This is a genomic window from Streptomyces odontomachicola, assembly GCF_039605595.1.
In the GTDB taxonomy this organism is placed as follows: Bacteria; Actinomycetota; Actinomycetes; order Streptomycetales; family Streptomycetaceae; genus Streptomyces.
On record NZ_JBCFOK010000005.1, the window covers coordinates 340049 to 454139 of the forward strand.

A 114091-nucleotide genomic window follows, 5' to 3' on the forward strand; every position below is an offset into this window, starting at 1 on the left:
TCTCTCCCGCCCCGGCGGCGTCTGACCAGCCCCGGGCTCAACCCCGCCCCACGTACGGCATGTTCGTCGCCATCACCGTGGTGAACTGGATGTTGGCCTCCAGGGGGAGTTCGGCCATGTGGAGGACCGTGCGGGCCGCGTCGTCCGCTCGCATCACCGGCTCGGACGCGACGCGGCCGTCGGGCTGGAGGATGCCGGTCTGCATGCGGCCGGTCATCTCCGTCGCCGCGTTGCCGATGTCGATCTGGCCGCAGGCGATGCCGTGTGCGCGGCCGTCCAGGGAGAGGGACTTGGTGAGGCCGGTCATGGCGTGCTTGGTCGCGGTGTAGGCGATGCTGTGCGGGCGCGGCGCGTGGGCCGAGACCGAGCCGTTGTTGATGATGCGGCCGCCCCGCGGATCCTGCTCCTTCATGAGCCGGTAGGCCGCCTGGGCGCACAGGAAGGCGCCGTGGAGGTTCACGTCGACGACCCCGCGCCAGTCCTCGTACGACAGCTCCTCCAGCGGCACCGCGGGGCCGAACGCGCCCGCGTTGTTGAAGAGGAGGTCTAGGCGGCCGTGCCGGTCCCGGATGGAGGAGAAGAGGGCTTCCACCGCCTCCGGGTCGGTCACATCCGTCGGCACCGGGTCCCCCGAGCCCGCCAGGCGCGCGGTCTCCTCCAGCGCGCCGGCGCGCCGGCCGGCGAGTACGACCGTCCACCCGGCGTCGGCCAGCGCCAGCGTCACGGCGCGCCCGATCCCCGAGCCCGCACCCGTCACCAGGGCGGTACGACCGCGTGTCCCCTCGTTCAACACAGTGCCGTCTTCTGTCGTCATGGCCGCAGCGTAGGCGATGCCTTCGTGCTGGCGGCCCGCCATGTGATGGTCACCGACCTGATGCGTACGTGCCAACGAGCCGACGCGCGCGGCCACTGCACTCGTGTGCATGACACAGCGACCCGACGCGGACGGCGAACTGCGCGAGGCGGCACGGAACTTGGGGCGGCGGCGATTTCTGACCGTCGCCGGAGCCGCCATGGCACTCGCCTTCGGCACGAACCTTCCCAATGCCGCCCAGGCTGTGCAAAAACTCAATCCTATGAGCATCGGTAAAGACCCGTTCAGACTGGGCGTCGCCTCAGGGGACCCGGAGCCCGACTCCGTCGTGCTGTGGACCCGCCTCGCGCCCGAACCGTACGAGCCCGACAGCGGGCTGCCGGCCGAAGCCGTCCCGGTCTCCTGGGAGGTGGCGAAGGACAAGGACTTCCAGCAGGTCGTCACGCACGGCGAGGAGACCGCGCATCCGGAGTGGCACCACTCCGTGCACGCCGTGCCGGACGGCCTGGAGCCGCAGACCACGTACTACTACCGCTTCAGGACCGGCGACTGGACCAGCCCGGTCGCGCGCACCCGCACCGCGCCCTCGGCCACGGCCGACCTGGCCAAGGCGCGCTTCGTGCTCTCCGCCTGCCAGGCGTACCACCAGGGCTACTACACCGCGTGGAAGCACGTGGCGGCCGAAGAGGACATCGACGCGGTGCTCTTCCTCGGCGACTACCTGTACGAGTACGCGGTGACCTCCGACGGGGGCGACCGCAACGACCCGGACCTCGACCTCCCGGCGCGCTTCAACAAGAAGACGATGACGCTGGAGGACTACCGGCTGCGCTACGGCCTCTTCCACCTGGACGAGGACCTCCAGGCGGCGCACCACGCGCACCCGTTCATCCTCACCTGGGACGACCACGAGATCGAGAACAACTACGCGGGGGACGTCGCGCAGGACGGCACCGACGGCGAGGAGTTCCTGCGCCGCAAGGCGGCCGCCTACCGCGCGTACTACGAGAACCTGCCGCTGCGCCCGCCGCAGCAGCCCAACGGCCCGCGCGCCACGCTCTACCGGCGCTTCCAGTGGGGCAGCCTGGCGCAGCTCGACGTGCTGGACGGCCGCCAGAACCGGGACGACCAGGTGCCCGGCGACGGCTGGCTGGTGCCGACCAAGGCGACGGCCGACCCCAAGCGCACGATGCTCGGCTTCGACCAGGAGCAGTGGTTCGCGGAGGGGCTGCAGCAGTCCACCGCGCTGTGGAACGTGGTGCCGCAGCAGACGATCCTGGCGCGGCGGCACATGCAGCTCAAGGCGCCGTTCAAGCTGTCCATGGACGCCTGGGACGGCTATCCGGCGGCCCGCGACCGCTTCATGAAGGCGGTGAAGGACGCGGGCGTCGCGAACCTGGTGGTGCTCACCGGGGACGTGCACGTCCAGTACGCGATCGACCTCAAGGAGGACTACGACGACCCGAAGTCGAAGACCACGGGCGTCGAGGTGGTCGTCACGTCGATCTCCAGCAACGGGAACGGCAAGCCGCACCCGGACGACTGGGAGGTCTTCATGAAGGCCAACCCGCATCTGAAGTTCTACAACGGTCAGCGCGGCTACATCGTGATGACCCTGGACCGGCAGCAGATGCGCGCCGACTACCGGACTGTGGCCAACGTCACCAGCCGCGGAGGCGGCGTGGAGACCACGGCCTCGTACGTCTCGAAGGCCGGTGACCCGGGCCTGAAACCCGCCTGAGCCAGCGGGAAGAGGCGGGAAGCGGGGAGACGGGGCGGCCGTACGGGGCAGTGGTTGCCCCGAGCAAACGGCTGGGCCGGGGGAACAAATCCTGGGAGAATGTCTGTGCCATTAACAATCTCCTGGAGAGGTGCATGACCGACCCCGGCCCAACCGTTCCGGCCGCCCCGTCCCCGAAGAAGTCCTCGGAGAGGCCCCCGGAGAATCCGCACTCCGACTCCACGGCCGACTCCGCCGCGAACCCCACCGCGAAGCCCCCGCTGACGAGCCGTCAGCGCGCGGGCCTCCTGCTGACCCTCATCCTGGGCAGCCTCACTGCGCTGCCCGCGCTGTCGATGGACATGTACCTCCCGGCACTGCCGGAGGTCAGCGCGCAGCTCCACATCCCCGCGGCCAGCGCCCAACTCACGCTCACCGCCTGCCTGCTGGGCCTCGCGGTCGGGCAGCTCGTGGTCGGCCCGATGAGCGACCAGTTCGGCCGCCGCAGGCCGCTGCTCATCGGCATGACCGGCTACTTCCTGGCCAGCGCCGTCTGCGCCTTCGCGCCCACCGTCGAGGCGCTGGTCGCCTGCCGCCTGGTGCAGGGGCTGTGCGGCGCCGCGGGCATCGTGATCGCCCGCGCCGTGGTGCGCGATCTGTACGACGGCATGGCGATGGCCCGCTTCTTCTCCACCCTGATGCTGATCTCAGGCGTGGCGCCCGTGCTCGCCCCGGTGCTCGGCGGCCAGGTGCTGCGCTTCACCGACTGGCGCGGCGTCTTCCTGATCCTCACCGGTGTCGGCGTGCTGCTGGTGCTGGTCGTGCTCCGGAAGCTCCCGGAGACGCTGGAGCCCGCGCGACGGCACAGGGGAGGAGTGCCGGACGCGCTGCGCACCATGCGGGGGCTGTTCGCCGACCGCGGGTTCACCGGCTATCTGATCGCCGGCGGCTTCGCCTTCGCGGCGCTGTTCGCGTACGTCTCGGCCTCGCCGTTCGTGATGCAGAAGATCTACGGCGCCTCGCCGCAGACCTTCAGCCTGCTCTTTATGGTCAACTCCATCGGCCTGGTGGCCGCGGGCCAGATCAACGGCAAGATCCTGGTCGGCAGGGTGCCGCTGGACCGGGTGCTGGGCTTCGGGCTCGGCCTGTCCGGGCTCGCGGCCGCCGCGCTGCTCGTGATGACCAGCGGGGTGTTCGGGCACGTCGGGCTCGCGCCCGTGGCGACCGCGCTCTGCGTGCTGATGACCGGCATGGGCTTCACCCTCCCCAACGCCAACTCGCAGGGCCTGATGCGCGCCTCGCACGCGGCGGGCTCGGCCTCCGCGCTGCTGGGCACCTCGCAGTTCCTGATCGGCGCCATCGCCTCGCCGCTGGTCGGCGTCGCGGGCGAGCACACCGCCGTCCCCATGGCGCTGGTGCAGCTCGGCGCGCTGCTCATCGCCGCGAGCGCCTTCGTGGGACTGTGCCGTCCGTGGCGTACACAGCGCACGCGCGGCTGAGGCCCGCGGGCTCACCCCGGCGCGCGGGGCTGCGCGCCGGGGAGCTCGCCGCGCTGGTCGAGGAGATCGACGCACTGCCCGGTCGGGGCTGGTGCGGCGGCGCCGTGGTGGTCGCCGGGCGCGGCCCGTACGTCGCCGTCGAGCACGCCGCGGGGTGGGCCCGGCGGTATGCCGCGTACGACGCCGAACTCCCGGAGCGCGAGCGGCTCCCGATGCGCACCGGCACCCGCTTCGACCTGGCCTCGCTGACCAAGCTGTGCACCGCGATCGCCGCCGTGCAGCAGGTCGAGCGCGGCGTGCTGGACCTGGAGCGGACCGCCGCCTCGTACGTGCCGGAGTTCGGCGACGCCGGGAAGTCGCGCATCACCGTGCGGCAGCTACTCACCCACACCTCGGGCCTGCGGCCCGAACTGCCCTTCTACGAGCGGCCCCTGGACCCGCTCTCGCTGCTGTGGGAGGAGAAGCCCGCCGCGCGCCGCGGCACCCACGTCTACTCCGACCTCAACATGATCGCGCTCCAGCAGGTACTGGAACGGGTCACAGGACGCGGCCTGGACACCCTCGTGCGCGAGGGCATCACCCGCCCGCTCGGCATGACCCGCACCTCGTACGGGCCCGTGCCGCCGGAGACCGCCGCCGCCACCGAGGACCAGCGGCTCCCGTGGGCGAAGGCGGACCGGGGCATGCTGCGCGGCGAGGTGCACGACGAGAACGCGGCCGCGCTCGGCGGAGTCGCGGGCCACGCCGGGCTGTTCGGCACCGCGCGGGACCTCGCGGTGCTGTGCCGCACGCTGCTCGCCGGCGGCGCCTACGGGCCCGCGCGCATCCTCACGGCCGCCTCCGTCGCGCGCCTGCTGGCCCCGCCGGGTCTCGGCTTCGCCGTCGACAAGCCGTGGTTCATGGGCGAGTTGGCCGGGCCGCTGGGCGGGGGCAGGGCGGCGGGGCACACCGGATTCACCGGTACGAGTCTGGTGCTGGACCCCGTGACGGACACCTTCCTGGTGCTGCTGGCCACCACCGTCCACCCCGTACGGCCCGAGCGCCCCGACAGCGGCCCCCGCGCGCGAGCGGCGACGCTGCTGGCACGGGCGGCGCGCTGAGGCGTTCTCAGCCCTCGCGGGTCCCGCCTTCCGGGGTCTCGTGCTCCGGCGGCGGCCACGCGTCGCCCCAGTCCGCGTCGCGCGCCGCCTTGTAGAGGGCCGTGCCGTGCCGCTTGGTCACCGTCCTGCGGCGCGGCGCGCCCTCCGCGTCGCACAGGTCCAGCAGGGCCTGCCCCTTGGGGAGCTGGGGCCTGCGGATGATGCGCGCGGGGGCCGGGGTGCCGGGCTCGCCGGGGCCTTCGGGGAGGTCCCGTACGGCGGCGACGTAGCTGTACTTCTCGTCCTCGTACGGCAGCGAGCCGCCCTTGATCCTGCGGTGCAGCGAGGAGCGGTTCACGCGCTCGGCGAAGTGGCACCAGTCCTCGCCCGGCACCAGCGGGCAGCGGCCGCTGTGCGGGCAGGGCGCCAGCACACGGAAGCCCTCCGCGACCAGCCGCTCGCGACCCTCGATGATCCGCGCATAGCCGTCGGGGGTGCCCGGCTCGATCAGCACGACGGCGCGCCCCGCGCGGGCCGCGGCGTCCACGACCGACGCGCGCTCGCCGCCGCCGAGTTCGCCGAGCACGTACGAGACCGTGACCAGGTCGGCCTCCGGCAGCTCCAGGCCCTCGGCCAGCCGCTCCTGCCGCCACTCGGCGCCGCGCAGGCTCTCCGAGCCCGCGCCGCCGGCGAGTTCGCGGCCCAGCGTGAGCGCGGGTCCCGCCCAGTCGAGGACCGTGGTGTGCCGCGGCTTCTCCCACGTACCGGCCGCCGCCCACACCGCCGCGCCCGTGCCGCCGCCCACGTCCACATGCCGCTCGGGCGACCAGCCGCCGGTGCGCTCGGCGAGCGCGTGCAGCGCGGCCGCGGCGGCGGCGAAGGTGGCGGGCATGCGGTACGCGGCGTAGGCGGCCACGTCCGCGCGGTCCCGCAGCACCGGGGTGTCCGTGTAGGTCCGGCCCCGGTAGTGCCCCATCAAACGCTCGACGGCGGCCGACGCCTCCTTGGCGCCAAGACCGTCCAGCAGCCCCGCGAGCGCGGCCCGCAACTCGTCCTCGATCACCGGGACATTTTACGGGCGCGCGCCCGGCCCCCGGGACGGCGGGAGACGGGTCGTCTCGTCTCCGGCGCTTGTTAGGTTGCCCCCATGGCCGCACCCCGCAGGACCCGCACACCGGACGCCGCCCGCCGCAGCGAGAGCTCACGGCGGGCCATCCTCGACGCGAGCATGGAGCTGGTCGGCGAGGTCGGCTACGCGAGACTCACCATCGAGGCCATCGCGGCGCGCGCCGGAGTCGGCAAGCAGACCATCTACCGCTGGTGGGACTCGAAGGGAGAGGTGCTGCTCGACGCCTTCCTCTCCGTACCCCAGGACGAGGAGTACGCGGAGGGCCTGCCCGACACCGGCGATGTGGCCGCCGACCTCAAGCACGTGCTGCGGGCCAGCGTGGACGAGTTCGCCGACGCGGCGTTCGAGGCGCCGTACCGCGCGCTGGCCGTGGCCGGGGCCTCCGACCCGGCGCTGGCCGAGCAGTTCACCGAGCGCCTGATGGAGCCGGGCCGGCGGATGTACCGGGAGCGGCTGGCGAAGGCGCAGGACGCCGGGCAGCTCGCGCGGGACACCGACCTGGACCTGGCCGTGGAGATGCTGCTCGGGCCCTTCCACCAGCGGTGGCTGGCACGCACGGCGCCGCTCACCCACGCCTTCGCGGACGCGCTGGTGGACCACGTGCTGCGCGGGATCGGGCCGAGGTGAGCCGAGACGTGGGCCGAGGTCCGCGTGCCGCTCGCGTGGTGACGGGTGCTCAACCGTGACGCGGGTTCAGCCGGGCTCAGCCGTGGCGCGGGCTCAGCGGGTCAGCCGTCCCGGCGCGTCGGTGATGATGCCGGTGACGCCGAGGCGCAGCATCCGGTCACGCGCCGCGCGCGTGTCCACCGTGTGCGACCACACGTGCGGGATGCCGGAGCGCACGGCCTTGCGCACATCCCTCGCCCGCGCCCGGTAGTCGACGCTCAGCATGTCCACGCGGCCCACCCAGCGCTCCGGGTGCGAGCGGCGGATTTTGGAGGGCCCGCGCCACACCGAGCTGAGCAGCCCCATCCGGTGCGCACGCGCGGCGACCCTGACCGACCGCGACTGCACGTAGACCGAGTCCGTGAGCCGGTGCCCGTGCAGCGCGGCCGACAGCCGGGGCAGCCCGCGCGGGTCCTTGATCTCCAGCACCATGGCGGTGCGCCCGCCGAACCGGCGCAGAATCTGGCCGAGCGTAGGCGGGTGCTCGGGCCGCCAGTGGCCCGGCAGCTTCCGGGACGGCGTGAGCAGCACCGTGCGCCACTGCTCGAGGGTGAGCCTGTCCACCGGGCCGTGCGCGTTCGTCGTGCGGTCCAGCGTCGGGTCGTGCATCACGACCAGCGTGCCGTCGCGGAGCACGCGCAGGTCGGCGTCGAGGAGCTGCGCGGTGCCGCGCCGGTACGCCGCGGTCCACCCGCTCATGCTGTTCTCCGGCACCTCCAGGGAGCCGCCGCGGTGCGCGGTGTAGGTGACGCGGCCGCGCGACGCGTAGGGGTACGCGGCCGAGGGGCTGGGCACGTGCTGCTGCGGTCCGGCCAGCAGCATGAGGCTGAGCATCAGCGGCATGGGCAGCGCGGCGGCGAGCGTACTGCGGTGGCCCGTGACCCGGAGTGCCCGGGTGAGCGCGATCGGCATGGGGTCAAGCTAGGGCGGAATGGGGCGACTTGCCCAGTAAGCGGGGCAGTTGCGCGGTGTCTCTCGGCCGTCTTTCGGTCAGGGGGTGTGCGATGTGCGCACCGCGCTCCCCGGGGAGCGGCGTACCCTCGTAAGCCACGGTTCACGGTGGTCGCGAGTGAGGCGGTTGATGGTACGCGAGAGCAGGTTCTCCCAGTGGATGCGCCGACGCCATCGGACCGGTGCGAGAGGCCGTCCACGGGGCAGCGCGGAGGAGACCGCGCGGGCCCGTGAGGGGCTCCTGCTCGACGCAGCGGCGGCGGGGTTCCCGCTCGCCCCCGCGGCGCACCCGTCCGGATTCGGCTGCTCGTGCGTGCGCATCGGCTGTCCCACCCCCGGCAGGCACCCCGTCTCCTTCGGCTGGCAGACCCAGGCCACGACGGAGCCCACCCAGATCCTGCGCTGGGCCCGCACCCAGCCGCAGGCCAACTTCATCACCGCCACGGGGCACAACCACGATGTTCTGGACGTCCCCCAGGAGGCCGGCGAGGCCGCGCTGGACAGGCTGGAGTCCGAGGGCGTGAAGCTGGGGCCCGTGGCGGTGACCGGGGACGGCCGGATGCTGTTCTTCACCGCGACCCGCGCGCCGGTGGAGGAGGACGAGTGGTGGCCCTGCGAGCTGGACTGCCACCCCGAGACGATGGACGAGCACCCCGGACTGCGCTGGCACTGCCGGGGGAGCTATGTGCTGGTCCCGCCCGCCCGGCTGACCGCGGACGGCGAGGACGACGGGGTGCGCTGGGTGCGGGCGCCGCAGCCGGCCGAGGGCGGTCAGCCCACGCCGGAGCTGCCCGAGCCGCTGTCGCTGCTGGAGGCGCTGACCGACGCCTGCGCCGAGCACGACTACGCGGGCGGCGAGGAGACCGCGCCCTGGCCGGTGCGCTGAGCGCCGGTGCGCTGAGCGGGCGCCGCGCGGGACGCCGTACGAGACGTCGTACGAGGTCGGGCGCGGCCCCTGCCGACGGGGTCTACTGGCCCTTCGCTCCCGTGATGCCGGAGAGCCTGTTGAGGAAGCGGATGTCGCCGCCGGACTGCTGCGAGGGCACGTTCACCGCCTGCTGGGCGACCTGGGTGTAGATCACCGACTGCTTGGGCTCGCCGCGCAGCATCGTGCGGACCAGCTTGTTCGACACCTGCGGGCTGTGGCCGCGCGCGGCCGTCTGCTTCTCGTAGTGGTGCGAGGCGAAGAAGACCAGCGCGCCGCCGTCCTCCGTGCGCAGCGCGAGCGGGGTGTACTCCGGCGGCTTCGCCGCCACGTCGGAGAAGTCGGCGCGCATCGCCTCGTGCGAGAAGCGGGCCTGCCGCTCCTCGCGGCCCTTGCGCAGCCCGCTGGTCTGCGGCCCCGGCGCGAAGTCGCCGCCGCCTTCCTGGAGGAAGCGGGTGTAGGTCTCGCTGATCTTGCCGGGCGGTACGGAGAGGCCGCCGGAGGTGCCGGCCGGCACGGCCTTCACGTACCCCTGCGCGTCCTTGGCGAACTCGGGGATGGCCGCGTTCCGCAGCACCGACAGGTAGGCCACCTTCCAGGGGGCGCCTGCCGCGTCGCGCTGGAACGCGAGGAACCAGCGGCCGCCCTGCGTCCTGTTGCTGCGCACGTCCGCGACGAAGAACTTCGGCCAGCCCGCCTGCTTCGGGATCAGGAAGCGCGGGTCGTCGAGCTCGAGCGGGCTGAAGTTCGGCGCGCCCTGCGGGCGCAGCTTCTTCTGCGCCCGCAGGCCCGCGTTGTCTATGGCGCCGTGCGCGCCGGTCTCGACGGTGGCGTTCAGCTCGGCGTCGTACGCCTCATTGGCCTTGTTGCTGGTGGCCGTGAACTTCTTCAGCGCCTTCGCCGCCTCGCCCTTCGAGGTCGCCGGCACCATCGCCGTCTCGCCGTGCACCGTCACGCAGCCCGACATGGCCGGCGTCAGCACCGCCGCTGCCGCCAGCGCCGTCAGCAGTCGTGTGCGCCGAGTCCGCCGCGCCCGTCGCGCCATGATCACCCTCCCCGCTGCCGTCGCGGCCTCGCACCTTACCGGGTGCGAAGAACACGGCCAGTGTCGGCAGCAGGTACAGCAGCCATACGACGACCTGCACCACGGTGGGGTCGGGCTGGAAGTTGACGGTGCCCTTCAGCAGCGTCCCGTACCAGCTGTCCGGCGGTACGGCCGCGCTGATGTCGAAGGCCTTGTTCTCCAGACCCGGCAGGAAGCGCGCCTCCTGGAGGTCGTGGAAGCCGTAGGCGAGCACGCCCGCGGCGACGACGATCAGCGCGCCGCCGGTCCAGGTGAAGAACCGCGCCAGGTTGATGCGCAGCGCCCCGCGGTAGAAGAGCCAGCCGAGCAGGACGGCGGTCAGCAGCCCGAGCACGGCGCCGACCAGCGGCCGCACGCCGTCGCCCGTGGCCTCGACCGCGGTCCAGATGAACAGCGCCGTCTCCAGGCCCTCGCGGCCCACCGCCAGGAACGCGGTGAGGACCAGCGCGCCGGTGCCGAGCGCGATCGCCTGGTCGAGCTTGCCGTGCAGCTCGGACTTGAGGTTGCGGGCCGTACGCCGCATCCAGAAGACCATCCAGGTCACCAGGCCCACCGCGACGATGGACAGCGAGCCGCCGAGCAGCTCCTGCGCCTCGAAGGTGAGTTGCTCGGAGCCGAAGTGCAGGAAGGCGCCGAAGGCGAGGCTCAGGCCGACGGCGGTGGCGACGCCCAGCCACACCGGGCGCAGCGCCGCGCGGCGCTCCGTCTTCACCAGGTAGGCGATGAGGATGCAGACGACGAGCGCCGCTTCGAGGCCCTCGCGGAGCCCGATCAGATAGTTGCCGAACACGGCGTCACTTCCCTTCCAGTCCGCGAAGCAGCCCGCGGCCCCACCAGTCGTCGCCGTCGCGCACCCCTCCGGGCACCGCGAACACGGCCGAACCGACGTGCTGGATGTACTCGTTGAGCGCGTCCTTCTCCGCGAGGGAGCGCTGGATGGGGATGAAGCCCTCCCGGATATCCCGCTGGTAGGCGAGGAAGAACAGCCCCGCGTCCAGCCGCCCGAGGCCGTCGGTCCCGTCGGTGAAGGAGTAGCCGCGCCGCAGGATGCGGGCGCCGCCGTGCGCGTCGGGGTGCGCCAGGCGCACATGCGCGTCGGGCTTCATGAGCTTGAGCTTGGGCTCGTCGCGCTCGCGCTTGGCGCCGACGGGGGCACCCTCGCCCTTGTCCCGGCCGAAGATGTCCTCCTGCTCCTTGAGCGAGGTGCGGTCCCAGGTCTCGATGTGCATGCGGATGCGCCGCGCCACCAGGTACGAGCCGCCCGCCATCCAGTCCGGGCCCTCGCCGCGGGGCACCCACACGTGCTTGCGCAGCGCTGCCTCGTCGGTGCCCGAGATGTTCCGGGTGCCGTCCTTGAAGCCCATCATGTTGCGCGGCGTCGCGGCATCGGGGCTGGTGGAGGAGGTCTTGCCGAAGCCCAGCTGGGACCAGCGGATCGCCACCACGCCCATGCCGATGCGCGCGAGGTTGCGGATCGCGTGCACCGCGACCTGCGGGTCGTCGGCGCACGCCTGCACGCACAGATCGCCGCCGCCGCGGTCCTTGTCGAGGTTGTCCCCGGCGAACTTCGGGAGATCCACGAGCGCTTCGGGCCGCCGCTCCTTGAGCTTCCCGAAGCCCTCGCGCCCGTCGAACAGCGAGGGCCCCACCCCGAAGGTCAGGGTGAGCCGCGCCGGATCGAGCCCCAGCGCCTCCCCGGTGTCGTCCGGCGGCGCCTCCGCGAGCCCGCCCACGGCGCCGTCGCCGACCGGCTTCCCCGCGGTCATCCGCTCGGCCGCGCGGGTCCACTCCTTCAGCACCGCGGCCAGCAGCGCCGGGTCCTTCGTGGTCACGTCGAACGCCGCGAAGTGCAGCCGGTCCTGCACGGCGCTGCCGATCCCGGCCTGGTGCGCGCCGTGGAAGGGCACGGGCCCCGGTGTGGCCGGGGCCTCCGCGCCGTCCTGCTGCACCGCGACCGCCGTGCCCCCGGCCGCCGCCGCGCCGAGCGCGAGGCCCGCGCCGCCCCAGCCGAGGAGGGAGCGGCGGGAGGGCGCGGCGCCCTTGGCGGTCGTGCCTGTCGTGTCTTCCGTGCTTCCGGTCGCGCTCCCGGCCGTGTTCTCAACCGTCATGGCGCGCCCCTCACTTCGCCGAGGCGGACTGCGTCTTCGCCACCGCGCCCGCGAGCTGGGACAGCGGCTCGGCCAGCGCGTTCACGCCGTCGGAGAGCTTCTTGCGCTCGCCCTTGCCGACGGTGTCGTACGAGACGAAGTCGGCCGGTCCCTCGCCGCCCCCCTCGCGGTGCTCGTCCAGCTGCGAGAAGAGCGCGTCGAACTCCGAGTCCAGCTTCTTCACCAGCAGCGGGTCGCTCTCCTTGGCGGCCGGGCGCAGCAGCTCGTAGCTCTTCTTGGCGCCCTCGACGTTGGCGTGGAAGTCGACCAGGTCGGTGTGGCTGTAGCGCTCCTCCTCGCCGGTGACCTTGCCGGTGGCGACCTCGTCCAGCAGCTCCTTGGCGCCGTTCGCCATGCTGGTCGGGGTGATCTCGGCGGTGCCGACCCGCTTCTTCCAGTCCTCCAGGTCCGTGACGAGCCGGCCGGCGAGGTCCTTCTCCTTGCCGCCGATCTTCTCGTCCTTCCAGAGCGCCTTCTCCAGGCGGTGCCAGCCGGTGAACTTCCCGCCCTTCTCCACGCCGTCGGCCCGCACGTCCACCTTCGGGTCGATGTCGCCGAAGGACTCGGCGACCGGCTCGGTGCGCTCCCAGCCGATCCGTGAGACCGCGTACTGCTTCTTGGCCTCGTCGGCGTCGCCCTTCTTGACCGCGTCGGCGAACTTCCGCGCGGCGGGCAGCGTCTCGTCGGCCTGCTTCTGCACGTAGGAGCGGTACGAGGCGACGGCCTTGGCCAGGCGCGGGTCCATCTCCTTCGCCGAGCCGCCCTCGCCGGTGGCCTTCACCTTCTGGCGGATGCCGTGGCCCTTCATGCCGGGCTTGCAGGCGATCTCGTACGAGCCGGCCTTCACCTCGGCCGTGACCGTGGTGCTCGTGCCGGGGCCGATGTTCTCCCGCTCGGTGACGATGCGGTCGCCGGGCGCGTAGACGTAGACCTCCGTGACCTTGGAGCCCTTGTTCTGGACGGCGAGCTTCACGTGTCCCGCGGGGAACTCCTTCTTGGACACGGAGCACGCGGAGTCGCTGGCGGTGACGCCCACGGCTCCGTTCTTCTCCGCCGCGCCGACGTCGGTCTTCTTGGCGCAGCCCGCCGCGGTCGCGGTGAGCGCCGCGGCGAGCGCGACGGCGGTGAGCGGACGGATGTTCTGCATTGCGGACTCCAGCGGGTGAGTCGAGCTGTCGTTGACGTTGGCGTGGGGGGCTTCCGTCTCGACCGGGCAGGCTGCGGACCCGCCCCGCCCGATTAGGCACACCTAAGTTAACTGAGGCTTGCCTGAACGCTTCCCCGTGAGTTCCTCGTCAACGGGTGACGCGCATCTCAATTCGGCGTCGGTCCCGCCCGTACATCACCACCAAGCGGGCGAAGCCTGACCAGCACCGCAGCAATGACTCAATCGCGGGTCAACTTCGCAATACGCTCGGCCCATTCCGGATAGCGGGTGCCCAGGCCGTGCTGCGCCCCGCACAGCTCGAAGCCCTCCCAGCCGAAGGGCGGCGCCATGGTCGTCCCGCACAGCGACCAGCCGCCCGCCGAGGAGGAGCCCTGCCACACACCGGGCGGCACCGGGATCTGCGGCCGCTGGCCCGCGGCGATGTCGGGGCCGAGCACCGGTTCCTCGGCGCGGCCGTCCGGGTGCAGGAGCAGCAGCCGCAGCGGCGCGCCCGCGTACCAGTGGTAGACCTCCGTCGAGGGCAGCCGGTGCAGCGCGGAGAACTCCGGCGCGAGCAGCATGAAGTAGATCGCGGAGGAGTGGCCGTCGAAGTGGGTGCGCCGGAACAGGCCGCCCTCCTCGGGCAGCGCTTCGAGGCCGAGCGTGCGGGCGAGTTCACGCCCCGTGGCGGGGTCCTGGCCTGCGGCGTGCGGATCGGGTGTATGCATGGAGATCCCCTAGCAGATACGGAGAGGCGATCGCCATGACGCAGGAGCTGGAGCCGCAGATCCCCGAACTGCCCTCGCTGGCGGGCCGGGTGGCCGTCGTCACCGGCGCGGGCGGCGTGGTCGGGCGCGGCATCGCGCGGCGGATGGCCGTGGCGGGCGCTGCCGTGGTGGTCCACTACCGCACCAGCGGTGAGGCCGCGCGCGAGGTCGTGGCGCAGATCCAGCGCGACGGAGGACAGGCCGTCGCCGTACGCGCCGACCTGCTGGAGCCCGAGGAGTGCGCGGCGCTGATGCGTACGGCCGTCGACGCGTACGGGCGGCTGGACACGCTGGTGAACAACGCCGGCGTCCAACCCGTGTCCGGCATGCGGGAGATGACCTCCGAGGAGTGGCGCACGGTCGTGGACACCAACGCCACCGGCACCTTCACCGCCACCCAGGCGGCGGCCGCCGTGATGCGCGAGCGCGGGGGCGGCTCGGTCACGCACATCGGCTCCATCGAGGGCTCCCAGACGCAGTACGCGCACTCCCACTACTGCTCGGCCAAGGCAGCCGTGCTGATGCACGCGCGCACCGCCGCGCTGGAGCTCGCGCCGGACGGCATCCGCGTCAACTCCGTTTCCCCCGGCCTGATCGGGCACCCGACCCTGGAGACCGACTGGCCGGAGGGTGTGGAGCGGTGGCGCGCCGCCGCGCCGCTCGGCCGCCTCGGCACCCCGGAGGACGTGGGCGACGCGTGCGTGTTCCTGGCCTCGCCGATGGCGTCCTGGATCACCGGGCAGGACCTGCGGGTGGACGGGGGCGTGTCGGTGCACCCGACGTGGTGAGCGCGCCGTGATGCCGCCGTGAGCCGCCGGTGGGCCTGACGGGTGCGCGGCGCGCGGCGCCGTTCGTGGTGGACACCGGGGCCCGCTCCGTACAGTCGCTGGTCACCGGTGTCGTGCGATCGAGGAGGAGTCGTTGAGTACCGAGGTGCTGCCGCTCACCAAGCTGCCCGTCCACGGGGTGCCCGCGCGCGCCCTCGCGGTGGGCGCCCCCGACCGCGCCGAGCGCGCCGCCGAACTGCTGGAGGAGGCCCGGCCGTTCGCCTCCAACCGCGAGTACGTGAGCTACGCGGGCCGCTACAAGGGCCAGGAGATCACCGTGATCTCGCACGGCGTCGGCTCGGCGGGCGCCGCGGTGTGCTTCGAGGAGCTGTGCCGCGCGGGCGCGCGGCGCATCGTGCGCGCCGGGACCGCCGGCGGCATGCAGGCGGAGATCGCCTCGGGGTCAGCGGTGATCGCCTCGGCGGCCGTACGGGACGAGGGGACCACCCCGCGCCTCGTACCGCTGGCCTATCCGGCGGTGTGCGACCCGGAGTTGGTGATCGCGCTGCGCCGCGCCCTCCCGGACGCGGCGAGCGGCGTGGTGCTGAGCTCCGACCTGTTCTACCCGTCCCGCGTGCTGGGCTCGGAGCTGGAGCTGTGGCAGCGCGCCGGGTGCGCTGCGGTCGAGATGGAGCTCTCGGCGCTGCTGGTGACGGCCGCGCAGCACGGGGCGCGGGCCGCCGGCGTGTTCGCCGTGGACGGCAACCCGCTCGCCGCGGGCGACGCGGAGATGGCCGACTACCGGCCCGACCGCGCGGAGGTGTCGGGCGCGGTGGACGCGGTGCTGCGGGGCGCGCTGGAGGCGCTGACCGCGGACGGCTGAATCCGCGACCCGCATGCGAACGGCCCCTCGGTGAGGGGCCGTCGGAGATCCCGGTCCTGCTCCGTCACTCGGCGGGCGGCAGCACGTCCACGGCCCAGGTGCGCAGCCGGTCCTCCATCGGACCCTGCGCGCTCAATATGCGGTTCACGTACGCGGCCCGCTCGTGGGCGATCACCTCGGCCTCCCACACGCACGGGGCGAGCCCCGAGGAGGCGGGGCGCAGCGCCTCCGGCTCGCCCGCGGGGCCCGAGAACACCGTGAGCCGCGCCATGTGGCCCTCGGTCCAGCTCTGCACCAGCACGTAGTCGCCGTCGGCGCCCGCGTGGACGATCACGAAGCCGAGGCCCGTGGAGCCCGCCGTGCGGTCCAGCAGGAGCTGGCGGGCCGCGAGCTGGAGCGCGGTCGCCTCCTCGCGCTCGCCGGTCTCCCGGCCCGGCACCTCGATCGCGTACGCCTTGACCCAGTGGTCGCCGGCCCGCCGCAGGCCCAGGAACCGGGTGTTCCTGGGCTGGTAGGCGTCCGCGAGGGCGAGCAGCGCCGCTTCGTCCCGCGCGTCCACGTCGATCGTCAAGGAGGCGTCCACCACGTGCTGTTCAGTCATGCGGATCATCATGCACGACACGGCACGGGTGTTCGGCCGCGTTCGGCCAAGCCGAGCGGAATGGCTGATTCCGTTTCTTCGGAGCCCGCTACGGGAGGGTCAGAATGTCCGCGCCCTTGTCCGTCACGACCAGCGTGTGCTCGAACTGCGCCGTCCGCCTGCGGTCCTTGGTGACGACGGTCCAGCCGTCCTCCCACATGTCCCACTCGTGCGTGCCGAGGGTCAGCATCGGCTCGATGGTGAAGGTCATGCCGGGCTTCATCACGGTGGTGGCCCGCGGGTCGTCGTAGTGCGGAATGATCAGGCCGGAGTGGAACGAGGTGTTGATGCCGTGGCCCGTGAAGTCCCGGACCACGCCGTAACCGAAGCGCTTGGCGTACGACTCGATGACGCGGCCGATGATGTTGATCTGGCGGCCGGGCCTGACGGCCTTGATGGCGCGGTTCAGCGACTCCTCGGTGCGCTCGACCAGGAGCCGGGACTCCTCGTCCACGTCGCCGCAGAGGAAGGTGCGGTTGGTGTCGCCGTGCACGCCGCCGATGTACGCGGTGACGTCGAGGTTCACGATGTCGCCGTCGTTCAGCACCGTGGAGTCGGGGATGCCGTGGCAGATGACCTCGTTGAGCGAGGTGCACAGCGACTTGGGGAACTTCCGGTAGCCCAGGGTGGAGGGGTAGGCGCCGTGGTCGCACATGTAGGCGTGCGCCACCTCGTCCAGCTTGTCCGTGGTCACGCCCGGGGCGATGTGCTGGGCGGCCTCCTCGATGGCGCGCGCGGCGATCGTGCCGGCGTGCCGCATCCGCTCGACGGTCTCCTCGTCCTGCACCTCCGGGCCGGTGTACGGCGCGGGGGCGTCCTTGCCCACGTACTCGGGGCGGGGGATGGAGGAGGGGACACTGCGCTTCGGGGAGATCGTTCCGGGCACGAGGACTGACTGGCCAGACATGCCAGCGAGTCTAACCGTGGTGCGCCGGTGCCCGGTGGGGGAGCATGGGGCCATGCCTCTCTTCAAGCGCAAGACGGCCGGGAAGCCCGGCGAGTGGTACTACTGCCTGCACCACGGCAGGGTCGAAGAGGGCCCCGACTGCCCCGCGAAGGACCGCTTCGGCCCCTACGCCTCCCGCGAGGAAGCGGCCCACGCCATGGAAACGGCCCGCGAACGCAACCTCGAATGGGAAAACGACCCACGCTGGCACGACAAGAACGCCAAGGGCGAGGAGGACGGGGCGGCGTGAGGGCCTGACGGCCCGCCTGCCGGTACCGGGCCCCGTTCCCTCCGTTCGGTGAACCCCGCACCGCAGAACCGGTCCTGCGGTGCGGGGTGCTGTGAGAGTTCCGGCAACGACGGGTCTGCCTGAACGAGAGGATCGGGGACGATGAAGATCACGCCTGAGCAGCGGGAGCGCATGAGCATCAACTCCATCGTCCGCGCGATGGAGGACGATCACCGCCTGACTGTCAGGAGGTGGTACGCGATGGCGGCCAACGAGCACGCCTCGGAGGGGGCCCGTCGCAAGATCCGCGAGTACATCGACGCTCTCGAAGCGCTCGAGCTCCCCAAGGGGGCCGACGAGGAGGGCTCGGCCGACGCCGCCTGAGCCCTCCCCGGGGCCTCAGTCCTGGAAGACCGCCGCTGGTGTGAGCCGGACGTGGAAGGTCGTTCCGTCGTCCGGCCATTCCATGTCCAGGGAGTCGGCGCCGGTGGACAGGATGCGGGCTCCCTTCGGGGCCGGGGGCTCCGTCGTCAGGGTCGCCAGGGTCGCGAAGAGGGGGCCCGCGGGAGCGGTGAGGGCGGGCACGGATGCCGTGGGGGTGTAGGCGGTGCCGGCGGGGGCCTCCTGCGGCTCGGGCTCGGGGGTCTGCCAGTTCAGGAGGGGGAAGAGGGCCGAGGTCAGGGGCTCGTCGGGGGCCGTGGCCCAGCCCGTCTCGCGGACCCGGGCTCCCTCGGGGGCGCCCAGGACGCGGTGCACCCGGAGCTCGTAGCGGCCCCGTACGAGGGTGAGGCTCTTCACGCGCAGCTCGGGCGGCACCTCCACGTGGGCCGGGAAGACGGGGGTGTGCCAGGAGGCCGCCCAGGCCCAGGAGCCGTCCCGCGCGGTGCCCGAGCCCAGCGGATGCGCGGCGCGGCGGACGCTGAACTCGCCCGGCGCCCAGGGCAGTTCGAGCGCGAAGTGGTTGTCGGCCACGGGGTCGGACGCGGTCGGCCCCGTACGGGTGGAGTAGGCGAGGCGGGAGTAGGTCGGGGCCTCCTCCTCCGCGCGTTCGGGGAAGGCGGGGAAGAGGAAGTTGCTGCCGTGGTTGTGCAGCCGTACGAGGCCGTCCTCGGCGGTGGTGTGGATCAGCAGTCCGGGACCGCGCAGCGCCACGGTGTGATCGGCGGTCTCGGCGGGCGCGGGCTCCTCGCGGGCCGTCCACAGCGGGTCGGACTCCGGGGTGAGGAGGCAGAGGAAGGCCTTGGACGCCCAGTAGGGGGAGCCGGGTCCTGAGTACACCTGGAGGCTGGAGGGGTGCGGCCCGTGCCAGCCGAGCGAGAGCAGTCCGTTCTCGCCGGCGGCTCCGCGGTCGAGGAAGTAGCGTGCCGCGCCGCTGATCAGGCGGCGCGAGGTGCCGGGGGAGAGCGGCGTGTGCCCGGTCAGCGCGCCGAGCCCCACCGCCGAGCCCGCCGCGAAGCGGTAGGTGAGGGAGCGGCCGAAGTGCACCGGCGCCCCGTTCCCGTCGAAGAGGAGGGAGAAGGACTCCAGGTGGGTGCGCAGGCGCGGGCCGTAGTGCCCCAACAGGTCCGCGTCGCCCGCGAGGTGCGCGTGCAGCATCGGGTAGAGGTGCAGGGCCCAGCCGTTGTAGTGGTCGAAGCCGCGGCCGTCGCCGTCCGCGTACCAGCCGTCCCCCCGGTACCAGCCGTCCAGCAGCGACAGCCCCCGCTCCATGGCGCGCGCCGTCTCCGCGTCGCCCCGGCCCACGGACTCCAGGAACGCGGCCACGGTGAAGGGGAACAGATACCAGTTGTTCGGCGCCGGGGAGTGCCGCATCGAGCCCCTCAGCCACGCCTCGGCGCGGTCCTGCACGCCCTCGTCCAGCCGGTCCCACAGCCAGGGCGCGGTCAGCCGCAGCCCGAGCGCGACCGAGGCCGACTCCACCATCGGCTGCCCCTGCACGAGGAAGTCCCCGATCAGCGGCCAGGACACGTCGTCCTCGCGGCCGGGGGCGCGGGTGCCGGCCGCCAGCCCCTCCGCGTACCGGTCCAGCCAGCCGTGCGGGTCCTCGCCGCCCGCGCCGGCGACCCGGAACGCCGCGGCCAGGAACGTGCGCGCGTACCCTTCCAGCCCGTCCGAGCGCTCCCCGGACATCGAGGCCCTGCCGGGGAAGTTCAGCAGCGCGCCCTCGGGGCCCGCCCAGCGCCAGGCCGCAGTCAGCAGCCCGTCGGCCGCGGCCTCCCAGTGCGCGCGCGTCCACCCGGTGTGCGGGCTCAGCTCATGGTCGAGGGGCGGGAGGTTCCAGGGGTTCGCGGGGGCTGTGTTCGCAGTGTGTGTGGGGGTGTCGCTCATGCCAGATACGCCAGCCTTTCCTCTCGTACGGGATGAAGGAAGCCCTCGCCGCGTGCCCAGGAGGCCACCTCGCTGACCGCGAGTTCGGCGAGACGTCGCAGCTCGTTGCCCTGGGAGCCGGCCACGTGCGGGGTGATCAGCACGTTCGGGCAGTCCCACAGCGGGTGGTCAGGGGGCAGCACCTCGGGCTCGGTCACATCGAGCACCGCGCGGATGCGGCCCGCGCACGCCGCCTCGGTCAGCGCGTCCTGGTCGAGGACCGCGCCGCGCGCGGTGTTGACGAGGGTCGCGTCGGGGCGCAGCGCGCCGAGGAGTTCGCGCCCCACCAGGCCGCGGGTGGCGGGCAGCAGCGGCGCGTGCACGCTCACCACGTCGGAGGCGGCGAACAGTTCGCGCAGCCCGACGGCGCGCGCGCCGAGCCCCGCCGCCTCCGCCTCGCCCACATACGGATCGTGCAGCAGCACCTCCAGGTCGAAGGGGCGCAGCAGGTCCATGACGCGGCGGCCGATGAGCGAGGCGCTCAGAATGCCCACGGTGCGACGGTAGTTGCCCACGGTGGGCGGCTCGCGCAGCGGGTCGGGGCGCTCCCGCGCCGCCGCGTAGTCGCGCGCCGACTCCAGCACCCGCTTGTTGGTGAGCAGGATCATCGCGAGCGTGTACTCGGCGACCGGCAGCGCGTTGGCCGCGGCCGCCGAGGACACCGCGATGCCCCGGCGCCAGCAGGCGGGCGTGATGTGGTGCCGCACCGTGCCCGCCGTGTGCGCGACGGCCCGCAGCAGAGGCGCCGCCTCCAGCGCGCGCTCGTCCAGCGGCGGGCAGTCCCAGCCGGTGACCAGCAGTTCGGTGGTGCTCAGCACCTTGCGGGCCTCGAGCGTGCCGAAGTCGTGCAGCACCGGCTCGCGTTGGAGGTCCGTGTGCTCCGCGAGCGCGTCCAGCATCCGGGGGCCGAGCAGCGCGTCGGCCGCCTCCCGACCCATGGCCAGCGCGGTGCGGGGGCGGTGCGGCATGGTCCTCCTGGCTGCGTACGGGCGGGCGGGGCGTACGGGGCGGGCTGGACAGACACGCTCTAACCGCCCACCCCGCGTGCTCACTTCACGCTGCCCGCCGTGAGCCCGGACCGCCAGTGGCGCTGGAGCAGCACGAACGCGGCGATCAGCGGCAGCACGGCGAGCAGCGACCCGGTGACGACCACCGGGTAGTAGTCGGGGGTGACGGTCGCGGCGCTGTTCCAGGTGTACAGACCCAGGCTCAGCGGATACAGGCGCTGGTCGGACAGCATCACCATCGGCAGGAAGAAGTTGTTCCAGATCGCGGTGAGTTGGAAGAGGAACACCGTCACGAAGCCGGGACCGAGCATCCGCAGCGCCACCCGCGCGTACGTGGTCAGCTCGCCCGCCCCGTCGATCCTGGCCGCCTCCAGCACCTCGTCGGGTACGTAGCCCCGGCTGAAGATCCGCCCGAGGTAGACACCGAAGGGGTTGAAGAGGACCGGCACGAACACCGCCCAGAAGGTGTTGACCAGCCCCGTTCCCGAGGCCATCAGATAGAGCGGCAGCGCCAGCACGGCGGGCGGCACCATCACTCCGGCCAGGACCAGCCCGAACAGCTTCTCCTTGTGCCGGAAGCGGTACTTGTCGAAGGCGTAGCCGCAGGCGACGCTCACCAGCGACCCGATCAGGGCGCCCACCACCGCGTACAGCAGGCTGTTGGCGTACCACTGCCCGTACACCCCGCCGTCCATGGCGAAGAGCCGGCGCAGGTTGTCCACCGGCGAGAAGCCGCCGGGCGAGAGCAGGTCGGAGGAGAACAGCGCGTCCCGGTCCTTGGCCGCGGCGAGCAGCAGCCAGGCCAGCGGCAGCAGCGTGTAGAGCGCGAAGAGGCCGACCACCGCGTTGACCGCGCCGCGGCCGAGGAGCGCCCCCGGGCCCGGGCGGCTTCCCCGTGTGGTCCGGTGCGCCGGTGCCGTACGTGCCGATGCGCTGCTCATCGCGCCCCGCCCTCCTGGTCCTCGCCGCGACTGCTCCAGCGGGCCACCCCGTACGAGAGGGCCACGGTGACGGCCAGCAGGACCACCGAAGCGGCCGCGGCGAGGCCGTAGTTGTTGCGGGTGAAGGCCGCGTCGTAGATGTACATGTTGGGCGTGAAGCGGGAGCCGACCACCGGCGTGGACTGGCTCAGCAGCATCGGCTCGGTGAAGAGCTGGAGCGCCCCGATCAGCGTGAACATCGTGACCATCACGACCGCGGCGCGCACCTGCGGCACCTTCACCCGCAGCGCGGTGCGCAGCGGTCCCGCGCCGTCCACCACCGCGGCCTCCAGGGTCTCCCTGGGTATGGCCCGGAGCGCGGCGTAGAAGATCACCATGGTGTAGCCGAGGTTGCTCCACACCGCGATGTTCACCAGCGCGGGCAGCACGGTGTGCACGCCGAGCAGGTCGATGCGCAGGTCGGCGCGGTGCAGCAGGTCGATCACCGGGCTGAGCCCCGGGGTGTAGAGGTACAGCCAGACCAGCGCGGCGATGATGCCGGGCACCGCGTGCGGCAGGAACAGGCCGAGCTGCGCGGTCCTGCGCAGCCGCGCGGCCCCCGAGTCCAGCAGCAGGGCCAGCGCGAGGGCGGCGATGACGAGCAGGGGGATGTAGAGGACGCAGTACAGGACGGTCACGCCGAGCCCCGAGAGGAACGTGGGGTCGGACAGCACGGCCTGATAGCTGCGCAGCCCGGCGAAGACGGTCCGCTCGGGCCCGAAGCCCAGGCCCGGCCGGTCGTCGGTGAAGAAGCTGAGCCACACGGCGGTGCCGACCGGCAGCAGGAAGACGGCCACGAGCAGCGCGAAGAAGGGCGCCATCAGGACGCCGCACGCGCCGAGTCGGCGACGGCGCGCGGTGCGGCGGGGCCCGGTCGCGGGCGCGGGTGCGCCGGGTGCCGGTGCGGTGGGAGTGCCCGTTGTACGGGTGCCGGTGGTGCCCGTTGTGGCGGTCACGGGATCACCTGCCGTGCCCGGTACGGGATTTCGGCGCGGCATCGGGCGGCCCCACCCTGACGCCGAGCCCCAGCGCCCTGAGGTCCGGCAGCGTGGAGCGCTGTGCCTCGCGCACGGCGCCGAGCAGCGTGCCGTCGCCGCCCGCCGCGCGGGCGAAGCCGTCCTGCATGACCTTGTGGGTGGCGGTCATGCGCGGGCCCCAGCGCCACCGCGCGGAGATCCGCTCGGCCTCCCTGCGGAAGAGGCCGTAGACGTCCTGGCCCCCGTAGTAGCTCTCGTCGAACGCCTTGCGGGCGACCGGTACGAGGGAGGGCACGGCCGGATACTGGCTGCTGACCCCGCTGGACAGCCGCGCGCGCAGCGCCTCGGGGCTGCTCACCTGCCACTCGATGAACTCCATCGCGGCGCGCGGATGCCTGCTGTCCCGGGTCACCGCGAAGGTGGAGCCGCCCTGCGTGCCGATGCTCGTGCGCCCGGGCCCCGAGCCCCAGCGCGGCAGCGGGGCCACCGCCCACTTGCCCTTCTGCCCCGGGTGCGCGGCGATCTGCGCGCCCGCCTCCCACGCGCCGGTGAGCCTGCCGAGCACCGTCCCGTTGCCGAGCTGCGCCATGCCCTGCTGGGTGTCGCCGGGGTTGCTGGTGATCAGGCCGCGGTCGAGCAACCGCTGCCAGTAGGCGGCCACTCGGCGGGTCGGGCGGTCGTCCATGGACACCCGCCACTTGCCGTCGGCGGCCCCGCCCTCGGTGCCGAACCACCGGGCGCCCGCCTGCCAGGAGAACCCCGCGAACAGCGGCGCACCGTCGGTCGGCAGGTTCACGATCCGCGCGCCGGGAACCTTCCGCCGCACCTCGGCCGCGGCCTTGGCGAACTGCCGCCACGTACGGGGCACGTCGATGCCGTGCCGCTCGAACACGTCCTTCCGGTACAGGTAGATCATCGGCTCCACGTCGAGCGGCACGGCGTACGCGCGGCCCGCGAAAGTGGTCAGCGCGAGGGACTGCGGCAGCAGCTTGCGGCGCAGGTCCTTGCTGATCAGCGGGGTGACGTCGCGCGCGACGCCGTCGATGGCGAAGCCCGGGACCTGCGGGTATTCGAGGGTGGCCACGTCCGGCGCGTTGCCCGCGCGGGCCGCGTTGCCGAGCTTCGCGTAGCCGCCCTGGAGACCGCTGGGCACCTGCTGGAAGTCGACGTGCACGCGGTCGTGCGTGCGGTTGAAGGCGTCCACGACCTCCTTGCTGCCGCGCAGCGCGGACCAGAAGGTGAGATGCACGGGGCCGTCGCCTGCACTGCGTACGGAGTCGGCGCCGCAGCCGGCGGTGGCGCCGGTCAGCGCCAACGCGGCGGCGAGCACGGCCAGTCGGGTACGGGGTCGGGTGCGGGTCGGCGGTCGGGTACGGAGTGCAGGACGTCGTCGGCGCACGGGTTGCCTCCCGAGGGGCCCGGTGTCGGCGGCGGTCCCGCCGTGGAATCACCGGAATCCTGAGCGCTTCCGTGCAGCCGGTCAATGGACCGTTCAGAACACGCGTGAAGCGGTCAAACGCTCATTCCGGAAGGGTGAGGGCGGCGGTGGAGCCGCGCACCTGGAGCTCCGGCAGCAGCTCGATCCTGCGCACGGCCCCGGGCCGGGCGCCCGCCGGATGCCGCAGCCTGCGCAGCAGCAACTCGGCCGCGGCGCGCCCGAGTTCGTCCTTCGGCGGGGCCACGGCGGTGAGCGGGGTGCTGCCGAGGGCCGCCACCACGTCGTCGTACGCCACGACCGAGCAGTCGCCCGGCACCCGCACCCCGCCGTCCTGGAGCCGCTGGACCAGCATCAGCGCGTCCACGTCGCCGTGCAGCACGGCGGCCGTCGCGCGGTGTTCGCGCAGCACGGCGGCCAGGTCGAGCGGGGTGCCCGACGCGTCGTGCGCGCGGTCGTGCGGCCCCGCGTCCGGCGAACTGAGCACCACCGCCCAGCCCTCGACCTCGGGGCGCTCCTCGGCCATCGCCGCGAAGGCCGCGCGTACGGTGCGGGCCGTCGGGCTGTCGTCCCGCGCGGCCAGCACGATCCTGCGGTGGCCCAGCGCGGTGAGGTGCCGTACGGCGAGGTGGGTGCCGTACCAGTGGTCCGAGCGCACCGAGTCCATCGCGTGCAGCGGACTGCCGGCGGCGGGACGCCGCTCCAGCAGCACAGCGGGTACGGGGAGCCCGGCGAGCCACTCCTCGTCGGCGCGCTCGTCCCGCGCGCTGCGCCACCGCGGCGCGACGAGCAGGCCCCGCGCGCCCTCGCGCAACGCCCGTTCCGCCATGGTGCGTTCGGCGTGCTCGGTGTGCGGGGCGATGTGCAGGGCGAGCCGCATGCCGGCGGCCTCCAGCACGGCGCGGGCCCCGTGCACGGCCTCGAAGAGGTACGAATGGTGCTCGGGGACGATGAGGCCGACGGCCTCGCCGCTCACGGTGCCCTCGTGCGGGGTCTCCGGTACGGGTTCGGCCGCGCGCACCACGCCGTAGCTGCGCCGCAGCCTGCCTGCCTGGGCGAGGTGCTCCACGTCCCGCCGCACGGTCACGGCGGAGACCTCCAGCTCCTCAGCCAACTCCGCGACCCGAGCCATCCCCCGACTCCGCACGGCCTCGACTATGCGCCCTCGCCGCCGCTCCACGGACTCCCGCATCGGGCCCCCTGCGTGTTCGATTGACCGTTAGCAGCGCACAGACTAGCTGTGGGCGATCGTTCCGCAGGGGCGGAACGGGCGGGCACAGCGGACCGCACCCCTCTAGCGGGAAGCGCCCCCACACCCAACGGGGCCCGGGGCGAAGCCCCGGTTCACCACCGCGTAGGCGGCGGCGACGTCAACTGCTCAGCCACCCGCGACAAGCGATCCCGAAAGCCGCGCCCCTTCCCGCGCGGCAGCGCGGAATTCTCCCCAGCAGCCGCACTCACCAGATGCTGCACGGCCTCCAGCCCGACCTCGGACGCCCGCGCACTCAAGGCTTCGTGCGCGACACCGTGCAACTCCCCGCCGTCCCCGGCCTGTTCGTCGTCCAGCGCCAGCACCGTCGCCCCCGCCCGCCGCGCGTCCTGCACCCGCTCCAGCAGCCCCTCGCCCGGCTGCTCGGCCGCGACCACCAGCAGCGTCTCCGCGCGCCCAGCCGCCTCGATGCGGCCCAGGTCCACGGAGAGGTGGGCCGGCGCCGAGTGCGGGACCCGGTGGCGTACCAGCGTCGGGGAGAGCTCGGGGAGGCCAGACCAGGCGGCCTCGTCGTCCAGGTGTGCCGCCAGGTGCCACGGCTCGTACGCCTCGGTGCCCACCAGCAGCAGCCCGCCGCCGCGCGGCACCACCGAGGAGCGCAGCGCCCCGGCGAACCTCCGGGTGGCCTGCACCCACTCGGTCCCCGCGAGCACTTCCCGCAGCAGTGCGACTCGTACCGCATCCATGGCCGGATTGTGACCCACGGGCCCTCCCGGACGCGGCGGTTCGCCCCCACAATCCCCGTAACGAAGGGATCGCGGCCGCCCGCAACGCGCCGTGCGGGATTTCTTGACGGTCCATGGGGGCGTGCTTACTGTCACCGCAGGACAAGGGACGTCCTACATCCGGGTATTGGGGGAGCCGCTCCATGCCGTACCAGACCTCCGTAGCGTTCCGTGCAGGTGATGAGGGGTACGCCAGCTTCCGCATTCCCGCATGCGTACGGGCGGCCGACCGCGCGCTGCTGGCCTTCGCCGAGGGCCGGGTGCGCTCCTCCTCCGACAGCGGCGATATCGACCTGGTGTGCAAGCGCTCCACGGACGGCGGACGCACCTGGGGCCCGTTACAGGTCGTGGACTCCAACGGCACCGGGACCTCGGGGAACCCCTCGCCCGTGGTGCGCGCCGACGGGCGCGTGCTGCTCGTCTTCGTGCGCACCGCCGCCTCGGCGACCGAGCAGCGCATCCGGCGCGGCCAGGTGTCGGCCGCCGACGGGCGCCGGGTGTGGGTGCGGCACAGCGACGACGCGGGGGAGAGCTGGTCGCCGCCGCGCGAGATCACCGCTTCGGTGAAGCGCCCCGAATGGCGCTGGTACGCGACCACCCCGGGCCACGCCATCGCGCTCACCCGTCCCCCGTACGCGGGCCGCCTCGTGGTGCCGGCCAACCACTCGATCCCCCCGGCGGGCGACGGCGACGGCACCGAGGGCAAGTACGACGGCGGGCACGACCTGCTGAGCGACGACGGGGGAGAGAGCTGGCGCACCGGCTACCTCGACGACGTACCTGACGGCCGGGTGAACGTCAACGAGAGCACCGCGGCCGAACTCCCCGACGGGCGGATCTACTTCAACACCCGCAACGACTCGCTCTCGCTCGCGCACCGCGCGCACGCCTGGTCCTCCGACGGGGGAGCGGCGCTGGACCGGCCCTTCGCCCCGGCCGCCGCGCTGACCGCGCCCGTCGTGCAGGGCAGCGTGCTCCAGCTGCGCGGCCCCGACCTGCTGCTGTTCTCCGCGCCGGCCGATCCGCAGGTGCGCAAGCGGATGACCGTGCGGGCCAGCGCGGACGGCGGGGCCAGATGGCGCACGGCGCACACCGTGGACGAGCGCCCGGCAGCGTACTCCGACCTCGTACGCGCCGATGAGACGGCGGTGGGACTGCTCTACGAGACCGGGGCCGAGGGCCCCTACGAAACCCTTGCGTTCCGGCGGATTCCGACGGAGGAGCTGTGATGAGCGGCAGATACGGGAGCGGCCCCGGCAGACGCGCCGTCCTCGGCGGGACCGCCGCCGCGGCCTCCGCGCTCGCGCTCGCGGGCTGCGGCGGCAGCACCGGGCAGAAGGTCAGGAAGGAAGGCCAGAAGATCAGCCTGACCTTCTGGTCCTGGGTGCCGATGATCGGCAACGCCGTGGACCTGTGGAACAAGCGCAACCCGGACGTGCAGGTCAACCTGGAGCTGCTGTCCGCGATCGACGGCATCCAGTACGCGAAGATGAACTCGGCGGTGAAGGCGAAGAACCCACCGGACCTCGCACAGATCGAGTTCCCGATCATCTCGGCCTTCGTGCTGGACGGCGCCCTGCTGGACCTGACGAAGATCGGCGACACCGAGGCGGCGCGGCGGAAGTTCACCGGCTGGCAGTGGAAGCAGTCGGTGTTCGGCAAGTCCGTCTTCGCGATCCCGCAGGCCAGCGGCCCGATGGGGATGTTCCTGCGGCAGGACCTCTTCGACAAGTGGGGCATCGAGGTGCCCGGCACCTGGGACGAGTACGAGCGCGCGGCCGAGCAGGTGCGCAAGAACGGCGCCTACATCGAGACCTTCGCCAGCCCCAACTCCCAGCGCTTCACCGGGTACGCGTGGCAGGCCGGCGCCAAGTGGTTCCGCGCCGAGGGCGACGAGTGGATCATCACCCTCGACGACGGGCCGACCCGCAAGGTCGCCGACTACTGGGAGAACCTGGTCCGCCGGAAACTGATCATGACCATCCCCGACCAGCGCAACGCCTGGTACAAGGACGTGCAGACCGGCTCCATCGTGGGCTGGCTCGCGGCCAGCTGGGGCGACGCGCTGCTGGTCGGCAACGGCGGCCCCACAGCGGGCAAGTGGCGCGCGCACCCGATGCCGCAGTGGGAGAAGGGCGCCGACGCGCAGGCCAACTGGGGCGGCTCGACCACCGCGGTGTTCAAGGGCTGCACCTATCCGCGCGACGCCATGGACTTCGCGGTGTGGCTCAACTCCGACCCGGACGCGGTGCAGGCGCTGATCAAGGGCGGCGCCGGATGGCCCGCCGCGAAGAAGGGCTGGAAACCCGAGGACACCGAGATGGGCCGCAAGTTCTTCGGCGGCCAGCACTACAGCCACGTCTTCGAGCACGCCGACAAGGGCGTGGACACGAGCTGGCAGTGGGGACCGCTGATGGACACGCTCAACCTCCGGCTCTGGGACGCCTTCAACGACGCGCTGGCCGAGGGCACACCCTTCCGCAAGGTGCTCAGGACCGTGCAGAAGGAGCACGTCGACGACCTGAGGACCAAGGGGCTGAAGGTGAGGGCCGGATGACGACCACAGCTCAGGGCCGCCAGGCGCCGGCGGCACCGGCGCCGAAGGGCGGGACCTCGCCGCACCGCAGAACCCGGCGCGCCGCGCTCTACTTCCTGCTCCCGTTCTGCGCGCTGTTCCTGCTCACCTTCATCGCGCCGGTGATCTACGCGATCTACACCAGCCTGTTCCGCGAGGAGCACACGGGGAGCTTCGGCCTGGGCGCGACGCACACCGTGTTCGCGGGCCTGGAGAACTACGGGCACGCCCTGGAGAACAGCCGGTTCATGGCCGGGTTCGCGCGGGTGCTGCTGTTCGCCGTGGTGCAGATCCCGGTGATGCTGACGCTGGCCACCGTGCTGGCGCTGCTCCTGGAGGCCGCTTCGGCCCGCTGGATCCCCTTCTTCCGTACGGCGTACTTCCTGCCGTACGGGGTGCCAGGCGTGATCGCCTCCATCCTGTGGGGCTTCCTGTACGTGCCGGGCATCAGCCCGTTCGTGGAGATGGCTCACTCGCTGGGCTGGAACGTGGACTTCCTCGGCCACGACGCGATCCTGTGGTCGATCGCCAACATCGTGGTCTGGCAGTTCACCGGCTACAACATGCTGGTCCTGGTGGCCCAACTGAAGTCGATCTCCGGGGATCTGTACGAGGCCGCGCGGATCGACGGCGCGAACGCCTGGCAGGTCGCGGTGCACATCAAGCTGCCGCTGATCCGCCCGGCGCTGGTGCTCACCGCGGTGTTCAGCATCATCGGGTGCATCCAGCTCTTCGCCGAGCCGATGGTGCTCAAGCCCTTCACCAGCTCGATCGACTCCGGGTTCACGCCCAACCTGCACGCCTACACCGAGGCGTTCAAGAGCAACAACCAGCACACGGCGGCCGCCGAGGCGGTCCTGCTGGCGCTGCTCGCCTGCGTACTCTCCTTCGGCTTCCTCAAGCTCGTCGGCGGGCAGGGCGCGGAACGCAAGCGGAAGCGAAGGGCGCCCGGCGCGTACAACGGCGGTTCAGGGGCGAGAGACGGGAAGCGCGCATGAGCATGCAGTCGACGGCCCGGCGCGTGCCGGTGCGCTGGCGGATCATCACCCTGACGGTGCTGACCATCGCCATGCTGTACTTCCTGCTGCCGGTGTACTGGCTGGTGGTGTCCGCGACCAAGAGCACCGAGGGCCTGTTCGGCTCCTTCGGGCTGTGGTTCCACGACCCGCAGCCGATCAAGCGGCTCGGCGACATGCTCGCCTTCAACGACCACATCTACCTGCGCTGGACCGCGAACAGCCTGCTGTACGCGGGAGTCGGCGCGCTGGCGGCGACCCTGTTCTCGGCGGCAGCCGGGTACGCGCTCGCCAAGTACTCCTTCCGCGGCCGCGAGACCATCTTCAACATCGTGCTCGCCGGCGTGCTGCTCCCGCAGACGGTGCTCGCGCTGCCGCTGTACCTGCTGTTCAGCCAGGCCGGCATGGCCAACACCTACTGGTCGGTGCTGCTCCCGAGCATGGTCAGCCCGTTCGGCGTCTACCTGTGCCGGATCTACGCGGCGGCCGCCGTCCCCGACGAGCTGCTGGAGGCGGCCCGCATCGACGGCTCGGGAGAGGTACGGATCTTCCGCACCCTCTCGCTGCGGATGATGACGCCCGCGCTGGTGACCGTGTTCCTCTTCCAGTTCGTGCACATCTGGAACAGCTTCTTCCTGCCCCTGGTCATGCTCGCCGACTCGAAGCTGTACCCGATCTCCGTGGGCCTCACGAGCTGGCAGGGCTTCGCCGACCGGCAGCCCGAGCTGTACCAGTACACGGTGGGCGGCGCCTTCGTCTCCGTGGTCCCGCTGATGGTGCTGATCGCCGCGCTCCAGAGGTACTGGCGCGCGGGGCTCACCGAGGGCAGCGTCAAGAACTGAGCGCCGGGACCGCGTACGGGATGCCGGCTCGCGTACGAGGGACGGTCCGCGTACGAGGGGCCGGTCCGCGTACGAGGGGCGTACGTATTCCCGGTCCGCGCACCGTGCGGGAGTGATCACCTTCACGGTGCGCGGACCGGGCGCCGTACCGGAGCGCGGTGGCAGGATCGCCGTATGACCTCTCCCACAGCCTCCTCCGGAAGCACCGGATCGACCGCGACCCCCCAGCCCAGGAAGGACCCCTGGGACCTGCCCGACGTCTCCGGGCTCACCGTCGGCGTGCTCGGCGGCACCGGCGACCAGGGCCGCGGCCTCGCGTACCGGCTGGCCCGCGTCGGCCAGAAGGTCATCATCGGCTCCCGCAAGGCCGACCGCGCCGAGCAGGGGGCGGCCGAACTGGGCCACGGCGTCGAGGGCCTGGAGAACGCCGAGTGCGCCCGGCGCTCCGACATCGTGATCGTGGCGGTGCCCTGGGACGGGCACGCGAAGACGCTGGAGTCGCTGCGCGAGGAGCTGTCAGGGAAGCTCGTCGTGGACTGCGTGAACCCGCTCGGCTTCGACAAGAAGGGCGCCTACGCGCTCAAGCCGGAGGAGGGCAGCGCAGCCGAGCAGGCCGCCGCCCTGCTGCCCGACTCGCGGGTCACCGCCGCCTTCCACCACCTCTCGGCCGTGCTGCTCTCCGACGCCGAGGTCGAGGAGATCGAGACCGATGTGATGGTGCTCGGCGAGGTGCGCGCCGACTGCGAGACCGTGCAGGCGCTGGCCCAGCGCATCCCGGGCATGCGCGGCGTGTTCGCCGGGCGGCTGCGCAACGCGCACCAGGTCGAGTCCCTGGTCGCCAACCTCATCTCGGTGAACCGCCGCTACAAGGCGCACGCCGGGGTGCGGCTCACCGACATCTGACCGGGGCCCCGGCCTTCCTCGTACGGGTGCGGGCGCGGGTGCGGGCGCGGTCCCGTACGCGCTGAAGATCGCCGCAGGGCATGGGGGACAATGGGCGGGTCGTCGATTTCTGCGGTCCGTCTGGAGAACACCCCCATGCCCGCCCTGACCCCCCGCTCGCCCCGCGGCTTCGCCGCGTACGCCGTCGTCGTCTGCCTGCTGGCGGTGGCGGCCGCCGTGGTCTCCTTCGCGAAGGGGAGCTGGCTCGGGATCGTCTGGGTGCTGCTGGCCGGGCTGACCTCCAACATGGCCTGGTACTACGTGAAGCGGGCCCGCGCGGCGCGCACCGCCGGGGCCGACGCCGACCAGGCTCAGGCCCAGCCCCGGGCCGCCGCGGAATAGTCCCCGGTCACGGGGGCGGCGTCATGGTGATCTGCGGCTCGCCCTGCCAGAAGCGGAAGTACTCCAGGCCGTAGTCCACGTCCGCGGGGGAGACCCCCAGCCAGCCCGTCACCGTGTCGATCATGCCCCAGAAGGCGTGGTTCACCGACGGGATCCACAGGCAGCCGAAGACGATCAGCAGCCCGAAGGGCGCGAAGGGCTCGGCCTGCCGCCGCAGCCCGTGGCTGAGCCAGGGCTCCAGCACCCCGTAGCCGTCCAGGCCCGGCACCGGTACGAAGTTCAGGATCGCGGCCGTGACCTGGAGCATCGCCAGGAACGCCAGCGCCGATCTGAACGCGTACGGCACATCACCCACCGCGCCCAGCCAGAACGGCGCGGTCAGCAGCACCGCGAAGAAGGCGTTGGTGAGCGGTCCCGCCGCCGAGATCAGGCTGTTCTTGAGCCTGCGGAAGCGGCCGCCGATCCTGCCGCGCTCGATGTAGACCGCGCCGCCCGGCAGCCCGATGCCGCCCATGATCACGAAGATCACCGGCAGCACGATGCTGAGCAGCGCGTGCGTGTACTTCAGCGGGTTGAGGGTCAGATAGCCCTTCGCGCCGACCGAGGTGTCGCCGCCGCGCAGGGCCGTCGTCGCGTGCGCGAACTCGTGCAGACAGAGCGAGACGATCCAGCCGGACACCACGAACAGGAACACCGCGATCCCGGTGACCCCGGTCCAGCCGGACCACACCGCCCATCCGGAGATCCCCATGACCGCCAGCAGCGCGAGAAAGACCGGGCTGATGCGGTGGTGTTCGGGATGGGTGGAGGTGCTGGTCATGGAAGGGGACCGTACCGGGCGGCGGTGCGGGGTCGCGAGTTACCCCGCGTATGTGCGGCGCGGGTGCGGCGGAGGGCGGGCCCGTGTGCGGCGGTGCGCTGCGCGGGTGCGCGCGTGGGCCGGTGCGGGGGCGCCTGGCATGCTGAAACGGTGCGTCTTCGATACCGCGTTCTGGGGCCCGTCGCGGCATGGCGCCCGGACGGCACCCCGGTGCCGACGGGCGGTCCGCGGCTGCGCGCGCTGCTGACCGCGCTGGCCATGGCGGGCGGGCGCGCCGTGAGCACGGGGTCGCTGGCCGCGCGGGTGTGGCCGGGCGAGGAGTCGGCGCCCGACGACGAACTCGCCGCGCTCCAGGCCCTGGTGGGCCGGCTGCGCCGGGCGCTGGGCCGAGATGCGGTGGCCTCCGGCGCGGGCGGATACCGGCTCGTCGTCGAGCGCGACGACATCGACCTGTTCCGCTTCGAACGCCTCGCGGGCGAGGGCAGCGGGCTGCTGGCAGGAGGCGAACCGGCGAAGGCCGCCGACCTGCTGGACGAGGCGCTGGCGCTGTGGCACGGGCCCGTCTTCGCCGACCTGCCGGACGGGGGCGGTGCGGCGGGGGTACGGGCGCGTGAGCGGTGGCTCTCGGCGCGCCGCACCCGGCTGGCCGCCGAACTGGAGCTGGGGCGCGCCGAGCAGGCGCTGCCGGCGGTGCGGGAGCTGGCGGCCGAGCACCCCTTGGACGAGCGGGCCCAGCTCCTGCATGTGCGCGCGCTGCGGGATGCGGGCCGCCCCGCGGAGGCTCTGGAGGCGTACGAGTCCGTACGCCGCGACCTGGCCGCCCGCCTGGGCACGGACCCGGGCCCTGAACTGCGCGCCCTGCACGCGGAGTTGCTGCGTGGTGGGGGTGACGGCGCCCCTTCCGCCGCCCTGCGCTGTGGGCAGTCTGCGCCAGGGGCGCAGGGTGGGCACAGCGCAGGACCGCACCCGCGTAGGGACCGCACCCCGGCACCCGAATCCGGCGCCCCCGCGAGGGATCCGCTGCGCGGGACGGCTGCGCCTGCGGTGGGTGCGGGGAGGGGTGGCCTCGCGGGTGCGGTTCCGGGTGTGCCCACCCGTTCCGCCCCTGCGGAACGACTGCCCACACCTCCGGCGGGGGGCGGGGAGCGCAGGGAGGGCGGGGCGGACGCCCCGCCGCGGGGCAACGTGCGGGTGCCGCTGACCAGCTTCGTCGGGCGAGAAGAGGAACTGCGGGCCATCGCCGAGGAGTTGCCGCGCGCGCGGCTGCTCACGCTCACCGGCCCCGGCGGCGCAGGGAAGACCCGACTCTCGCTGGAGGCCGCGACCGCCGCCGCCCCCGACGCGTGGCCCGACGGCGTCTGGGTCGCCGAGCTCGCCCCCGTACGCACCGAGGCGGACACGGACGCGACATCCCGCGTAGCCGAAACCGTCCTCACCGCCCTCGGCGGCCGCGAAACCGTCGTACGCCCGGCCACCGCCGAGGTGCTGGCCGCCGACCCGCACGCGCACGACCCCCTCGCCCAGCTCGCCGAACGCTGCGCGCAGCGCCGCATGCTGCTCGTGCTCGACAACTGCGAGCACCTCATCGACGCGGCGGCGGCCCTCGCCGAGACCCTGCTCACCGCCTGCCCCGGCGTCACCGTGCTGGCCACCAGCAGGGAACCCCTCGGCGTGCCCGGCGAGACCGTGCGCCCCGTCGATCCCCTGCCCGCGCCGGTCTCCCTCCGGTTGCTCGCCGACCGGGGCGCCGCGGCCCGGCCCGGCTTCCGTACCGAGGACGACCCGGAGACCTGCGCGGAGATCTGCCGCAGGCTGGACGGCCTGCCGCTGGCCGTCGAGCTGGCGGCCGCCCGGCTGCGCGCGCTCACGCCGCGGCAGCTCGCGGACCGCCTGGACGACAGGTTCCGGGTGCTGACCAGCGGCGCCCGCACCGCGCTGCCCCGCCAGCAGACGCTGCGCGCGGTCGTCGACTGGTCATGGGACCTGCTGGAGGAACCCGAACGGGCCGTGCTGCGGCGGCTGTCGGTGTTCTCCGGCGGCTGCGCGCTGGAACAGGCCGAGGAGGTCTGCTCGGGAGAAGGCCCCGGCGAAGAGCCCGCTGACACCGCCGCGCTGCTCGCCTCCCTTGTCGACAAGTCGCTGGTCGTGGCCACGCCCGTGGACCCGTACGGCGACGGCGGCATGCGCTACCACCTGCTGGAGACCGTCGCCGAGTACGCGGCAGAGCGCCTCGCCGAGGAGGAGGGCGAGCGCGCGGCGGCCGAACGCCGCCACCTCACCGCGTACCGCGAACTCGCCCGCACCACCGACCCCCTGCTCCGCGGCCCTGACCAGGTGCGCGCCATGGCCCTGCTGGAGCGCGAGCACGACAACATCCGCACCGCCCTGCGCCGCGCCGTCGCCGCGCGCGACGAGCAGGAGGGGCTGGTGCTGGTGCACGCGATGGCCTGGTTCTGGCAGCTCCGCGACCACCGCGCGGACTCGCGCGGCTGGGCCGACGCCGTCGCCGCGCTCGGCCCCGACCCCTTCGCCGGGCCCGTCGCCGGACCGGTGCCGGCGGTGTACGAGCAGTGCACGGACAGCCCGCCGCCCCTCGGCGACGACGTACTGGCGGAGGCGCGGCGCGGGGTGGCCCTGATGCGGATCGCCGCGGCGCAGGACGCCATCGCCGCCGAGTCGCCGGAGAGCTCCGCGTGGGGTGACACGCTGCGCGTGGTGGCCGCCTCGTACGAGCCGGGCCAGCCGCAGGTCTGCCGCCTGCCGGGCGCCATGTGGATCTTCGCCTGGATGACGGCCGAGGGCTTCCCCGGGATGCGCCGGGTGCTGGACGCCTCCGTCGAGGGCTGCCGCGCGCACGGGTACGACTGGGACCTCGCCTTCACGCTCCAGATGCGCACCAAGATGACCCAGGAGCAGCCCGGCGCGATGGAGGCCGCGGGGCGCGACGCGGACGAGAGTCTGGAGATCTTCGCGCGGCTCGGGGACGGCTGGGGCGAGGCCGAGGCGCTGTCGGGGCAGGGCGAAGTGGCCATGCTGCGCGGCGAGTACGACCGCGCTGCCGCCGCCTTCGCGCGGGCCGTGGAACGCGCCGGGGGCATCGGCGCACACCAGCAGATGCCGATGCTGCGCTCCCGTCTGGGCAGCGCCCTCGCGGAGTCGGCCGATCCCCGTGAGGCTGCGCGCGGCGGTGAACTGCTGCGGGCCGCGGCCGAGGAGCTGGAGGACGCGCGGGGCGAGAGCCCGAACTTCTCCGCGATCCAGTACGCCGTGCACCTGGGGCGGCGCGGGGAGACGGACCGGGCACGGGAGTGGCTGGAGCCGCAGGAGGCGCACTTCCGCGACCGCGAGCCCGCGCTCTTCTGCGGCATCGTGCAGGGCGCCCTCGCCTGGCTGCACTGCCTCGACGGGTCGTACGCGGAGGCCCTGGCCACCTCGGGCGAGGCGCTGCGGCGGATGCACACGAAGCTCGGCGAGATGCTCGTGCCGAACCTGCTGCTCAGCCAGCTCCCGCTCGCCGCCTGGGCCTCGGCCGCGCTGGGCGGCGCCGAGGACGGCGCGGCGCTGCTGGGCGCGCACGACGCGCACAACGGGCGGCCCGAGGGCTACCGGCTCCAGCCCCATGAGCAGCAGGCCAGGGACGCGGCGGAGCGGGCCGTACGGGAGGCGCTGGGGGAGCGGGACTTCGCGCGCGCCTACGCGAAGGGCGGCGGCCTCTCCTTGGAGGAGGCCACCGCCCTCGTCCACCGCGCTGTCCGGGAGCGGGCGGCCGGCTGACCGGCCGCCCCGACGCGCTCCCGGCCGACGCGACTCTCAGCGCGGCGGGTCGGCGTGCCGGGTCCGGAACTCGGCGGCGCTCACGCCTTCTTGCGGAACTTGGCGATGGCGATGGGCGCCATCACCACGGTCAGGCCGACCGACCAGACCACGGTCCACATCACCGGGTCCGCCACATCGCCCTGCCCCGTCATCAGGGCGCGGGCCGCGTCGGCGAGCTGGGTCAGCGGGTTGACGTGGGTGAAGGACTCCAGCCAGCCCGGCATCGTGCTGACCGGCACGAACACCGAGGAGCCGAACTGGAGCGGCATCAGCACCAGGAAGGACACGCCCTGCACGGCCTGCGCGGTGCGCATGGTGAGGCCCAGGATCATGAAGATCCACAGCAGCGAGCCGCCGAACAGCGCGGTCAGGCCGACCGAGGCGAGCATCCCGAGCCAGTGCCCCTGGATGTCGAAGCCCACCAGGAAGCCCACGGTGAGCAGCACCGCGATGGCGACCAGCATGCGCGCTATCTCCACCACGACCTTGGCTATGAGCACCGAGGAGCGGGCTATGGGCATGGACCGGAAGCGGTCCATCACGCCCTTGCGGAAGTCCTCGTTGATGCCGGTGCCGACCGCCATGGCGATGTTCATGCACATCATGGCCATCATGCCGGGCACCAGATACTGCACGTACTTCTCGCGCCCGGCGCCGCCGCCCGCCCCGGCGCCGCCGATGGCGCCGCCGAAGACGTACACGAAGAGCAGGGTGAAGATGATGGGCATCAGCAGCGCGTCCATCATCGACTCCGGGTCCTGCTTGATCTGCAGGGCGTTCCGGCGCACCAGGGCGCCGATGTGCCGCAGATTGGCCCGCAGGCCGATCCGGCCCTCGTCCACGCCCGGCTTGGGCGGCGTGGGGGCCGGGGCGCCGGTGGCGGCCGACGCCTGGGGTGCGGTGGCGGTGGTCACGCCGCGACCTCCTCGGTCTCGTGGGCGGTGCTCTCGTCGTCCTGGTGGGTGGCCTTCTGGCCTGTGATGGCGAGGAACACCTCGTCCAGGCTGGGCAGATGGGTGGAGATGTCGGCGATGGCGAAGTCGCGGGCGCTCAACAGGCCGACCACGGCCGTCAGTTGCTCGTCGCTCACGATCGGCACGGACACCTCGCCCGCGCCCTCGTCCGCGGTGGCCCCGCCGACGCCGTCCAGGCCCGCGTGCGCGAGCTCCTCGGTCATCCGGCGCAGGTCGTCCGCGGCGGCCGGGCGTATCCGCAGGGTGCGGCCGCCGACCTTGGCCTTGAGCTCGTGCACCCGGCCCTCGGCGATGACCCGCCCGCGGTCCACCACGGTGAGCTCGCTGGCGAGCTGCTCGGCCTCCTCCATGTACTGCGTGGTGAGGAGGACGGTGTTGCCCTCCTGGACGATGTTGTGCACCTCGTCCCACACCTCGTTGCGGGTGCGGGGGTCGAGGCCGGTGGTGGGCTCGTCCAGATACAGCACGCGCGGCCGGCCGATCATGGAGGCGGCCAGGTCGAGGCGGCGGCGCATGCCGCCGCTGTACTTGCTGGCCGGGCGCTTGGCCGCCTCGGTCAGCGAGAAGCGCTCCAGCATCTCGTCGGCGCGCTTCCTGGCGTCCCTGCGGGAGAGGTCGAGCAGCCGCCCGATCATGTAGAGGTTCTCCCAGCCGGACAGCTTCTCGTCGACCGAGGCGTACTGCCCGGTCAGGCCTATGGTGCGGCGCAGCTCGCGGGGCTGGCGCACGACGTCGTACCCCGCGACGGTCGCGTGGCCCGCGTCCGGCACGAGCAGCGTGGAGAGCATCCGGACCAGGGTGGTCTTGCCCGCGCCGTTCGGCCCGAGCACGCCCATCACGGTGCCCTCGCGGACGTCGAGGTCGATGCCGTCGACGGCCTTGTTGTCCCCGAAGTGCTTGACCAGACCGCGTACTTCGACGGCGTTCGGCCCGCCGCGGCCCGGAGTGGTGGTCTTGTGTCGCGTCATGGAGACAAAGGTGCCACCCGCCACCGACAATCCACCGACAGGCGGCCGATACGGGTAGATCGGACGGTTGTCGGTGCCCGTCGGTCCTACGGCGAAGGGCCCGGGGACCGCTCGCGAAACGGTCCCCGGGCCCCTTGTGCGGGGGCGCGGCGTGTGGCACCCGGCCACTCGCACACCCGGTCACGGACCTAGCTGAAGCTGTGCTCCGCGTCAGGGAAGCTCCCCGAGACCACGTCGTCCGCGTACGCCTTCGCCGCCTCGCCCAGCACCTCGCGCAGCCGCGCGTACTGCTTCACGAAGCTCGGCACCCGCCCCGGCGGCATGCCCGCCATGTCGGTCCACACCAGGACCTGCGCGTCGCACCCGGCGCCCGCGCCGATGCCCACGGTCGGGATGTGCAGCGAGGCCGTGGCCTCGGCGGCGACCGCGGCGGGCACCGCCTCCAGCACCACGGCGAAGGCGCCCGCGTCCTGGACGGCCTTGGCGTCCCGCAGCAGTTGCTGCGCGGCCTCCTCGCCGCGGCCCTGCACCCGGTACCCCATCGCGTGCACGGACTGCGGTGTCAGGCCGATGTGCGCCATGACCGGGATGCCGGACTGCACGAGCAGCTCGATCTGGTGCGCCGAGCGCTCGCCGCCCTCCAGCTTCACGGCCCCGGCACCGGCCTCCTTGACCAGCCGGGTGGCGGAGCGCAGGGCCTGTACGGGCCCCTCCTGGTACGCGCCGAAGGGCAGGTCGGCGACCACCAGGGCGCGCTTGGTGCCGCGCACGACGGCCGCCGTGAGCAGCGCGATCTCGTCCATGGTCACGGGCACGGTCGACTCGTACCCCAGGTGGCAGTTGCCCATCGAGTCGCCGACCAGCAGGACCGGGATGCCGGACTCGTCGAAGACCGAGGCGGTCATCGCGTCGTAGGCGGTGAGCATGGGCCACTTCTCGTGGCGTTCCTTGGCGGCCGAGAGGTCGCGGACCGTGACACGCCGGTTCCGCGCCCCGCCGTAGAGGGTGGCGGGCTGTCGTTCCCCCGCGGGCTTCGCGCCCTGGGACTGTGCGCCCTGGGACTGTGTGTGAGCAGGCTGATTCTGCGCAGGCGTCATCGCGCTGGCTCCTCTTGTTTTCGTCGTCTTGAGGCGCCGTACGGCGTCCCCAGATACGTGTTCATGCTGGCATGGAGATGCGCGTTGTGTCACAGGGCAAGGGCGATCCGCCGTGGCCGGAACCTCACGGGGCGGTGCGTTCGTCCTGCACGGCGTACGGAGTCTTCGTACCGACGTCGTCATGGACGAGAGGGCCGCAGGGGGTGGCCTCCGGGGCATCCCGCAAGGGCCGTAAGAGAGGTTCTTACGCGGGCGGACTAGGAAGGCCCGTGGGCCCAAGACGGGCCGGGCGGCTGGTTTTTCAGTAAATGACCGGCATCGCCTATCGTTCACCAGACATCGCACAGGCAAGTGAGGATCAGCGGATGGCACGTGCGTACATGGCTGAGGCCGCGGAGACCGGCGACGGCGGCCGGCGTGGACCCGGCCGCGGCGGGGGCCGAGTGCGCAGCGCCTTCTCCCGCTGGGGAGGGCCCGGCATGTGGCGGCGCGGCTGGATCATCGCGGCCGTCGCGGTGCTGCTGGCGCTCGCCTTCCTGCTGCACGCCGACATCCCGAACTCGGTCGGCAACCTCGGCTCGCTCTGGGAGACCTTCCTGCCCTGGGGCGGCCTGCTCATCCCCGTGCTGCTGGTCGCCGGCCTGCTGCGCCGCTCGCCCCTCGCGCTGATCGCCACGGTGGTGCCCGCGCTGGTGTGGCTGAACCTCTTCGGCGGCCAGCTCACCGACAAGTCCGGCAGCGGCGGCGACCTCACCGTGGTCACCCACAACGTCAACGCGGGGAACCCGGACCCGGCCGGCACGGCCCGCAAGCTCGCCGCCACCGACGCCGACGTGATCTCCCTGGAGGAGGTCGCACAGGGTGAGGGCCCGGCGTACGAGAAGCAGCTCGCCAGCGAATACCCGTACCACAAGCTGGTCGGCACGGTCGGGCTCTGGAGCAAGTACCCGATGAGCGACACCCGCACCGTGGACATCAAGATGGGCTGGCCGCGCGCGATGCGCAGCACCCTGCACACCCCCAAGGGCGAGGTCGCGGTCTACGCGGCCCATCTGCCCTCGGTGCGCGTGCAGTTCCAGGCGGGCTTCACCGCGAACCAGCGGGACGACAGCGCCGACGCGCTGGGCAAGGCGATCTCGAACGACAGGACCGGCAAGGTCGTGCTGCTCGGCGACCTCAACGGGACCATGAACGACCGCGCGCTCGCGCCGGTCACCTCGCAGATGCGCTCCACGCAGGGCGCGGCGGGCAACGGCTTCGGGTTCAGCTGGCCCGCCTCGTTCCCGATGGCGCGCATCGACCAGATCATGGTGAAGAACCTGGAGCCGGTGTCCTCCTGGACCCTCCCGAAGACCGGCAGCGACCACCTTCCCGTGGCGGCGGCGGTCAACTTCTGACCGTTCCCGGCTGCCGGGCCGTCAGCCGGTGGTGCGCGCGGTTCCGGGTGTGCGCGCGGTGATGTAGCCCACTGGAAACACGGCGTTGGCCTCCGGGAACAATGGGGCTGGCAGACTTTGTTTGGAGAGAGAACTTACGGAGCCGGTTCAGCGCGGAACGCTCCGTTTCCTCCTTCGCACGTTCTGCCCTGACCACCCCTGCCTGGAAAGGTTCCCTGCGCTATGCCCATGGCCCTGCTCGCCCTGGCGATATCGGCCTTCGGGATCGGTACGACCGAGTTCGTGATGATGGGCCTCATGCCCAACGTCGCGGACGACCTGGGCACCTCCGTGCCCACGGCCGGGTACCTCGTCTCCGCGTACGCCATCGGCGTCGTGATCGGTGCGCCGCTGCTCACCGCGCTGGGCGCGCGCATCCCGCGGAAGCGGATGATGCTCGCGCTGATGGCGCTCTTCACGGTCGGCAATCTCGCCTCCGCGCTCGCTCCGGGCTTCGGCACGCTGCTCGCAGGACGGGTGCTGGCCGGCCTGCCGCACGGCGCCTTCTTCGGCGTCGGCGCGGTCGTCGCCGCCCGGCTCGTACGAGAGGACCGCCGGGCCCGTGCCGTCGCGGTCATGTTCATGGGCCTGACCGTGGCCAACATCGTCGGCGTACCCGCCGGCACCGCGATCGGCCAGCAGCTCGGCTGGCGCGCCACCTTCCTGATCGTCACCGCGATCGGGCTGCTCGCCATGGCCTCGCTCGCCGTGCTGATCCCCAGGCTCCCGAAGGAGGCGCACACCGGGGTCGGCCACGAGCTGCGCGCGCTGTGGAACGGGCAGGTCCTGCTGGGGCTGCTCACCGCGGTGTGCGGCTTCGGCGGCGTGTTCGCCGTCTACAGCTACCTGGCGTCGATGATGACCAAGGTCACCGGGCTGCCCGAGTCCGGCACGACCTGGGTGCTGGCGCTGTTCGGCGTCGGCATGACGCTGGGCGCGTTCGCCGCGGGCCCGCTCACCGACCGCGCGCTGCGGCCGACCATGTACGGGGCGCTGGCGGCGCTCGCCGTGTCGCTGGTGGTCTTCACCTACGCGGTGCACGTGACCTGGGCGGCGCTGATCATGGTCGTGATCCTCGGCGCGGTGGGCTTCGGCACCACCACGCCGATCCAGATGCTGGTGATGACCAAGGCGGAGAACGCGCCGACGCTGGCCTCGGCCTCCAACCACTCCGCGTTCAACCTGGCCAACGCGGGCGGCGCGTGGCTCGGCGGCGTCGTCGTCTCGGCCGGCTTCGGCTGGACCTCCCCGGCGGTGGCCGGCGCGGTCCTCGCCGTCCTGGGCCTGGCCATCGCCCTCCTCGCGGGCTACCTGGACCGCGGACGTACGGGCTCGATGTCCCGGGTGGTGGCGCGGGGCGAGTCCATGCCCCAGATGGCCGCTTCCGCAGCGGAGTAAGCACCACGCACAAGGGCCCCGCCGACAACCGTCGGCGGGGCCCTTGTGCGTGCCACAGGGGCGCGGTGCTCAGGCTCCCGTCTCCCGCCACCTGTTCGTGATCGGGAGGCGGCGGTCCTTGCCGAAGCCCTTGGCGGAGATCTTGGTGCCCGGCGGGTACTGGCGGCGCTTGTACTCCGCCGTGTCGGTCATCTTCAGCACCCGTGTGACCAGCTCGGCGTCGTACCCCGCTGCGATGATCTCGTCGCGGCCGCGGTCGCCGTCCACGTACAGCTTGAGGACCTTGTCCAGCACGTCGTAGTCCGGCAGCGAGTCGGTGTCCACCTGGCCGGGGCGCAGCTCGGCGCTCGGCGGCTTGGTGATCGAGTTCTCCGGGATGGGCGGGGTCTCGCCGCGCGCCTCGGCGGCGCGGTTGCGCCACTTCGCGATGCGGAACACGTTCGTCTTGTAGACGTCCTTGATCGGCCCGTACGCGCCGACCGAGTCCCCGTACAGGGTCGAATAGCCGCAGGCCAGCTCGGACTTGTTGCCCGGCGCGAGGACGATGTGGCCCTCCTGGTTGGAGATCGCCATCAGCGTGGTGCCGCGCAGCCTGGACTGCAGGTTCTCCTCGGCGACGCCGGTGAGGCCCAGCGACTCCATGTACGCGTCGAACATCGGCCCGATCGCGACCGTGCGGTAGTGCAGCCCGGTGCGCTCCGCCAGGTCCGCCGCGTCGTCCTTGGAGTGCTCCGAGGAATAGCGGGAGGGCATCGAGACCCCGTACACGTTCTCCGCGCCCAGCGCGTCGCAGGCGATCGCGGCGACCAGCGAGGAGTCGATGCCGCCCGAGAGCCCGATCAGCACGGAGCGGAAGCCGTTCTTCACGGCGTACGCGCGCAGCCCGACGACCAGCGCGCGGTAGATCTCCTCGTCGTTGTCCAGCTCGGGCGTCACCACGCCGCGGTGCTCGGGCTCGTACGCGGGCACCGGCTCGGCCGACAGGGTGCGGCGCTCGATGCGCAGCCCGTCGTCCACGGTCCCGGCCGGCGGCTCCTCGGCGGCGGCCGGCAGCTCCAGGTCGAGGACGACGCACTCCTCCTCGAACTGCGGCGCCCGCGCGAGCACTTCGCCGTTCCGGTCGCACACGATCGAGTCGCCGTCGAAGACGAGCTCGTCCTGCCCGCCGGTCATGGCGAGGTAGGCGGTCGTGCACCCGGCTTCCTGGGCCCTCTTCCGTACGAGGTCGAGGCGGATGTCGTCCTTGTTGCGCTCGTACGGGGAGGCGTTCACGGACAGCAGCAGCCCGGCCCCCGCGGAGCGCGCTGCGGGCACCCGGCCGCCGTCCTGCCACAGGTCCTCGCAGATGGCGAGCGCGACGTCCACGCCGTGCACGCGGATGACGGGGAGCGTCTCACCGGGCAGGAAATACCGGAACTCGTCGAAGACGCCGTAGTTCGGCAGGTGGTGCTTGGCGAAGGTCAGCGCGACCTCGCCGCGGTGCAGCACCGCCGCGGCGTTCTGCGGGGCGCCGGCGGGCTGCCCATACCGCGCCGGCGCGTCGTCCGCGCGGTCGAGATAGCCCACGACCACCGGGGCCTCGCCGAGCCCCTCGTCCGCGAGCCGCCGCGCGAGCGCGCGCAGCGCGGCCCTGCTGGCCTCCACGAAGGAGGACCGCAGCGCGAGGTCCTCGACCGGGTAGCCGGTCAGCATCATCTCCGGGAAGGCGACGAGATGCGCCCCCTGCCCGACGGAGTGCCGGGTCCAGCGGACGACGGACTCGGCGTTCCCGTCGAGGTCACCGACGGTGGAGTCGACCTGATTCAGAGCGAGACGTAGTTGAGGCACGGGTCCGAGTGTAATCGTCGCTCTGACGTTATGGCGGGGGAGGCCTTACGCCGTGGGGGCCGGGCCGGTTTCGGGGAGCCGGGGCCAGCGGAGCGGCTGCTCGGCGACCGCGCGCTTGTTGCCCGGCATGTCCCGCAGCGTGGAGTCCGGCGACAGGCCGGGCTTGTTCGTACAGCGCAGCGCGTCGCGCATCCGGGAGGCGGCGGAGAGCAGCACCTGGGCGCGGGCCCGGTCCTTCTCCTCGGCGTCCAGGCCGGTGACGGCGTGCCGGTGGAGGTGGGAGACCCCCTTCACCGTCCTCGTGCGGTGTCCCGGTGCACGGCACGCGAAATAGACGGCGCTCTCTCCGTCGGTCTCGATGGGGAAGCCGAGCTCGATGAACGAGGAGCCCGCCGCGTATTCGAGGGAGTATTTCTTCTGCCGCTCCGGCGCAGGGGTCCAGCCGAACTTCACGTTCACCGACTGGGCGTCCTCCCCGTTCGGCGGAACCGTGAAGCGACAGACGCTCGCCAGGGCGCCGGGCCGCGAGCCCGCCTTCATGGCCGCGGCGACCCTCTCCGGCTTCGCGCCTTCATGCCTGCTCGCCGGGCGGACCTCGGGGCTCGCCAGCAGCCCGCGGAGAGCGGTGCCGCCCTGCTCGCCGAAGAGCCCTCCGCACAGCGCGGTGGTCTCCGTCGGCTTCGGCTCGGGTGGTGGGTCCGACTTGAACGCGGAGCAGCCCGCCGTCATGGCCAGCGCGGCGATGGCTGCGGCACACCGTGTCCCGCGCGTTCTCAGTGACCCCGTCAAGCCTCGTTCTCCCAATGCGTTTGGTCTGTACGTGGGTTGAGCGTATTTCCCGCCCTCCCCGCGGTGTGCGGGGAGGGCGGGTGCCGGGTGTCCGCGCTCACGCCCGGCAGGCGGGGCCCGGCTCCCATGCGGTGGCGAGGGCGCGGCAGAGCTGCGCGTGCAGCAGCTCCGCCTGGGCCGGGGTGAGGGAGAGGTCGAGGTCGCAGTGGTGGGTGTCGTTCTGGAGCAGCCAGAGCGGGATGGTGATCCCGTCCGGGGAGCGGCGGACGGGCTTCGCCGGTACGTGGTGGATGCGCCAGGTGGGGTGTGCGGGCATGCTGACTCCCTGGGTGGTGGGGGTGCTGCGGTGAGCCGCGCTCGAGCGGTGGCCCGTCTCCCTGGGCGCGGCCCACCCCTTCCAGGGATGAGGGGGCAGGCTCGCGCGATGCGCTTCCAACTCGGTTGCGTGAGTGGTGCGTTACTCAACGTGGCACACTGTCGGAACGAGCGCCACTCCCTCAGTGGTAATTACCCCCTAGGAGTGCGCCCCCGCCTACGAAAGGCCGCCATGCCCTCCAGGCCCCCGACTCAGCGCCAGCGGCGCCTGGGCGCCGAGCTGCGCAGGCTGCGCACCGCCGCCGACGTGACGACGGAGTACGCGGCGGGCCTGCTGGGCATAGACCGCACCAAGATCTCCAACATGGAGTCCGGCGACCGGCGCATCACGCCGGAGCGCGTACGGACGCTGGTCGCCAACTACGCGTGCGCGGACGCGACGTACGTGGACGCGCTCGTGGCCATGGCGGGCGAACGCGGCGGCGGCTGGTGGGAGGAGTACCGGGGCTCCCTCCCGTCCGGCCTCCTCGACATCGCCGAACTCGAATGGCACGCACACCGGATCCGCACCGTTCAGACGGTGCACCTCCCAGGGCTGTTGCAGACGGAGGAGTATGCGCGTGCGGTGTTCAGCGCAGGGCTTCCGCCGATGACGCGTCTGGAGGTCGAATTGCGCGTGGCGCACCGGATGGGCCGGCGGAAGGTCTTCGACGGGGAGGCGCCTCCGGAGTGCGTGAGTTACATCCACGAGGCGGCGCTGCGCATGCAGTTCGGAGGACGCGAGGCCACGCGGGAACAGTTGGAGTACTTGTCCGAGTGGTCTGAGAGAGATGGTGTCGTGGTGCGGGTGATCCCTGTCGAGCGTGGCGCCTTTCCCGGTGCGGGGCACGCGTTGCTGTACGTCGACGGCCCCGTTCCGCAGTTGGACACCGTGCAGCTCGACTCCGCGCACGGGCCGGAGTTCATGAACGCTGACGCCCAGCTGGCCAAGTACCGGCAACACCTGGACTGGATGGAACGAGCGTCGCTTTCGACGGCAGAGTCACGCGACTTCATTCACGGCGTCGCACGTCAGCTTTGAGAGGGCAGCCATGGCAGACATCACCTGGGAAGACCCGTTCTGCGCGGAGGGCAACAACTGCTTCCGCCTCGGCACCGACGACGCGGGGCGCGCGTACATCGCCGTACGCGGCCAGGAAGACCACTTCGTCGCCGATTCCCGCGACGCGCTGCGGGCGTTGATAGCGGGTATCAAGGCGGGGGAGGCCGACCACCTGCTCTGACGCGTGGGCGACCTCACGGCGCCCAGGGCAGGCGTACTGCCTCCAAGTCCTCGTCCCGCAGCAAGCGTTCAATCAGCGGCTTGGGGCCCACGACCTTCGTGCCCCACAGGTCGTAGTCGGTGCACAGGACCCATGTGCGGTCCTCGGGCCAGAGGTTGGACGGGGAGAAGGCCGTCTCCTCCGCGTCGTAGAGGGCCCGCGCGCCGCCCAGCGTTCCCGCGCGCACGCAGCGTGTGTCGTACTCCGTCGCGTCGCCGGTCGCGGCGAACCGTGCCAACGGGTTGTAGTACGCGCGGCAGGGCGTGGCGGGGCCCTCCGGCGCGAAGGCCGTGAGGAGCGCGGTCAGGCGGTTCCACGTCTCGCGGTCGAGGCTGCCCTCGGTCGGTACCGCGATGCCGGCGGGCCAACTGCCGTCCGCCATACGCGCCGAGGGCAGGCAGTGCAGGCAGGGCAGCCGTCCCTCCGGCACCACCGGATCGCCGTGGCGGCGCGCGAGCTCCGCCCAGCGCAGGCGCCGCCAGCCGGGGCCCGGGTGCTCAGCGCGGCCGACGTCGCCGCCGGTGGTGACCATGCCCGGCGTCTCCTCGACGTTCGCGCCGCCGACGTACAGCGGCGCGACCTCGCCACGCGCCAGCCGTGCGCGATGCAGCGCGTCATGCGACACCGTGCCCGCCCCGCTCTCGTGCTCGTACATCGCGTTCAGCACCCACGCCGCATCGGGCCGTCCCGGCGCGAGGAAGCCCGTGAGGCCGTCGTCGCCGGTCAGATCGGCGAGCCAGTCGGCGTCCGAGGGAGGCGCGGCGGTCCAGCGGTGCGGGGTCGGCGGCATGTGGGAAGGGTGCCACGCGGGCCGGAGTCCCGAAGATGTGACCGGTCGCCGGGAACCTGACGCCCACCCGCCCCGTCCCACCCCCGCACGCACCCGTACACGCTTCAACAAGCTGATCAGCAGCGGGTGTTGGGGCGAAGCCCCCATGGCGGTGGCGCGGAATCCGTGCGGCGGATATGCCCGGACATCGCCGGGAATGGTGCGACCACTTCCCGGCCTGGCGCCCTTCGGTCATTGACGTGAACTCGCCACCGACCGGAGGATGCCGTCATGTTGGAGGCACTCGGGCTCGACCCCGTCCAGCAGCGGACCTACGAGGCGCTCGTGGACGGTGCCGTGACCGTGGCCGAGCTGCGTACCGCGCTCGGCGTCTCGAGCGCCAAGGTGCGCGAGGCGCTGTCCTCGCTGGAGCGGCTGAGCCTGGTCGGGCGGTACTCGGAGGAGCGGGGAGGGGGGAGGGCGGCCGAGGAGCGGTATCTGCCCGTCGCCCCCGAAGTCGCCTTCGAGTCGCTGCTGTTGGCCCGCGAGGAGGCCATCCACCGCACGCGAAGACACATACAGGTGCTGGCCTCCAGATTCCGCGCCAACGCCGCCTCCCGCGACCCCGTCGACCTCGTCGAGATCGTCACCGGCAGACCCGCCGTGATCCAGCAGGTCGACCAGCTCCAGCACAGCGCGCAGCACGAGGTACGGGGCATCGACAGACCCCCGTACGCGAACCAGGACCCGGACCGTCTCGACCCCAAGACCGGCATGATGCCCGTGCAGCAGCAGCGGCTCAGGCAGGGCATCGGCTACCGCGTCATCTACGACATCGACGGTCTGGACGCCTTCCACCGGCTCGACACCGACGTCGGAGCCGCGGCCGAACTCGGTGAGGACGCCCGGGTGATGGCCGACACCCCCACCAAGCTCATGATCGCCGACGACCGGCTCGCGCTGATCCCGCTGCGCGCCGCACCGCACGAGCTGGCCAGCAGCGTCGTCATCCACCCCTCGGGACTGCTCGACGCGCTGGGGGAGTTCTTCGAGGTGCTGTGGTCGCGCGCGATGCCCATCGGGCAGTACTTCGGCGACCGCGCGGGCGCCGGCGGCGGAGGCCCCACGCCCGAGGAGGCGCGCCTGATCGCGCTGCTCACCACCGGCATGACCGACCAGGTCATGGCCCGTCAGCTCGGTGTCAGCTACCGGACCTTCCAGCGCCGCCTCCACGCGCTGATGGAACGCCTGGGGGCCGGTACCCGCTTCCAGTTGGGGATGCAAGCCGCCGCGCTCGGCTGGCTTCCCGAGGGGTGTCCGAGCTGCGGAGAAGGGCAGAACATTACCCAAGTGTCCGGTTCGGGAAAGCTCTTGTCCTGACCGCGTCACTGTGTTGAGCTTCCGGCGCGCTGAAAGAGCACCACACCCCCACACAGCGCACACCCCCCACGACGAGGAGGAACCCTCGCAATGGCAGTGACGCGCAAGAAGGTCGCAGTCGGCGCCGCGGCGATGGTGGCAGCCGCCGCCATCGGATCGGGCCTCGCACTCCCCGCGAACGCGGCCCCCACCGAGGGCACGGTGGTCGGAGCGAACTCCGCGAAGGCCATCAAGGGCAGCTACATCGTCACCATGAAGAAGAACGCCGTGAACGTGAAGTCCTCGGCGGCGCAGGGCAAGAAGGTCGTCGCCAACTACGGCGGCCAGGTGAAGGACACCTACACCACCGCCCTGAACGGCTACTCGGCGAAGATGTCGGAGCAGGAGGCCAAGCAGCTCGCGGCCGACCCGCAGGTCGACCAGGTCTTCGCCAACCACCGCTACTCCATAGCCGGTGAGCAGGCAAACCCTCCTTCATGGGGTCTGGACAGGATCGACAGCAAGAAGCCGGACCTCGACAAGAAGTACAAGTACCCCGACAAGGCAGGGGAGGGCGTCAAGGTATACGTCATCGACACCGGAACTCGAGCGTCCCACAAGGACTTTGAGGACCGTGTCGAGAAGGGCTTCGACGCCGTGGACGGCGGCAACGCCGACGACGGCAACGGGCACGGCACGCACACCTCCAGCACCGTCGCCGGCAAGACGTACGGCGTCGCCAAGAAGGCGAAGATCGTGCCGGTGCGCGTCCTGGACGACAACGGCTCGGGCAGCACCGAGGGCGTCGTCAAGGGCATCGACTGGGTCGCCAAGAACGCCAAGGGCCCCTCGGCCGCGAACATGTCGCTCGGCGGTCCCGCCGACGAGGCCCTGGACAAGGCCGTGAAGGAGACCATCTCCAAGGGCGTGACCTTCGCGGTCGCCGCGGGCAACGAGAGCCAGGACGCGGGCAACTCCTCGCCCGCGCGGGTCCCCGAGGCCATCACCGTCGGCGCCACCGACAACAAGGACAACCAGGCCGAGTTCTCCAACTTCGGCAAGGCGCTGGACATCTACGCGCCGGGCGTCCAGATCACCGGCGCCTGGAACAGCGGCGACGACGCGAAGAAGACCATCGACGGCACCTCCATGGCCTCCCCGCACGTCGCGGGCGCCGCGGCGGTCTACCTCTCCGGGCACACCGACGCCAAGCCGGACGCGGTCAGCAAGGCGCTGGTCGAGGGCGGCGCGAAGGACGCGGTGCAGAGCCCGGGTCAGGGTTCGCCGAACGTGCTGCTGAACGTCGTCGAGTGACGACCGCCAGGTAACACCATCGGCTCCACCGGTGCGCGGGGCCCTCGCCCCGGCGGCTCCCGCCACACGGCGTACCCCGCGCACCACCGGCCGGCACACCTGAACCGGCCCGGGCCGGACCTGACCCGTCCGGCCCAGCTTCCCCGAACCGCGGCCGCGGACCGGTGCCCCACACACCGGTTCGCGGCCGCCGCTCGTCCAGGCACCTCCGCAGGGCTCGTACGGCGGCTGCGCACATGTGCGCCGAGAGTGCTGCCACCTGGCCGTACGCCGGTAATGTGGCGGTAACCGCGCACCGGGATACTGCGGTGCGGGGCAGGTGCTCCGAAAGGGGCATCGCAGGCCGTCTGACCAGCAAGGATTGGGTGACCATGGACAAGCAGCAGGAATTCGTGCTCCGCACACTGGAGGAGCGCGACATCCGGTTCGTGCGGCTCTGGTTCACCGATGTGCTCGGGTTCCTCAAGTCCGTCGCGGTCGCCCCGGCCGAGCTGGAGCAGGCCTTCGACGAGGGCATGGGCTTCGACGGGTCGGCGATCGAGGGCTTCGCCCGGGTCTACGAGTCCGACATGATCGCCAAGCCGGACCCCGGCACCTTCCAGATACTCCCGTGGCGCGCCGAGGCGCCGGGCACCGCGCGGATGTTCTGCGACATCCTGATGCCGGACGGCTCGCCCTCGTACGCGGACCCGCGGTACGTGCTCAAGCGCACCCTCGCCAAGACCTCCGACCTCGGCTTCACCTTCTACACCCACCCCGAGGTGGAGTTCTTCCTGCTCAAGGACCGGCCCGTGGACGGCTCCCGGCCGAAGCCCGCCGACTCCTCCGGCTACTTCGACCACACACCGCAGCACGTCGGCATGGACTTCCGCCGGCAGGCCATCACGATGCTCGAATCCATGGGCATCTCCGTGGAGTTCAGCCACCACGAGGGCGCGCCGGGCCAGCAGGAGATCGACCTGCGGTACGCCGACGCGCTGTCGACGGCCGACAACATCATGACCTTCCGGCTCGTGATGAAGCAGGTCGCGCTGGAGCAGGGCGTGCAGGCCACGTTCATGCCCAAGCCGTTCTCGGAGCACCCGGGCTCGGGCATGCACACCCACCTCTCCCTCTTCGAGGGCGACCGCAACGCGTTCTACGAGTCGGGCTCGGAGTACCAGCTCTCCAAGGTCGGCCGCTCCTTCATCGCCGGGCTGCTCCAGCACGCGGGCGAGATCTCCGCTGTCACCAACCAGTGGGTGAACTCCTACAAGCGCATCTGGGGCGGCGCCAACCGCACCGCGGGGGAGGGCGGCGAGTCCCCCTCGTACATCTGCTGGGGCCACAACAACCGCTCCGCCCTCATCCGGGTCCCGATGTACAAGCCCGGCAAGATGGGCTCCACCCGCATCGAGGTCCGCTCCCTGGACGCCGGCGCCAATCCGTACCTCGCCTACTCGGTCCTCCTGGCCGCCGGCCTCAAGGGAATCGAGGAGGGGTACGAGCTCCCGCCCGGCGCCGACGACGACGTGTGGGCCCTCTCCGACTCCGAGCGCCGCGCCATGGGCATCGAGCCCCTCCCGCAGAACCTCGGCGAGGCCATCACCCTCATGGAACGCAGCGAGCTGGTCGCGGAGACCCTGGGCGAGCACGTCTTCGACTTCTTCCTGCGCAACAAGAAGCAGGAGTGGGAGGAGTACCGCTCCGAGGTCACCCCGTTCGAGCTGCGCAAGTCGCTGCCGGTGCTGTAGTCGCAGGTCAGGGACCTGTCTCTGTGTGGTGAGGCTCGGTGTCAGCGGCCGTGAGCCGCTGGCACCGGGCCTCGCTCTGTCCCCTGCCCCGCCCTCCCCCTGTCCCCGTGCTCGTGTTCCGGGCGTTGTCAGTGCCGTCTGCTCCACTGGTGGGTGGACGCGGGGAGGCCCGCGAGTCTCGAGGGGGAGACGCATGGCCGAGGTCAGCGCACAGACGAAGAGGTACGGGAGCCGGCGGCGGGGCGGCGGACCGGTGAGCCGGCGGCGCAGGCGCACGAAGCAGCAGCGGCAGAACGAGCGGGTCGCCCTCGGTGTGGCCGCGGTAGCGGGCCTGGGGCTGGTCCTGGCGCTGGTGCAGTGGCTGCTGGCGCACTGGTGGGTGTTGCTCGTGCTGGCGGCCGCGGTCCTCGCGACCGGCGCCTTCGGATGGCGCCGGCATCGGGCACGGCGTCGGTGGGAGGAGGCACGCGTACGAGGGCTGCGCTATCAGCTCCCTCGCATAGACGGCCTGCACCATACGCAGTTCGAGCACGCGGTGCGGGACCTGTTGCACCGCGACGGATGCGCGGACGCGCAACGGGTGGGCGGCCGCGGCGACTTGGGCGCGGACGTGATCGCCACCGATCCGTGGGGGCGGCGCTGGGTCGTCCAGTGCAAGCACCGGCGAGACGGCTCCGCCGGGGCCCCGGTCGGCACGCCGGACCTCCAGCGGCTGAACGGCACCGCGCGTCCTGTCCACGGAGCGGAGGTGGTGGTGGCCGTCACGAACGGCCGTTTCACCCGCGACGCCCGCGAGTTCGGCAAGGACCAGCGCATCCACCTGGTGGGGCGGGACCTGCTGGGCCGCTGGGCAGACGGTTCATGGCCGATATGGGACCTGCTCCCACAACTCCCCGCCCCACGCCGCCCGACGGCGGCGCCCTGAGGCGGTGCGGTGCTGCGTGTGATCTTGAGTGACGACGCCGGATATGCGACAGGTGGATTCGATGGGGTTCTTCGACAAACTGACCGGCACGAAGCGGCCTGGCAGCGATGTTCCGGTACAGCGCGCGGAGGATCTGCGGGGCGCGCTGCTCGGTCTGAACGGCCCGGACGTCCCCTACGTCGTGCGTGACGGCGCGCCGGAAGGCGTCGATCTGGTCGCCGAGTGGCGGCTCATGGAGCCTGCCTGGCAGTCCTTCTTCGCCAGCACTCAGCTGAGCCGCCGGATCCGGATCCGGATGCGGTTCGTGCCGGGGGACCACGTGGTCCGCGCTCTCGACGAGCAGTGGAAGGTCGACTGGGTCGAGGGCGTCCCGGTGTCGAAGGAGTACGGGCGCGGGCCCGTGAACCAGAAGTCCGTGCAGTGGACGGTCGGCCGGGGCAAGGACGGCGGCCTCGAGGTGTCGGAGACGTTCCGCTTCGACAGCTCGGAGTTGAAGGATCCGCTGCGGGGCGCGGTGCTCAAGGCGGGATGGACCTGGCGCGGAGTGGTCGGCAGGCTCTGAGCCGCTGACGGAGAGCGCCGCGGGGGCGCCGCTCAGGCGCCGGTGGTGAGGCATCGAGGGGAGGCATCGGTGGTGAGGGCGGCGCTCGTGGGCAGCGCGCCGTCGAGAACGGTCGCAGGCCGCTGCTGCGCTGGTCAGAGAACGTATCGGCCGCTAGCGTAGGCGCTGAGGCAGGCGGCTACTGGCCGGTTACCGACCGGTGGCCGGAGCGGCGCCATATGGGCCGTCCGTGGGCCGTGCGAGGCTGCTCAGGGACGACCGACGGCTGTCACCGACGACCGCCAGGCAGGCCACAGAGGGGATCGCGGCACATGCTCCTGATGATCGGGACGGCGGATGAGTTCCCGCGCGGCACGATGCGGGAAAGGGAGGAGCGGCGCTCCGAGGTCACCCCGTTCGGGCCGCGCACGTCGCTTCCGGTGCTGTGAGCGGGCCGGAGTTCTCGCGGGAGCCCGAGGCCGCGCCCGTACAGGAGGCGCCTCCGGGCGGACGCCGGGGCAGCAGGTACGGGCGGTATCTGCGGCACGGCTTCACCGACCCCGCGGCGGCGCAGCGGCTCTTCGACGAGGCGGTGCTGGATCCCGTACGGGACGATCCCGCGCTGCTCGACGCGCTGGGCGGCACGGCCGACCCGGACGAGGCGCTGCTCGGGCTCGTGCGGCTGGCCGAGGCGGCCGAGGGCTCGGGGGAGCGGCAGACGCTGCTGGACACGCTGCGCACCAGCAAGCCGCTGCGGGACCGGCTGCTCGGGGTGCTCGGCGCCTCGGCGGCCTTCGGCGACCACCTGGCCAGGCACCCGGACGACTGGCATGCGCTGGTCACCTACGAGTACGTGGACCTGCACCCGGGGATCGAGGAGTTCGAGGCCGCCGTCGGTCCGGCCGGTGACCCGGACGAGCTGCGCAGGCTCTACCGGCGGGCGCTGATGACGGTCGCCGCGCGCGACGTGTGCGGCACCAGCGACCTGCCCGAGACGACCGCCGAGCTCGCGGCGCTGGCCACCGCCACGCTGCGCTCGGCCCTCGCGATCGCCGCCGCCGAGGCCCCGGAGGACGCGGCGGCCTGCCGGCTCGCGGTCGTCGGCATGGGCAAGTGCGGCGGCTGGGAGCTCAACTACGTCTCGGACGTGGACGTCATCTACGTGGCCGAGCCCGCGGAGGGCGTGGAGGAGTCCCCGGCACTCCAAGCGGCCACGCGGCTCGCCTCGCGGATGATGCGGATCTGCTCCGACGTCACGCCCGAGGGCACCATCTGGCCGGTCGACGCCAACCTCCGCCCCGAGGGCCGCAACGGACCCCTCGTGCGGACGCTGTCCTCGCACGTCGCGTACTACCAGCGCTGGGCCAAGACCTGGGAGTTCCAGGCCCTGTTGAAGGCCCGTCCTGTGGCCGGCGACCTGGCGCTGGGGCAGGAGTACGTGGAGGCCGTCGGGCCCATGGTGTGGCAGGCGGCCGAGCGCGAGAACTTCGTGCCGGACGTGCAGCAGATGCGCTCCCGCGTCGTCGCCGGGATCCCCGCGGCGCAGGTCGACCGCGAGCTCAAGCTCGGTCCCGGCGGGCTGCGCGATGTCGAATTCGCCGTGCAGCTCCTGCAGTTGGTGCACGGCAGGTCGGACGCGACGCTGCGCAGCCCCACCACGCTGGAGGCACTGGCCGAGCTCGCCGCCGGCGGCTATGTGGGGCGGGTCGACGCGGCCGAGCTGGACGCCTCGTACCGCTTCCTGCGGACCATGGAGCACCGCATCCAGCTCCACCAGCTCCGGCGCACCCATCTGATGCCGGAGTCGGAGGCCGACCAGCGGCGGCTCGCGCGCTCGCTGGGCTTCCGCAGCGAACCGGTCGCCGAGCTGCAGAAACAGTGGAAGCGGCACGCGGCGGCCGTGCGGCGACTGCACGAGAAGCTGTTCTACCGCCCGCTGCTGGACGCCGTCGCGCAGCTCGACATCGGCGAGGCGCGGTTGTCGCCGCGCGCGGCCCGGCAGCGCCTGGAGGCACTGGGGTACGCGGACCCGGCCGCAGCCCTGCGCCATCTGGAGGCGCTGGCCAGCGGCGTCAGCCGGAAGGCGGCGATCCAGCGGACGCTGCTGCCGGTGCTGCTCGGGTGGTTCGCGGATTCGGCCGACCCGGACGCCGGGCTGCTCAACTTCCGCAAGGTCTCGGACGCGCTGGGCAAGACGCCCTGGTATCTGCGGCTGCTGCGCGACGAGGGCGCCGCTGCCGAGAACCTCGCGCGCGTGCTCTCCGCCGGGCGCTTCGCCCCCGACCTGCTGCTGCGCGCGCCCGAGGCGGTGTCCCTGCTCGGCAGCGCGGACAGCCTCGTACCGCGCGAGCACGCCGCGCTCCACCAGGAGGTGCTGGCCGCCGTCGGCCGCGCGGACGGCGCCGAGCAGGCGGTGGCCGCGGCCCGGGGGGTGCGGCGCCGCGAGCTGTTCCGTACGGCGGCGGCGGACATCATCGGTGCGTACGGCACCGACGAGACCCCCGTCGCGGATGACCCGGCGCCCGCCGTGGACCGGGTCGGCAACGCGATCACCGGCATCAACGCCGCCACCCTCGCGGGCGCGCTGCGCGCGGCGGTGCGCGAGCAGTGGGGCGAGGAGCTGCCCTGCCTGTTCAGCATCATCGGCATGGGGCGCTTCGGCGGGCACGAGATGAGCTACGGCTCGGACGCGGACGTGCTGTTCGTGCACGAGCCGCGCGAGGGGGTGTCCGAACACGACGCGGGGAAGGCCGCGTTCGCCGTGGCCACCGAGATCCGCAGGCTGCTCCAGCTACCCAGCGCCGACCCGCCGCTGCTGATCGACGCGGACCTGCGCCCGGAGGGCAAGTCCGGCACCCTGGCGCGCTCGCTCACCTCGTACGCCGCCTACTACCGGCGCTGGTCGGTCGTCTGGGAGAGCCAGGCGCTGCTGCGCGCCGAGCCGCTGGCCGGCGACGCGGACCTGGGGCGCCGCTTCACCGAACTGATCGACCCGCTGCGCTATCCGGCCGAGGGCCTGAGCGAGGAGTCGGTACGCGAGATCCGGCGGCTCAAGGCGCGGATGGAGTCCGAGCGGCTGCCGCGCGGGGCCGACCCGACCACCCACACCAAGCTGGGCCGCGGCGGCCTCACCGACGTCGAGTGGACGATCCAGCTCCTCCAGATGCGGCACGGCGCGACCGAGCCCGGCCTGCGCACGACCCGCACCCGCACCGCGCTGGCCGCGGCGCGCGAGGCGGGGCTGCTGGATCCGGAGGACGCCGAGACCCTCGACGAGGCGTGGCTGCTGGCGACCCGCGTACGCAACGCGACCCTGCTGGTACGGGGCAGGGCCGGCGACACCTTCCCCTCCGAGCCCCGCGAACTGGCCGCCGTGGGCCGCTACCTGGGCTACGACCCGGGCCACGTGGGCGACATGGTCGAGGACTACCGCCGCACGACCCGCCGCTGCCGCGCGGTGATGGAACGCCTGTTTTACGAGGGCTGAGCGCGTGGTAGGTGGGCTGAGCGCCCCTGACCCGCCTGTGGTCCCGCCGGCCTGCGATGGCGAGTTCCCATTCGCCTCGCCGCAGCGACGGGGCTGCTCCCGCCGCCACGGCGGCGAAACCCCCGCCCCGCCTCGCCGGGGGCGGAGACCCCTTTTCCGCCGCGGCGGAAAGCGCGTCGAGCGGATCCGCCCGGCGGTGTCAGCGCAGCTCGCGCTTCGACCGCCGGCGGCTGCCGCTGGGCTGCTTGCCGCTGCGGCGGGAGAAGGGTTTCGCTGCGAGGCGGGTGAGGAGCCGCCGTGCGGCGGGCACGGGGTTCGCCGCAGTGGGGGCGGAGACCCCTTTTCCGCTGCTTGCCGTTGCGGCGGGAAGGGATTTTCGCGGGGCGGCGGAGCCACGCCATTGCCGCCCGGCACGTGACGAGGGGTCAGCCCGTCGCAGGTGTTGCCGGTGCAGGCACCAGCTTGGGGAGTCGGTAGGAGAAGCGGCCGTACCACGCGTAGGACATCAGGAAGCCGAAGGCGAGGCAGAGCAGGCCGCCCACCGCGTCCAGCCAGAAGTGGTTCGCCGTACAGACGATGACCACCAGCGTCGAGAGCGGATACAGCGCGCCGAGTACCTTCCCCCACAGCGGCCGCGCCAGCATCACTATCGTGACCCCGCACCACATCGACCAGCCGATGTGCATCGAGGGCATCGCGGCGTACTGGTTGGACATGTCGGCGAGGTTCCCCGAGGCCATCGAGCCCCAGGTGTCGTGCACCCGCACCGTGTCCACGAAGTCCCCGCCCGCCATCAGCCGCGGCGGCGCCAGCGGGTAGAGGTAGTAGCCGAGCAGGGCGACGCCGGTGGTGGCGAAGAGGACCAGCCGGGTCGCGGCGTACCGCCCCGGATGCCAGCGGTAGAGCCACACCAGGACGGCGATGGTCACGATGAAGTGCAGCGTCGCGTAGTAGTAGTTCATCGTGACGATGAGCCAGGTGACACCGTTCACCGCGTGGTTGACGGACTGTTCGACGGCGATCCCGAGCAGGTGCTCGGTGCGCCAGATCCAGTCGGCGTTCGCCAGCGCCTGCGCGCGCTGCTCGGGCACGGCGTTGCGGATCAGGGAGTACGTCCAGTAACTGACGCCGATCAGCAGGATCTCGAACCAGATCCGCGGCCGGCGCGGAGAGCGCACCCGCGCGATCAGCGAGTGGCGGGTATGCGCGGCCGCCGTCCCGGTGGCCGCCACCTCCCCTGGGTGTGCGGCGGCCGTACGGCTTTTGTCCCTGATGCTCGTCGGTGCCCCCATAGCGGACCAGTCTGCCAGAATCGGACCGATCGGCGATCATCCTCCGGTCGGGTATTTAGGCCGTTTCCGTCCTCCCTGTGACCGAGGGCTTAGCGGAGGTTTCGGGGATGTTCTCCGGGTGATCACTTAGGGGTGCTCCCGGTGTGCTCTGCGCGCCGCAGGAGGCGGTGGAGCCGCGCACCACCAGCTCCGGGAGGAACACGAACTCGCTGTGCGGCGCCGGGGTCCCGCCGATCTCCTCCAGCAGCGCCCGCACAGCGGCCTGGCCCATCGCGGTGACCGGCTGGCGGATGGTGGTGAGCGGCGGGTCGGTGAAGGCGATCAGCGGCGAGTCGTCGAAGCCGATGACGGAGACCTCCTCCGGCACGGAGAGCCCGCGCTGCCGCGCCGCGCGTATCGCGCCGAGCGCCATCATGTCGCTCGCGCACACCACCGCCGTGCACCCGCGGTCCAGCAGCGCGGAGGCCGCGGCCTGGCCTCCCTCCAGCGTGTAGAGGGAGTGCTGCACCAGGCCCTCGGCCTCGGGGGAGGCCACGCCGAGCTGCTCGTTCATGCTCCGCGCATAGCCCTCGATCTTCCGCTGGACCGGCACGAAGCGCTCGGGACCCAGTGCGAGCCCGATGCGCCGGTGGCCCAGCGACGCGAGGTGGGTGACCGCCAGACGCATGGCGGCCCGGTCGTCCGGCGAGACGAAGGGCGCCTGCACCTTGTCGGAGAAGCCGTTGATGAGGACGAAGGGGACGCCCTGGCCGCGGAGCTGCTCATAGCGGCGCATGTCCTGGGTGGTGTCGGCGTGCAGCCCGGAGACGAAGATGATCCCGGAGACCCCGCGCTCCACCAGCATCCCGGTCAGCTCGTCCTCGGTGGAGCCGCCGGGGGTCTGGGTGGCCAGCACCGGGGTGTAGCCCTGGCGGGTCAGGCCCTGCGCGATGACCTGCGCGAAGGCGGGGAATATCGGGTTCTCCAGCTCCGGGGTGATCAGTCCGACCAGGCCCGCGCTGTGCCGGCGCAGCCTGCCGGGGCGCTCGTACCCGAGGACGTCGAGGGCGGCGAGTACGGATTCGCGGGTGGCCGCCGAGACGCCCGGCTTGCCGTTCAGCACCCGGCTGACCGTCGCCTCGCTGACCCCCGCCTGCGCTGCGATGTCAGCTAGCCGTGCGGTCACGGCAAGGGACCTTACAGGGCCCGCCTCACACTGCCCACCATGTGCACGAATCGGCCGGGAGCAGCGCACGGGCGCCCTCGACGGAGGGCGCGGCGGAGGACAGCAGCAGCCGTCCCGGTACGGGGAACTCCGCTTCCGTGGCACGGGTGTTGAGCACGCAGACGAAGCCGGGACGGGACAGCGCGAGCACCCCTTCGGGAGCGTCCAGCCACTCCATGGGGCCGTCGCCGAGCCCCGGGAGCTCGCGGCGCAGGGCGAGCGCCGCGCGGTACAGCTCCAGAGTGGAATGCGGGTCGCCGGTCTGCGCCGCGACCGAGAGCCGCTTCCACTCCTCGGGCTGCGGCAGCCAGCTACCGCCGGGCCCGAAGCCGTACGGGGGCGCGTCGCCGTGCCAGGGGAGCGGCACCCGGCAGCCGTCCCTGAACCCCTCCTGGCCCTCGCCGCGGAAGAACGCGGGGTCCTGGCGCACCTCGTCGGGCAGCTCGGTCACCTCGGGAAGGCCCAGCTCCTCGCCCTGGTAGAGGTACATCGAGCCGGGCAGCGCGAGCAGCAGCAGCGCCGCGGCGCGCGCCCGCTCGGTGCTGCCGAGGCGGGTGGTGTGCCGCACCACGTCGTGGTTGGAGAGCACCCACGTGGTGGGGGCGCCGACCGAGGTGGTGGCCGCCATGGACTCCTCGATGACCGCGCGCATCTCGGCAGCGTCCCAAGGGCAGTGCAGGAACTGGAAGTTGAACGCCTGGTGCAGCTCGTCGGGGCGTACGTACAGGGCGAGGCGCTCGGAGTTCGGCGCCCAGGCCTCGGCGACGCCGATGCGCTCCTGTCCCGGCGTGCCGCTCCAGGAGTCGAGCAGCCGCCGCCAGGAGCGGTGGATCGCGTGCACCCCGTCCTGGTCGAAGAACGGCAGCTCCTGCGCGCCGATCAGCTTGGCCTGCTCCTTGCGGCCGATGTCCGGCAGCCCCGGCGCCTTGACCATGCCGTGCGCGACGTCGATGCGGAATCCGTCGACGCCCAGCTCCAGCCAGAACTGCAGTACGGAGGCGAACTCGGCGTGCACCTCCGGGTTCTCCCAGTTGAGGTCGGGCTGCTCGGGGGCGAAGAGGTGCAGGTACCAAGGCCCCGGGGTGCCGTCGGGCTCGGTGACACGGGTCCATGCGGGACCGCCGAAGACCGACTCCCAGTCGTTGGGCGGGAGTTCGCCGCCGGCGCCGCGGCCGGGGTGGAAGTGGTAGCGGGCCCGCGCCTCCGGGGCGCCCTCCAGGGCCTGCCGGAACCACGCGTGCTGGTCGGAGGTGTGGTTCGGCACGATGTCCACGATCACGCGCAGGCCCAGCCGGTGAGCCTCGCGCACCAGGTCGTCGGCGTCCTGGAGGTCGCCGAAGCGGGGGTCGACGGCGCGGTAGTCGGCGACGTCGTAGCCGCCGTCGGCCTGCGGCGAGGAGTAGAAGGGCGTGAGCCAGACCGCGTCCACGCCGAGCCCCGCCAGGTGCGGCAGCCGCTCGCGGATGCCGGGCAGGTCGCCCACGCCGTCGCCGTCGCTGTCGGCAAAGGAGCGCACGTACACCTGGTAGATCACCGCGTCGCGCCACCAGCCCCGCGCTGAGCGGGAGTCGGGGCCGTGCGCGGCGAGGGGGCGGATGGCGTGCTGGGGCATGGAGCATCCCTATCGGCTCGGGGCGGCAACGGGTCACCGGCGGTGGAAGCGCTGTCACGGGACTCAACGCGGAGTGGACACACAGGTCACCCGCGTCGGCGCCCGGCGGCCGAACGTAGCAGCGCCCGAATCGCGTTCGGAAGGTCTTGCTGCCAACTTGCAGAAAATTGCCGCAAGGTCTTTCGGCGGCCTTTCGGCGCTGTTACGTTCCTGCGCAACTCGGCGCCGTCCGGGCGCAGATGAGATCCGCTGCCGTGATCCGCGGCGGATCCGGAACGGATCTGGGAGGAACGACATGCGGCGTGGGAAAGCAGTCTCCGCGGCGGTCGCGGGGGCCGCGGCGCTCGCCCTGACGGCGACGGCCTGCGGCGGGGGCGCCGCTGACGGCGCGGGCAACAACAGCGGCGCGGGCAGCGAGATCAAGGGCACCGTGACCTACTGGGACACCTCGAACGACGCCGAGAAGGGCACGTACAAGAAGATCGCCGAGGACTTCGAGAAGAAGCACCCGAAGGTCGACGTGAAGTACGTGCACGTGAACTTCGGCGACGCCGCGCAGAAGTTCAAGAACGCCGCGGGCGGCAACTCCGGCGCCCCGGACGTGATGCGTACCGAGGTCGCCTGGGTCGCCGACTTCGCGCACCTGGGCTACCTGGCCCCGCTGGACGGCACCCCGGCGCTGGGCGACGACCAGGACGACTTCCTGCGCAACGCCGCGGGCAGCACGCGCTTCGAGGACAAGACGTACGCGGTCCCGCAGGTCACCGACACCCTCGGGCTCTTCTACAACAAGCGGCTGCTCAAGAAGGCGGGCGTCGGAGTGCCCGGGTCCTTCGCCGAGTTGAAGAAGTCGGCGAAGAAGATCAAGTCGAAGACCGGGGCCACCGGGCTGTACCTGCGCGGGGACGACCCGTACTGGTTCCTGCCCTACCTGTACGGCGAGGGCGGCGATCTGGTGGACGCCACCGCGAAGAAGGTGAAGGTCGACGACCCGGCCGGGGCCAAGGCGTTCGCGACCATGAAGGACCTGGTGGACTCCGGGGCCGCCATGACCGACAGCAGCGACGGGCAGGAGAACCAGCTCAAGGCCTTCCAGGACGGCAAGGCCGCGATGATCGTGGACGGCCCCTGGGACATCGCGGGCGCCCGCGAGGGCAAGGAGTTCAAGGACCCGGAGAACCTGGGCGTCGCTCCCGTACCGGCAGGCAGCAAGGCCCAGGGCTCCCCGCAGGGCGGCTGGAACCTGTCGGTCTACGCGGGAACCAAGAACATGCGCACGGCGCAGGAGTTCGCCAAGTACATGGGCTCGGCCGAGGTGCAGGAGCGCACCGCGAAGGAGCTGAGCCTGCTGCCGACCCGCAAGTCGGTGTACGCGAAGCCGTCCGTGCAGAAGAACGAGATGGTGAAGTTCTTCAAGCCCGCCGTCGACAAGGCGGTGCAGCGCCCCTGGATCGCCGAGGGCAACTCGCTCTTCGAGCCGATACGCACCCAGGTGGACGCCGTGCTGGCCGGGGGCAAGAAGCCGGAGGAGGCGGCGGCCACCACCGGTGACGAGTTCCGCAAGCTGCTCAAGGGCTACAAGTGAGCGCGGTGGACACGGCCACGAACGCACAGGCCGACGCACCGGCGCGGAGCCCCCGCAATGCCGCGCCGCGCACACCCGGCCGGCCACGGAAGCCCCGCCCCGGCCTCGTACGCCGGACATGCGGAAGGCACTGGTACGCCTGGGCCATGGTCGCCCCGGTCGTGCTGGTCATCGGGCTGATCGTCGGCTATCCGCTGCTGCGCGGCGTCTGGCTCTCGCTCACCGACGCCGACGAGGCGAACGTCGAGCGGACCATCGGGGTGAACCACCTGCCCGCGACGTACAAGTTCACCGGGCTCGACAACTACGCGGCGATCCTCGGCGACTCCGTCTTCTGGGAGCGGCTGGGGTGGACCGCTCTGTGGACGGTGGGGTGTGTGAGCACCACGTTCCTCACCGGGCTGTGCCTGGCGGTGATGCTCAACAGGCAGGTGCGGGGCCGGAGTTTCTACCGGATCGCGATGATCGTGCCCTGGGGCATCCCGGCCTTCGTCTCGGTCTTCGCCTGGAAGATGCTCTTCAACGAGAAGAACGGCATCCTCAACCAGGTGCTCGACGGCGGCGGAATCCCCGCCGTCCCCTGGCTCGGCGACCCCGTCTGGGCCAAGGCCGCGGTGATCGCGGTCAACGTCTGGCTGGGCGTCCCCTTCATGATCGTGGCGCTGCTCGGCGCCCTCCAGGGGATACCGGGCGAGCTGTACGAGGCCGCGTCGATGGACGGCGCGAGCCCCTGGCAGCGGTTCACCAACGTCACGCTGCCGGGCGTGCGTTCGGTGAGCAGCACGGTGGTGCTGCTGAGCACGATCTGGACGTTCAACATGTTCCCCGTCATCTACCTGCTCACCAAGGGCGGTCCCGAGGACTCCACGGAGATCCTGGTGACCTACGCCTTCCGGCTGTCCTTCGTGAACTCCCCGCGGGACTTCGGCACCTCGGCCGCCTGGGGCGTGCTGATCCTGCTGCTGCTCGCGCTGTTCACCGTCGTCTACCGCCGTGCGCTGCGCCGGCAGGGGGAGGTGTGGTGACCGTGGCCGCCACCCGTCGCCGTTCACCGCTGGACCGCTCGCCGCTGGCCTCGTTCGGGCTGCACGCGGGGCTGCTGGCCGCGACCGCCGTGGCCCTGTTCCCGCCGCTGTGGCTGCTGGTGACCTCGTTCAAGCCCAACAGCGAGGCGTTCTCCACGTCGCTGGTCAAGAGCTTCACGCTGGGCAACTACACGCACGTGGTGCGGGACACCTATTTCCTTACGTGGTTCGGCAATTCGCTCATCGTCGTGTTCGGCACCACCGTGATCGGCGTCTTCGTCGCGGCCACCACCGGCTACGCGCTCAGCAGGTTCCGCTTCCCCGGGATGCGGCCGCTGATGTGGGTGCTGCTGGTGACCCAGATGTTCCCGATGGCGGTGCTGATCGTGCCGCTCTACAACACGATGGCCACGCTGGGGCTGCTCAACCAGCCTGTGGGGCTGATCCTCACGTACCTCACGGTCGCGGTGCCGCTGTGCGCGTGGCTGATGAAGGGCTTCTTCGACACCATTCCGGTCGCGATCGACGAGTCGGGGAGGGTGGACGGGCTCAGCCCGTTCGGCACCTTCTGGCGCCTGGTGCTGCCGCTGGCCAAGCCGGGCCTCGCGGTCGCCGGCTTCTACACCTTCGTCACCGCCTGGGCCGAGGTCGCGTACGCCACCGCCTTCATGACGGGGGAGGAGAACCTCACGCTGGCCGGCGGCCTCCAGACCTTCGTCAACCGGTACGGCGCCGACTGGGGCTCCATGACCGCGGCCGCCGTGATCATCGCGGTGCCCGCCGCGCTGGTCTTCGGCTTCGCGCAGCGGCACCTCGTCGCGGGGCTCACGGCCGGGGCGACGAAATCGTGAGCGGGGCCGCAGGGAGAGCGGCGACCGAGGAGGTGGCGAGGGCACCCGTCTCCGCGCCCTCCACCGCGTCGGTCCCCACCGCCCGCCTCGCCGACATCGCCCTGCACGCCGAGGTCAGCGAGGCCACCGTCAGCCGGGTGCTCAACGGCCGGGCCGGGGTGGCCTCGGCGACCCGGCAGCGGGTGCTCGCCGCGCTCGACATGCTGGGGTACGAGCGCCCCGTACGGCTGCGGCAGCGCAGCGCCGGACTGGTCGGGCTGGTGATCCCTGAGCTGACCAATCCGATCTTCCCGGCGTTCGCGCAGATCATCGAGCAGGCGCTCTCGGGGTACGGCTACACCCCGGTGCTCGGCACCCAGATGCCCGGCGGCGCGACCGAGGACGAGCTCGTGGACCAGCTCGTGGAGCGCGGCGTGACCGGCATCGTGTTCCTCTCCGGGCTGCACGCCGACACCTCGGCCGACCCGGCGCGCTATGCGCGGCTCGCCTCGCGCGGTGTGCCGTTCGTGCTGATCAACGGCTACAACCCGGACATCGCCGCGCCCTCGGTCTCGCCCGACGACCGCGCGGCTGCCGCCATCGCCGTGCGCCACCTCGCCGAGCTGGGCCACCGGCGCATCGGCCTGGCCGTAGGCCCCGCGCGCTTCGTGCCCGCGCTGCGCAAGGCGGAGGGCTTCGCGGCGACGCTGGACGAGCTCAACGCGCTCCCCGCGCCCAACGGGCCCGGCGGGCAGGGGAGTTACCCGGTACGGGGCGCCGTGCGGCACACCCTGTTCACCGTCGAGGGCGGCGAGGCGGCGGCCGGCGCGCTGCTCGACGAGGGCTGCACGGGCCTGGTGTGCGGCAGCGACATGATGGCGCTCGGCGCGGTGCGGGCCGCGCGCCGCAGGGGGCTTGAGGTGCCCCGCGAGGTGTCGGTGGTCGGCTACGACGACTCGGCGCTCAACGCCTTCACCGACCCGCCGCTGACGACCGTGCGGCAGCCCGTACGGGCCATGGCGAACGCGGCCGTGCACGCGCTCCTGGAGGAGACGGGCCATGGCACGGAGGTTCGACAGGCCCCGGAGGTCGGCCAGTTGGCGCGCCCCGAGTTCGTCTTCCAGCCCGAACTGGTGGTGCGCGGCTCCACCGGCCCGGCCCCCGCGGGCTGAGGCACACCCACTCCGGTCCGGTCGACCGGGGGCCCTTCCCTGCGGCCCCACGCGCCCGGTCGGCCGGACCGGTCCGACTCCCCAGCGGGCACGCGATGTCGCTCCCGCCTCTCCCCGTACGGAGGCATCCATGACCCTCGCAGCGGTACGCCGCGCGCTCCGACCCCGACCCCGACGCCGTACGAGAGCGCCTGCCCTGACGGCCTGCGCGCTCGCGCTCGCGTTTCCGCTGCTCGGGCCCGCGCCCGGGTACGCGGGCGAGCGCGGCACATCCGGCGCGGGGGACACCGACCTCCGCAAGGCCCGTGTGCAGTGGATCGACCGTTCCACCGTCGCCTGGCCCAAGGGGCTCGGCGACCCGGGCGCCCCGCACCGCCTCGTACACGATCCGGAGGGCGGCCTCGCCGTCGAGGGCGGCCGGCTCACCGGGGGCGGCCGGGCGCTGGAGCTCACCCGCGTACCGGGCGGGCTCGACCCGGAACAGCGACGCGCGTGGCCGCACCTGGCGAAGGGCTATGACGCGTTCCGGGTGCAGGAACGCGACGCGCGGGTACTGCGGGAGGCGCTGCGCGGTCAGGTCGTCGCCACGGCGGGAACGGACGGCGGCGCCGCGGCGGGGGAGAGCGGCGGAGGGACGGAGGGAGGGGACCGCCTCTCCGCCGCCACGGGGGTGCAGCTTCCCGGCGTGCTCGACGACCTGTACGCGGCGAAGGCGTCCCGCGCCGCGCTGGGCCCCGCCTTCCACGGGGCGCGCCGCACCGGGCTCGCGGTGTGGGCCCCGACGGCGCGCGGGGTGCGCGCGCTGGTCGGCGGGCGCTCGGTGCCGATGCGCCGCGATCCGGAGTCCGGGGTGTGGCGGGCCGAGGGCGACTGGCGCGGTGCCGCCTACCGCTACCGCGTCACGGTGTGGTCCCCCGACGCGGGAAAGCTGGTCACCGATGACGTGACCGACCCCTACTCCACGGCGCTGACCGCGAATTCGCGGCGGAGCGTCGCGGCCGACCTGCGGGACCCGCGCCTCGCGCCGCCCGGCTGGGAGGGCCTGCGCAAGCCGCGGGCCACCCCGCTGCGGAACGCGCAGATCCAGGAGCTGCACGTACGGGACTTCTCGCGGGACGACGACACGGTGCCGGCCGAACACCGGGGAAAGTACGGGGCCTTCGCCGACCGCGCCTCCGACGGCATGCGGCACCTGCGCACGCTGGCCCGCGCGGGGACCTCGTACGTGCACCTGCTGCCGGCCTTCGACTTCGGCAGCGTGCCGGAGCGCGCGGGTGAGCGGAGCGGGCCGGGCTGTGACCTGCGGAAACTGCCGCCGGACTCCTCCCGCCAGCAGGAGTGCGTGCGCAAGGGGGCCGCGCGCGACGCCTTCAACTGGGGGTACGACCCGCAGCACTACACGGTCCCCGAGGGCTCGTACGCCTCGGATCCCCAAGGTCCCTCCCGTACACGGGAGTTCCGCGGCATGGTGCAGGGGCTCAACCGTTCCGGGCTGCGCGCCGTCATGGACGTGGTCTACAACCACACCGTGGCGAGCGGGCGTGACCCGCGCTCCGTGCTCGACCGCATCGTGCCGGGCTACTACCACCGGCTGAACGCCGACGGCGCGGTCGAGACCTCCACCTGCTGCTCCAACACCGCGCCCGAGCACGCCATGATGGGCAAGCTGGTCGTGGACTCGGTGGTCACCTGGGCCCGCGACTACAAGGTGGACGGCTTCCGCTTCGACCTGATGGGGCACCATCCGCGGGCCGACATCCTGGCCGTGCGGAAGGCGCTGGACGCGCTCACCCCGGCCCGGGACGGCGTGGACGGGAAGAAGATCATTCTGTACGGCGAGGGCTGGAACTTCGGCGAGGTCGCCGACGACAAGCGCTTCGTGCAGGCCACGCAGAGGAACATGGCGGGCACCGGCATCGCCACCTTCTCCGACCGCGCGCGGGACGCGATCCGCGGCGGCGCCCCCTTCGACGAGGACCCGCGCGTCCAGGGCTTCGCCTCGGGCCTCTCCACAGAACCCAACGCGTCGAAGGCGAACGGCACCCCCGCCGACCAGCGCAGACGGCTGCTGCACTACCAGGACCTGATCAAGCTCGCCCTGAGCGGCAACCTCGCGGGCTACCGCTTCACCGACGCGCGCGGCCGTTCCGTCACCGGCGCCGAGGTCGACTACAACGGCCAGCCGGCGGGGTACGCGAAGGCGCCGGGCGACGCTCTCGCGTATGCCGACGCGCACGACAACGAGACGCTGTACGACGCGCTCGCCTACAAGCTCCCGCCGGGCACCACGGCCGCCGAGCGCGCCCGCATGCAGGTGCTCGGCATGGCCACCGCCGCGCTCTCGCAGGGCCCGGCGCTCTCCCAGGCGGGCTCCGACCTGCTGCGCTCCAAGTCCCTCGACCGGAACTCGTACGACTCGGGCGACTGGTTCAACCCGCTGCACTGGGACTGCCGCCGCGGCAACGGCTTCGGGCGCGGGCTGCCTCCCGCACCCGACAACGAGCCGAAGTGGGGGTACGCGAAGCCGCTGCTCGCCGACCCGCGGCTCACGCCGGGCTGTTCGGAGATCACCGGTGCCTCGGCCGCGTACCGCGACCTGCTGCGCATCCGCACGACCGAACCGGCCTTCGGCCTGCGCACCGCCGCCGAGGTGCAGCGCGCGCTGTCCTTCCCGCTCTCCGGTACGGGGGAGACGCCCGGGGTGATCACCGCCAGGCTCGATGACCTGGTACTGGTCTTCAACGCGACGCCGCGCGGTCGGACGCAGCGGGTGCCGGGGCTCGCGGGAGAGTCGTACGCGCTGCATCCGGTGCAGGCCGCGGGCGCGGATCCGGTGGTGAAGCGGGCGCGGTACGAGAAGGGGAGCGGGACCTTCGAGGTGCCGGGGCGCAGTGTCGCGGTGTTCCAGCGGCGGGGCTGAGGACGGTGGTTGGGCCCCGGTCCCGGGTCTAGCCCTGGGCCCAGCCCGGGACCAGGGTCCACAGCCGCTCCAGCAGATCGCCGAACGGGCCGTCCTGGGGCTCCTGCGCGATGATCCGGCGCACCGTTTCGGCCGTCTCCTCGTCGTACGCGGCGGTGACGGCGGCCAGGGCCATGAAGTCGTGCACGAGCTGGAGTTCCAGGTCGCCGCGCGGGATGGCGCGGCCGTCCAGCCAGGTCAGGGCCGCGGTCTCGGCCAGGCCCACCCAGGAGCGCACCACCAGCGCGAGCTTGGGGCCCGGGTCGGTGATCGCGAGGTGGTTGAGGAACTGCTCGTAGGCGGAGTCCCGCACCTCGTCGATCATCGCGTTGGCGCGCGAGCCGACGGCCGGGCCGCCGCGCAGCAAGGCCGAGAAGCCGGGTCCGTGCTCCTCGACGAAGTCGAAGTAGCGGCCCATCACGCGCAGCAGGCGGGAGGCGAGCGGGCCGTCCTCGGGCTCCACGAAGCGGGCCGAGAGCTCGTCGGCCGCGCGGCGCACGGCGGCCTCGTACAGGCTGTGCTTGCCGGGGAAGTAGTGGTAGACGAGCGGGCGCGATATGCCTGCGGCGGAGGCGATGTCGTCGATGGACACGTCGTCGGGGGAGCGGTGGCTGAACAGCTCCAGCGCGACGGCGATGAGCTGCTGCCGACGCTCCTCGACTCCCATTCTGCGGCGCGTGCCTGTCGTCATATCCGCACCCTATCGGGGCTTTGGCCTGTGACCGCCGGCCGGTTGCGCTTGGGGTCGCCTCCCGCTGCGGCGGGATTCGGGTTGGGTGACCTCCCTCCCGACGAGCTGTGGGCAGCGGCTTCCGTACTGGGCCCGTGCGGGCTCGCTACTCCCTACTAGCTGTGGGCAATCGTTCCGCAGGGGCGGAACGGGTGGGCACAGCGGACGTAAGACCCCGCACCCGCGCCACCACGCACCTGGCCGGGTGCGGCCCGCGCCCCGGTTACGGCCACTTGCCGGGGTACGGGACCGTCACGGGCCGCTCGCCCGACGGGCCGTACGTCACCCTGACCTCGTACGGCTGCGGACCGCTCGCCCGCACACGCCACCGCGCAGTGAAGCTGCCGCCCGGCTCCACCCGTGGCGCGGAGACACCACGAGGCTCCGCCTCCAGCCCGGACAGGGCGAAGTCCACCCGCCCGGTGGCCCGGAAACCGTTCAAGTTGCGGAACTCCGCGCGGAGTTCGCCGTCCGCGGAGGACAACCGCACCCACCCCTGATACGCCGCCCGGGCAAGCACATCACGGACCCGCGAAGCCGCCCGGTACGGATCAACGACCGGCCGCAACGGATACTCCCCGCGCCCCCGCACCCACCGCTCCTCCTCCCCGTACCAGTCGAAGCCCCGCGGCGACCGCCCCTCCGCAAGCGCGTCCTCCAGCTCCTCCAAGTACCGCCGCCACTGCGGCAGATGGACCTCGCCGATCAGCCCGTGCCAGTCGCGATTGGCGTAGTTCGCCAACTTGCCGCCATCGGCAGCGGAACGACCCGCCCAGGTCGTGATCAGCGCCCGCGCACCGCGCTCCAGCCGCCCCCGCTCCTCGGCACCGGCGCCCGCCCGCCGCGCCGCCTCCAGCCACGGCCCGAGCAGGAACGCGCGGTGCCCGCCCGTCACCTCCTCGCCGAGCCGCATCAGCCGCAGCCACAGCCCGGCCAGCGCGCGGAAGGTCTCGCGGTCGCGGCGCCGGTACGCCGCCTGCAACTGCACTATCAGCGGCCAGGAACGGTCGGCCAGCGCCTGCCGCGCCGCGTCCGTCACGTCGTACCGGTACCCGTCCCCACGCCGCAGCGGCTCCCGCACCTCCAGCAGCCCGTCCAGCACCGCGTCGAACCCGGCCACGTCATAGGCCGGCTCCTTCGTCGCGTACTGCGTCCCCGCACGCGCCGAGAGATCGGGCCGCGCGGCGAAGACGGAATCGTGCGGCCGCCCGTCCGCGCTGGTGATCGCGTACGCGGTCGAGCACAGCGCACGCGTGGCGCGCCGCGCTCCCTCGTCCTCGCCCCCGTACCGCAGCCGCGCGTACCCGGCGAACCACGCCTCGCGGTCCACCGGATCATCCCGCCAGGCCAGTTCGGAGAAGAGCTCGAAGGCGGCCGGATCGCGGTGCGTGGCCTCCGGCATGTACGCCGTGCCGGCCAGCGCGCCGCCCTCCTTGTCCCGCCACCGCGCGAAGCGCTCGGCCCATACGTGGGTGCGCGCCCCGAGAGTCGTGCGCCCGCCGAAGTTGGGGATCGAGCCGAACGCGTACGGGACGCCGCCCCAGTCCTTGTCGCGGTCGGACACAGAGCCCGTGTCGGAGAGCCCGTCCACGATCAGCATCCGGTCCCTGTGCTGGATCCCTTTCAGCAGGTCGGGCCGTGGATTGCGCTGCCAGCCGAGGATCAGCCACAGCGCGCCGGGCAGCGCCTCCTGCAGCGCGGCCTCCACCCGCCGGGCCGCCTCGGGCACCGGCACGTCGCCCGCCTTGCCGCCCTCGTGCAGCAGGTCCATCTTCACCCGCCGTACGGGGCCGAAGAGCTCCGCCTGATGCCGGTAGTAGGACTTCGCCGCCCGCGCGAAGGCCGGGCAGCGCGGGTCCAGCCACGCGGGGCGCGGCAGCCCGTTCCAGTCGCCCTGCGGCACGGTGCGCGCCCCGGACACCCGCTCGGCGAAGGTGTCCGGCACGGTCCCGTACCACCCCGGCAGCACGGGCTCCATGCCCAGCTCCCGCAGCCGCCGCACGACGCGCTGCCCCAACGCGGTGCGCCGCTCCAGCAGTTGAGGGCTGACCGGTCCGCCGTACCCGGACATGTTCTGCATCAGCCACCAGGGCTGGTGCGTGGGCGCCGGGATCCAGGAGCGGATCTCCTCGTCCCCGTAGCCGAAGTCGCGCAGCAGCCGGTGGTATACGGCCTCGGCGCCGACCGTCACCAGCACCTCGTTGCAGCCGTGCAGCGCGAGCACGTCGATCAGCCGCTCCCAGTGCGCCCAGTCGGCGTACGGGGCGGTGTAGCCGTCGTGCGTGTCGTTGAGCGCGAAGCGGTGCGGCACGGTGGCCCGCCGCTCCATGCGCCGCGCGGGCGCGGGGAGGGTCCGCGGCAGGTGCTCGGTGTGGCTGCCCGCCCAGGAGATCTGCGCGGAGCAGGCGTACTTGAGATACCAGTGCAGGCCGGTCAGCAGCGTCGCGGGCGAGGTCCCGGCGAGCTCCACCCGTCCCGCCCGGCCGCCCACCTCGAACCGCTCGGGCCCCTCGTCGAGCAGCCGCAGCGCGAACTGCGCGCGGTGGTCGGGGAGTAGCCGCGCGATGGCCTCCCCGGCGGCGCGCAGGGGGTCGTCCTGCGGGGGCGCGGGGGCCCGGCCGTCCACCGCGTACGCGCGTGCGCCGCCGCCGCTCGCCGCCGTGGCCGCCGCCGCGCCCAGGACCCGCCGTCGGCTGGGACCTCCGCTGCGACCTCGGCCGGAATCTCCGGACCCCATCGGCTCACTCCTTGTCTCGGCTCACCCCTTGTCGAGGAAGGCGAGCACCGCCAGCACCCGCCGGTTGTCGTCGTCCGAGGGCGGCAGCCCCAGCTTCCCGAAGATGTTGGAGGTGTGCTTTCCCACCGCGCGCTCGGTGACGCACAACTGCGCCGCTATGGCCGTATTCGACCTCCCCTGCGCCACGAGTTCCATCACCTCGCGCTCCCGCGCGGTGAGCCGCGCCACCGGGCCCCGCTGCTCGCTGCGGGACAGCAACTGCTGGATGACCTGCGGATCCATCGCCGTGCCCCCGCCCGCGACCCGCCGGATCCCGTCGGTGAACTGCTCCGCGTCGAAGACCCTGTCCTTGAGCAGATAGCCCACACCGCCCCCGCCGTCCGCGAGCAGCTCGCGCGCGTAGAGCTGCTCCACATGCTGCGAGAGCACCAGCACCGGCAGCCCCGGACGCCTGCGCCGGGCCTCCAGCGCGCACTGCAGTCCCTCGTCGCTGTACGAAGGGGGCAGCCGCACGTCGACGACGGCCACATCGGGCTCCAGGCGCTCCAGCGCCCGACTGAGCTCGGGCCCGTTGTCCACCGCTGCGACGATCTCGAAATCGTGTGCCTCCAGCAGCCTGACCAGGCCGTCTCTGAGCAGGAACTGATCCTCGGCGATGACCACGCGCACGGCGACTCCCCGTTCCGACGTCCGAAGTCCCTTGACCGGACCGGCGCCGAATCTACCTCCGGCCGGCTCCCGTACCGGATTTACATTCGGTTCACAGAAGAGCAATGGCCGGGAAATCGCAGGTTGTGACGCTGCTGTGCCGGTGGGGCCAGGAAGAGCCGCGCCCCCGCACCGCCCCAGCCCCGCACCGTGAGGACGGCACCGTGACCTACAAGGCCGAGTACATATGGATCGACGGCACCCAGCCCGTCGCGAAGCTCCGCTCCAAGACCAAGATCATGAAGGACGGCGCGGAGCTGCCGGACTGGGGCTTCGACGGGTCCAGCACCAACCAGGCCGAGGGCCACGACTCCGACCGTGTCCTCAAGCCGGTCTTCTCCTGCCCCGACCCGATCCGCGGCGGCGACGACATCCTGGTGCTCTGTGAGGTCTACGAGACCGACGGCACCCCGCACTCCTCCAACATGCGCGCCAAGCTGCGCCCGCTGGCCGAGCGGTACGCGGACCAGGAGCCGATCTTCGGCATCGAGCAGGAGTACACCTTCTTCCAGGGCGACCGCCCGCTCGGCTTCCCCGAGGGCGGCTTCCCGGCCCCGCAGGGCGGCTACTACTGCGGCGTCGGCTCCGACGAGGTCTTCGGCCGCGAGATCGTCGAGAAGCACCTCGACCACTGCCTCGACGCAGGGCTCGGCCTCTCCGGCATCAACGCCGAGGTCATGCCCGGGCAGTGGGAGTTCCAGGTCGGTCCGCTCTCCCCGCTGGAGGTCTCGGACCACATGTGGATCGCTCGCTGGCTGCTGTTCCGCACCGCCGAGGACTACGGCGTCTCCGCGACCCTCGACGCCAAGCCCGCCAAGGGCGACTGGAACGGCGCGGGCGCGCACACCAACTTCTCCACCAAGGCCATGCGCGAGGGCTACGACCCGATCATCACGGCCTGCGAGTCGCTGGGCGCCGAGGGCAAGCCGCTGGAGCACGTCTCGCAGTACGGCACCGGCAGCGAGGAGCGCCTGACCGGTGCCCACGAGACCGCCCACTGGAGCGAGTACAGCTACGGCGTCTCCAACCGCGGCGCCTCGGTCCGCATCCCCTGGCAGGTCGAGGTCGACAAGAAGGGCTACATCGAGGACCGCCGCCCCAACGCCAACGTCGACCCGTACGTGGTCACCCGGCTCCTCGTCGACACCTGCTGCGCGGCCCTGGAGAAGGCCGCGCAGGTCTGAGCCCCAGGGCTCCGATGACCGCGGAGCGCCGGGACGTGCGGAGTCCCGACGCCCCGCAGGGTGGCGCCCGCCGGCCCCTTCCTCCGGGCCGGCGGGCGCCATGTTCTCGCGTGGGTGTACGGGGTGCTGTGCGCGTACGGGCGTGCCGCGCGTGTACGGGGTTGGCGCGTGACCCGCTAGAGCGCCGCCTCCGCCGCGGCCAGGATCTCCGTTACGCGCTGCCCGAAGCGCACGTCGCACGGGTGCGGGCGGCCGCCCCGCGCGCTCTCCGCCAGCGCGTCCACGGCCCGCGCGAACGCCGTCGCCGGATGCTCGTCCCGCTCGGGAAGCACCGCGACGCCCTCGGCGCCGCGCACCTCCGCGTGCACCCCGGTGGCCACCGGCGGAATCGAGTGGCTGACCGTCGCCGTGCTCGAAATCCCGCCCCTGTGCCGCAGGGTGAGGTGCACCGTGTCGCCCACGCCGCGCGCCGCGCGCACGCTCTCCGCGTGCCCTCCGGACTCCCCGGCCTCCGCTGACTCCCCGGACTCCGTCTCGCCGAGCACCGACAGCAGCACCGACAGTGCGTGCGGTCCGATGTCCCACAGCGCGCCGCGCTCCCGCCGCCAGGGCGAGGAGGCGTACGGGGAATCACCGCCGCCGAACACGGGGGACAGCCACTCGGCGCGGCCCAGCAACCAGCCCTCCACCGCGGCCTGTTCGTCGATCCACGCACCGGTCGCCCCGCTGAAGCGCAGCGTGAAGAAGACCACCGAGGCCACCCCGGCGCGCTCCACCGCCGCGGTCACCTGCCGCGCGCCCTCCACGGTGGTGGCCACCGGCTTGTCCAGCAGCAGATGGCAGCCCGCCTCGGCAGCCCGCACCGCGAGCGGCGCCTGCACATCGGGCGGCAGCGCCAGCGCCACCGCGTCGCAGTCGGCGAACAGCGCGTCGGCGTCCTCGTACGCGCGCGTGCCCAGCTCCCGCGCCAACTCCCCGGCGGCCTCCGGCCTGCGGCCCCACACGCCGACGAGCTCGACACCGTCGTGCGCCGCCAGCGCGGGGCCGTGCGTGCGCGCCGCCCAGGACCCCGTGCCGAGCAGCCCGAACCTCAGGCGCTCCACGCCGCTCCGCCCGAGGTGTCCTTGGCCCGCACATGGCTGGTGTAGCAGCCGCGCGCGAGGTCGCTGATGTCCACCGAGGTGTGCAGCGCGAAGCCGGGGGTGGGCTTGATGTGCGCGCGGGCCAGGTCCAGGACGCCGCGCGAGAGTTCGGCCTTCACCTCGGGGGTGCGGCCCTGCATCAGCGCGACCTGGATGTGCACCATGGCGATGTCCTCGGCGCCGTCGGCGATCACGCACTCGTCGAGCCGCCTGAACCGGGTCTTGCAGCCGGCGACGGTGCCCTCGATGGTGCGGGCGACCAGCGGATGGAGGGCGAGCCCGAAGCCACGGCGGTCGAAGGTGTCGGCGACGGCATCGGAGTAGTCGACGGTGATATGCGGCATGGGGGCAGCGTAAATGCTGTGACTGAGCGGTACGTACGGGTCCGCCGGCCCGGCGCGGTGCCGTGCGGACCCGTACGCGGCCTGTCCGACGGAGCGTCAGACCCGCGCCGGAGGCGTCCCGGAGCGGTCGTGTTCCGCGCCGCCTCCGCGCGCCTTCCGCCGCGCCCGCAGGCCCAGCAGCACGTCGACCGTGAGGAACGCCACGAGCCCGATCCCCAGCAGCGGCAGGAACCAGCCGACCGCGGCAGCCGCGGCGGCGAGCGGCAGCAGCGTGGTCAGCGGCACGTCACGCCAGGCGCCGCGCTCCGGCGGCACCCGCCTGCGCCACCACATGCGGTAGCCGAGCAGGATCAGCGCGATCAGCGCCGCGGCGAGCGCGGCCAGCGCGATCTGGTTGGCGAGCCCGAAGAGCAGGCCCATGTGCGCGTCGATGCCCCAGCGGGTCAACTTCGCGAGCAGCGGATGGTCCGCGAAGTCCACCCGGTCGGTGACCTCGCCGTTGACGGGCGAGACCGCGATCTGGTCGAGATGCGCCGGCCACTGCTTGTCGGTCTGCGCCACGGAGTACGCGCTGCCGGGACCGGACGGCGGAGTGATCTCCACGGGCCCGGTCAGCCCCTGCTGCCGCGCGACGGCCAGTACGCGGTCGGGGCCGATGTCGCGGGCGTGCTCTCCTGCGCCACTGTGATCGGCGCCGGAGCCCATGTGGCCGGTGTGTCCCTGGTGGCCTTCGTGGCCCTCGTGTCCTCCGGAGGCCGCGCCCCCGTGAGCCCCGTGCTGCTGCCCCGGCAGCTCCGTCGACACCGCGGGCGTCGCGCCGCGCAGGCTCGTGCGCAGGGCCTCGATGTGGGCGCCCGCGTACTTCGACCAGGACAGACCCGTCGCCGACAGCGCCACCAGACCGACGGCCGCCCAGACGCCGACCGTGCCGTGCAGGGCCAGCGTCCTGCGCCCGCCCTTCGCACCGCGCAGCCTGCGCTGCTTCCTCGTACGGCCGGCCCACAGCACGACGCCGCCCAGCGCCGTCACCCACAGCCAGCTCGCCGCGAACTCGCTGTAGAACCGGCCCGCTTCGCCCAGGTGCAGGTCCCGGTGCAGATGGTCGATCCACGTGCGCATCGGCAGCGCGCCGGAGTCGCCGTAACTCGGCAGCGCCCCCTTCACCCGCGCCCGGTACGGGTCGACGAACACCGCGAGCGACATCGAGTCACCGCGCACGCTCGGGTCCTCCAGCAGCACCCGGGTGGTCGCGCCGGGCTCCGACGCGGGCCGCACGGCGGTGAGTTCGCCGTGCGGGTGCGACTTCAGCGCCGCGTCCACCTGCTGGGAGAGGGGGACGGCTCCGGCGTTGCGGGGCGCGTCGACCGTGAGCTGGTCCGCGTACACGGCCTTCTCGATCTGGTACGAGGTCGCGTACAGCAGTCCCGTCGCGGCTGCGACCAGCAGGAAGGGCGCGACGAGCAGCCCGGCGTAGAAGTGCAGCCGCAGCACGGGGCGGCGCAGCGCCCGCCACCCGCGCGGCTTGTCGCCGCCGCCGTCGGGCGCGGGCGGCCGGGGTGGGTCGGGGGACGGGTGTTCCTGGACAGGGGTGTCCACGGACATGGGTGATCGCTCCTCCGGTACGGCGGCGAGACCGCCGTTCAAGGGGTGGTGGGAACACGCCCTCCGGCGGAGCCGGCCGTCCTCCTACGGGAGCGCCGGGTGCGCGAACGCCTGGTACACGTATGCCGCCGCCGGAACGGGCGTGGTGGTGTTCGGTGCCCACCCCCGTGGCGGCCCCCTGCGGACCACGGTGTGCTGGAGCAGTACGTCACCGGGGCGCGGGATCCCGCCCTCGTCCCGGTCGCGCCGCTGCCGTACGGAGACCGGACGCTCCTCCGTGCGGCACGGCCCGAGCGCGGTGCGCAGCGCCAGCGGCGGCACGGCGAGCGCGGCCAGCGCCCGCAGCAGCCCGAACAGCGCCTCCTCGCCCCGCCACAGCCACAGCGCGCACACCACGGCGGCCAGCACGTGCGCGGCGAGCATCGCGGGGGAGGCGTGCAGCATTTCGGAGAGGTGCGCGGTGAGTTGGGGGCCGCCGTGCTCCCCCATGGAGTGCGTCCCGTGCATCCCGCCCATGCCGTGCACGCCGCTCATGCCGTGCTGCATCCCGTGCGTGGTGGGCATGCCCTGCATCCCGCGCATGCTGTGCATGTCCCGCATGCCCGAGGCCCCGTGCACGCTGCCGAACAGCACGTGCAACGCGCCCTGCGCCACGAGCAGTCCGCCGCCGATGGCGAACGGGCCGCGCTGCCGCCGCCCGCCGCACCAGCCCAGCAGCGCCGTACCGGCGAGCGCGGGAAGCAGCGCCCACGCGGGCACCGCGCGCCCCGCGGCGAGCCCGTGCCCCGCGGCCGCCAACAGCACGCACACCGCCGCGAACAGGAACGCACGCACTGCGCGTATCGGCGTTCCCGGTGCACTGCTCATGGTCATCGCATCATGGCACGCGGCCCGAACGCGCTTCCTTAAGCCCGGCTTTGCGGGATCTCAGCCGCCCCTCAACGCCCCGGGCCCGGCCGCGGGGCCCGCCCCGCAGGGCGCCCGCAGGGTGGTGCCGACCACACCCCCCTCCCTCGCCCTGACCCCCGTGACCGCGCCGCCTCCGTACCGCACACTGATCAGGTGACCGGAGGGGGAGCCCGGTCGCCGGAGGGGGACGGGGCACATGACGAGCAGCAGCACACCGCGGCACACGACGGCTGACGCACTGCGGGAAGGGGCCCGCGCCGCGCTCCTCTCCGGCGCGCGCGGCCTCGCGCTCTGCTTCCTCTCCCTCGGCGCCTCCCTCGCCCTCCTCGTGCTGAACGTGGTCTCGCTCGCGCTGATCCCCGCGCTCCTCGGCCTGTTCACCACGCCGCCGGTGATCGCGCTGACCCGCGCGCACGCCAACGGCCGCCGCCTCCTCGCGCACGCCTGGGCCGGCCTCGCCGTCCCGCCTCCGTACCGCCCGCTGCCGCGCACCGGGCCCGGCCCCCTGCGCACACCCCGCCGCTGCCTCCGGCTCCTCGCCGACCCCGCCACCTGGCGCGACCTCCTCTGGCTCCCGGCCGACGCGGTCGCGGGCTTCGTCTGCGCACTCCTGCCACCCGCCCTGATCGTGTACGGGGCCGAGGGCTGGGTGATCCTCGCCGGAGTGTGGCGCGCGGTGCAGGGCGGCTATTGGTACGCCTTCATACCCGTCGAGGGCCCGCGCACCGCCGTCCTCTGCGCGGCCCTGGGCACCGCGCTGCTCGCCGCGGCCGTGCGACTGGGCCCGCTGTGCGTCCGCGCGCACTTCGGGATCGCGCGCGGGATGATCGCCCCGACCCGCGAGGCCCGCCTGGAGCAGCGTGTGGCCGAGCTGTACGAGACCCGGCACGAGGCGGTCGACTCCTCGGCGGCCCAACTCCGGCGCATAGAACGGGACCTGCACGACGGCGCCCAGGCTCGCCTCGTCTCCATGGGCATGAGCCTGGGCACCGTGGAGGCCCTCATCGAGCGGGACCCCGCCGAGGCCAAGCGCCTGCTCGCCGAGGCACGCCGCAATTCGGCCGAGGCCCTGACCGAGCTCCGCGACCTCGTACGCGGCATCCACCCGCCGGTCCTCGCCGAACGCGGCCTGGGCGACGCGGTCGAGGCCCTGGCCCTGCGCATGCCGATGCCGGTCGAGACCGACATCGACCTCCCGGGCCGCTTCCCCGAACCGGTCGAATCCGCCGCCTACTTCGCCATCAGCGAGGCCCTGACCAACGCGGCCAAACACTCAGGCGCCGACCGCGTATGGCTGGACATGCACTACGACCAGACACTCCGCATAGCGATAACAGACAACGGAAAAGGCGGCGCCGAGCCCCCAAAGGCTCTGCAACGCCGCCTATCCCCATTGGACGGAATCCTCGCCGTGACCAGCCCGAAGGGAGGCCCCACCATGCTCACCATGGAGATCCCCACCGAACCTGCCCCCACTTAGGTGTGGGCAATCGTTCCGCAGGGGCGGAACGGGTGGGCACACCGGAACCGCAGCCCCCCGCTCCACGCCCCCACTCACCCAACGGGGCACGGGGCGAAGCCCCGAAAAGAAGCTGCGGGGCGCAGAAGCCGCACCCCGCAGCGCAAAACGAGATCAACCGAGCGGGGCGACCTTGTCCCGATACCCCCGCACAGGCGCCGCATCCCGATAAGGCTCCAACCGCCGCTCGAACTCCCGCACATACTCCAGCGCCCGCACAGACCGCATCTCAGCCGCCGCATGCGCCGCCTCGGCCCCCAACGCGCAGGCCTGCTCCACCTCCCCGAGCCCCAGCCGCGCGGTCGCCAGCACCACCCGCGAGAACAGCCGGCTCCGCGCATGCCCGGTGGCCCGGAGCTGCAACGACCGCTCCGCGTGCAGCGCCGCCGCCCGGTACTGCTGGAGATCCCGGTGGCAGTGCCCGAACTCGTCAGCGAGCTGCGCCTCGTCGAAGGCCCGCGCCCACGGCGGCACCTCCTCGCCGGGCCGCGCCGACTCCAGCGCCCGCTCGGCCCGCGCCAACGAGGCGGTGCACGCCCGCACCTCGCCGAGCACGCCGTGCCCGCGCGCCTCCGCCGCGTGCAGCAGCGCCTGCACGGCGGGCGGCGCGGAGGTGCCCACGCCCTGCTGCGCGACCCGCGCGAGCTGCACGGCCTCCCGCCCGTGCGCCAGATAGACCGCCTGCCGGCTCATGGTCACCAGCACGAAGGCCCCGTACGCCCGGTCGCCCGCCGCCTGCGCCAGCCGCAGCGCCTGCACGAAATAGCGCTGTGCGAGGCCGTGCGCGGCGATGTCGTACGACGTCCAGCCGGCCAGCCGGGTCAGGTCGGAGGCGGCGCCGAAGAGCCGCCGCCCCACCTGCTCGGTGTACGTGCCGCGCAGCATCGGCTCGGTCTCGTGCTCCAGATACCGCACCAGCGCCTGGCGCGCGTGCCCGCCGCCGTACGCGTTGTCCAGCGCGCGGAACAGCTCGGCCACCGTGCGCAGCGCGCTCACGTCGCCCATCGACACGCGCTGCCCGGGCCCGCGCTCGACCTGCTCCAGCCACGAGGTGGTGGCGGCACCCGCGGCCGACGTGCCCGGCGCGCGGGCCGGCACCTGCGGCCCGTGCCGCAGCCCGTCAGGACGCGCACCCGGCGCCCGCACCCGCCCGCCGACCGGCACAGCGCCGCCGGCCGCGCCTCCGGCGGCGGCTGCGGCCCCTGAGCCGCGGGCCTGTGCGGGGACCCGGGCGCGCGGCGTGCCGGGAGCGCCGCCGCCCTCGGGCTCCACGCCGTGCGCCACCCGCTCGTCGGGGCGGCCGATCAGCCAGTCGCGGCTGGGCACCACGAGCCCGGCCGGGGTGAACGCGATCTTGCGCAGCTCGGCGTGGCTGCCCGAGTCCTTGCGCCACAGCCCGCTGACGATGTCCACCGCCTCGGCGGGCGTCGCGGCGAACTCCAGCCCCGCATACACCGGGGCGCAGGCGTCGAGCCCCAGGTCCTGCGCGGTCAGCCGCCGCCCCAGCCGCCGGGTGAAGACCTCGGCGATCAGCGCGGGTGTGGTGCCGCGCGGCTGCTGGCCGCGTAGCCAGCGTGTCACCGATGTCTTGTCGTAGCGGAGATCGAGACCGTGTTCCAGACCGAGCTGGTCCACGCGCCGGGCCAGTCCGGCGTTGGAGAATCCTGCCTCGGCGATCAGCGAGGCGAGCTGGCGGTTGGGGATGCGCTGCTGGGAGGACTGGGAGGAGGTTCCCCCAGGACGTTCCATCGTCATCAGCTTTACGGTCTCCTGCCCTACGGCTTGCGGCAGACGCCGGGGCGCCCTGCGGAACGGCGCGAATGTAGCGGCACACCGTGCTTCCCTCCGCCCCTTCCCTTCGTATTCATCCGTACGTGTGAGGAGGCGGCCGCCTGCCGTGCCGGAGCGCCCCGGCCGTACAGTGGCGTGCGGGCGCGATACCGGGGAACGTTCCGCCACAAGCGGGCACCCCCGGCACTGACTGAGGAGGAAGCTGCGATGGGCTCCGAGCTGAGCTTCGTTCACCTGGGCTTCGGCGAGAACGCCGTGGACTACCAGGAGGCGTGGCAGGAGCAGCGCCGGGTGCACGCGGCGCGGTTCGCGGACGAGACCGGGGACACCTGCCTGCTGCTGGAGCACCAGGCGGTCTACACCGCCGGGCGGCGTACGGAGGACGGTGAACGCCCGCTTGACGGCACCCCGGTCGTCGACGTGGACCGCGGCGGCAAGATCACCTGGCACGGTCCAGGACAGCTCGTCGCGTACCCGATCATCAAACTCCCCCGGCCCGTCGACGTCATCGAGTACGTGCGGCGGCTGGAGGAGGTCATGATCCGCATCTGCGCCGACTTCGGCCTGGAGACCACCAGGATCGAGGGCCGCAGCGGCGCCTGGGTGCTCGGCGAGGAGAAGAACCGCAAGGAGGAGCTCGGCGGCCTCTCCCTCGACTTCACGCCCGCGCCCGCAGGGCCCGAGCAGGACGAGGAGTTCGACCCGCGCCTGAGCGGTCCGGAGTACGCGCCGTCGAACGCCGGGCAGCGCGGCCAGGACCGCAAGATCGGGGCGATCGGCGTGCGCGTGGCCAAGGGCGTGACCATGCACGGATTCGCCCTGAACTGCGACCCAGACAACACCTCCTTCGACAAGATCATCCCGTGCGGCATCAGGGACGCGGGCACCGCGACCCTCTCCGAGGAGCTGGGCAGGAGCGTCCCGGTGACCGAGGTGCTGCCGGTGGCGGAGAAGCACCTGCGCGAGGTCTTCGAGAACTTCGAGCCCGCGCCCAGAGCCACCGGCGAGTGAGCGCGCGGCGGCCGCCGCGGTCCCGCCGCGGCCCCGTACGCCGTCCGTACGCCGCCCCCGCGCGGCCGATGATCGATAACGATCCCCAACGGGGGAGACCCCGAGACCCTTGGACGCACGGCGTAGGCTTGTCCGCGCCGAGGAATCGAAAGTACGTAGGGAGCCGGACGTGTCCGCTGTCGCACCCGACGGTCGAAAGATGCTCCGCTTGGAGGTCCGCAACAGCGAGACCCCCATCGAGCGCAAGCCGGAGTGGATCAAGACCCGGGCGAAAATGGGCCCCGAGTACAACGCCCTGCAGAACCTCGTGAAGAAGGAGGGGCTGCACACGGTCTGCCAGGAGGCGGGCTGCCCCAACATCTTCGAGTGCTGGGAGGACCGCGAGGCCACCTTCCTCATCGGCGGCGAACAGTGCACCCGGCGCTGCGACTTCTGCCAGATCGACACCGGCAAGCCCGAGCCGCTGGACACCGACGAGCCGCGCCGCGTCGCCGAGTCCGTCGAGACGATGGAGCTTCGCTACGCGACCATCACCGGCGTCGCGCGTGACGACCTGGACGACGGCGGCGCCTGGCTGTACGCCGAGACCGTCCGCCAGATCCACCAGCGCATGCCGGAGACCGGCGTCGAGCTGCTGATCCCGGACTTCAACGCCGACCCGGACCAGCTCGCCGAGGTCTTCTCCTCGCGCCCCGAGGTCCTCGCGCACAACGTGGAGACCGTCCCGCGGATCTTCAAGCGCATCCGCCCCGGCTTCCGTTACGAGCGCTCGCTCAAGGTCCTGACCGAGGCGCGCAACGACGGCCTGGTCACCAAGTCCAACCTGATCCTCGGCATGGGCGAGACCCGCGAGGAGGTCAGCGAGGCACTGCGCGACCTGCACGAGGCGGGCTGCGAGCTGATCACCATCACCCAGTACCTGCGGCCCACCCCGCGGCACCACCCCGTCGAGCGCTGGGTGAAGCCGCAGGAGTTCGTGGAGCTCCAGCAGGAGGCCGAGGAGATCGGGTACGCGGGCGTCATGTCGGGCCCGCTGGTCCGCTCCTCCTACCGCGCCGGCCGCCTCTACAAGCAGGCGATCGAGGCCCGCGACGCGAAGGCGGCCTGAGCGCACGCACGCCGGTGGGCCGTCGTACGGGAGGTGCCGGGGAGGCACCCGGTGCGGCGGCCCCACCGCCCCTCGCGGCGGCCCCCGCGCAAGGGCCACATGGGCCCCGCGTCAGTGCCGCGTCAGAGTGGCGCGAATACGGCGTGAGGTTTGCCGCACAGCCTTTCGAAGGCTTTGACCGCCCGGTCATCCCCTGGTAACACCTAAGCGCGACGCTGGACTCACGCGGAGTACGCGGGAGGGGGACCCCGGCTCTGCGGCACCCGCACCACCCCGTACCGCTCACGCCGTTCGCACTCACCTCATGGAGGGGGCTCCCGTGCAGACCACTCTGCGCGCGTTCGTCCAACTGGAACACATGCTGCTGCGCCGGGGTAACCGGACCGCGCGCCGGAATGCCTGGACCGCGGTGCTGGAGGACCGCCGGCGCGCACGCGCGCGCACCGAGGCCCAGCACGTACTGGAGGCCGCGACGACCCGGAGTTCCGCCGCAACGTAAACTTCCTGCCATGGCGAGGAAGGACAACGCAGAGAAAGCTGCGAACCCGGGGCGCTTCAAGCAGATCGCCCTGACGTACCAGATGACCCGGCGCGTGGACCGGAAGATCGGCTGGATTCTGGCCGGCGTGGGGCTTGTCACCTTCGGTGTCTTCCTCGCGATCGGCTTCCTGATCGGGTATCCGGTCTACCTGGGGATCCTCGGATTCCTCGTGGCCTTCGTCGCCGCGGCGTTCATCTTCGGACGCCGCGCCGAGAAGGCCGCGTTCGGGCAGATGGAGGGCCAGCCGGGCGCGGCGGGCGCGGTGCTCGACAACGTCGGCCGCGGCTGGACGGTCACCCAGGCCGTGGCGATCAACCGCAGCCAGGACGTCGTGCACCGTGCCGTCGGCAAGGCGGGCGTCGTCCTGGTCGGCGAGGGCAACCCGAACCGGGTCCGGCAGCTCCTGGGCTCCGAGAAGAAGCGGACATCGCGGGTCGTCGCCGAGGGCGTCCCGGTGTACGACTTCACCGTCGGCGACGACGAGGGCCAGGTGCCGCTCAAGAAGCTGCGCACCAAGCTGCTCAAGCTGCCGCGCACCCTCAGCGGGCCGCAGGTCACCGACACCAACGACCGGCTGCGCGCGCTGGGCGACCTGATGAGCAACATGCCGATCCCGAAGGGCCCGCTGCCCAAGGGCATGCGGATGCCGAAGGGGCAGGGTGGTGGCCAGGGAGGCGGCGGCGGACGCCGCTGAGACGTCTCCGTAAACGTATACGGCGCGGGTCCCGGAGCGTCCGGGCCCGCGCCGCCGTATGTGCGGGGCCGTGGCGTACGGGTCGTCGTGTACGGGATTTCGCGCGGGCCGTGTGCGTTGGGGCCGCGTCTTCGCCGGGCGGGTCGGCCCGTACCCGTACCGCCGTACTAGATCCGTACCTGCACCGCGCCCGCGAGGCGGTCGTGGAGGCCGCGGTTGTCGCGGTCGAAGACCAGGGCCGGGATGGCCAGGCCGAGCAGCACCGTGCGGACGGCGGCGCGCCAGAAGGCCAGCCGGCCCAGGCCGTTCACCGACACCACGCGCAGGCCCAGCAGCCGCTTGCCCGGCGTGCTGCCGACCGTGCCGACGGTCAGCAGGACCATCACCAGGAAGACGGCGAGAGCCCAGTTGTTCGCGGTGGACAGATTCCGACCGGAGAGCAGCCCGTACCCGATCAGTACGGCGATGGCCCAGTCGATGAAGAGCGCGCCGAAGCGGCGGCCCGTCGGCGCGATGGACCCGGGGCCCTCCTGGGGCAGCCCGAGGCGTTCACCGCGGTAACCGAAGTCGGCTCCCATGTCCTCGGCCGCCGAGCGCGGTCCCGAGAGCCACGATCCGATTGCTTCCCTGTTGTCCACACGGCCACGGTATCGCGCGGCTTGTACGAGGCGGCCCGGCGGGTGTGTGCTGAGTGCGGGGCACGGTCCGGTCGCATGGCCTGGTCGGCGTACCTACGGCGTACCCGAACCCCGCGGCGCCGGGTGAACGGTGCGGCCCCCGCCGGGCAATCCTCAGTAACATCGGCGAAACAGACGGGTCATTCCCGAGAAACCGCCCCTGCCTAGGGTCGGAAACCAGCGCGCCACCGCACTGGCCTGCGCCCTGCAGCCATTCCCGTCCCCTCGCGGCAGGCGGGACTAGGAGGAGTTGGATGTTCCAGAACGCCGACGAGGCCAAGAAGTTCATCGCGGACAACGACGTCAAATACATCGACGTCCGCTTCTGCGACCTGCCTGGTGTGATGCAGCACTTCGCAGTCCCGGCCGACACGTTCGACCCGTCCGAGAACCTCATGTTCGACGGCTCGTCGATCCGCGGCTTCCAGGCCATCCACGAGTCCGACATGGCGCTCGTCCCCGACCTCTCCACCGCCCGCGTGGACCCGTTCAGGGACGAGAAGCACCTCAACATCAACTTCTTCATCCACGACCCGATCACCGGCGAGCAGTACAGCCGCGACCCGCGGAACGTGGCGAAGAAGGCCGAGGCCTACCTCGCCTCCTCCGGCATCGCCGACACCGCGTTCTTCGGCCCCGAGGCCGAGTTCTACGTCTTCGACAGCGCGCGCTTCGAGACCACGGCGAACCGCTCGTTCTACGAGATCGACTCCGAGGCGGGCGCCTGGAACACCGGCGCCATCGAGGACGGCGGCAACCGCGGCTACAAGGTCCGCTACAAGGGCGGCTACTTCCCGGCCCCGCCCGTCGACCACTTCGCCGACCTGCGCGCCGAGATCTCCACCGAGCTGACCAGGGCCGGCCTCAAGGTCGAGCGCCAGCACCACGAGGTGGGCACCGCGGGCCAGGCGGAGATCAACTACAAGTTCAACACGCTGCTGGCCGCCGCCGACGACCTGATGCTCTTCAAGTACATCGTGAAGAACACCGCCTGGCGGAACGGCAAGACCGCGACCTTCATGCCGAAGCCGATCTTCGGCGACAACGGCTCGGGCATGCACGTGCACCAGTCGCTGTGGAACGAGGGCTCCCCGCTCTTCTACGACGAGCAGGGCTACGCGGGCCTGTCCGACACCGCCCGCTACTACATCGGCGGCATCCTCAAGCACGCGCCGTCGCTGCTGGCCTTCACCAACCCCTCGATCAACTCGTACCACCGCCTGGTGCCGGGCTTCGAGGCGCCGGTGAACCTGGTGTACTCGCAGCGCAACCGCTCCGCGGCCATGCGCATCCCGATCACCGGCTCCAACCCGAAGGCCAAGCGCGTCGAGTTCCGCGCGCCGGACCCGTCGTCCAACCCGTACCTGGCCTTCTCGGCGCTCCTGATGGCCGGCCTGGACGGCGTCCGCAACAAGATCGAGCCCGCCGAGCCGATCGACAAGGACCTCTACGAGCTGGCCCCCGAGGAGCACGCCGGCGTCCCCCAGGTCCCGACCTCCCTCCCGGCGGTCCTCGACGCCCTCGAGTCCGACAACGAGTACCTCCAGGCCGGCGGCGTCTTCACCTCCGACCTGATCGAGACGTGGATCGACTACAAGCGGACGAACGAGATCGCGCCTATGCAGCTGCGGCCGCATCCGCATGAGTTCGAGCTGTACTTCGACATCTAAAGGCGCCGCAGGCCAGCGGTTTCCCGCTCGCCTGGGCCGTCTGTGGGCCGTCGGCCGTGTTCTTCCGAAATGGGGAGACATGGCCGACGGCCTTTTGGCTTCCGTAACAGCTATACGCATTCCGCCTGTGATTGACGCGGTCGGCCGGTTGCTGCCGCGGTTCGGCCGGCGGCCGGCTCTGCCTCCGTTCCGAGTCCACGCCTGGCGTTTCGGCAATGGAATTGCGAATGGTGGCCCCGTTCCCCGCGAGGGACTGGGGAGCCACTCTCGTGCTGTGCGGCGTCGCGGAGCTTGGGCGTCTTCCGTCCAACGTCAACCTCAAGCGTTCGCCAGCCAACAGCTGTGTATCTTTCAGTCGCCGTTGGTCTCATACAGCCGCCAGGCCGGGTAGCGGAGTGCCGCACCCCCTTGCTCGCCGCTGTCCAGAAGCCGCGTTCGGTGCAGCATCAGTCGGAGATGGCGCGCCGGGTCGCTGTTCTCATCGGGACCCGGATCGAGCAGCACGGCGTTGTGCGTGTCGCTGTGGGTGTTCCGCACCAGTGCGTCGGATGCGTACCCGTTGACGCTCTCACCGAGGGCGACGGTCGCTCCCGACTGCTGGGAGAGCCTCTGGTAAAGGCGTTTGAGCAGCTCTTCTCCGGAGCCTTCGCGGGAATGCGCGGGGCCACTGTCGGTGGCGGCGTCGAGCAGCGCTGCGACAATGCCGCCCCGCTTTGCCCAGAGATTTCTGTCCCCCACCATGATGAGGTGGGCACGTGCCCGGGTGATGGCCACGTTCCAGAGGTTGAGTTGCCGATGGATCCAGCTGACCGCACCGGGGCTCATCCCCTCGCTCGCAACGAGGGAGAACACCATGATGTCGCGCTCGCCGCCCTGGAAAGTGTGCACGGTGCCAACGCGCAGGCGTTCCTGGTCGTATTGGCTCAACTGCTCGCGGAGAACGTTGGCTTGAGCCTTGAAGGGGGTGACGACGCCGATGGTGGCATCGGGCGGCAGTTGGCCCAGGAGGTAGCGCACGCTGTCGTCTACCTTGCGGATTTCCTCGCTGTTCACCCAGGAGCCGCCGTTTGAGGGCCGACTGGCTCGTCCCTCCACGTGGGACCAGATGAGCGCATTTCTCTCCAGGGACGGCCGGTCGCGGGTGTCGGTGAGAACGGTCAGCCCGCCGTCGTAGAAGAGATCGTTGGAGATCGTGGCGATATCAGGGTGGCAGCGGAAGTGTTCGTCGAGGAGGAGTGTTCCCCCGGCCGAGCGCTCGGCGGCATGGAATGCCGAGTGGCGCCGGTAGGCAAGACGGTGCTTCTCCAACCAGTCGGACCGCAGCCCGATGCGGCGCCGGACGAGGGCCTCGCGTTCCGGGCCGACCTTGGCGATGTGCGTGAGCTGCATGGCGTCGCCGATCACCAGAGCACGGCGGGCGCGGAAGAGCAGGGGCAGGACATGCGGGATGGAGCACTGGCTGGCTTCGTCGATGACGACGAGATCGAAGAGCGCGGGATCGCGAGGGAAGCGCCGGGCCGAGAGGCTGGTGACGGCCCACCCCGCGACTGCGGGAGCTTCCTTCTGACCGTGGGCCCGGCCCAGGACTTCTCGTAGCGCAGGCCAGTCGCTGCCGTCGCTGTCCCGCGCTCTGAGCAGGGCGAGGATGCGCTGACTCCCGGCGCGCGCATGTGTCCGGACCGCGCTGTCGAGGAGAGTGCGCGACGCGGTGCGGACGGCTTCCTCCGCTTCGTGGAGCGTTGTGGCGAGTCGAGTGTCGTCCACAGTGGCTACCTGCCCGTGCAGACGCCGCCACTCTGCTTCGGCTGCTGCGAATCCGGCGAACGCGAGGCAGCCGTCGACGAGGTCGCCCTCGTACGAAACGAGTCCAGCCTTACGGAGGAAGCGGCTGCGGAACCACGAGCCGAGTACCTTCCTGCCGGCTAGTCGGCTTGCCTTGTCCCCAAGACGGCCGAGCCGCGGTGACTCCCCGAGCACGGCCATGAGTTGGGCGGCGGAAAGTCCGAGCTGACCGGCATGCTCCTCCCGTGCTGCGCCGGCCCGCTGGAGTTCCACCTCCGCCGTAGCTGTTCCGGCGTACTCCTGACGTACGTGCGCCAGCTGGTCGGCAGCCACATCGACATCCATGGCCGCTGTGGTCACGTTGGAAGCGGCCTCTGGCGCGGTGCGCAGCGTGTGCAGGGCAGCGGCTTCGGTTTCCGCGTAGCTGGTGGACTTCGTACGAGCCGACGAGCCGGTGCGTACGACACTGCCGGGGACCAGCTCCTCGCAACGACGCCAGACCTCGTCCACAGCCTCGTTGTTGGTGGAAGCCACGAGGACTGTCTGCCTGTTGGCGACAGCGGTGGCGACGAGGTTGGCGACCAACTGGCTCTTGCCGGTGCCTGGCGGCCCGGTGGCGGCCGTGAGGCGGCGGGTCATGGCGGAGCGGAGGACCGCGGACTGGGCCTCATTGCACGGCAGGGGCGTGACAAGATGCGCGGGTACGGGGTCGGTCAGGTTGTGCGAGCGTGCGCGTTCGCCGGGATCGGGTGAAAGAGCAGCGAGCGCCGTGGCCGGAATCCGGTTCGTCCTCTCCGCGATGTCCGCGAAATCCTTGAGCAGTCGCTTTGTGAAAGCGGTTTCAGGGAGGGCCGTGAAGAGCACGGCGGTATTGCGAGCGCCATGGCCGGGCGAGTGAATGTCGATATGGTCGGTGAGCTGGTCAGGCCGGAGCTCTTGGACGCATGGCAGCTCGAACTCCTGCGTCAACAGGTTGCGCGCGTTGCCGGCCATGCGGTCGTGCTGTCCCCGGTGCCAGGTGGGCTGGTACACCTCCGCGAGGTGGGCGGCCTCCTCTTCTCCAAGCCAGTCCCTGGCCAGACGAGGGTGCGGCAATACCGGGCCGTAAGGCTTCAGCCGTACCTCGCCGTCCCCTTGGACGATCTCGACCCGACGGATCAGCAGTGGGGCGAACTTCGGGTGCCGCCAGGGGCGTCCGTTGCGTGGCCCCGTCACGACCACGGCGGGGTAACCCGCCCAGAGCTCGGCCTCCTGGGCCGCCCCGGACTCGACGAGGGAATCCGCCTCCGAGGGGAGCGCGACACATCCGTCCTCGTCCACGTCGCCCGACAGAAAATGCTCCGCACCGGACAGGCAGACGTACGACGCGTTCCGTTCGTCCACATCCATCAACGGCGTATCGGTGTCGTCGGACAGGACGCACTCGCGGTAGTACTCAAGGAGGTTGCCCCATGTCGGTTCTTTGCCCGGCGACTTAGGAGCACCGGAAGGGGCGGGATCCCCCGGTCGGGGCGCGGGCCGACCGCTCAGTGGAACCAGAGTGGGGGCGCTGCCCAGCGGGCAGTCGGCGAGGACGATGCGGTCGTCGACGCCATGAGCGGAATGCACTGGTACTTGGCGGCCGCCCTGGGCCCGCATGCGTCGGTTGACGTAGTCGAAGAGGTCGGAAACCGAGACCTCGCTGCTGCCGTCCTTGCCGACCTTCCCCGTCCGCAGGGCTTCGATCACTTCGGCCGTGAAAGCGGACGGCTTGATTTCGGTGCCCTCAGCCGCATCGGCGTAGGAGTCCTCACCGGCCCGTGAGGAAGACAGGACGTAGACGCCACGGCTGGTGAGCAGCGCTTCCTCGCCGGATTTCGCCCTCGGACCGGCTGCCCGCCGGTCCGAGGTACGCAGCCCCACGGCGAATCCGCCGCTGCGGCAGCAGTCGATCATCACGACCTTCTGCGGGGCCCAGCACTGCTCCAACCGCTCATTGACATAGCCGGCGCTCACGCCGGTCTCAGCGACCCTGTCGAAGTCGGTATCCCTGGCGACGAAATGGAACTCGCCACCATCTCTTGCCAGCCGTACGCCGTGCCCGGACACGTACACCAGGGCCAGCTCGTCGGGTTCGCGCTCTTCCAGGAACTCGCCTATGGCCTGGCGCATGTCATCAGCAGTCAGGTTGTTCTCCGTCTTGACGGAGACGAAGGCGCCGATGTTGCGGTGCTGCAGGACTTGGTGCAGACCCCAGACGTCGGCCCGGGTGGACGCCAGTGGTCCGAAACGGTCATCGTCGTAGTGCTCGTTGCCGATGAGCAGGGCACGGCGCTTGATGAGTCGGGTCACTCCCGGACATCCTCCGCCCTGGCACTCTCCGCGCTGCTCGCCTTGTCCATGAACTCGCGGACCATGCGTTCCTGCGCTGCATCGGGGCGGCCCGTGATCGTGACGGAGTGGCCTTCGTAGGTGACTTCGACCTGTCGATGACGTGCCTTGGCACACCACTCCTTGAGCAGTGTGATCACGACGTGCGAGACAGGGCGGGCTACGGCGGCGGCCGTCGCCGCCCAGAGCGCCACTTCTCCTGCACCCGCACCCTTGTGCCCAGGGTCAGTGGGCATCTGGTCCTCGGCGAATTCGACGGCCAGGCCGTCCACTTCGTGCAGAGTGTCGTGCAGGTCCCACGTGAGTCGCTCCTGCCGCAGCGCATCGCCGCCAGTCGGCACGATGATCCGCCAGCGGGGTCCCCCGTCCTGCATGTAATGCTCCTTGCTGTTGGCGTGCTGTCTCGCGTGCTTCGCGCCTCTTGACTTTGGCATGGGTATGCGTGCGGCGACAGATCGCAAAAGGCAGCAGCAGCGTCATCCGGCCAGGTGGCGATCGTCCGGGCTGTCGGGCGGGTTCGCTTCCGTAGGGAAGCCATGAGGCCGCCCCCAAGTGCTGCCATCGCAGCGCAACATGAGGGCGGGCTCTTCACGTCGTAGAAGGAGCGTGTTCCTCCGGCAGGATGCGCAGTGCCATGACGGTGCCGTCATCGGCGAAGGAGACGGGACCCCACCCGGGGGCCGTTGCTCCGGTCGGTAAAGCGCTGCGCAGCTCGTACGCTCGGTGCCGGTACGCTTCGACCTTCCCATCGACGAGAAGTTGATAGAGGTCCTCCACCATTCCGGAGAACGCCTCGACACGCTTCCTCTTCAGCCTGAACACCTGGTCGGTTCCGACATAGTGAGCCGTGCCGAAGTCGTGCTCTGCGTCCCGGATGCTGGATGAGCCTGCGAAGGTGCGCTGTTGATAGTGTTTGCGACCCTGATCATCGGTCAGGTACTGAGCGATCTCCGTGCCGGCGCCGGCGAATGCTAGTTGACTGGCGGCACCCGTGCGGGCGAGTACCTGACCGAACCAGGCGCGGTCTTTGCGGGGGATGAGAAAGCCGTCCTGGAAGGCTTCTCCGTCGGCGGCAGCGGGCACCCGGACGGCGTTGACGTACGGAGGGTTCCGTTTTGACGGCACGGAGTCCGCACTTCCGTGTCCGGAGACTGGTCGTGGAGGCAACAGGCCTTGACCCGGCGCCTGCAGGACGTTGACGGTGATGCCGTCTGCGGCCAGCAGCTCGGTGGACATCATGAGGCAGGGCGTGGTGTTCCACTCGGCGAGGTGGAAGTGTTCAGCACGTTCACCGGCCCTGGCCAGTTGCTTGAATGCCGAGCGGTCGGTCTTGCCGGTGCGCTTGGTCGCCTTCTGGTGATTTCCGTTGACGGTCACGACGAAGACGCGCGACGGCTCTCCGGGTTTCCATGCCTCGATGAGGAAATCAGGACGTGGCCGAGCCCCCAGGGAAGGCCGTGGGCCGGAGCGCGCGAAACCAGCCAGCAGTATCGCCTCGGCGTCCACAGTGGAGACCAAGTGGTCGGGGAAGCGGGCCCGAACCGTGCGCTCTGCGACTGCCAGGCCAAGCGCTCGTCCCAATTCCCGGGCCTGCATGCCCCTATAGGAGAGTTCCGGGCTTTGCCCCTCGTCGGTGAGGGTCAGGTAGCCGCGTGTACCGGCCGCCAAGGCCTGGCAGTACTTCAGAGCTTGCCAGTGTTCGGCCAGGCCTCTGCCGCGCCCGTGACGAGCCAGGGTTGCGGCCCGGGCGAAGGTACCGAGCAGTTCCCAGGGTGTGGCGGTGAGTTCCTCACGTTCGGTGGCCCGCAGCGGCCCTACCCCCGGCTTGCGGGGAGTCCGCGCCTCCTCGCCCCGCTCGCGTGCACGCTTCCGAGCGATCGCTGTGGCTGCCTTGTCCGTGTCTGTTGCCAGCGTGGCGGTCGAATTGACGTGTACCGGGATCCGTCGGCCTAGCTGAGCGAGGATGTCTTCCGCAGGTACTGACATGGTGCGTCACGGTATGGAGGAGAGGCCGGGCGCACGCAAGTGTGCATGGGGGCACCGAGGCTGTCGGTACAGCAGTCTCCAGCCGTTCCCGCCTGCGTCACTCCCCGCTGCCCTCCGCTGACAGCGGCGTCGCACACCCGCCGCTGCCCTGACCGGAAGGCACTACAGTGCTCTTGCGCTGTACGTCATCTCATGTCATGCAGTAAGTGGCTGGGATGGATATAGCCACGTATGCGCGAACTATGGGATTTGGGGGGTTTGTGTACGAGATGGTGAAGGGCTCGAACGTTGCCCTGTCGGCTCTGAGCGCGACGCTGGACTCGGTGATCGTCGGGCTGAGCTGGGTCAGCCCGACTGGTGAAGGTGATGCGGACGTGTCCGTCCTGTTACTGGGGGCGGGCGGCAAGGTGCGTGGAGACAGTGATTTCTACTTCTACAACAACCCGGTCGCCGAGGACGGGAGCGTGCAACTCCTCGGTAAGACACCGACGGAGAACGGTGACGAGGACCGCATTAGTTTTGACCTGACCGCTGTCTCGCCCGGCGTCGACCGGATCGTGGTGGCAGCGAGTCGTTACGGCGGAGCCGGTTTCGGAGAACTGGAAGACCTGAAGGTCACGTTGGCCGACGGGGCGGGGCAGAGCATCCTCAGATTCGCCATCGACGACCCCGCCCCGGTGAGTGCAATCATCTTCGGCGAACTGTATCGGCGTGCGGAGGAATGGAAGTTCCGTGCTGTCGGCCAGGGGTATGAGTCTGGCCTGGCTGGTTTGGCAACGGACTTCGGCGTCGATGTCGACGACGACGCAGGTACAGAGGAAGCGTCGGAGAATCCGGATGCCCTAGAAGAGGATAGTTCTACGGGTGCAGTTCCGGACGTCAGTGCGGATGCGCAAGCAGCCTCAAGCGCCGTTCCGGCGCCCCGTCCGCCCGGCGATGCGACCGTACAGAAGACGAGGCCGGCGCGACCTCGTACCGCGAAGAAGAAAGTCACCTTGCCCAAGGTGGCCAAGAAGTCTCTCGCGGAGAACGAGTCCTGGAGGCAGGCCAGGCTCGTTCCCGTCTCGGCGCTCAAGAGTGACCGGGACCGGGAGGTGCGCGCCACCTCGGTGCTGCTGTCCGTTATGGCACAGGTGCCGGAGTTCGGCAGGAGACTCACCGCGGGTTTCGGCGCCCCGGCGGGCCGCATGGAGACGTTCACGGAAGTCTCGTTGCCGAACGGAGAGGAACCTCGGCGGCCTGACGGTGTGATACGCGTGGAGCGGGCCGGAAAGCTGTGGACCGCGCTGGTCGAAACCAAGACCAACGGAAGCTCCCTCAAGTCCGACCAGGTGCAGGCGTACATGGACATTGCTGCACGCCGCGGTTACGAAGCTGTGATCACGTTGTCCAACGACGTCGCGTTGGAGGGGAGTCCGCTCGTCGACGTCAAGGTTGACGGACGGCGGAAGCACAAGGTCGCTCTCTGGCACCTGTCGTGGGCTGAAGTCGCTTATCAGGCACAGATGTTGATTCGGCACGAAGGTGTCGGAGACAAGGCGAACGCCTGGTTGCTCCAGGAACTTCTCCACTATCTGCAGCACGAGAACTCGGGCTGTCACGGATTCCAGAATATGGGTCCGGGGTGGGTGCCCGTACGCAACGGAATCAACGATGAAACGCTGTGCAAGGGAGATCCGCGCGCGCTGGATGTGGTGGAAAGCTGGGAACGACTCATCCGTCAGCTTTGCCTCAGTCTCGGAGGTGAACTCGGACAGAAGGTCCTTCCTGTCCAACGCGCCAAGCGTGGAGCCGACCCGGCGGTGCGCAGAAACCGTCTGGCCGACCAGCTCTGTCTCGACGGGAGGCTCCAAGCGGAGATTCGGATCGAGGGCGCGCCGGGGATTCTGGCGATCAACGCCGACCTGCGCACCGGCAAGCTCCGCACAGCCATCGAGATCCCGGCACCGGGAAAGGGCTACCCTCTGAGCTGGGCCAAGCGCCTCATCCGCCATCTCGCCGAGGCGCCCGCAGACCTCCATGTCGAGACCCTGACCGAGGGAGAAACGGGAGGCCCGAGGGGCACGCTGGAACGACTTCGTCCTGAACCTGCGGACATGCTCCCGAAAAACGCGGATACACGTATCACCGGCTTCCGCCTGTCCCTGCTCAAGGGCATGGGAAGCAGCCGCGGGAATGCTGAATCCGGCTTCATCCGCAGCGTCGACGAGGCCGTCCACCGCTTCTACACGACAGTGGTGGTCCCCCTTGACCGGCCGACACCTCAGCGAACTCCGTCGAAGGAACGCATCGACGCACGATGAGGGAACAGCGGCAGGGGGCGTGCTGAGCGAGGTGTTCGGGCGGGCTTTCTGATGGTCGACGAGGGTCGGCCAACGAACCTCACAAGCACGCGAATTGCTCCGCCAGCCTCCGCGCCGCCCCCTCCCCGAAGCACAGCTCCAAAGTCGCCGCCGACTCCCTCGCCGCCGCCTCGCTTCGGGGGAACAGGGGTGCCTCGTACGCGGCCAAGGCTGTCTCCACGTCCGACGGGTGGGCGGCCAGTGACTGGGCCAGTTCGGCGGCGTCCTGCAGGGCCAAGTTCGCGCCCTCTCCCGCGAAGGGGGACATCAAGTGGGCCGCGTCGCCCAACAGGGTCACGCCGGGGACTCGGGGCCAGTGGTGGTTGGTGGGGAGTACGTGGATGGGGCGGGGGGTCAGGGGGCCCTCGGAGTCGGTGAGGAGGGAGGTGAGGGCGGGGGACCAGTCGTTGAAGTGGGGGAGGAGGGCGTCGGCTTGAGGGGGCGGGAAGGCGTTCTCGGGGATGCGGAGGGCCGTGTAGACGTGAAGTGAGCCGTCGGATTCCCGGTGGGCCAGGAAGCCCTTGCCGTCGTCCAGCGCGAAGAGCATGCCGCCGCCGACGACCTCAGCGCCGCGCGGGTGCCGGGTGTCCGCGTCCGGCAGGTCGCCCTCGACGAAGGAGATCCCCGCGTACGCAGGGCGAGCCGAGGAGAGCAACGGGCGTACGACGGACCACGCGCCGTCCGCGCCGACCAGCAGGTCCGCGGTGAAGGAGGAACCGTCGGCGAGGGTCACGGCGTGGCGGCCGTCGGGGAGCGTGCGTACCGACTCCGCCTTCGCGCCCCAGCGGACCGTTCCGGCGGGCAGCGAGTCGAGGAGCAGGTCGCGCAGGTCGCCGCGGTCGATCTCGGGGCGGGTGCCGTCGCCCTCGTCGGCCTCCTCCCAGTGCACGGTGCCGTGCCGGTCGAGGATGCGCAGCGCCTCGCCGCCGGGGAGCACGCGGCGGCGGAACTCCTCGTACAGGCCCGCGGCGCGCAGAGCCGCCTGGCCCGACTCCTCGTGGATGTCGAGCATGCCGCCCTGGGCACGCGCGTCGCGGGACGCGTCGCGGTCGTACACGGCGGCCTCGATCCCGTTCACGTGCAGCACGCGGGCCAGCGTCAGGCCGCCGAGCCCGCCGCCGACCACGGCGATGGAGTGGTGGGTGGTCACGGTCGTCTCCTCAGCGGTCGGTACGGGGCTCAGCCGTCGGTACGGGGCGTGTGCAGCGCGCCGTTGATCAGCATGTGGAAGGCCCACCGCACGCGCTCCTGCGGCGTGCCGGAGAGCAGGTCGTCCCCGAGTGCGGCGATGCGCGGATACGAGGCGGCCGGGGCCTCCCGCAGCGCGGCGGCGACCCCCTCCGGCCCGGCCCCGTCCCCGCCCGCGTGCTCCGCCGCCGTCGCCGTGGCCACCTGGAGCAGGACGTCCACGCCCCAGGCCGCCCGCGCGTCCGGGACGCCGCCCTCGTGCAGCAGGGACAGCAGCGCCTCGACCAGGGCGAGGTAGTTGCGGCCCGCGGGCCGGGCGGTGAGTGCGGAGCGGGCCAGCTCGGGGTTCTCGAAGAGGACGCCGGTGTACGAGGTGAGGACCGCGACCAGGCGCTCGCGCCAGTCACCCTCATCGCCCGCCGGCCGCAGATCCACCCCGCCCAGCAGCTCCTCGAGGATCGCGGCGTGCAGCTCGGCGGTGTCGCGCACGTACACGTACAGCGAGGCCGGTCCGGTGTCGAGCTCCCCGGCGAGGCGGCGCATGGTCACCCGCCGGAGGCCCTCCTCGCGCATGAGCCGGACCGCGGCGTCCACGATCCCCTCGTAGGTGAGCGCGGGCTTGGCGGGACGTTCGCGGCGGCTGCGGGGTGGCATGCCGTCCACCGTAACGAACTTGTTCGGAACGAACAAGTTCGTAGCATTCGCCCCGCGTCGGCCCGCCTCCGAACCCGCCCCCGCCCCCGCTGTCCGCGACCCGCACGCACGGGATATCTTGATATCGAGACGATGTAGACCTGAAGCGGAGTACCGGTGACAGACTCGACGATCATCTACACGCAAACCGACGAGGCCCCGGCCCTGGCCACGTACTCGTTCCTGCCCGTCGTCACGGCGTACGCCGCGACGGCCGGGGTCGGTGTCGAGAGCCGTGACATCTCGCTGGCGGGGCGGATCCTCGCGCAGTTCCCGGAGTGGCTGGAGGAGGGGCAGCGCGTCGAGGACGCCCTCGGCAACCTGGGCGAGCTGGCCAAGACGCCCGAGGCCAACATCATCAAGCTGCCGAACATCTCTGCTTCGATCCCGCAGCTCAAGGCCGCCGTCGCGGAGCTCCAGGAGCACGGCTACGCGCTCCCGGACTACCCCGAGGACCCCAAGACCGACCAGGAGCGCGACATCCGCGCCCGGTACGACAAGGTCAAGGGCAGCGCGGTCAACCCCGTGCTGCGCGAGGGCAACTCGGACCGCCGCGCGCCCGCCTCGGTGAAGAACTACGCCAAGGCGAACCCGCACCGCATGGGCAAGTGGACCGCGGACTCCAAGACCAACGTCGCGCACATGGACGGCGACGACTTCCGCTCCACCGAGAAGTCCGCTGTGGTCGCCGAGGACGGTGCGCTGCGCATCGAGCTCGTACGCGACGACGGCAGCACCGAGGTGCTGCGCGAGTCGGTGCCGGTGCTCGCCGGTGAGGTCGTGGACGCCGCCGTGCTGCGCGTCGCGGCGCTGCGCGAGTTCCTGACCGCCCAGATCGCCGAGGCCAAGGCCCAGGGCGTGCTGTTCTCGGTGCACCTCAAGGCGACGATGATGAAGGTCTCCGACCCGATCATCTTCGGCCACGTGGTGCGCGCCTTCTTCCCGAAGACCTTCGCGAAGTACGGCGAGACCCTGGCCGCCGCCTGGCTGAGCCCGAACGACGGCCTGGCCGGCATCTACAAGGGCCTGGAGTCGCTGGACAACGGCGAGGAGATCAAGGCGTCCTTCGACGCGGAGCTCGCCGAGGGCCCCGACCTGGCCATGGTCGACTCGCACAAGGGCATCTCCAATCTGCACGTGCCGAGCGACGTGATCGTCGACGCCTCCATGCCGGCGATGATCCGCACCTCGGGCCACATGTGGAACAAGGACGACCAGGAGCAGGACACCCTGGCCGTCATCCCGGACTCCTCGTACGCCGGGATCTACCAGGTCGTCATCGACGACTGCCGGGCCAACGGCGCCTTCGACCCCTCGACCATGGGCTCGGTGCCCAACGTCGGCCTCATGGCGCAGAAGGCCGAGGAGTACGGCAGCCACGACAAGACCTTCGAGATCGCGGGCACCGGCACCGTGCGGGTGCTGGACGGCAACGGCAACGCCGTGCTGGAGCAGGCCGTCGGCGAGGGCGACATCTTCCGGATGTGCCAGACCAAGGACGTGCCGATCCGCGACTGGGTCAAGCTCGCCGTCACCCGCGCCCGCGCCACCGGCGACCCGGCCGTGTTCTGGCTGGACGAGGGCCGCGCGCACGACGCGAACCTGATCGCCAAGGTGAAGCAGTACCTCCAGGAGCACGACACCGAGGGCCTGCGCATCGAGATCAAGTCGCCGGTCGAGGCCATGAAGCTCTCGCTGGAGCGCATCCGCCGCGGCGAGAACACCATCTCGGTCACCGGCAACGTGCTGCGCGACTACCTGACCGACCTGTTCCCGATCCTGGAGCTGGGCACCAGCGCCAAGATGCTCTCGGTCGTCCCGCTGATCAACGGCGGCGGGCTCTTCGAGACCGGCGCGGGCGGCTCGGCGCCGAAGCACGTGCAGCAGCTCGTCAAGGAGAACTACCTGCGCTGGGACAGCCTGGGCGAGTTCCTCGCGCTGGCCGTCAGCTTCGAGCACCTGGCGCAGAAGGACGGCAACGCGCGCGCCCAGGTCCTCGCGGACACCCTGGACCGCGCCACCGGCACGTTCCTCAACGAGAACAAGTCGCCCAGCCGCAAGCTCGGCGGCCTCGACAACCGCGGCAGCCACTTCTACCTGGCCCTCTACTGGGCCCAGGAGCTGGCCAAGCAGACCGAGGACGCGCAGCTCGCCGAGGCGTTCGCGGGCCTGGCCCGCACCCTCACCGAGCAGGAGCAGACGATCGTCGACGAGCTGACCGGCGTGCAGGGCTCCCCGGCCGACATCGGCGGCTACTACCAGCCGGACGACGCCAAGGCCGGCGCCGTGATGCGCCCGTCGAAGACCCTCAACGAGGCGCTCTCCTCGCTGGCCTGAGAGTCATGAGCGGGGTTCCGGCCCCGTGAGAGAGGCCCCCGGTGCGGTTCGCCGCGCCGGGGGCCTTCGTCGTACGGGGATGCCTCAGGGTTTCCAGGTGTACGTGGCCAGCGCGCCGCCCGTGAGGCGCGCGGTGAAGGCACGGCCCCGCCACGAGACGCTGAACTCCCGTACCGCGTCGGAGGTGTTGGTGACCACCAGCGCCACGGTCCCGTCCGGGTTGCGGAACGCGGTGTTGTGCAGCGCTCCCGCGTTCTCGGTCCCGATGCGGACCGCGCCCGGTGCGACGAACCTGCTCATGTGGCCGAGGGTGTAGAACTCCGCGTTGCGGGTCACGCGGTCGCCGTCGACGGCCAGGACGCCGGTGCACACGCCCGCCGGGTCGTTGCCGCAGCCCCCGTTGACCGGGCCGCCCCCGGAGTCCAGCGCGAGGTTCCAATTGGCCACCGAGCGGGCCCAGTTGCGGGTGGCGCCGATCTGGAGGTGCTGGGCGTGCCGGCGCAGGGTGTTGGCGAAGTATTCCGCGTACGCCTCGCCCCTGCGGTGCCACCCCGAGCCCTCGGTGAACCAGATCCCCTTGCCGGGGAACGCCCTGTGCAGCGCCGACTGCCGTTCCGCGCTCCCGTGGTAGCCGTGGAACGCGGTGCCGTCGATCCACCGCGCCGCCGGGCCGCGCAGCGCGTCGAAGGGGTAGTCCGGCTCCGGATCCGCGCCGGCGCGCTCCGCGTCCCGGCGGTCGTCGGGGTGCAGCGACCAGTTGTGGTCGAAGGAGAGGATCCTGACGTGGCCGAGCCCGGCGCGCTCCAGCATCGGGCCGAGCTCGGCGATCACCCGGTTCTGGTCGGCGACGGGCATCGCGGTGCCGGGGTAGCCGTCGGGGGTGCGGTTCTGCGGCTCGTTCTGCACGGTCAGCGCGTGGACCGGGACGCCGGCGCGCGCGTAGGCCCGCACGAACTTCACCAGGTAGCGCGCGTACGAGGCGAAGTAGGCCGGATCGTCCTTGAGGGAGCCGCCCTCCAGGCTGCCGCCCTCCTTCATCCACGCGGGCGGGCTCCAGGGCGCCGCGATCACCTTGAGCCGCGGGTTGAGCTCGCGGGCGCGGCGCAGCAGCGGCAGGATGCGGGGCTCGTCGTGCGCGATGCCGAAGTGCCGCTGCGCCAGGTCGGTTTCGCCGGGCGGCAGGTCGTTGTACGTGTAGTGCGCGCCGTCCACGAACTCCGAGGAGCCGACCGGCTGCCGCAGCAGGCTCAGCCCGATCCCGCCCCGCTCGCCCGGGGCGAAGAGCGAGCGCATCACCTCGTCCCGCCGCGCCCCGGACATCCCGTACAGCACCGAGGCCGAGGAGTCGGTGAGCGAGGCGCCGAAGCCGTCCATGGTCTGGAACGTGCGGGAGGGGTCGACGTGGAGCGTCGGTGCAGGGGCCTTGTCGTCGCCGGTGGCGTGGAAGGGGAGCGGCCTTCCCGGCTCCAGCAGCCGGGAACGGTCGGGGGTGGTGATCCACGGCCGTGCGGCGCGCGGCTCGTCCCCGCCGCCCGGCGCCTCCGCCTGCCAGAGCAGCGCGGCGAGGGTGAGGGAGAGGGCGAGCATCACGAGGGCGAGTGCGGGGGTGAGCCGGTTATCGTGGGGCGCATGATGGCTGTCTTCTCCTGAGCCGCGGGTGCACCAGAGGTTCCTTTTGCATGCCCGCCAACAGGCTTGAGAAGAGAGCGACTTCATGCATCATCCCCTTCCCCGTACGGCCGGCGCCGCCGACGCCGCGCCCGCGCTGGCCCGGCGCATCGGGCTGCTCCGCGCCGCCGCCGCGGTCGAGCCCCGCATCGACGGCGTCCTGCTCTACGGTTCGTGGACGGTCGGAGAAGCCGACGCCTACTCCGACATCGAGGCGTACGTCTTCCTGCGCGACGACAGCTTCCCGGGCGGCGACGGCCTCCCGGGCGGCGACGGCGCGCGGGACTTCGACGGTACGGAGTTCCTGCGGCGGCTCGGTGAACTCCGGCTCGCCTACACCAATATGTTCGGCACCCTCGCGGTGGTCTTCGACGACCTGATGCGCGGGGAGTTCCACTTCGAGCCGGCGGGGCCCGGCATCGAGAAGGTGGCCTCCTGGGAGGGCATGGTCCATCTGCCCGACCCGGAGGCGGCGGTGCTCCTGGACCGCGGCGGGCGCCTGACCCCCGTCGCGCGGCGGCTCGCCGACCTCGGCCCGCCCGAGCCAGGCCCCACCGCGCGCCGCCTCACCGCCGAGCTCGCCAACTGGACGCTGATGCTCGCGCACGTCCTGGCCCGCGGCGAGACCGCGCGGGCCCACGCACTGCTGCACACCATGGTCGCCCCGCAGCAGCTCCGGCTCTGCCGCCTGCTGCGCGGGTCGACGGCGCACTGGCTCACCCCGAGCCGCGCGCTGGAGGGCGACCTGCCGGAGGCCGACGTGCGGCGGTACGCGGCGACCACGGCACCGGCCGAGCCCGCGGCCGTACGCGCAGCCGCCCGCGCGAGCTGGGCCTGGAGCAGGGAACTCGCGGCCGAGGCGGCGTCGCGCTGGGGCCTGGAGCTGCCGCGCGAACTGCACGAGGACATCGCGCAGTTGCTCTAGCGCTCCGCTCCGCCCCGGGGCTCAACGGCCGTGCCGTGCGCGCCAGTCGCGTACGGCACGGTCGACGTCGAAGGGCGTCAGGCGGTGCGGCGGCCCGGACGGCGGGGTGCGGATCGCCTCGCGGATCCTCTCGTTGATCTCCGTGAGGATGCGCCGGACCTCGTCCTCGGAGGCCGCCGCCTCGGCCGCCTCGCGCGCGTCCTGGGCCTCCTTGCGCAGGGCCAGGGAGGGCGGCAGGTACGAGACCTGCTCGCGTTCCATCTTGTCCCGCACCCACCACATCGCGTCGTACGGCTCGTTCAGCCCGCGCAGCGGCTTGCCCTTGCCCGGCAGGTCCTCGAAGGCGCCGCGCTCGGCGGCCTCGCGGATCTGCCGGTCGACCCAGGACTCGAAGTCGACGCCGGGCGGCTTGCGTTCGGTCATGAGCTGCTCCTTCAGGCGGTCAGGCGGTCAGGCGCCCGGACGCTCAGGCGCTCCTTCTGCGGCGGAGGAGGTAGGTGTCCATGATCCAGCCCTTGCGGGCCCTGGCCTCGGCCCTCGTGCGCTCGATCTCGGGCGCGACCTCCCGCACCGGGCCCGAGACCAGCAGCTCGTCCTCGGTGCCGAGATAGGCGCCCCAGTGGATGTGCCAGTCCTCCTCCGGATCGAGGCCGGTGAAGGTCTGGTGCGCGTCGAGCATCACCACCAGGTCGTCCACGTCCTCGGGCGCTCCCTCGGCGAGCCGCCGGCCCGTGGTGATCTGTACGGGGCGGCCGACCTGGTTCAGCGCGGTGCCGTGCCGCGCCGCGAGTGCCGAGACCGCGCTGATGCCGGGGATCACCTCGTGGGTGAACTCCACCGTGCCGCGCCGCCGCACCTCCTCCAGCGCCGCGAGGGTGGAGTCGTACAGCGAGGGGTCGCCCCACACCAGGAAGGCGCCGGTCTCGCCGTCGGCCAGCTCGTCGCGGAGCGCCCCCTCGTACAGCCCCGCACGGCGGCGGCGCCAGTCGTCCACCGCGCCCTCGTACGCGGACGGCGCGGCCTGCCTGTCCCGCTCCGGGTCGCGGACCTCCACGATCCGGTGCGGCTGCGGGGCGTGCCGCTCCAGCAGGAGCTGCCGCAGGTCGGTGAGGTCGCGCTTCTCCCTGCCCTTGTCGACGACGAGGAAGACGTCGGCACGGCCCAGGGCCTTCACGGCTTGCAGCGTCAGATAGTCGGGATCGCCCGCGCCGATCCCGATCACGAGGATGTGTCGCACACCCGCCAGTGTGCCCGGCCGGCGCGCGCGGCGCCGGTGGCGGGTCGGCGGTGCGGTGGCCCTGCCGGGTGCCGCGGAGGGGTCCCGCCGAGGTCCCCTCCGCGGCCCGTCAGGGGGCGGGCCGGCCGTCCTCCGCGCGGGCTCTTACGGCAGGAGGCTGCGCACCAGCCGGCAGGTCGTGCCGGACGGCGGGTGCACGCCGATGCGGTCGGCGGTCGCGCGGATGACGCGGTCGGGCGCCTGGCGCGGGGTGTAGACGCCGGTGTCGAGCAGAGCTATGGCGATCCGCATCGCCTTGAGCTGCCTGTTGTGCGTGATGTACCACTCGCGCGGGCGGCCGGCGGGCAGCTTCTTCTTCGGCAGGACGGGCAGGGTCGAGAAGTGGGTGAGCGGGGTCGTGGTCGTCGTCTTCGGCAGCGTGCTGAGTGCGGTCATCGGCGACCTCCAGAGTGCTCCGTGCCCGGCGGACCGTGCGTGGCCACCGCGCGGATTCTGGTACCCAGAATACCGCCGACCACTGACAAAACCCCTGCTGAAGACGGCAGTTGGGAAAACTGTTCGAATTGGGGGAGAGGGGGTGCGAGCGGCATCCCCCGCCCCTCTCAGGCCGCCACCGGCTCCGGCACTCCCGCCACAGGGAGCGGGAGGTGGAAGTCGCGGAGGACCTCGTGGGTCACCCGGCGCGCGGACACCAGCGCCCCCTGCGGCGAGCTCGTGTCGCGGTGCCCGCCGCACACGTACAGTCCCGACAGCACCCGCACCGGCCGGCGCAGGTCGTGCGGCGCGGGCATCGCGGGCACCGCGTACGGCGAGTGGTGCGCGGCGAGCAGGGTCCAGCGCTCGGCCGACGCGCCGTGCAGCGCGGCGAGCTGGGGCCGTGCGGCGCGGTCGAGCGCGGCGGGCGACTCGGACGCGGCGCGCCCCAGCACCACCGAGGTGACCAGCGAACGGCCGCCGGGCGCGCGGGCCGGATCGGCGGCCGAGGCATCCCAACTGTGCGAAACGGGTCCGCCGTTGTCCACGTCGATCAGGAGCGAGGGCGCGCCGTTCGCGCTGCCCGCCGCGCCCTCGCCGGGCTCGGCCGCGTGGTGCAGCACGGTCGCCGCGTGGAAGCCCGGCACCCGCAGGCCAGGCAGCAGCTCGGCCGCCTCCCGCGCGCCGGTCGCCACCACCGCCGACCTGCACCGGAACGTGCCGTGCTGCTCCGTGGTCACCGCGCTGGTCGCCACCGACACGACCCGCACCCCGGTGCGCACGGTGCCCTCGGGCAGCCCGGCGGCGAGCAGTTCGGGCAGCCGTCCCGCTCCGCCCTCGGGGACGCACAGCCCGCCGCGCGCGAAACAGCGCAGCGTGAGGTCGGCGACCCGGCTGGAGGTGGTCAGCTCGGGGTCGTACAGCAGCGCCGCGAGCAGCGGGCGCACCAGCGAGTCGACCGTGCGGGACGGCAGCCCGCGCGCCGACAGGGCCTGCGCCGCGGGGAGTTCGGTGCGCGAGAGCAGCCGGTCGGGCGGCAGCGTGGCGAAGCGCGCGAGCGCGTTCCGCAGCCGTACGAGGTCGAGCGCGCCGGTCACGGCGGCGGCCCGGCCGCGCGCGCTGCTGAGCGCCCGCGCGGTGCTGAGGGCGCCGCCGGAGAGCGGGCCGGCGCGCCGCCCGTGCCGCCGCTCGGGGCGCTCGGCGCGGTCGGGGCGTTCGGGGCGCTCAGCGGAACGTTCCGGCACGGGGGTTCCGCAGCCCGTGCCGTCGTTCGCGGCGCCGTAACTCCCGTCGTCGAACCAGCCGTTGGAGCGCCCCGGCGCGAGCCCCTCGCCGTGGCCGCCCGCGCCTGACCGGCCCTCTCTCGCCGCGTACCGCGGGATCCCGTACCGCTGCGCCGTACGCAGGGCGACCGCGCCGGCGGGGGAGCGGCGCAGCTCGCCGACGCGGTGGGTGCGGCCGTCGGCGCGCAGCAGCGCGCCGGGCGCGAGCGGCCGCAGCGGGAGGCCGGCCAGCGCGGGCAGCCGGCGCAGCTCCGGCCAGGCGGGGCACAGGAGTTGGGGCCCGCGGTCCAGCAGGAAGCCGTCCACGCGGTCGGTGACCATGCGCCCGCCGACACGGTCCGAGGCTTCCAGCACGGTCACCCGCAGTCCGGCGGCCGTCAGGTGGTGCGCGGCGGCGAGGCCCGCGAGGCCCGCGCCGACGATCACCACATCGGCGTCTTCGGTGCTCTCGTGCTGGGGTCCCGCGGTGCTGCCGGTGTGCTGGGTGTGCTGGGTGCGCACGGTGCCTCCCCGAGTTCGGCGCGCGGTGTGGACGGCCCCCGGCTGAGCCGGGGGGAGGTGCGAGCGGAGCGGAGTGGTGCGACGGGGCCATGGTGCGGCCGCCTGTTCGCATCTGTCGTCGTGATGCCCCAACGGACACGGGTAATACCCGGGTTGCGCACGACTGTGGGGACTCTATGCGGACCCCTCCGCTTCACCAGCCGCGCAGCGCGAGAGCACCGGTGCACGGGGGAGCGCACGATTCCGCTCGGCACCGCGCGACGGAGCACGACGGCGCTCCGCTGCACCGACGCGGCACACCGTTCCGGCACGTTCTGCACACGGACGCACACAGCGCGGCCCCGTGCGCGGAGGCCGGAGACCCGTACCGCGCCCTCAGCGCAGCGCGGCCCGCACCGCGTCGTCGATGCCGGGGAAGGCGAAGCCGAAACCGGACTCCAGGAGCTTCGACGGCAGCACGCGCTGGCTCCCCACCACGTCCTCGGCGAACTCGCCGAGCGCCAGGCGCAGTACGGCCGCCGGCACCGGGAACGGCGTCGGCCGGTGCAGCACCCGCCCCATCGCGGCGGTGACCTCGCGGTTGGTGACCGGCTCGGGGGCCGTGAGGTTGACCGGGCCCGACAGCGAGGGGGTGTCGAGGATGTGGCGGAGCGCCGCGATGTGGTCGTGCAGCGCGATGAAGCTCCAGAACTGCCGCCCGTCGCCGAGCCGTCCGCCCAGCCCCGCCTTGAAGATCGGGAACAGCCGCCCCCAGGCCCCGCCCTCGCGCGAGACGACCAGCCCGGTGCGCCCGTACGCGGTGCGGATGCCCGCCTCCTCGGCCGGGGCCGCTGCCGCCTCCCAGTCCACGACGAGATCGGCGAGGAAGCCGTCGCCTGGCGGCGCGCCCTCGTCCACCGCGCGGTCCCCGGTGTCGCCGTAGTAGCCCACGGCCGTGCCGACCAGCAGGGTGTGCGGCGGCTCGTCCAGCGAGGCGACGGCCTCGGCGATCGCGGCTGTGCCCAGCACCCGGCTCTCCCGCAGCTCCCGCTTGTAGGCCGCGGTCCAGCGTTTGTCGCCGACCCCGGCCCCGGCGAGGTGCACCACCGCCTCGCAGCCGATGAGCCCCGCGGCGTCCACGTACTGCCGCTTGGGGTCCCACTCGACCTCGTCCGGCGCGGCGGCCGCGCGCCGCACCAGCCGTACGATCTCGTGTCCGTCCGCGCGCAGCGAGGTGCTGAGCGCCGTGCCGATGAGCCCGCCTGCTCCGGTGATCGCGATCCGCATGGGCCCATCCTGCCGCGCGCGTACGGCGGACGGTACGGCCAGGGTGCGGCGCGTCCACCCGCCCCGCCGGGCAGTGCGGGACGGACCGGACGGCGCAGGCGCTCTGGACGTACGCGCGGGAACAGGGCACCGTGGCGCGCATGGGGTCAGAGACCGTCATACGGGTAGCGGAGGCGGAGGACGGCGGGGCGCTCGGCGATCTCGACCGCCGCGCCTGGTCGACGCTGCATTCCGTCCAGCCGCGGCCGCGCGCTCCGCACGGCCCCTTCTTCGACTCGGCGCACCGGCCCGAGGAGTTCCTCGTCGCGGAGATCGGCGAGGAGGGCATCGCCGGGTACATCCGCGTGGTCCCGCCGACCTGGCTGCCCGCGAACGCGCACGTCCGGCAGATCCAGGGCCTCGTCGTCCACGAGTGGGCGCGCGGCCGCGGAGTGGCCCGCGCCCTGCTGGACGCGGCCTGCGACCGGGCGCGGCGGGAGGGCGCCGTGCGCATCACGCTGCGGGTGCTGGGACACAACGAGCCCGCGCGGCGCGTGTACGCGGCGGCGGGCTTCGTGGTGGAGGGGGTGCTGCCGGGGGAGTTCGTGCTGGACGGCGCCTATGTGGACGACGTGCTGATGGGGCGTTGGCTCACCGGGAGCCGGGTTCCGCCTGCGCCTCCCGGGCCGTGGGAGCGCCCACACCCCTGAACCGCTCCCACAGGAGGGGCAGCCGCTCCGCGAGCGCCGACTCGTCCTCCAGGTCCAGCGGGACGCCGACCGGGTCCTCCGGGGGGTCGGGCAGCCCGAGCTCGGGCAGGTCGACGCCGGTGAGCTGCTCGTACGCCTCGTCGGCCGCGTAGCCCACGTCGTCGGCGTCGCCGTCCAGCTCGGGGTCGAACTCGGTGAGCAGGTGCGCGAGCGCGTCCGCGTCGTGCGCCGCGCCCTCGAAGACCTCGCGGCCCTGCGCGATGAGCCAGCAGCGGAACGCGTCGAAGGCGTCGTCGCTCACGCCGTCCAGCAGGATCCACGCCGCGGCCCACAGGTCCCACTGGAAGGCGCGGTTGAAGCGGGACTCGAAGTGCCGCGCGAAGTAGGTGACCGCGTCCGGGTCGAGCTGGGTCAGCCTGTCCACGAGCAGGTCGGCCTGTTCCTCGGGGTCGCCCTCGGCGCTCTCCCGGGTGGAATCGATCAGCTCCCAGAACTCCGCTTCTTCCATCACGCACACAGCATCGGCCCTGTGCGGGCGCGACGCACGCGGACCGCGGCATGCGTACGGAAATCCGCGCGCAATCCCGACACAGGCTGTCCGGTATCGGTGCGAGGCTCGGTCCCGTACGGCGACGAACCCGGAGAAAACGGGAGATGGCGCGGGGCTCGTCCCCCGGGAAGAGGAGCAATCATGGGCGGAGCGGCACCACTTGCGGGCGAGGCGGGCGGAGTGGGCGGAGCGCCCCTTGCGGGCAGGGTGGCACTCGTCGCGGGCGCCACCCGCGGCGCGGGCCGGGCGATGGCGGTCGAGCTGGGCAGGGCGGGCGCCACGGTGTATGTGACCGGCCGCACGACCCGCGACCGGGTCAGCGAGGTGGGCCGGGCAACGGAGACCATCGAGGGCACGGCCGAGCGGGTCACCGCGGCGGGCGGCACCGGTGTCGCGGTCCCCACCGACCACCTCGACCCCGAGCAGGTGCGGGCGCTGACCGAGCGCATCGACCGCGAGCAGGGGCGGCTGGACATCCTGGTCAACGACGTCTGGGGCGGCGACCACCTGGTCCAGTGGGACAAGAGGATGTGGGAGCACGACCTGGAAGCGGGGCTGCGCGTCCTCCGCCTCGGCGCCGAGTCGCACATCGTCACCAGCGCGTACGCGATCCCCCTGCTCATCAGGGAGCCGGGCGGACTGGTGGTGGAGGTCACCGACGGCACGGAGGAGTACAACCGGCGCTATCGCCGCCCCTTCTACTACGACCTCGCTAAGTCGGCGCCGCTGCGGATGGCGCGCGGACTGGCCGAGGAGCTCAAGGAGTTCGGGGCGACGGCCGTGTGCCTCACGCCGGGGTGGCTGCGCTCGGAGGCGATGCTCGACACGCACTTCAAGGTGACCGAGGAGCACTGGCGGGACGGCTGCGCGCAGAACCCGCACTTCGCGATCTCCGAGAGCCCCGTCTTCGTCGGGCGGGCGCTCGCGGCGCTCGCCACCGACCCCGAGGTCTCCCGCTTCAACGGGCAGTCGCTGTCCAGCGGGGGCCTGGCCAAGGAGTACGGATTCACCGACGCGGACGGCTCGGCGCCGGACGCGTGGCGCTACATCACCGAGGTCGAGCACGCGGGGAAGCCGGCGGACGTGACGGGTTACCGCTGAGGGGTGCCGGTGCCGGTGCCGGTGCCGGTGTCGCTGTCTGGGCCGGTGCCCGTGCTGCCGGTGCCTGTGTCGTAGAGCGCGGTCATGCGGGTGGCCGCCTCCCTGAGCCGGTCGCGGAGGGCGGCCGGCTCCAGCACCTCGCACTCGGGGCCGAGCGTGAGGAGCTGCGAGTACGCCACGTCCAGGGACTCCACGGGGAGGCGCACGGTGAGGCGGCCGTGCGCGTCCTCGCCCTCGCCGGCGCGCGCCTTCTCCAGCGCCTCCTCGGCAGCCGTACGGTCGGTGACGTGCCGCAGCCGGCGCGCTCCGGCCGCGGAGAGCCGCACCACGACCTCGTCCCGCAGGAGGGAGCGAGCGAAGGCGGCGGCGCGCTCCTCCCAGAAGTCCGCGAGGGCGAACTCCGGGTCCCGTACGAAGTGTTCGCCGGTCCGCGCGGTGCGGGTGACCCTGTCCACGCGGTAGACGCGCCATGAGCTGCCGGCCCCGGTGTGTACGCGCGCCGCGAGGTACCAGACGCCCGCCTTGAGGACGAGCCCGTACGGCTCCGCCTCCCGCTCCACCTCGTGGCCGCCGTCGTGGTCCTTCCTCCGGTAGGTGAGGGTGACGCGGCGGTCCTCCCACGCCGCCGAGGCCAGCTCGGGGAGCGTCTCCGGGCGCTCCGGCGGGGTCCACCAGCCCGGGGCGTCGAGGTGGAAGCGCTGCGCCGCGCTGTCCTCGGCGTCCCTGAGCTCCGGGGTGAGGGCGGCGGCCACCTTGAGGCGGGCGGCGGAGGCGGTGTCCTCCAGGCCCATGTCGCGCAGCGCGGCGGGGACGCCGGAGAGGAAGAGGGCCTCGGCCTCGCTGCGGCCGAGGCCGGTGAGCCTCGTGCGGTAGCCGCCCATGAGGCGGTAGCCGCCGGTCCTGCCGCGGTCCGCGTACACGGGTACGCCCGCCTCGTTGAGGGCGAGTACGTCGCGGGCGACGGTGCGCTCGGAGACCTCCAGCTCGGCGGCGAGCTCGGCGCCGGTCATCGCCTGCCGATTCTGCAGCAACAAAACGATCCGAATAAGCCGCCCAGCACGCATACAGCGATTCTCTCTTGTCGCCCCCACTCATGTGTGGGCGCTTCGCGCCGCGCCGCCTCCCCGCTCGGAGGTGTGGGCGGTCGTTCCGCAGGGGCGGAACGGGCGGGCACACCGGAACCGCCAGCCGCGAGGCCGTCCCCACCCCGCACCCGACGTACGCGCTCACCGCGGGCGTTCACGGGGCTGCGCCCCGGGCCCCTGTTGGCAACGTGGTTGCGGGGGGCCGGGGGGCTGCGGTCCGGTTGTGCCCACCCTCCCCCAAGCTCTCCGGCTTCGCTCCGAGCAGGGAGGTACCCCCCTCGCCCCAGCGGAACGAATGCCCACAACCTCGTGCGGGGAGTGGCGGGTGGGCAGAGCCCCGGGCTTGACCGCAGCCCGCAGCCTCGTGCGGGAGCGGTGGGCGGGGCTGAGCCCCGGGTCGGGCGCAGTTCGGGGGCGCATGGAAACGGCCGGGGCGTCCGCACACGGGACACCCCGGCCGTCAGCCGGTCAGCGTGAGGCTCAGGCCAGGCCGTACTTCTCTGCGGCCTTCTTCACCGTTTCCTGCTTCACCTCGCCCCGCCGCGCAAGCTGCGCCAGCGCCGCGACCACCACGGACTCGGCGTCGACGCCGAAGTGGCGCCGCGCCGCGTCCCGCGTGTCGGAGAGGCCGAAGCCGTCCGTGCCCAGCGACGTCCAGTCCTGCTCGACCCACTGCGAGATCTGGTCGGGAACCGCCCGCATCCAGTCGGAGACCGCCAGCACCGGACCCTGCGCACCCTCCAGCGCCCGCTGCACGTACGGCACACGCTCCTCGCCGCGCAGCGCCGCCGCGTCGCACTCCAGCGCGTCGCGCCGCAGCTCGCTCCAGGACGGGGCCGACCACACGTCGGCGGTCACGCCCCACTCCTCGCGCAGCATCTCCTGCGCCTGGAGGATCCAGTGGATCGCCGTACCGGAGGCGATGAGCTGGGTGTGCGGGGCGTCGGCGCCCGCGGACTCGCCCTGCTTGAAGCGGTACAGGCCCTTGACGATCTGCTCGTCGGTGACGCCCTCGGGAAGCGCGGGCTGCACCTTCGGCTCGTTGTAGACCGTCAGGTAGTAGAAGACGTCCTCGTTCTTCTCCGCGTCCGGCCCGTACATGCGGCGCAGGCCGTCCTTGACGATCGCGCCGACCTCGAAGGCGAAGGCCGGGTCGTAGATCAGCGCGGCCGGGTTGGTCGAGGCCAGCAGCGGCGAGTGGCCGTCCGCGTGCTGGAGCCCCTCACCGGTCATCGTCGTACGGCCCGCGGTCGCGCCCAGCACGAAGCCGCGGCCGAGCTGGTCGGCGAGCGCCCAGAACTGGTCGCCGGTCCGCTGGAAACCGAACATCGAGTAGAAGATGTAGAACGGGATCATCGGCTCGCCGTGCGTCGCGTACGACGTGGCCGCGGCCGTGAAGTCCGCCATCGAACCGGCCTCGGTGATCCCCTCGTTGAGGATCTGACCGTCCTTGGCCTCCTTGTAGTACAGGAGCTGGTCGCGGTCGACCGGGTCGTAGGTCTGGCCCAGCGGCGAGTAGATGCCGGCCGAGGGGAAGAGCGACTCCATGCCGAAGGTGCGCGCCTCGTCGGGGACGATCGGCACCCAGCGCTTGCCGGTCTCCTTCTCCCGCATCAGGTCCTTGACCAGCCGGACGAACGCCATCGTGGTGGCGATCTCCTGCGAGCCCGAACCCTTCTTCAGCGCCTCGAAGGGCTTGTCGGCCGGGGTCGGCAGGCCGACCGGGTGCACCTTGCGGGCGGGCGCCGGGCCGCCGAGCTCCGCGCGCCGCTCCTGGAGGTACTTGAACTCGGGGGAGTCCTTGCCCGGGTGCACGTACGGAACGAGGTCCTCGTCCAGCTTGCTGTCCGGGATCGGCAGCTCCAGCAGGTCCCGCATGGCGCGGAACTCCTTGCCCGTGAGCTTCTTCATCTGGTGGTTGGCGTTCCGCGACTCGAAGCCCGGACCCAGCGTCCAGCCCTTGACGGTCTGCGCGAGGATCACGGTCGGCGCGCCCTTGTGCTCGATCGCCGCCTTGTACGCCGCGTACACCTTGCGGGGCTCGTGGCCCGCGCGGGAGGTCTGGAAACACTCGGCGATCTTCGCGTCGCCGAGCACCTTCGCCATCTCGACCAGCGCCGGGTCGGCGCCGAAGAAGTGCTCGCGGATGTACGCGACGTCGCGGGTCGCGTAGGTCTGGAACTGCGCGTCCGGCACCTCGCGTATGCGGCGTACGAGGGCGCCGGTGGTGTCGAGCTGGAACAGCTCGTCCCAGGCCGTACCCCACAGGGATTTCACGACGTTCCAGCCCGCGGCGCGGAACTGGGACTCCAGCTCCTGCACGATCTTGAAGTTCGCGCGGACCGGGCCGTCCAGGCGCTGCAGGTTGCAGTTGATGACGAAGGTGAGGTTGTCGAGCTGCTCGCGCCCGGCGAGGGCGAGTGCGGCGGTCGACTCCGGCTCGTCCATCTCGCCGTCGCCCAGGAAGGCCCAGACGTGCGAGTTGGAGGTGTCCTTGACGCCGCGGTTGGTCAGGTAGCGGTTGAACCGCGCCTGGTAGATCGCGGAGAGCGGGCCCAGGCCCATGGAGACCGTGGGGAACTCCCACAGCCAGGGCAGGCGCCGCGGGTGCGGGTAGGAGGGCAGGCCCTTGCCGTTGGCCTCCTGGCGGAAGCGGTCGAGGTCGCCCTCGTCCAGCCGGCCGTCGAGGAAGGCGCGGGCGTAGATGCCGGGCGAGGCGTGGCCCTGGATGTAGAGCTGGTCGCCGCTGCCGTCACCCTCCTTGCCGCGGAAGAAGTGCTGGAAGCCCGTCTCGTACAGCCAGGCGGCCGAGGCGAAGGTCGCGATGTGGCCGCCGAGGCCCAGCTTCGAGCCGCGGGTGACCATCGCGGCCGCGTTCCAGCGGTTCCACGCGGTGATCCGGCTCTCCATCTCCTCGTCGCCGGGGAAGTCCGGCTCGGCGGAGGTGGGGATGGTGTTGACGTAGTCCGTCTCCAGGGGCTCCGGCACATCCAGCCCGCTGCCGCGCCCGTGCTCCAGCGTGCGGCGCATCAGGTACGAGGCGCGCTCGCGCCCCGCGTTCTCGGTGACGGCATCCAGGGACTCGCGCCACTCGGCGGTCTCCTGCGGGTCGCGGTCCGGGAGCTGGTCGAGCTCGCTGGGCTGCGGGTGTACGGCGTCGGGCATGGTGGCCACCTTCCGGACAGACGGACAAGGGGGTGGTTGGGGTCGGAATCCCTGTGGGGGCAGGACAGGGTGGGGGCCCCAGCGAAGCGACTGTACGCCTGCGATCGATGATCGATCAAAGCTCCGCGTGAAATTGGCATTCCGTGCCGCGAAAGTGGGCACGGCGTGCCCCGTCTGCGCCCGTTTCCTCCCGCTACGGGGTGGCCCCTGATTGCCCCCTTTTCCGGGGCTTCGCCCCGGGCCCCGTTGGGTGCGGGGCTGGGTGGGTGCGGCGGCTGCCGGTTCCGGTGTGCCCACCCGTTCCGCCCCTGCGGAACGATTGCCCACACCTCGTACGGGGGTGGGCGAGCGGCGAGAAGTGACTGTCCATACGTCACCCGGGGACGCCGCAGACCGGAGCGAGGCTCGACCGCAGGCGCGGAGCGTCGGAGGGCGGGCCGTGACTCAAAAGACGGGCGCAACCACACACCCACATCCCGCCGCAGCGGAAAGCAACCACTCACCCAAAGGGCCGGCGGTTACGACGCAAAGCACCGCACTGCGCGCCTACTCCGCGGAGCGGGGCGCGCACCCCAGCACGTGCCGCTTGACCAGCGGCCCAATGCCCGGGTCGCGGCGCAGGAACGCCTCCATGACCGCCTC

The 114091-nt window shown here is 72.1% G+C and carries 94 protein-coding genes and 1 pseudogene (1 of these 95 only partly in view); 43 read left to right on the forward strand and 52 right to left on the reverse strand.

Features of this window, described 5'->3' with window-relative positions; translation table 11 throughout:
- Positions 1-37: 37 nt before the first annotated feature.
- Entirely contained in the window at positions 38-814 is a 777-nt protein-coding gene (locus ABEE00_RS11600; RefSeq protein ID WP_345745264.1) for an SDR family oxidoreductase, read from the reverse strand.
- Positions 815-923: 109 nt separating this feature from the next.
- On the opposite strand from ABEE00_RS11600, the gene ABEE00_RS11605 reads away from it, so the two are divergent.
- The 3 genes from ABEE00_RS11605 to ABEE00_RS11615 all read left to right on the forward strand — a co-directional run bounded on the left by ABEE00_RS11605 (position 924) and on the right by ABEE00_RS11615 (position 5133).
- Positions 924-2555: an alkaline phosphatase D family protein gene (locus ABEE00_RS11605; RefSeq protein WP_345745265.1), complete on the forward strand. Its 1632-nt coding sequence runs from the start codon at positions 924-926 to the stop codon at positions 2553-2555.
- A gap of 134 nt (positions 2556-2689) precedes the next feature.
- Positions 2690-4033: a multidrug effflux MFS transporter gene (locus ABEE00_RS11610; protein WP_345745266.1), complete on the forward strand. Its 1344-nt coding sequence runs from the start codon at positions 2690-2692 to the stop codon at positions 4031-4033.
- The gene (locus ABEE00_RS11615; RefSeq protein ID WP_345745267.1) at positions 4006-5133 is read left to right on the forward strand and encodes a serine hydrolase domain-containing protein; all 1128 of its coding nucleotides are present in this window, start codon (positions 4006-4008) and stop codon (positions 5131-5133) included. The genes ABEE00_RS11610 and ABEE00_RS11615 overlap by 28 nt, the downstream gene beginning before the upstream one ends.
- 7 nt (positions 5134-5140) lie before the next feature.
- Here ABEE00_RS11615 and ABEE00_RS11620 read toward each other — a convergent pair whose 3' ends face one another.
- Positions 5141-6175, reverse strand: coding sequence for a small ribosomal subunit Rsm22 family protein (locus tag ABEE00_RS11620; RefSeq protein WP_345745268.1), 1035 nt, complete (start codon positions 6173-6175; stop codon positions 5141-5143).
- An 84-nt stretch (positions 6176-6259) separates the two neighbouring features.
- On the opposite strand from ABEE00_RS11620, the gene ABEE00_RS11625 reads away from it, so the two are divergent.
- Positions 6260-6868, forward strand: a complete 609-nt coding sequence (locus tag ABEE00_RS11625; protein WP_345745269.1) for a TetR/AcrR family transcriptional regulator — start codon at positions 6260-6262, stop codon at positions 6866-6868.
- 93 nt (positions 6869-6961) lie between these two features.
- Here the strand turns inward: ABEE00_RS11625 and ABEE00_RS11630 are convergent, their stop codons facing one another.
- Positions 6962-7819 (reverse strand): glycerophosphodiester phosphodiesterase, encoded by an 858-nt coding sequence (locus tag ABEE00_RS11630; RefSeq protein WP_345745270.1) that lies wholly within the window; start codon positions 7817-7819, stop codon positions 6962-6964.
- Positions 7820-7988: 169 nt separating this feature from the next.
- Between ABEE00_RS11630 and ABEE00_RS11635 the strand changes: the two genes are divergently transcribed.
- Positions 7989-8744, forward strand: a complete 756-nt coding sequence (locus tag ABEE00_RS11635) for a bifunctional DNA primase/polymerase (RefSeq protein ID WP_345745437.1) — start codon at positions 7989-7991, stop codon at positions 8742-8744.
- 82 nt (positions 8745-8826) lie between these two features.
- On the opposite strand, the gene ABEE00_RS11640 is transcribed toward ABEE00_RS11635, so the two are convergent.
- The 5 genes from ABEE00_RS11640 to ABEE00_RS11660 form a co-directional block, all read right to left on the reverse strand.
- Entirely contained in the window at positions 8827-9750 is a 924-nt protein-coding gene (locus ABEE00_RS11640) for an SCO2278 family lipoprotein (RefSeq protein WP_474775249.1), read from the reverse strand.
- Complete coding sequence (efeU, locus tag ABEE00_RS11645; protein WP_345745272.1) at positions 9638-10657, reverse strand: iron uptake transporter permease EfeU; 1020 nt, start codon at positions 10655-10657, stop codon at positions 9638-9640. Before efeU ends, ABEE00_RS11640 begins: the two co-directional genes overlap by 113 nt.
- A 4-nt stretch (positions 10658-10661) precedes the next feature.
- The gene (gene efeB / locus ABEE00_RS11650) at positions 10662-11975 is read right to left on the reverse strand and encodes an iron uptake transporter deferrochelatase/peroxidase subunit (protein ID WP_345745273.1); all 1314 of its coding nucleotides are present in this window, start codon (positions 11973-11975) and stop codon (positions 10662-10664) included.
- A 10-nt stretch (positions 11976-11985) separates the two neighbouring features.
- On the reverse strand, positions 11986-13161 hold the full coding sequence (efeO, locus tag ABEE00_RS11655) for an iron uptake system protein EfeO (RefSeq protein WP_345745274.1): 1176 nt from the start codon (positions 13159-13161) through the stop codon (positions 11986-11988).
- A 239-nt stretch (positions 13162-13400) separates the two neighbouring features.
- Positions 13401-13889 carry a cupin domain-containing protein gene (locus ABEE00_RS11660; RefSeq protein ID WP_345745275.1) on the reverse strand — a complete coding sequence of 163 codons (489 nt, stop codon included), beginning with the start codon at positions 13887-13889 and terminating at the stop codon, positions 13401-13403.
- Between the two features lie 35 nt (positions 13890-13924).
- On the opposite strand from ABEE00_RS11660, the gene ABEE00_RS11665 reads away from it, so the two are divergent.
- Positions 13925-14716, forward strand: a complete 792-nt coding sequence (locus ABEE00_RS11665; protein WP_345745276.1) for an SDR family NAD(P)-dependent oxidoreductase — start codon at positions 13925-13927, stop codon at positions 14714-14716.
- A 133-nt stretch (positions 14717-14849) separates the two neighbouring features.
- Positions 14850-15578 carry a nucleoside phosphorylase gene (locus ABEE00_RS11670; protein ID WP_345745277.1) on the forward strand — a complete coding sequence of 243 codons (729 nt, stop codon included), beginning with the start codon at positions 14850-14852 and terminating at the stop codon, positions 15576-15578.
- 64 nt (positions 15579-15642) lie between these two features.
- On the opposite strand, the gene ABEE00_RS11675 is transcribed toward ABEE00_RS11670, so the two are convergent.
- Positions 15643-16179 carry a hypothetical protein gene (locus ABEE00_RS11675; RefSeq protein WP_345745278.1) on the reverse strand — a complete coding sequence of 179 codons (537 nt, stop codon included), beginning with the start codon at positions 16177-16179 and terminating at the stop codon, positions 15643-15645.
- Between the two features lie 88 nt (positions 16180-16267).
- Entirely contained in the window at positions 16268-17125 is an 858-nt protein-coding gene (gene map, locus ABEE00_RS11680) for a type I methionyl aminopeptidase (RefSeq protein WP_345745279.1), read from the reverse strand.
- Positions 17126-17177: 52 nt separating this feature from the next.
- On the opposite strand from map, the gene ABEE00_RS11685 reads away from it, so the two are divergent.
- Together ABEE00_RS11685 and ABEE00_RS11690 are read left to right on the forward strand one after the other, a co-directional pair.
- Complete coding sequence (locus tag ABEE00_RS11685) at positions 17178-17414, forward strand: hypothetical protein (RefSeq protein ID WP_345745280.1); 237 nt, start codon at positions 17178-17180, stop codon at positions 17412-17414.
- Positions 17415-17555: 141 nt separating this feature from the next.
- On the forward strand, positions 17556-17777 hold the full coding sequence (locus tag ABEE00_RS11690) for a hypothetical protein (RefSeq protein WP_345745281.1): 222 nt from the start codon (positions 17556-17558) through the stop codon (positions 17775-17777).
- Between the two features lie 15 nt (positions 17778-17792).
- On the opposite strand, the gene ABEE00_RS11695 is transcribed toward ABEE00_RS11690, so the two are convergent.
- The 7 genes from ABEE00_RS11695 to ABEE00_RS11725 form a co-directional block, all read right to left on the reverse strand.
- Complete coding sequence (locus ABEE00_RS11695; RefSeq protein ID WP_345745282.1) at positions 17793-19721, reverse strand: DUF2264 domain-containing protein; 1929 nt, start codon at positions 19719-19721, stop codon at positions 17793-17795.
- Positions 19718-20728: a hydroxyacid dehydrogenase gene (locus tag ABEE00_RS11700; RefSeq protein ID WP_345745283.1), complete on the reverse strand. Its 1011-nt coding sequence runs from the start codon at positions 20726-20728 to the stop codon at positions 19718-19720. Before ABEE00_RS11700 ends, ABEE00_RS11695 begins: the two co-directional genes overlap by 4 nt.
- Positions 20729-20808: 80 nt before the next feature.
- The gene (locus tag ABEE00_RS11705) at positions 20809-21708 is read right to left on the reverse strand and encodes a carbohydrate ABC transporter permease (RefSeq protein WP_345745284.1); all 900 of its coding nucleotides are present in this window, start codon (positions 21706-21708) and stop codon (positions 20809-20811) included.
- Positions 21705-22703 carry a carbohydrate ABC transporter permease gene (locus tag ABEE00_RS11710; RefSeq protein WP_345745285.1) on the reverse strand — a complete coding sequence of 333 codons (999 nt, stop codon included), beginning with the start codon at positions 22701-22703 and terminating at the stop codon, positions 21705-21707. Before ABEE00_RS11710 ends, ABEE00_RS11705 begins: the two co-directional genes overlap by 4 nt.
- Positions 22704-22707: 4 nt before the next feature.
- A complete protein-coding gene (locus ABEE00_RS11715; protein WP_451918559.1) occupies positions 22708-24060 on the reverse strand; it encodes an ABC transporter substrate-binding protein in 1353 nt (450 codons plus the stop codon).
- A 184-nt stretch (positions 24061-24244) separates the two neighbouring features.
- Positions 24245-25351: a substrate-binding domain-containing protein gene (locus tag ABEE00_RS11720; protein WP_345745287.1), complete on the reverse strand. Its 1107-nt coding sequence runs from the start codon at positions 25349-25351 to the stop codon at positions 24245-24247.
- Between the two features lie 152 nt (positions 25352-25503).
- Positions 25504-26115, reverse strand: coding sequence for a hypothetical protein (locus ABEE00_RS11725; protein WP_345745288.1), 612 nt, complete (start codon positions 26113-26115; stop codon positions 25504-25506).
- Between the two features lie 182 nt (positions 26116-26297).
- On the opposite strand from ABEE00_RS11725, the gene ABEE00_RS11730 reads away from it, so the two are divergent.
- The 6 genes from ABEE00_RS11730 (at position 26298) to ABEE00_RS11755 (ending at position 31871) form a co-directional block, all read left to right on the forward strand.
- Entirely contained in the window at positions 26298-27383 is a 1086-nt protein-coding gene (locus tag ABEE00_RS11730; protein WP_345745289.1) for a sialidase family protein, read from the forward strand.
- Complete coding sequence (locus ABEE00_RS11735) at positions 27383-28711, forward strand: ABC transporter substrate-binding protein (protein WP_345745290.1); 1329 nt, start codon at positions 27383-27385, stop codon at positions 28709-28711. Before ABEE00_RS11730 ends, ABEE00_RS11735 begins: the two co-directional genes overlap by 1 nt.
- A complete protein-coding gene (locus tag ABEE00_RS11740) occupies positions 28708-29727 on the forward strand; it encodes a carbohydrate ABC transporter permease (RefSeq protein ID WP_345745291.1) in 1020 nt (339 codons plus the stop codon). The genes ABEE00_RS11735 and ABEE00_RS11740 overlap by 4 nt, the downstream gene beginning before the upstream one ends.
- Positions 29728-29729: 2 nt before the next feature.
- Positions 29730-30587, forward strand: coding sequence for a carbohydrate ABC transporter permease (locus ABEE00_RS11745; protein ID WP_451918560.1), 858 nt, complete (start codon positions 29730-29732; stop codon positions 30585-30587).
- Positions 30588-30761: 174 nt separating this feature from the next.
- Entirely contained in the window at positions 30762-31490 is a 729-nt protein-coding gene (gene npdG, locus ABEE00_RS11750; RefSeq protein WP_345745293.1) for an NADPH-dependent F420 reductase, read from the forward strand.
- Positions 31491-31625: 135 nt separating this feature from the next.
- The gene (locus tag ABEE00_RS11755; protein WP_345745294.1) at positions 31626-31871 is read left to right on the forward strand and encodes a hypothetical protein; all 246 of its coding nucleotides are present in this window, start codon (positions 31626-31628) and stop codon (positions 31869-31871) included.
- A 7-nt stretch (positions 31872-31878) separates the two neighbouring features.
- Here ABEE00_RS11755 and ABEE00_RS11760 read toward each other — a convergent pair whose 3' ends face one another.
- Positions 31879-32691 (reverse strand): site-2 protease family protein, encoded by an 813-nt coding sequence (locus ABEE00_RS11760; protein ID WP_345745295.1) that lies wholly within the window; start codon positions 32689-32691, stop codon positions 31879-31881.
- Positions 32692-32841: 150 nt separating this feature from the next.
- On the opposite strand from ABEE00_RS11760, the gene ABEE00_RS11765 reads away from it, so the two are divergent.
- The gene (locus ABEE00_RS11765; RefSeq protein WP_345745296.1) at positions 32842-36465 is read left to right on the forward strand and encodes an AfsR/SARP family transcriptional regulator; all 3624 of its coding nucleotides are present in this window, start codon (positions 32842-32844) and stop codon (positions 36463-36465) included.
- Positions 36466-36545: 80 nt separating this feature from the next.
- Here the strand turns inward: ABEE00_RS11765 and ABEE00_RS11770 are convergent, their stop codons facing one another.
- From ABEE00_RS11770 to panB, 3 genes are all read right to left on the reverse strand, one after another.
- Positions 36546-37421 carry an ABC transporter permease gene (locus ABEE00_RS11770; protein WP_451918551.1) on the reverse strand — a complete coding sequence of 292 codons (876 nt, stop codon included), beginning with the start codon at positions 37419-37421 and terminating at the stop codon, positions 36546-36548.
- On the reverse strand, positions 37418-38449 hold the full coding sequence (locus ABEE00_RS11775) for an ATP-binding cassette domain-containing protein (protein ID WP_345745297.1): 1032 nt from the start codon (positions 38447-38449) through the stop codon (positions 37418-37420). Before ABEE00_RS11775 ends, ABEE00_RS11770 begins: the two co-directional genes overlap by 4 nt.
- A gap of 188 nt (positions 38450-38637) precedes the next feature.
- Entirely contained in the window at positions 38638-39546 is a 909-nt protein-coding gene (gene panB / locus ABEE00_RS11780) for a 3-methyl-2-oxobutanoate hydroxymethyltransferase (RefSeq protein ID WP_345745298.1), read from the reverse strand.
- A 479-nt stretch (positions 39547-40025) separates the two neighbouring features.
- Between panB and ABEE00_RS11785 the strand changes: the two genes are divergently transcribed.
- The gene (locus ABEE00_RS11785; RefSeq protein ID WP_451918561.1) at positions 40026-40943 is read left to right on the forward strand and encodes an endonuclease/exonuclease/phosphatase family protein; all 918 of its coding nucleotides are present in this window, start codon (positions 40026-40028) and stop codon (positions 40941-40943) included.
- 222 nt (positions 40944-41165) lie between these two features.
- Positions 41166-42380, forward strand: a complete 1215-nt coding sequence (locus ABEE00_RS11790; protein WP_345745300.1) for an MFS transporter — start codon at positions 41166-41168, stop codon at positions 42378-42380.
- Positions 42381-42449: 69 nt separating this feature from the next.
- Here ABEE00_RS11790 and ABEE00_RS11795 read toward each other — a convergent pair whose 3' ends face one another.
- The 3 genes from ABEE00_RS11795 to ABEE00_RS11805 form a co-directional block, all read right to left on the reverse strand.
- Positions 42450-44207, reverse strand: a complete 1758-nt coding sequence (locus ABEE00_RS11795) for an NAD+ synthase (protein WP_345745301.1) — start codon at positions 44205-44207, stop codon at positions 42450-42452.
- 45 nt (positions 44208-44252) lie between these two features.
- Entirely contained in the window at positions 44253-44996 is a 744-nt protein-coding gene (locus tag ABEE00_RS11800) for a hypothetical protein (protein WP_345745302.1), read from the reverse strand.
- 97 nt (positions 44997-45093) lie between these two features.
- Positions 45094-45312, reverse strand: a complete 219-nt coding sequence (locus tag ABEE00_RS11805; RefSeq protein ID WP_345745303.1) for a hypothetical protein — start codon at positions 45310-45312, stop codon at positions 45094-45096.
- A gap of 231 nt (positions 45313-45543) precedes the next feature.
- On the opposite strand from ABEE00_RS11805, the gene ABEE00_RS11810 reads away from it, so the two are divergent.
- Both ABEE00_RS11810 and ABEE00_RS11815 read left to right on the forward strand, forming a co-directional pair.
- Entirely contained in the window at positions 45544-46392 is an 849-nt protein-coding gene (locus tag ABEE00_RS11810) for a helix-turn-helix domain-containing protein (RefSeq protein ID WP_345745304.1), read from the forward strand.
- Between the two features lie 10 nt (positions 46393-46402).
- A complete protein-coding gene (locus ABEE00_RS11815) occupies positions 46403-46594 on the forward strand; it encodes a hypothetical protein (protein WP_345745305.1) in 192 nt (63 codons plus the stop codon).
- 13 nt (positions 46595-46607) lie between these two features.
- On the opposite strand, the gene ABEE00_RS11820 is transcribed toward ABEE00_RS11815, so the two are convergent.
- Positions 46608-47423 (reverse strand): hypothetical protein, encoded by an 816-nt coding sequence (locus ABEE00_RS11820; RefSeq protein WP_345745306.1) that lies wholly within the window; start codon positions 47421-47423, stop codon positions 46608-46610.
- A gap of 270 nt (positions 47424-47693) precedes the next feature.
- Here ABEE00_RS11820 and ABEE00_RS11825 point away from each other — a divergent pair, with 270 nt between their 5' ends.
- The 6 genes from ABEE00_RS11825 to ABEE00_RS11850 all read left to right on the forward strand — a co-directional run bounded on the left by ABEE00_RS11825 (position 47694) and on the right by ABEE00_RS11850 (position 56761).
- Positions 47694-48782 carry a helix-turn-helix domain-containing protein gene (locus ABEE00_RS11825; RefSeq protein ID WP_345745307.1) on the forward strand — a complete coding sequence of 363 codons (1089 nt, stop codon included), beginning with the start codon at positions 47694-47696 and terminating at the stop codon, positions 48780-48782.
- A 90-nt stretch (positions 48783-48872) separates the two neighbouring features.
- Complete coding sequence (locus ABEE00_RS11830) at positions 48873-50075, forward strand: S8 family peptidase (protein ID WP_345745308.1); 1203 nt, start codon at positions 48873-48875, stop codon at positions 50073-50075.
- A 371-nt stretch (positions 50076-50446) separates the two neighbouring features.
- Positions 50447-51808, forward strand: a complete 1362-nt coding sequence (gene glnA, locus ABEE00_RS11835) for a type I glutamate--ammonia ligase (RefSeq protein ID WP_345745309.1) — start codon at positions 50447-50449, stop codon at positions 51806-51808.
- Between the two features lie 193 nt (positions 51809-52001).
- The gene (locus ABEE00_RS11840; RefSeq protein WP_345745310.1) at positions 52002-52733 is read left to right on the forward strand and encodes a restriction endonuclease; all 732 of its coding nucleotides are present in this window, start codon (positions 52002-52004) and stop codon (positions 52731-52733) included.
- 61 nt (positions 52734-52794) lie between these two features.
- Entirely contained in the window at positions 52795-53295 is a 501-nt protein-coding gene (locus ABEE00_RS11845) for a hypothetical protein (RefSeq protein ID WP_345745311.1), read from the forward strand.
- Positions 53296-53719: 424 nt separating this feature from the next.
- Entirely contained in the window at positions 53720-56761 is a 3042-nt protein-coding gene (locus tag ABEE00_RS11850; protein WP_345745312.1) for a bifunctional [glutamine synthetase] adenylyltransferase/[glutamine synthetase]-adenylyl-L-tyrosine phosphorylase, read from the forward strand.
- Between the two features lie 425 nt (positions 56762-57186).
- On the opposite strand, the gene ABEE00_RS11855 is transcribed toward ABEE00_RS11850, so the two are convergent.
- The 3 genes from ABEE00_RS11855 to ABEE00_RS11865 are packed head-to-tail and all read right to left on the reverse strand — an operon-like array spanning position 57187 to position 60869.
- Positions 57187-58053 carry a phosphatase PAP2 family protein gene (locus ABEE00_RS11855; protein ID WP_345745313.1) on the reverse strand — a complete coding sequence of 289 codons (867 nt, stop codon included), beginning with the start codon at positions 58051-58053 and terminating at the stop codon, positions 57187-57189.
- A 55-nt stretch (positions 58054-58108) separates the two neighbouring features.
- Positions 58109-59218 carry a LacI family DNA-binding transcriptional regulator gene (locus ABEE00_RS11860; protein WP_345745314.1) on the reverse strand — a complete coding sequence of 370 codons (1110 nt, stop codon included), beginning with the start codon at positions 59216-59218 and terminating at the stop codon, positions 58109-58111.
- Between the two features lie 25 nt (positions 59219-59243).
- The gene (locus ABEE00_RS11865) at positions 59244-60869 is read right to left on the reverse strand and encodes a glycoside hydrolase family 13 protein (protein WP_345745315.1); all 1626 of its coding nucleotides are present in this window, start codon (positions 60867-60869) and stop codon (positions 59244-59246) included.
- A 295-nt stretch (positions 60870-61164) separates the two neighbouring features.
- On the opposite strand from ABEE00_RS11865, the gene ABEE00_RS11870 reads away from it, so the two are divergent.
- From ABEE00_RS11870 to pulA, 5 genes are all read left to right on the forward strand, one after another.
- Positions 61165-62454 (forward strand): extracellular solute-binding protein, encoded by a 1290-nt coding sequence (locus tag ABEE00_RS11870; protein ID WP_345745316.1) that lies wholly within the window; start codon positions 61165-61167, stop codon positions 62452-62454.
- A 146-nt stretch (positions 62455-62600) separates the two neighbouring features.
- Positions 62601-63479 (forward strand): carbohydrate ABC transporter permease, encoded by an 879-nt coding sequence (locus ABEE00_RS11875; RefSeq protein ID WP_345745317.1) that lies wholly within the window; start codon positions 62601-62603, stop codon positions 63477-63479.
- Positions 63476-64330 carry a sugar ABC transporter permease gene (locus tag ABEE00_RS11880; protein WP_451918552.1) on the forward strand — a complete coding sequence of 285 codons (855 nt, stop codon included), beginning with the start codon at positions 63476-63478 and terminating at the stop codon, positions 64328-64330. Before ABEE00_RS11875 ends, ABEE00_RS11880 begins: the two co-directional genes overlap by 4 nt.
- A gap of 32 nt (positions 64331-64362) precedes the next feature.
- Positions 64363-65481, forward strand: coding sequence for a LacI family DNA-binding transcriptional regulator (locus ABEE00_RS11885; RefSeq protein WP_345745319.1), 1119 nt, complete (start codon positions 64363-64365; stop codon positions 65479-65481).
- Between the two features lie 130 nt (positions 65482-65611).
- Positions 65612-68401 carry a pullulanase-type alpha-1,6-glucosidase gene (pulA, locus tag ABEE00_RS11890; protein ID WP_345745320.1) on the forward strand — a complete coding sequence of 930 codons (2790 nt, stop codon included), beginning with the start codon at positions 65612-65614 and terminating at the stop codon, positions 68399-68401.
- 28 nt (positions 68402-68429) lie between these two features.
- Here the strand turns inward: pulA and ABEE00_RS11895 are convergent, their stop codons facing one another.
- The 3 genes and pseudogenes from ABEE00_RS11895 to ABEE00_RS11905 form a co-directional block, all read right to left on the reverse strand.
- Positions 68430-69131: a TetR/AcrR family transcriptional regulator gene (locus tag ABEE00_RS11895; protein ID WP_345745321.1), complete on the reverse strand. Its 702-nt coding sequence runs from the start codon at positions 69129-69131 to the stop codon at positions 68430-68432.
- Positions 69132-69405: 274 nt separating this feature from the next.
- Positions 69406-71907: pseudogene (locus ABEE00_RS11900) on the reverse strand (alpha-N-acetylglucosaminidase); the annotation flags it as partial.
- 21 nt (positions 71908-71928) lie between these two features.
- On the reverse strand, positions 71929-72576 hold the full coding sequence (locus ABEE00_RS11905; RefSeq protein ID WP_345745322.1) for a response regulator transcription factor: 648 nt from the start codon (positions 72574-72576) through the stop codon (positions 71929-71931).
- A gap of 203 nt (positions 72577-72779) precedes the next feature.
- Here ABEE00_RS11905 and glnII point away from each other — a divergent pair, with 203 nt between their 5' ends.
- A complete protein-coding gene (glnII, locus tag ABEE00_RS11910) occupies positions 72780-73799 on the forward strand; it encodes a glutamine synthetase (protein WP_345745323.1) in 1020 nt (339 codons plus the stop codon).
- Positions 73800-73975: 176 nt separating this feature from the next.
- On the opposite strand, the gene ABEE00_RS11915 is transcribed toward glnII, so the two are convergent.
- The 4 genes from ABEE00_RS11915 to ABEE00_RS11930 all read right to left on the reverse strand — a co-directional run bounded on the left by ABEE00_RS11915 (position 73976) and on the right by ABEE00_RS11930 (position 77760).
- Positions 73976-74893: a Gfo/Idh/MocA family protein gene (locus ABEE00_RS11915; protein WP_345745439.1), complete on the reverse strand. Its 918-nt coding sequence runs from the start codon at positions 74891-74893 to the stop codon at positions 73976-73978.
- Complete coding sequence (locus tag ABEE00_RS11920; RefSeq protein ID WP_345745324.1) at positions 74890-75285, reverse strand: 5-carboxymethyl-2-hydroxymuconate Delta-isomerase; 396 nt, start codon at positions 75283-75285, stop codon at positions 74890-74892. Before ABEE00_RS11920 ends, ABEE00_RS11915 begins: the two co-directional genes overlap by 4 nt.
- Before the next feature lie 96 nt (positions 75286-75381).
- Positions 75382-76887: a PepSY-associated TM helix domain-containing protein gene (locus ABEE00_RS11925; protein WP_345745325.1), complete on the reverse strand. Its 1506-nt coding sequence runs from the start codon at positions 76885-76887 to the stop codon at positions 75382-75384.
- Between the two features lie 84 nt (positions 76888-76971).
- Positions 76972-77760: a hypothetical protein gene (locus ABEE00_RS11930; RefSeq protein ID WP_345745326.1), complete on the reverse strand. Its 789-nt coding sequence runs from the start codon at positions 77758-77760 to the stop codon at positions 76972-76974.
- Between the two features lie 232 nt (positions 77761-77992).
- Here ABEE00_RS11930 and ABEE00_RS11935 point away from each other — a divergent pair, with 232 nt between their 5' ends.
- Positions 77993-79276 carry a sensor histidine kinase gene (locus ABEE00_RS11935; RefSeq protein ID WP_345745327.1) on the forward strand — a complete coding sequence of 428 codons (1284 nt, stop codon included), beginning with the start codon at positions 77993-77995 and terminating at the stop codon, positions 79274-79276.
- A 153-nt stretch (positions 79277-79429) separates the two neighbouring features.
- On the opposite strand, the gene ABEE00_RS11940 is transcribed toward ABEE00_RS11935, so the two are convergent.
- Complete coding sequence (locus ABEE00_RS11940) at positions 79430-81070, reverse strand: NsdA family TPR-like regulatory protein (RefSeq protein ID WP_345745328.1); 1641 nt, start codon at positions 81068-81070, stop codon at positions 79430-79432.
- 243 nt (positions 81071-81313) lie between these two features.
- On the opposite strand from ABEE00_RS11940, the gene lipB reads away from it, so the two are divergent.
- The 4 genes from lipB to ABEE00_RS11960 all read left to right on the forward strand — a co-directional run bounded on the left by lipB (position 81314) and on the right by ABEE00_RS11960 (position 84460).
- Positions 81314-82117: a lipoyl(octanoyl) transferase LipB gene (gene lipB, locus ABEE00_RS11945; protein ID WP_345745329.1), complete on the forward strand. Its 804-nt coding sequence runs from the start codon at positions 81314-81316 to the stop codon at positions 82115-82117.
- 169 nt (positions 82118-82286) lie between these two features.
- The gene (gene lipA, locus ABEE00_RS11950) at positions 82287-83225 is read left to right on the forward strand and encodes a lipoyl synthase (protein ID WP_345745330.1); all 939 of its coding nucleotides are present in this window, start codon (positions 82287-82289) and stop codon (positions 83223-83225) included.
- Positions 83226-83529: 304 nt separating this feature from the next.
- Positions 83530-83724 (forward strand): hypothetical protein, encoded by a 195-nt coding sequence (locus ABEE00_RS11955; protein WP_345745331.1) that lies wholly within the window; start codon positions 83530-83532, stop codon positions 83722-83724.
- Positions 83725-83734: 10 nt separating this feature from the next.
- Entirely contained in the window at positions 83735-84460 is a 726-nt protein-coding gene (locus ABEE00_RS11960) for a DUF4191 domain-containing protein (protein WP_345745332.1), read from the forward strand.
- 167 nt (positions 84461-84627) lie between these two features.
- On the opposite strand, the gene ABEE00_RS11965 is transcribed toward ABEE00_RS11960, so the two are convergent.
- Positions 84628-85098, reverse strand: a complete 471-nt coding sequence (locus ABEE00_RS11965; RefSeq protein WP_345745333.1) for an RDD family protein — start codon at positions 85096-85098, stop codon at positions 84628-84630.
- Between the two features lie 293 nt (positions 85099-85391).
- Here ABEE00_RS11965 and glnA (ABEE00_RS11970) point away from each other — a divergent pair, with 293 nt between their 5' ends.
- Entirely contained in the window at positions 85392-86807 is a 1416-nt protein-coding gene (gene glnA, locus ABEE00_RS11970) for a type I glutamate--ammonia ligase (RefSeq protein ID WP_345745334.1), read from the forward strand.
- Positions 86808-87158: 351 nt separating this feature from the next.
- Here the strand turns inward: glnA (ABEE00_RS11970) and ABEE00_RS11975 are convergent, their stop codons facing one another.
- The 3 genes from ABEE00_RS11975 to ABEE00_RS11985 all read right to left on the reverse strand — a co-directional run bounded on the left by ABEE00_RS11975 (position 87159) and on the right by ABEE00_RS11985 (position 92945).
- Entirely contained in the window at positions 87159-90920 is a 3762-nt protein-coding gene (locus ABEE00_RS11975) for a caspase, EACC1-associated type (RefSeq protein WP_345745335.1), read from the reverse strand.
- The gene (locus ABEE00_RS11980) at positions 90917-91333 is read right to left on the reverse strand and encodes a hypothetical protein (protein ID WP_345745336.1); all 417 of its coding nucleotides are present in this window, start codon (positions 91331-91333) and stop codon (positions 90917-90919) included. Before ABEE00_RS11980 ends, ABEE00_RS11975 begins: the two co-directional genes overlap by 4 nt.
- 214 nt (positions 91334-91547) lie before the next feature.
- Entirely contained in the window at positions 91548-92945 is a 1398-nt protein-coding gene (locus tag ABEE00_RS11985; RefSeq protein WP_345745337.1) for a hypothetical protein, read from the reverse strand.
- A 269-nt stretch (positions 92946-93214) separates the two neighbouring features.
- On the opposite strand from ABEE00_RS11985, the gene ABEE00_RS11990 reads away from it, so the two are divergent.
- Positions 93215-95248: a TerD family protein gene (locus tag ABEE00_RS11990; RefSeq protein WP_345745440.1), complete on the forward strand. Its 2034-nt coding sequence runs from the start codon at positions 93215-93217 to the stop codon at positions 95246-95248.
- A gap of 79 nt (positions 95249-95327) precedes the next feature.
- Here ABEE00_RS11990 and ABEE00_RS11995 read toward each other — a convergent pair whose 3' ends face one another.
- Positions 95328-96437, reverse strand: coding sequence for an FAD-dependent oxidoreductase (locus ABEE00_RS11995; RefSeq protein ID WP_345745338.1), 1110 nt, complete (start codon positions 96435-96437; stop codon positions 95328-95330).
- A 29-nt stretch (positions 96438-96466) separates the two neighbouring features.
- Complete coding sequence (locus tag ABEE00_RS12000) at positions 96467-97129, reverse strand: TetR/AcrR family transcriptional regulator (protein ID WP_345745339.1); 663 nt, start codon at positions 97127-97129, stop codon at positions 96467-96469.
- Positions 97130-97285: 156 nt separating this feature from the next.
- On the opposite strand from ABEE00_RS12000, the gene ABEE00_RS12005 reads away from it, so the two are divergent.
- Complete coding sequence (locus ABEE00_RS12005) at positions 97286-99505, forward strand: NADP-dependent isocitrate dehydrogenase (protein ID WP_345745340.1); 2220 nt, start codon at positions 97286-97288, stop codon at positions 99503-99505.
- An 84-nt stretch (positions 99506-99589) separates the two neighbouring features.
- Here the strand turns inward: ABEE00_RS12005 and ABEE00_RS12010 are convergent, their stop codons facing one another.
- Entirely contained in the window at positions 99590-101092 is a 1503-nt protein-coding gene (locus ABEE00_RS12010) for a glycoside hydrolase family 30 protein (protein ID WP_345745441.1), read from the reverse strand.
- Positions 101093-101219: 127 nt separating this feature from the next.
- On the opposite strand from ABEE00_RS12010, the gene ABEE00_RS12015 reads away from it, so the two are divergent.
- Complete coding sequence (locus tag ABEE00_RS12015; protein WP_345745341.1) at positions 101220-102098, forward strand: nucleotidyltransferase domain-containing protein; 879 nt, start codon at positions 101220-101222, stop codon at positions 102096-102098.
- A gap of 21 nt (positions 102099-102119) precedes the next feature.
- Here the strand turns inward: ABEE00_RS12015 and ABEE00_RS12020 are convergent, their stop codons facing one another.
- The 5 genes from ABEE00_RS12020 to ABEE00_RS12040 form a co-directional block, all read right to left on the reverse strand.
- Positions 102120-102521 carry a DnaJ family domain-containing protein gene (locus ABEE00_RS12020; RefSeq protein WP_345745342.1) on the reverse strand — a complete coding sequence of 134 codons (402 nt, stop codon included), beginning with the start codon at positions 102519-102521 and terminating at the stop codon, positions 102120-102122.
- 43 nt (positions 102522-102564) lie between these two features.
- Positions 102565-103335, reverse strand: coding sequence for a precorrin-6A synthase (deacetylating) (gene cobF / locus ABEE00_RS12025; RefSeq protein WP_345745343.1), 771 nt, complete (start codon positions 103333-103335; stop codon positions 102565-102567).
- 144 nt (positions 103336-103479) lie between these two features.
- Positions 103480-103770: a hypothetical protein gene (locus tag ABEE00_RS12030; RefSeq protein ID WP_345745344.1), complete on the reverse strand. Its 291-nt coding sequence runs from the start codon at positions 103768-103770 to the stop codon at positions 103480-103482.
- Between the two features lie 167 nt (positions 103771-103937).
- Positions 103938-105593 carry an FAD-dependent oxidoreductase gene (locus ABEE00_RS12035; protein WP_451918553.1) on the reverse strand — a complete coding sequence of 552 codons (1656 nt, stop codon included), beginning with the start codon at positions 105591-105593 and terminating at the stop codon, positions 103938-103940.
- 375 nt (positions 105594-105968) lie between these two features.
- Positions 105969-106859 (reverse strand): TIGR01777 family oxidoreductase, encoded by an 891-nt coding sequence (locus ABEE00_RS12040; RefSeq protein ID WP_345745345.1) that lies wholly within the window; start codon positions 106857-106859, stop codon positions 105969-105971.
- Between the two features lie 140 nt (positions 106860-106999).
- On the opposite strand from ABEE00_RS12040, the gene ABEE00_RS12045 reads away from it, so the two are divergent.
- Positions 107000-107548 (forward strand): GNAT family N-acetyltransferase, encoded by a 549-nt coding sequence (locus ABEE00_RS12045; RefSeq protein WP_345745346.1) that lies wholly within the window; start codon positions 107000-107002, stop codon positions 107546-107548.
- Here ABEE00_RS12045 and ABEE00_RS12050 read toward each other — a convergent pair.
- Positions 107490-108056, reverse strand: a complete 567-nt coding sequence (locus ABEE00_RS12050; RefSeq protein WP_345745443.1) for a DUF4240 domain-containing protein — start codon at positions 108054-108056, stop codon at positions 107490-107492. The two genes, ABEE00_RS12045 and ABEE00_RS12050, sit on opposite strands and share 59 nt — an antisense overlap.
- A 183-nt stretch (positions 108057-108239) precedes the next feature.
- On the opposite strand from ABEE00_RS12050, the gene ABEE00_RS12055 reads away from it, so the two are divergent.
- Positions 108240-109199: an SDR family oxidoreductase gene (locus ABEE00_RS12055; RefSeq protein ID WP_345745347.1), complete on the forward strand. Its 960-nt coding sequence runs from the start codon at positions 108240-108242 to the stop codon at positions 109197-109199.
- Here the strand turns inward: ABEE00_RS12055 and ABEE00_RS12060 are convergent.
- The 3 genes from ABEE00_RS12060 to ABEE00_RS12070 form a co-directional block, all read right to left on the reverse strand.
- Positions 109190-110263 carry a helix-turn-helix transcriptional regulator gene (locus ABEE00_RS12060; RefSeq protein WP_345745348.1) on the reverse strand — a complete coding sequence of 358 codons (1074 nt, stop codon included), beginning with the start codon at positions 110261-110263 and terminating at the stop codon, positions 109190-109192. The two genes, ABEE00_RS12055 and ABEE00_RS12060, sit on opposite strands and share 10 nt — an antisense overlap.
- 501 nt (positions 110264-110764) lie before the next feature.
- Positions 110765-113449 carry a pyruvate dehydrogenase (acetyl-transferring), homodimeric type gene (aceE, locus tag ABEE00_RS12065; RefSeq protein WP_345745349.1) on the reverse strand — a complete coding sequence of 895 codons (2685 nt, stop codon included), beginning with the start codon at positions 113447-113449 and terminating at the stop codon, positions 110765-110767.
- 546 nt (positions 113450-113995) lie between these two features.
- On the reverse strand, positions 113996-114091 hold the end of the coding sequence (locus ABEE00_RS12070; RefSeq protein WP_345745350.1) for a GntR family transcriptional regulator. Its footprint extends 534 nt past the window's final position; the window shows 96 of its 630 coding nt (coding positions 535-630); the start codon falls outside the window, past its right edge; its stop codon occupies positions 113996-113998.

Bases quoted from the DNA above. Each gene is read 5' to 3' on its own strand.
- ABEE00_RS11600 (WP_345745264.1), bottom strand. From the start codon at position 814: ATGACGACAGAAGACGGCACTGTGTTGAACGAGGGGACACGCGGTCGT.
- ABEE00_RS11605 (WP_345745265.1), top strand. From the start codon at position 924: ATGACACAGCGACCCGACGCGGACGGCGAACTGCGCGAGGCGGCACGG.
- ABEE00_RS11610 (WP_345745266.1), top strand. From the start codon at position 2,690: ATGACCGACCCCGGCCCAACCGTTCCGGCCGCCCCGTCCCCGAAGAAG.
- ABEE00_RS11625 (WP_345745269.1), top strand. From the start codon at position 6,260: ATGGCCGCACCCCGCAGGACCCGCACACCGGACGCCGCCCGCCGCAGC.
- ABEE00_RS11630 (WP_345745270.1), bottom strand. From the start codon at position 7,819: ATGCCGATCGCGCTCACCCGGGCACTCCGGGTCACGGGCCACCGCAGT.
- ABEE00_RS11635 (WP_345745437.1), top strand. From the start codon at position 7,989: ATGGTACGCGAGAGCAGGTTCTCCCAGTGGATGCGCCGACGCCATCGG.
- ABEE00_RS11640 (WP_474775249.1), bottom strand. From the start codon at position 9,750: ATGTCGGGCTGCGTGACGGTGCACGGCGAGACGGCGATGGTGCCGGCG.
- efeB (WP_345745273.1), bottom strand. From the start codon at position 11,975: ATGACGGTTGAGAACACGGCCGGGAGCGCGACCGGAAGCACGGAAGAC.
- efeO (WP_345745274.1), bottom strand. From the start codon at position 13,161: ATGCAGAACATCCGTCCGCTCACCGCCGTCGCGCTCGCCGCGGCGCTC.
- ABEE00_RS11660 (WP_345745275.1), bottom strand. From the start codon at position 13,889: ATGCATACACCCGATCCGCACGCCGCAGGCCAGGACCCCGCCACGGGG.
- ABEE00_RS11665 (WP_345745276.1), top strand. From the start codon at position 13,925: ATGACGCAGGAGCTGGAGCCGCAGATCCCCGAACTGCCCTCGCTGGCG.
- ABEE00_RS11675 (WP_345745278.1), bottom strand. From the start codon at position 16,179: ATGACTGAACAGCACGTGGTGGACGCCTCCTTGACGATCGACGTGGAC.
- map (WP_345745279.1), bottom strand. From the start codon at position 17,125: ATGTCTGGCCAGTCAGTCCTCGTGCCCGGAACGATCTCCCCGAAGCGC.
- ABEE00_RS11685 (WP_345745280.1), top strand. From the start codon at position 17,178: ATGCCTCTCTTCAAGCGCAAGACGGCCGGGAAGCCCGGCGAGTGGTAC.
- ABEE00_RS11690 (WP_345745281.1), top strand. From the start codon at position 17,556: ATGAAGATCACGCCTGAGCAGCGGGAGCGCATGAGCATCAACTCCATC.
- ABEE00_RS11695 (WP_345745282.1), bottom strand. From the start codon at position 19,721: ATGAGCGACACCCCCACACACACTGCGAACACAGCCCCCGCGAACCCC.
- ABEE00_RS11700 (WP_345745283.1), bottom strand. From the start codon at position 20,728: ATGCCGCACCGCCCCCGCACCGCGCTGGCCATGGGTCGGGAGGCGGCC.
- ABEE00_RS11705 (WP_345745284.1), bottom strand. From the start codon at position 21,708: ATGAGCAGCGCATCGGCACGTACGGCACCGGCGCACCGGACCACACGG.
- ABEE00_RS11720 (WP_345745287.1), bottom strand. From the start codon at position 25,351: ATGCGGGAGTCCGTGGAGCGGCGGCGAGGGCGCATAGTCGAGGCCGTG.
- ABEE00_RS11725 (WP_345745288.1), bottom strand. From the start codon at position 26,115: ATGGATGCGGTACGAGTCGCACTGCTGCGGGAAGTGCTCGCGGGGACC.
- ABEE00_RS11730 (WP_345745289.1), top strand. From the start codon at position 26,298: ATGCCGTACCAGACCTCCGTAGCGTTCCGTGCAGGTGATGAGGGGTAC.
- ABEE00_RS11735 (WP_345745290.1), top strand. From the start codon at position 27,383: ATGAGCGGCAGATACGGGAGCGGCCCCGGCAGACGCGCCGTCCTCGGC.
- ABEE00_RS11740 (WP_345745291.1), top strand. From the start codon at position 28,708: ATGACGACCACAGCTCAGGGCCGCCAGGCGCCGGCGGCACCGGCGCCG.
- ABEE00_RS11745 (WP_451918560.1), top strand. From the start codon at position 29,730: ATGCAGTCGACGGCCCGGCGCGTGCCGGTGCGCTGGCGGATCATCACC.
- npdG (WP_345745293.1), top strand. From the start codon at position 30,762: ATGACCTCTCCCACAGCCTCCTCCGGAAGCACCGGATCGACCGCGACC.
- ABEE00_RS11755 (WP_345745294.1), top strand. From the start codon at position 31,626: ATGCCCGCCCTGACCCCCCGCTCGCCCCGCGGCTTCGCCGCGTACGCC.
- ABEE00_RS11760 (WP_345745295.1), bottom strand. From the start codon at position 32,691: ATGACCAGCACCTCCACCCATCCCGAACACCACCGCATCAGCCCGGTC.
- ABEE00_RS11775 (WP_345745297.1), bottom strand. From the start codon at position 38,449: ATGACGCGACACAAGACCACCACTCCGGGCCGCGGCGGGCCGAACGCC.
- panB (WP_345745298.1), bottom strand. From the start codon at position 39,546: ATGACGCCTGCGCAGAATCAGCCTGCTCACACACAGTCCCAGGGCGCA.
- ABEE00_RS11785 (WP_451918561.1), top strand. From the start codon at position 40,026: ATGTGGCGGCGCGGCTGGATCATCGCGGCCGTCGCGGTGCTGCTGGCG.
- ABEE00_RS11790 (WP_345745300.1), top strand. From the start codon at position 41,166: ATGCCCATGGCCCTGCTCGCCCTGGCGATATCGGCCTTCGGGATCGGT.
- ABEE00_RS11805 (WP_345745303.1), bottom strand. From the start codon at position 45,312: ATGCCCGCACACCCCACCTGGCGCATCCACCACGTACCGGCGAAGCCC.
- ABEE00_RS11810 (WP_345745304.1), top strand. From the start codon at position 45,544: ATGCCCTCCAGGCCCCCGACTCAGCGCCAGCGGCGCCTGGGCGCCGAG.
- ABEE00_RS11815 (WP_345745305.1), top strand. From the start codon at position 46,403: ATGGCAGACATCACCTGGGAAGACCCGTTCTGCGCGGAGGGCAACAAC.
- ABEE00_RS11820 (WP_345745306.1), bottom strand. From the start codon at position 47,423: ATGCCGCCGACCCCGCACCGCTGGACCGCCGCGCCTCCCTCGGACGCC.
- ABEE00_RS11825 (WP_345745307.1), top strand. From the start codon at position 47,694: ATGTTGGAGGCACTCGGGCTCGACCCCGTCCAGCAGCGGACCTACGAG.
- ABEE00_RS11830 (WP_345745308.1), top strand. From the start codon at position 48,873: ATGGCAGTGACGCGCAAGAAGGTCGCAGTCGGCGCCGCGGCGATGGTG.
- glnA (WP_345745309.1), top strand. From the start codon at position 50,447: ATGGACAAGCAGCAGGAATTCGTGCTCCGCACACTGGAGGAGCGCGAC.
- ABEE00_RS11840 (WP_345745310.1), top strand. From the start codon at position 52,002: ATGGCCGAGGTCAGCGCACAGACGAAGAGGTACGGGAGCCGGCGGCGG.
- ABEE00_RS11845 (WP_345745311.1), top strand. From the start codon at position 52,795: ATGGGGTTCTTCGACAAACTGACCGGCACGAAGCGGCCTGGCAGCGAT.
- ABEE00_RS11855 (WP_345745313.1), bottom strand. From the start codon at position 58,053: ATGGGGGCACCGACGAGCATCAGGGACAAAAGCCGTACGGCCGCCGCA.
- ABEE00_RS11865 (WP_345745315.1), bottom strand. From the start codon at position 60,869: ATGCCCCAGCACGCCATCCGCCCCCTCGCCGCGCACGGCCCCGACTCC.
- ABEE00_RS11870 (WP_345745316.1), top strand. From the start codon at position 61,165: ATGCGGCGTGGGAAAGCAGTCTCCGCGGCGGTCGCGGGGGCCGCGGCG.
- ABEE00_RS11875 (WP_345745317.1), top strand. From the start codon at position 62,601: ATGGTCGCCCCGGTCGTGCTGGTCATCGGGCTGATCGTCGGCTATCCG.
- pulA (WP_345745320.1), top strand. From the start codon at position 65,612: ATGACCCTCGCAGCGGTACGCCGCGCGCTCCGACCCCGACCCCGACGC.
- ABEE00_RS11895 (WP_345745321.1), bottom strand. From the start codon at position 69,131: ATGACGACAGGCACGCGCCGCAGAATGGGAGTCGAGGAGCGTCGGCAG.
- ABEE00_RS11920 (WP_345745324.1), bottom strand. From the start codon at position 75,285: ATGCCGCATATCACCGTCGACTACTCCGATGCCGTCGCCGACACCTTC.
- ABEE00_RS11925 (WP_345745325.1), bottom strand. From the start codon at position 76,887: ATGTCCGTGGACACCCCTGTCCAGGAACACCCGTCCCCCGACCCACCC.
- ABEE00_RS11930 (WP_345745326.1), bottom strand. From the start codon at position 77,760: ATGACCATGAGCAGTGCACCGGGAACGCCGATACGCGCAGTGCGTGCG.
- ABEE00_RS11935 (WP_345745327.1), top strand. From the start codon at position 77,993: ATGACGAGCAGCAGCACACCGCGGCACACGACGGCTGACGCACTGCGG.
- ABEE00_RS11940 (WP_345745328.1), bottom strand. From the start codon at position 81,070: ATGACGATGGAACGTCCTGGGGGAACCTCCTCCCAGTCCTCCCAGCAG.
- lipB (WP_345745329.1), top strand. From the start codon at position 81,314: ATGGGCTCCGAGCTGAGCTTCGTTCACCTGGGCTTCGGCGAGAACGCC.
- ABEE00_RS11955 (WP_345745331.1), top strand. From the start codon at position 83,530: ATGGAGGGGGCTCCCGTGCAGACCACTCTGCGCGCGTTCGTCCAACTG.
- ABEE00_RS11960 (WP_345745332.1), top strand. From the start codon at position 83,735: ATGGCGAGGAAGGACAACGCAGAGAAAGCTGCGAACCCGGGGCGCTTC.
- glnA (WP_345745334.1), top strand. From the start codon at position 85,392: ATGTTCCAGAACGCCGACGAGGCCAAGAAGTTCATCGCGGACAACGAC.
- ABEE00_RS11980 (WP_345745336.1), bottom strand. From the start codon at position 91,333: ATGCAGGACGGGGGACCCCGCTGGCGGATCATCGTGCCGACTGGCGGC.
- ABEE00_RS11985 (WP_345745337.1), bottom strand. From the start codon at position 92,945: ATGTCAGTACCTGCGGAAGACATCCTCGCTCAGCTAGGCCGACGGATC.
- ABEE00_RS11990 (WP_345745440.1), top strand. From the start codon at position 93,215: ATGGTGAAGGGCTCGAACGTTGCCCTGTCGGCTCTGAGCGCGACGCTG.
- ABEE00_RS12000 (WP_345745339.1), bottom strand. From the start codon at position 97,129: ATGCCACCCCGCAGCCGCCGCGAACGTCCCGCCAAGCCCGCGCTCACC.
- ABEE00_RS12010 (WP_345745441.1), bottom strand. From the start codon at position 101,092: ATGCTCGCCCTCTCCCTCACCCTCGCCGCGCTGCTCTGGCAGGCGGAG.
- ABEE00_RS12015 (WP_345745341.1), top strand. From the start codon at position 101,220: ATGCATCATCCCCTTCCCCGTACGGCCGGCGCCGCCGACGCCGCGCCC.
- ABEE00_RS12020 (WP_345745342.1), bottom strand. From the start codon at position 102,521: ATGACCGAACGCAAGCCGCCCGGCGTCGACTTCGAGTCCTGGGTCGAC.
- ABEE00_RS12030 (WP_345745344.1), bottom strand. From the start codon at position 103,770: ATGACCGCACTCAGCACGCTGCCGAAGACGACGACCACGACCCCGCTC.
- ABEE00_RS12040 (WP_345745345.1), bottom strand. From the start codon at position 106,859: ATGCGGATCGCGATCACCGGAGCAGGCGGGCTCATCGGCACGGCGCTC.
- ABEE00_RS12045 (WP_345745346.1), top strand. From the start codon at position 107,000: ATGGGGTCAGAGACCGTCATACGGGTAGCGGAGGCGGAGGACGGCGGG.
- ABEE00_RS12050 (WP_345745443.1), bottom strand. From the start codon at position 108,056: ATGGAAGAAGCGGAGTTCTGGGAGCTGATCGATTCCACCCGGGAGAGC.
- ABEE00_RS12055 (WP_345745347.1), top strand. From the start codon at position 108,240: ATGGGCGGAGCGGCACCACTTGCGGGCGAGGCGGGCGGAGTGGGCGGA.
- ABEE00_RS12060 (WP_345745348.1), bottom strand. From the start codon at position 110,263: ATGCGTGCTGGGCGGCTTATTCGGATCGTTTTGTTGCTGCAGAATCGG.
- aceE (WP_345745349.1), bottom strand. From the start codon at position 113,449: ATGCCCGACGCCGTACACCCGCAGCCCAGCGAGCTCGACCAGCTCCCG.